At 70.0% G+C, this 115,343-nt stretch carries 90 protein-coding genes, 1 tRNA gene and 3 pseudogenes (1 of these 94 only partly in view); 60 read left to right on the forward strand and 34 right to left on the reverse strand.

Features of this window, described 5'->3' with window-relative positions:
* Positions 1-114 precede the first annotated feature (114 nt).
* Both ACFWGD_RS08600 and ACFWGD_RS08605 read right to left on the reverse strand, forming a co-directional pair.
* A complete protein-coding gene (locus ACFWGD_RS08600) occupies positions 115-687 on the reverse strand; it encodes a DNA-binding protein (RefSeq protein WP_377778243.1) in 573 nt (190 codons plus the stop codon).
* Positions 688-696: 9 nt separating this feature from the next.
* Positions 697-1,401 (reverse strand): TVP38/TMEM64 family protein, encoded by a 705-nt coding sequence (locus ACFWGD_RS08605; protein ID WP_377778244.1) that lies wholly within the window; start codon positions 1,399-1,401, stop codon positions 697-699.
* A gap of 341 nt (positions 1,402-1,742) precedes the next feature.
* On the opposite strand from ACFWGD_RS08605, the gene ACFWGD_RS08610 reads away from it, so the two are divergent.
* The 4 genes from ACFWGD_RS08610 (at position 1,743) to ACFWGD_RS08625 (ending at position 9,487) form a co-directional block, all read left to right on the forward strand.
* Positions 1,743-3,626, forward strand: coding sequence for a methylmalonyl-CoA mutase family protein (locus ACFWGD_RS08610; protein WP_377778246.1), 1,884 nt, complete (start codon positions 1,743-1,745; stop codon positions 3,624-3,626).
* 8 nt (positions 3,627-3,634) lie between these two features.
* Positions 3,635-5,899, forward strand: a complete 2,265-nt coding sequence (gene scpA, locus ACFWGD_RS08615; RefSeq protein ID WP_377778248.1) for a methylmalonyl-CoA mutase — start codon at positions 3,635-3,637, stop codon at positions 5,897-5,899.
* Between the two features lie 143 nt (positions 5,900-6,042).
* Positions 6,043-7,164, forward strand: coding sequence for a methylmalonyl Co-A mutase-associated GTPase MeaB (gene meaB, locus ACFWGD_RS08620; protein WP_377778250.1), 1,122 nt, complete (start codon positions 6,043-6,045; stop codon positions 7,162-7,164).
* A 13-nt stretch (positions 7,165-7,177) separates the two neighbouring features.
* Positions 7,178-9,487 (forward strand): Hsp70 family protein, encoded by a 2,310-nt coding sequence (locus ACFWGD_RS08625; protein WP_377778251.1) that lies wholly within the window; start codon positions 7,178-7,180, stop codon positions 9,485-9,487.
* A gap of 20 nt (positions 9,488-9,507) precedes the next feature.
* Here ACFWGD_RS08625 and ACFWGD_RS08630 read toward each other — a convergent pair whose 3' ends face one another.
* A complete protein-coding gene (locus tag ACFWGD_RS08630) occupies positions 9,508-11,172 on the reverse strand; it encodes an SDR family NAD(P)-dependent oxidoreductase (protein WP_377778252.1) in 1,665 nt (554 codons plus the stop codon).
* A 112-nt stretch (positions 11,173-11,284) separates the two neighbouring features.
* Between ACFWGD_RS08630 and cls the strand changes: the two genes are divergently transcribed.
* Complete coding sequence (gene cls, locus ACFWGD_RS08635; protein WP_377778359.1) at positions 11,285-12,754, forward strand: cardiolipin synthase; 1,470 nt, start codon at positions 11,285-11,287, stop codon at positions 12,752-12,754.
* A 112-nt stretch (positions 12,755-12,866) separates the two neighbouring features.
* Here the strand turns inward: cls and ACFWGD_RS08640 are convergent.
* A tRNA-Leu gene (locus ACFWGD_RS08640) sits at positions 12,867-12,955 on the reverse strand.
* A gap of 162 nt (positions 12,956-13,117) precedes the next feature.
* On the opposite strand from ACFWGD_RS08640, the gene ACFWGD_RS08645 reads away from it, so the two are divergent.
* A complete protein-coding gene (locus ACFWGD_RS08645; protein ID WP_377778253.1) occupies positions 13,118-13,657 on the forward strand; it encodes a YbhB/YbcL family Raf kinase inhibitor-like protein in 540 nt (179 codons plus the stop codon).
* 755 nt (positions 13,658-14,412) lie between these two features.
* Here the strand turns inward: ACFWGD_RS08645 and ACFWGD_RS08650 are convergent.
* From ACFWGD_RS08650 to ACFWGD_RS08660, 3 genes are read right to left on the reverse strand one after another with little or no spacing between them, the layout of a single operon-like run.
* Positions 14,413-15,525, reverse strand: a complete 1,113-nt coding sequence (locus ACFWGD_RS08650) for a quinone-dependent dihydroorotate dehydrogenase (RefSeq protein WP_377778254.1) — start codon at positions 15,523-15,525, stop codon at positions 14,413-14,415.
* 43 nt (positions 15,526-15,568) lie between these two features.
* Positions 15,569-16,705 (reverse strand): hypothetical protein, encoded by a 1,137-nt coding sequence (locus ACFWGD_RS08655; RefSeq protein WP_377778255.1) that lies wholly within the window; start codon positions 16,703-16,705, stop codon positions 15,569-15,571.
* A gap of 58 nt (positions 16,706-16,763) precedes the next feature.
* The gene (locus ACFWGD_RS08660; RefSeq protein ID WP_377778256.1) at positions 16,764-17,699 is read right to left on the reverse strand and encodes an aldo/keto reductase; all 936 of its coding nucleotides are present in this window, start codon (positions 17,697-17,699) and stop codon (positions 16,764-16,766) included.
* A gap of 128 nt (positions 17,700-17,827) precedes the next feature.
* On the opposite strand from ACFWGD_RS08660, the gene ACFWGD_RS08665 reads away from it, so the two are divergent.
* The 5 genes from ACFWGD_RS08665 to ACFWGD_RS08685 all read left to right on the forward strand — a co-directional run bounded on the left by ACFWGD_RS08665 (position 17,828) and on the right by ACFWGD_RS08685 (position 26,887).
* On the forward strand, positions 17,828-18,709 hold the full coding sequence (locus ACFWGD_RS08665) for an undecaprenyl-diphosphate phosphatase (RefSeq protein WP_377778360.1): 882 nt from the start codon (positions 17,828-17,830) through the stop codon (positions 18,707-18,709).
* Positions 18,710-18,719: 10 nt separating this feature from the next.
* A complete protein-coding gene (gene mshC / locus ACFWGD_RS08670) occupies positions 18,720-20,009 on the forward strand; it encodes a cysteine--1-D-myo-inosityl 2-amino-2-deoxy-alpha-D-glucopyranoside ligase (RefSeq protein ID WP_377778257.1) in 1,290 nt (429 codons plus the stop codon).
* Between the two features lie 640 nt (positions 20,010-20,649).
* Positions 20,650-21,072, forward strand: a complete 423-nt coding sequence (locus tag ACFWGD_RS08675; RefSeq protein ID WP_377778258.1) for a hypothetical protein — start codon at positions 20,650-20,652, stop codon at positions 21,070-21,072.
* 124 nt (positions 21,073-21,196) lie between these two features.
* Positions 21,197-24,841 carry a methionine synthase gene (gene metH, locus ACFWGD_RS08680; RefSeq protein ID WP_377778259.1) on the forward strand — a complete coding sequence of 1,215 codons (3,645 nt, stop codon included), beginning with the start codon at positions 21,197-21,199 and terminating at the stop codon, positions 24,839-24,841.
* A gap of 102 nt (positions 24,842-24,943) precedes the next feature.
* Positions 24,944-26,887: a heavy metal translocating P-type ATPase gene (locus ACFWGD_RS08685; RefSeq protein WP_377778260.1), complete on the forward strand. Its 1,944-nt coding sequence runs from the start codon at positions 24,944-24,946 to the stop codon at positions 26,885-26,887.
* A 62-nt stretch (positions 26,888-26,949) separates the two neighbouring features.
* Here ACFWGD_RS08685 and ACFWGD_RS08690 read toward each other — a convergent pair whose 3' ends face one another.
* Positions 26,950-27,993 (reverse strand): App1 family protein, encoded by a 1,044-nt coding sequence (locus tag ACFWGD_RS08690; protein WP_377778261.1) that lies wholly within the window; start codon positions 27,991-27,993, stop codon positions 26,950-26,952.
* 21 nt (positions 27,994-28,014) lie between these two features.
* Positions 28,015-28,980, reverse strand: a complete 966-nt coding sequence (locus ACFWGD_RS08695; RefSeq protein ID WP_377778262.1) for a thioesterase family protein — start codon at positions 28,978-28,980, stop codon at positions 28,015-28,017.
* A 120-nt stretch (positions 28,981-29,100) separates the two neighbouring features.
* Here ACFWGD_RS08695 and ACFWGD_RS08700 point away from each other — a divergent pair, with 120 nt between their 5' ends.
* The 4 genes and pseudogenes from ACFWGD_RS08700 to aspA form a co-directional block, all read left to right on the forward strand.
* The gene (locus ACFWGD_RS08700; protein WP_377778263.1) at positions 29,101-29,790 is read left to right on the forward strand and encodes an HAD family hydrolase; all 690 of its coding nucleotides are present in this window, start codon (positions 29,101-29,103) and stop codon (positions 29,788-29,790) included.
* A 99-nt stretch (positions 29,791-29,889) separates the two neighbouring features.
* On the forward strand, positions 29,890-30,153 hold the full coding sequence (locus tag ACFWGD_RS08705; protein WP_377778264.1) for a phosphoribosyl-ATP diphosphatase: 264 nt from the start codon (positions 29,890-29,892) through the stop codon (positions 30,151-30,153).
* Positions 30,154-30,234: 81 nt separating this feature from the next.
* Positions 30,235-31,077, forward strand: coding sequence for an ATP phosphoribosyltransferase (gene hisG / locus ACFWGD_RS08710; protein WP_377778361.1), 843 nt, complete (start codon positions 30,235-30,237; stop codon positions 31,075-31,077).
* A 113-nt stretch (positions 31,078-31,190) separates the two neighbouring features.
* Positions 31,191-32,633: pseudogene (aspA, locus tag ACFWGD_RS08715) on the forward strand (aspartate ammonia-lyase); the annotation flags it as partial.
* A 270-nt stretch (positions 32,634-32,903) separates the two neighbouring features.
* Here aspA and ACFWGD_RS08720 read toward each other — a convergent pair.
* From ACFWGD_RS08720 to ACFWGD_RS08730, 3 genes are all read right to left on the reverse strand, one after another.
* Positions 32,904-33,494 (reverse strand): TetR/AcrR family transcriptional regulator, encoded by a 591-nt coding sequence (locus tag ACFWGD_RS08720; RefSeq protein WP_377778265.1) that lies wholly within the window; start codon positions 33,492-33,494, stop codon positions 32,904-32,906.
* Between the two features lie 141 nt (positions 33,495-33,635).
* Positions 33,636-35,978: an MMPL family transporter gene (locus tag ACFWGD_RS08725; RefSeq protein ID WP_377778266.1), complete on the reverse strand. Its 2,343-nt coding sequence runs from the start codon at positions 35,976-35,978 to the stop codon at positions 33,636-33,638.
* A 679-nt stretch (positions 35,979-36,657) separates the two neighbouring features.
* On the reverse strand, positions 36,658-37,620 hold the full coding sequence (locus ACFWGD_RS08730; protein WP_377778267.1) for a RecB family exonuclease: 963 nt from the start codon (positions 37,618-37,620) through the stop codon (positions 36,658-36,660).
* 93 nt (positions 37,621-37,713) lie between these two features.
* On the opposite strand from ACFWGD_RS08730, the gene ACFWGD_RS08735 reads away from it, so the two are divergent.
* The 12 genes from ACFWGD_RS08735 to ACFWGD_RS08790 all read left to right on the forward strand — a co-directional run bounded on the left by ACFWGD_RS08735 (position 37,714) and on the right by ACFWGD_RS08790 (position 54,003).
* Entirely contained in the window at positions 37,714-38,553 is an 840-nt protein-coding gene (locus ACFWGD_RS08735; protein ID WP_377778268.1) for a tRNA (adenine-N1)-methyltransferase, read from the forward strand.
* A gap of 38 nt (positions 38,554-38,591) precedes the next feature.
* A complete protein-coding gene (gene arc / locus ACFWGD_RS08740; RefSeq protein WP_377778269.1) occupies positions 38,592-40,325 on the forward strand; it encodes a proteasome ATPase in 1,734 nt (577 codons plus the stop codon).
* Between the two features lie 9 nt (positions 40,326-40,334).
* Positions 40,335-41,963 carry a depupylase/deamidase Dop gene (gene dop / locus ACFWGD_RS08745; RefSeq protein ID WP_377778270.1) on the forward strand — a complete coding sequence of 543 codons (1,629 nt, stop codon included), beginning with the start codon at positions 40,335-40,337 and terminating at the stop codon, positions 41,961-41,963.
* A gap of 37 nt (positions 41,964-42,000) precedes the next feature.
* Positions 42,001-42,201, forward strand: coding sequence for a ubiquitin-like protein Pup (locus ACFWGD_RS08750; protein ID WP_377778272.1), 201 nt, complete (start codon positions 42,001-42,003; stop codon positions 42,199-42,201).
* A gap of 96 nt (positions 42,202-42,297) precedes the next feature.
* On the forward strand, positions 42,298-43,722 hold the full coding sequence (pafA, locus tag ACFWGD_RS08755; RefSeq protein ID WP_377778362.1) for a Pup--protein ligase: 1,425 nt from the start codon (positions 42,298-42,300) through the stop codon (positions 43,720-43,722).
* Positions 43,719-44,702, forward strand: coding sequence for a helix-turn-helix transcriptional regulator (locus ACFWGD_RS08760; protein WP_377778273.1), 984 nt, complete (start codon positions 43,719-43,721; stop codon positions 44,700-44,702). The genes pafA and ACFWGD_RS08760 overlap by 4 nt, the downstream gene beginning before the upstream one ends.
* A complete protein-coding gene (locus ACFWGD_RS08765) occupies positions 44,702-45,763 on the forward strand; it encodes a helix-turn-helix transcriptional regulator (protein WP_377778274.1) in 1,062 nt (353 codons plus the stop codon). Before ACFWGD_RS08760 ends, ACFWGD_RS08765 begins: the two co-directional genes overlap by 1 nt.
* Positions 45,764-45,859: 96 nt before the next feature.
* A complete protein-coding gene (tatA, locus tag ACFWGD_RS08770; RefSeq protein WP_377778275.1) occupies positions 45,860-46,204 on the forward strand; it encodes a Sec-independent protein translocase subunit TatA in 345 nt (114 codons plus the stop codon).
* A 73-nt stretch (positions 46,205-46,277) separates the two neighbouring features.
* Positions 46,278-47,405 carry a twin-arginine translocase subunit TatC gene (tatC, locus tag ACFWGD_RS08775; RefSeq protein WP_377778276.1) on the forward strand — a complete coding sequence of 376 codons (1,128 nt, stop codon included), beginning with the start codon at positions 46,278-46,280 and terminating at the stop codon, positions 47,403-47,405.
* Between the two features lie 981 nt (positions 47,406-48,386).
* A complete protein-coding gene (locus ACFWGD_RS08780) occupies positions 48,387-50,117 on the forward strand; it encodes an amidase family protein (RefSeq protein WP_377778277.1) in 1,731 nt (576 codons plus the stop codon).
* Between the two features lie 13 nt (positions 50,118-50,130).
* Positions 50,131-52,965, forward strand: a complete 2,835-nt coding sequence (locus ACFWGD_RS08785) for a DEAD/DEAH box helicase (protein WP_377778278.1) — start codon at positions 50,131-50,133, stop codon at positions 52,963-52,965.
* A 465-nt stretch (positions 52,966-53,430) separates the two neighbouring features.
* Complete coding sequence (locus ACFWGD_RS08790) at positions 53,431-54,003, forward strand: carboxymuconolactone decarboxylase family protein (RefSeq protein ID WP_377778279.1); 573 nt, start codon at positions 53,431-53,433, stop codon at positions 54,001-54,003.
* 19 nt (positions 54,004-54,022) lie between these two features.
* Here the strand turns inward: ACFWGD_RS08790 and ACFWGD_RS08795 are convergent, their stop codons facing one another.
* Together ACFWGD_RS08795 and ACFWGD_RS08800 are read right to left on the reverse strand one after the other, a co-directional pair.
* Positions 54,023-54,907 (reverse strand): SDR family oxidoreductase, encoded by an 885-nt coding sequence (locus tag ACFWGD_RS08795; protein ID WP_377778363.1) that lies wholly within the window; start codon positions 54,905-54,907, stop codon positions 54,023-54,025.
* A gap of 92 nt (positions 54,908-54,999) precedes the next feature.
* Positions 55,000-56,130, reverse strand: a complete 1,131-nt coding sequence (locus tag ACFWGD_RS08800; protein WP_377778280.1) for an alpha/beta hydrolase — start codon at positions 56,128-56,130, stop codon at positions 55,000-55,002.
* 39 nt (positions 56,131-56,169) lie between these two features.
* Between ACFWGD_RS08800 and ACFWGD_RS08805 the strand changes: the two genes are divergently transcribed.
* The 5 genes from ACFWGD_RS08805 to ACFWGD_RS08825 are packed head-to-tail and all read left to right on the forward strand — an operon-like array spanning position 56,170 to position 60,986.
* Entirely contained in the window at positions 56,170-57,342 is a 1,173-nt protein-coding gene (locus ACFWGD_RS08805) for a M24 family metallopeptidase (RefSeq protein WP_377778281.1), read from the forward strand.
* 2 nt (positions 57,343-57,344) lie between these two features.
* A complete protein-coding gene (locus ACFWGD_RS08810; protein WP_377778282.1) occupies positions 57,345-58,109 on the forward strand; it encodes an SDR family NAD(P)-dependent oxidoreductase in 765 nt (254 codons plus the stop codon).
* The gene (gene cbiT, locus ACFWGD_RS08815) at positions 58,106-59,485 is read left to right on the forward strand and encodes a precorrin-6Y C5,15-methyltransferase (decarboxylating) subunit CbiT (protein WP_377778283.1); all 1,380 of its coding nucleotides are present in this window, start codon (positions 58,106-58,108) and stop codon (positions 59,483-59,485) included. The genes ACFWGD_RS08810 and cbiT overlap by 4 nt, the downstream gene beginning before the upstream one ends.
* Positions 59,482-60,255 (forward strand): precorrin-4 C(11)-methyltransferase, encoded by a 774-nt coding sequence (gene cobM / locus ACFWGD_RS08820; protein WP_377778284.1) that lies wholly within the window; start codon positions 59,482-59,484, stop codon positions 60,253-60,255. The genes cbiT and cobM overlap by 4 nt, the downstream gene beginning before the upstream one ends.
* Entirely contained in the window at positions 60,243-60,986 is a 744-nt protein-coding gene (locus ACFWGD_RS08825) for a cobalt-precorrin-6A reductase (protein ID WP_377778285.1), read from the forward strand. The genes cobM and ACFWGD_RS08825 overlap by 13 nt, the downstream gene beginning before the upstream one ends.
* Positions 60,987-61,630: 644 nt before the next feature.
* Here the strand turns inward: ACFWGD_RS08825 and ACFWGD_RS08830 are convergent.
* The 4 genes from ACFWGD_RS08830 to cobG form a co-directional block, all read right to left on the reverse strand.
* On the reverse strand, positions 61,631-62,233 hold the full coding sequence (locus ACFWGD_RS08830) for an HAD family hydrolase (RefSeq protein WP_377778286.1): 603 nt from the start codon (positions 62,231-62,233) through the stop codon (positions 61,631-61,633).
* 20 nt (positions 62,234-62,253) lie between these two features.
* A complete protein-coding gene (gene cobJ, locus ACFWGD_RS08835; protein WP_377778287.1) occupies positions 62,254-63,924 on the reverse strand; it encodes a precorrin-3B C(17)-methyltransferase in 1,671 nt (556 codons plus the stop codon).
* Complete coding sequence (locus ACFWGD_RS08840) at positions 63,921-64,574, reverse strand: precorrin-8X methylmutase (protein ID WP_377778288.1); 654 nt, start codon at positions 64,572-64,574, stop codon at positions 63,921-63,923. The genes cobJ and ACFWGD_RS08840 overlap by 4 nt, the downstream gene beginning before the upstream one ends.
* 99 nt (positions 64,575-64,673) lie before the next feature.
* Positions 64,674-65,861 carry a precorrin-3B synthase gene (gene cobG, locus ACFWGD_RS08845; protein WP_377778289.1) on the reverse strand — a complete coding sequence of 396 codons (1,188 nt, stop codon included), beginning with the start codon at positions 65,859-65,861 and terminating at the stop codon, positions 64,674-64,676.
* Between the two features lie 198 nt (positions 65,862-66,059).
* Between cobG and ACFWGD_RS08850 the strand changes: the two genes are divergently transcribed.
* Complete coding sequence (locus ACFWGD_RS08850) at positions 66,060-67,538, forward strand: lipase family protein (protein ID WP_377778290.1); 1,479 nt, start codon at positions 66,060-66,062, stop codon at positions 67,536-67,538.
* Between the two features lie 226 nt (positions 67,539-67,764).
* Positions 67,765-71,541 carry a cobaltochelatase subunit CobN gene (gene cobN, locus ACFWGD_RS08855; RefSeq protein ID WP_377778291.1) on the forward strand — a complete coding sequence of 1,259 codons (3,777 nt, stop codon included), beginning with the start codon at positions 67,765-67,767 and terminating at the stop codon, positions 71,539-71,541.
* Positions 71,542-71,720: 179 nt separating this feature from the next.
* Here the strand turns inward: cobN and ACFWGD_RS08860 are convergent, their stop codons facing one another.
* Complete coding sequence (locus ACFWGD_RS08860) at positions 71,721-72,155, reverse strand: VOC family protein (protein ID WP_377778292.1); 435 nt, start codon at positions 72,153-72,155, stop codon at positions 71,721-71,723.
* A 177-nt stretch (positions 72,156-72,332) separates the two neighbouring features.
* On the opposite strand from ACFWGD_RS08860, the gene ACFWGD_RS08865 reads away from it, so the two are divergent.
* The 4 genes from ACFWGD_RS08865 to ACFWGD_RS08880 all read left to right on the forward strand — a co-directional run bounded on the left by ACFWGD_RS08865 (position 72,333) and on the right by ACFWGD_RS08880 (position 76,305).
* Entirely contained in the window at positions 72,333-73,118 is a 786-nt protein-coding gene (locus ACFWGD_RS08865) for an FxsA family protein (protein ID WP_377778293.1), read from the forward strand.
* A complete protein-coding gene (gene lnt, locus ACFWGD_RS08870) occupies positions 73,115-74,695 on the forward strand; it encodes an apolipoprotein N-acyltransferase (RefSeq protein WP_377778294.1) in 1,581 nt (526 codons plus the stop codon). The genes ACFWGD_RS08865 and lnt overlap by 4 nt, the downstream gene beginning before the upstream one ends.
* The gene (locus ACFWGD_RS08875) at positions 74,695-75,486 is read left to right on the forward strand and encodes a polyprenol monophosphomannose synthase (RefSeq protein ID WP_377778295.1); all 792 of its coding nucleotides are present in this window, start codon (positions 74,695-74,697) and stop codon (positions 75,484-75,486) included. Before lnt ends, ACFWGD_RS08875 begins: the two co-directional genes overlap by 1 nt.
* Before the next feature lie 306 nt (positions 75,487-75,792).
* On the forward strand, positions 75,793-76,305 hold the full coding sequence (locus ACFWGD_RS08880) for an AAA family ATPase (protein ID WP_377778364.1): 513 nt from the start codon (positions 75,793-75,795) through the stop codon (positions 76,303-76,305).
* Between the two features lie 126 nt (positions 76,306-76,431).
* On the opposite strand, the gene ACFWGD_RS08885 is transcribed toward ACFWGD_RS08880, so the two are convergent.
* Positions 76,432-76,821, reverse strand: coding sequence for an RNA polymerase-binding protein RbpA (locus ACFWGD_RS08885; RefSeq protein WP_377778296.1), 390 nt, complete (start codon positions 76,819-76,821; stop codon positions 76,432-76,434).
* Between the two features lie 90 nt (positions 76,822-76,911).
* Between ACFWGD_RS08885 and ACFWGD_RS08890 the strand changes: the two genes are divergently transcribed.
* From ACFWGD_RS08890 to ACFWGD_RS08905, 4 genes are all read left to right on the forward strand, one after another.
* A complete protein-coding gene (locus ACFWGD_RS08890; protein ID WP_377778297.1) occupies positions 76,912-77,253 on the forward strand; it encodes a hypothetical protein in 342 nt (113 codons plus the stop codon).
* A gap of 47 nt (positions 77,254-77,300) precedes the next feature.
* Positions 77,301-78,005, forward strand: coding sequence for a YceI family protein (locus tag ACFWGD_RS08895; RefSeq protein WP_377778298.1), 705 nt, complete (start codon positions 77,301-77,303; stop codon positions 78,003-78,005).
* Between the two features lie 192 nt (positions 78,006-78,197).
* Complete coding sequence (locus tag ACFWGD_RS08900; protein ID WP_377778299.1) at positions 78,198-78,449, forward strand: hypothetical protein; 252 nt, start codon at positions 78,198-78,200, stop codon at positions 78,447-78,449.
* A gap of 162 nt (positions 78,450-78,611) precedes the next feature.
* Positions 78,612-79,124, forward strand: a complete 513-nt coding sequence (locus tag ACFWGD_RS08905) for an SRPBCC domain-containing protein (RefSeq protein ID WP_377778300.1) — start codon at positions 78,612-78,614, stop codon at positions 79,122-79,124.
* A gap of 86 nt (positions 79,125-79,210) precedes the next feature.
* Here ACFWGD_RS08905 and ACFWGD_RS08910 read toward each other — a convergent pair whose 3' ends face one another.
* Together ACFWGD_RS08910 and ACFWGD_RS08915 are read right to left on the reverse strand one after the other, a co-directional pair.
* On the reverse strand, positions 79,211-79,942 hold the full coding sequence (locus tag ACFWGD_RS08910; RefSeq protein WP_377778301.1) for a hypothetical protein: 732 nt from the start codon (positions 79,940-79,942) through the stop codon (positions 79,211-79,213).
* 69 nt (positions 79,943-80,011) lie between these two features.
* Entirely contained in the window at positions 80,012-81,439 is a 1,428-nt protein-coding gene (locus ACFWGD_RS08915; protein WP_377778302.1) for a PepSY-associated TM helix domain-containing protein, read from the reverse strand.
* Between the two features lie 82 nt (positions 81,440-81,521).
* Here ACFWGD_RS08915 and ACFWGD_RS08920 point away from each other — a divergent pair, with 82 nt between their 5' ends.
* From ACFWGD_RS08920 to ACFWGD_RS08935, 4 genes are all read left to right on the forward strand, one after another.
* Positions 81,522-82,598, forward strand: coding sequence for a PhzF family phenazine biosynthesis protein (locus ACFWGD_RS08920; protein ID WP_377778303.1), 1,077 nt, complete (start codon positions 81,522-81,524; stop codon positions 82,596-82,598).
* A 128-nt stretch (positions 82,599-82,726) separates the two neighbouring features.
* Positions 82,727-82,867 carry a hypothetical protein gene (locus ACFWGD_RS08925; protein WP_377778304.1) on the forward strand — a complete coding sequence of 47 codons (141 nt, stop codon included), beginning with the start codon at positions 82,727-82,729 and terminating at the stop codon, positions 82,865-82,867.
* Positions 82,864-84,270, forward strand: coding sequence for a hemolysin family protein (locus tag ACFWGD_RS08930; RefSeq protein ID WP_377778305.1), 1,407 nt, complete (start codon positions 82,864-82,866; stop codon positions 84,268-84,270). The genes ACFWGD_RS08925 and ACFWGD_RS08930 overlap by 4 nt, the downstream gene beginning before the upstream one ends.
* Positions 84,267-85,409, forward strand: a complete 1,143-nt coding sequence (locus ACFWGD_RS08935; RefSeq protein ID WP_377778306.1) for a hemolysin family protein — start codon at positions 84,267-84,269, stop codon at positions 85,407-85,409. Before ACFWGD_RS08930 ends, ACFWGD_RS08935 begins: the two co-directional genes overlap by 4 nt.
* 108 nt (positions 85,410-85,517) lie before the next feature.
* Here the strand turns inward: ACFWGD_RS08935 and ACFWGD_RS08940 are convergent, their stop codons facing one another.
* From ACFWGD_RS08940 to ACFWGD_RS08955, 4 genes are all read right to left on the reverse strand, one after another.
* The gene (locus tag ACFWGD_RS08940; RefSeq protein WP_377778307.1) at positions 85,518-86,999 is read right to left on the reverse strand and encodes a sodium/glutamate symporter; all 1,482 of its coding nucleotides are present in this window, start codon (positions 86,997-86,999) and stop codon (positions 85,518-85,520) included.
* 233 nt (positions 87,000-87,232) lie between these two features.
* Complete coding sequence (gene tpx / locus ACFWGD_RS08945) at positions 87,233-87,730, reverse strand: thiol peroxidase (protein WP_377778308.1); 498 nt, start codon at positions 87,728-87,730, stop codon at positions 87,233-87,235.
* Between the two features lie 51 nt (positions 87,731-87,781).
* Positions 87,782-88,093, reverse strand: coding sequence for an AzlD domain-containing protein (locus ACFWGD_RS08950; RefSeq protein ID WP_377778309.1), 312 nt, complete (start codon positions 88,091-88,093; stop codon positions 87,782-87,784).
* Positions 88,090-89,022 carry an AzlC family ABC transporter permease gene (locus ACFWGD_RS08955; RefSeq protein WP_377778310.1) on the reverse strand — a complete coding sequence of 311 codons (933 nt, stop codon included), beginning with the start codon at positions 89,020-89,022 and terminating at the stop codon, positions 88,090-88,092. The genes ACFWGD_RS08950 and ACFWGD_RS08955 overlap by 4 nt, the downstream gene beginning before the upstream one ends.
* A gap of 123 nt (positions 89,023-89,145) precedes the next feature.
* Here ACFWGD_RS08955 and ACFWGD_RS08960 point away from each other — a divergent pair, with 123 nt between their 5' ends.
* Both ACFWGD_RS08960 and ACFWGD_RS08965 read left to right on the forward strand, forming a co-directional pair.
* Positions 89,146-89,430, forward strand: coding sequence for an Lrp/AsnC family transcriptional regulator (locus ACFWGD_RS08960; protein WP_377778311.1), 285 nt, complete (start codon positions 89,146-89,148; stop codon positions 89,428-89,430).
* A 60-nt stretch (positions 89,431-89,490) separates the two neighbouring features.
* On the forward strand, positions 89,491-89,823 hold the full coding sequence (locus tag ACFWGD_RS08965) for a putative quinol monooxygenase (RefSeq protein ID WP_377778312.1): 333 nt from the start codon (positions 89,491-89,493) through the stop codon (positions 89,821-89,823).
* Between the two features lie 519 nt (positions 89,824-90,342).
* Here the strand turns inward: ACFWGD_RS08965 and ACFWGD_RS08970 are convergent.
* A complete protein-coding gene (locus ACFWGD_RS08970) occupies positions 90,343-92,133 on the reverse strand; it encodes an FAD-binding dehydrogenase (RefSeq protein ID WP_377778313.1) in 1,791 nt (596 codons plus the stop codon).
* A 225-nt stretch (positions 92,134-92,358) separates the two neighbouring features.
* Here ACFWGD_RS08970 and ACFWGD_RS08975 point away from each other — a divergent pair, with 225 nt between their 5' ends.
* Positions 92,359-93,789, forward strand: a complete 1,431-nt coding sequence (locus tag ACFWGD_RS08975) for an MFS transporter (RefSeq protein ID WP_377778314.1) — start codon at positions 92,359-92,361, stop codon at positions 93,787-93,789.
* Here the strand turns inward: ACFWGD_RS08975 and ACFWGD_RS08980 are convergent.
* Positions 93,786-95,147 carry a class I SAM-dependent methyltransferase gene (locus ACFWGD_RS08980; protein WP_377778315.1) on the reverse strand — a complete coding sequence of 454 codons (1,362 nt, stop codon included), beginning with the start codon at positions 95,145-95,147 and terminating at the stop codon, positions 93,786-93,788. The two genes, ACFWGD_RS08975 and ACFWGD_RS08980, sit on opposite strands and share 4 nt — an antisense overlap.
* A gap of 106 nt (positions 95,148-95,253) precedes the next feature.
* Between ACFWGD_RS08980 and ACFWGD_RS08985 the strand changes: the two genes are divergently transcribed.
* From ACFWGD_RS08985 to pflA, 5 genes and pseudogenes are all read left to right on the forward strand, one after another.
* The gene (locus ACFWGD_RS08985; protein ID WP_377778317.1) at positions 95,254-96,669 is read left to right on the forward strand and encodes an NAD(P)/FAD-dependent oxidoreductase; all 1,416 of its coding nucleotides are present in this window, start codon (positions 95,254-95,256) and stop codon (positions 96,667-96,669) included.
* Between the two features lie 25 nt (positions 96,670-96,694).
* Positions 96,695-98,467, forward strand: coding sequence for an ABC transporter ATP-binding protein (locus tag ACFWGD_RS08990; protein ID WP_377778318.1), 1,773 nt, complete (start codon positions 96,695-96,697; stop codon positions 98,465-98,467).
* Between the two features lie 373 nt (positions 98,468-98,840).
* A complete protein-coding gene (locus ACFWGD_RS08995) occupies positions 98,841-100,904 on the forward strand; it encodes a pyruvate formate lyase family protein (RefSeq protein ID WP_377778365.1) in 2,064 nt (687 codons plus the stop codon).
* A 19-nt stretch (positions 100,905-100,923) separates the two neighbouring features.
* Positions 100,924-101,184 (forward strand): annotated as a pseudogene (grcA2, locus tag ACFWGD_RS09000) (autonomous glycyl radical cofactor GrcA2); the annotation flags it as partial.
* A 6-nt stretch (positions 101,185-101,190) separates the two neighbouring features.
* A complete protein-coding gene (pflA, locus tag ACFWGD_RS09005; RefSeq protein WP_377778319.1) occupies positions 101,191-102,132 on the forward strand; it encodes a pyruvate formate-lyase-activating protein in 942 nt (313 codons plus the stop codon).
* Positions 102,133-102,141: 9 nt separating this feature from the next.
* Here the strand turns inward: pflA and ACFWGD_RS09010 are convergent, their stop codons facing one another.
* A complete protein-coding gene (locus ACFWGD_RS09010) occupies positions 102,142-102,654 on the reverse strand; it encodes a PaaI family thioesterase (protein ID WP_377778320.1) in 513 nt (170 codons plus the stop codon).
* Between the two features lie 131 nt (positions 102,655-102,785).
* Here ACFWGD_RS09010 and gndA point away from each other — a divergent pair, with 131 nt between their 5' ends.
* The 6 genes and pseudogenes from gndA (at position 102,786) to ACFWGD_RS09040 (ending at position 111,121) form a co-directional block, all read left to right on the forward strand.
* Positions 102,786-104,228: an NADP-dependent phosphogluconate dehydrogenase gene (gndA, locus tag ACFWGD_RS09015; RefSeq protein ID WP_377778321.1), complete on the forward strand. Its 1,443-nt coding sequence runs from the start codon at positions 102,786-102,788 to the stop codon at positions 104,226-104,228.
* A gap of 53 nt (positions 104,229-104,281) precedes the next feature.
* Positions 104,282-105,637, forward strand: a complete 1,356-nt coding sequence (locus tag ACFWGD_RS09020; RefSeq protein WP_377778322.1) for a DEAD/DEAH box helicase — start codon at positions 104,282-104,284, stop codon at positions 105,635-105,637.
* 53 nt (positions 105,638-105,690) lie between these two features.
* The gene (locus tag ACFWGD_RS09025) at positions 105,691-107,076 is read left to right on the forward strand and encodes a hemolysin family protein (protein WP_377778323.1); all 1,386 of its coding nucleotides are present in this window, start codon (positions 105,691-105,693) and stop codon (positions 107,074-107,076) included.
* Positions 107,073-108,122, forward strand: a pseudogene (locus tag ACFWGD_RS09030) (hemolysin family protein); the annotation flags it as partial. The gene ACFWGD_RS09025 and the pseudogene ACFWGD_RS09030, both read left to right, overlap by 4 nt.
* Positions 108,123-108,346: 224 nt before the next feature.
* Complete coding sequence (locus ACFWGD_RS09035) at positions 108,347-109,252, forward strand: 3-methyladenine DNA glycosylase (RefSeq protein WP_377778324.1); 906 nt, start codon at positions 108,347-108,349, stop codon at positions 109,250-109,252.
* 54 nt (positions 109,253-109,306) lie between these two features.
* Positions 109,307-111,121 carry a vWA domain-containing protein gene (locus ACFWGD_RS09040; RefSeq protein ID WP_377778325.1) on the forward strand — a complete coding sequence of 605 codons (1,815 nt, stop codon included), beginning with the start codon at positions 109,307-109,309 and terminating at the stop codon, positions 111,119-111,121.
* Between the two features lie 525 nt (positions 111,122-111,646).
* Here ACFWGD_RS09040 and ACFWGD_RS09045 read toward each other — a convergent pair.
* From ACFWGD_RS09045 to secA2, 5 genes are all read right to left on the reverse strand, one after another.
* On the reverse strand, positions 111,647-112,225 hold the full coding sequence (locus tag ACFWGD_RS09045; protein WP_377778326.1) for a MerR family transcriptional regulator: 579 nt from the start codon (positions 112,223-112,225) through the stop codon (positions 111,647-111,649).
* Between the two features lie 297 nt (positions 112,226-112,522).
* Positions 112,523-113,077: a bifunctional nuclease family protein gene (locus ACFWGD_RS09050; RefSeq protein ID WP_377778327.1), complete on the reverse strand. Its 555-nt coding sequence runs from the start codon at positions 113,075-113,077 to the stop codon at positions 112,523-112,525.
* A 14-nt stretch (positions 113,078-113,091) separates the two neighbouring features.
* Entirely contained in the window at positions 113,092-113,841 is a 750-nt protein-coding gene (locus ACFWGD_RS09055) for a MerR family transcriptional regulator (RefSeq protein WP_377778328.1), read from the reverse strand.
* Positions 113,842-113,862: 21 nt separating this feature from the next.
* Entirely contained in the window at positions 113,863-114,291 is a 429-nt protein-coding gene (odhI, locus tag ACFWGD_RS09060) for an oxoglutarate dehydrogenase inhibitor Odhl (RefSeq protein WP_377778329.1), read from the reverse strand.
* A gap of 105 nt (positions 114,292-114,396) precedes the next feature.
* On the reverse strand, positions 114,397-115,343 hold the 3' portion of the coding sequence (secA2, locus tag ACFWGD_RS09065) for an accessory Sec system translocase SecA2 (protein ID WP_377778330.1). It continues 1,330 nt past the right edge of the window; 947 of the gene's 2,277 nt are visible here — the last part of the coding sequence; the start codon falls outside the window, past its right edge — the gene reads right to left on this strand; its stop codon occupies positions 114,397-114,399.

Consider the following 115,343-nt stretch of genomic DNA (forward strand, 5'->3'; position numbering starts at 1 on the left):
CTTGACGACGGCCCGGCGCACGCATTCTCCCGCGTGCACCGGGCCATTTGCGTGCCTCGACCGAGCGGAGCCTGAGCTCGGTCGAGCACACCCGGCACGCCGAACTCGATGGCGTCAGTCGCGGGCGGCGCGCTGGAGCAGGTGCACGGCCAGGGACCAGCCGGACTCTTCGGCGTGCCACCCGGCGGCCTGCAGCCGCTGGTTGATGGCCTGCTTGCTCACGCCGAGCTCGGCGGCGGCCTCCACCTGCGTCCATCCGGCGCGCACGAGGTTCGTCGCCTCGCGGCCCTCCGGGGACCTGCGCGAAATGACGTGGTGGAGGAGGGTGAAGGCGGCGGCGATATCGTCGGAAAGCTCTTTGCCTCCCGGATCACCGGTGCGGATGCGGGCGCGGACCGTGCCCGCGCGACCGCCCGCGCCCAAGACGCCGGCGGCGGCGACGGACGCGGCATCGGCATCGCCGGCGGGGGAGACGCCGATGCCGATCGACCAGTCTCCCGCGGCGAGCAGCGCCAGCGTCAGGGTGGTCACGGCGACGGCGTCGCGGGGGTGCGCCGACAACTCCTCGACCCCCGCCGGCGCGACCGTGCCCACACCCTCGAGCCGGGACAGCGCGACCCCCGATGCCCGCACGTGCTCGGCGCGGCGGGTGGAACGTCCCCGATAACGGGCGTGTACGGCGAACATGCCCCGAGTCTACCGTGGTGACTTGACGGAATCGACGACCGGCATGCGCGCGTCGATGATCAATCCGGTCAGGCCCAGGCACACCAGCAGGGCCGTCGCGATGAGGATGCGGTAGTCCATCCCGCCGGCCAGCGCGTCGCCGAAGAGGACGGTGACCACGGTGCCCGGGGCGGATCCGGCGACGGTGGCCAGGAAGAACGGCACGGGGCGTATCGACGACAGCGCGCACGCGTAGTTCAACGGCGCAAAGGGCACGGCGGCGATCATCCGCAGCGAGGCGACGGCCAACCAGCCGCGGCGCTCCAGGCGGCGGTCGACGTCCATCACGCGGCGATGGCGCATGAGCAGCCCGCGCGCCCAATCCCGCGCGAAATGGCGCACGACGCCCAGGGACACGATCGCCGACACCCCCGTCGCAGCCAGCGCCAGCGCGATGCCCGGCAACGCCCCGAACAGGATCCCCGACGACAGCGTGAACACGGTGCGCGGCACCGGCAGCTGGGTGAAGCCGACGTAGGCGAGGAAGAACACCACCGGGAACCACGCCCCCGTGGCCTCCGACCACCCCCGGATCGCATCGAAGGTGGGCACGTCGACGATCCACACCACCACCGCGGCGGCCAGCCCGAGCGCCAGCAACGCCAGCGGGCGCGCGGCGCGCCGCCGGGCTGCGCGCATGCGGGGCCCGCGCGGAGGGGAGGGGGTTGCTGACACCGCGCCGAGGTTACCCCCGTTCGCCGCCGGAGACGGCGTGGCGCACCCGATACGCCGGGATTCGGACGTCGTAAAGCCCGCTAATGCTGGGATCGGGCACCATCGCCCGGCGGGAACTCGCATTCCGGGGGTGGGCGAAGCGACCCGGCGGAGGAGATTCCCCGGGGCTAATTAGTATTGGAACGGTGACCGGCTCACGGCGGGCGAACGGTGCTGAGTAGCGCCGAAATCCCGTCGCCGCCGGTTGTACGTCACTACACAAGCGCCGTCCGTGCGCGGGCCACCCGGGCCACCCCGGGGCCGGGTTCGGGGCGCATGACAAGCAAGGGAGAAGGTCCGCCGTGACTGACCGAACGGCCACCAATGCCGCCGGGACCGCGCTTCCGCCAGACTTCGAGGACCAGCAGGCCTCGTGGTACAAGGCTGTCGCCGGGGTGTTCGCCCGGGCGCGGAAGCAAGACGTCGCCGACGTGCCGTTGGACGTCTGGAAGAAGCTCAACACGACCACGTACGACGGCGTGGAAGTCCGCCCGCTGTACACCCGGGCGGACGATCTGGCGGAGGCCCCGGCCCCCGGCCAGTTCCCGTTCACCCGCGGCGCCCGCCTGCGCGGGGCCGACGACGCCGGTTGGGGCGTGCGCGAGACCTTCGGCCGCACCGGCTCCGGTTCCGCCGCCGAGGTCAACGAGGCGCTCATCGACGCCCTGGCCAACGGAACCTCCGCGCTGCGCGTCGATCTGCGCAACGGCCTGACCGCCGCGGATCTGCCCGCGGTGCTCAAGGGCGTGTACTTGGACATGGCGCCGATTGCGATCGAGGCCGGCGACCAGGTCGCCGAGGCCGCGGACGCCCTGTTCGCGCTTGTCGACGAGGCCGGCGTGAAGGATCCCGAGGCCCTGGACATCGAGCTGTCCGCCGCCCCGCTGACCAGCCAGTACACCGGCGCCGCCGAGGTGGCGCTGGACAAGGCCGTCGAGATGGCCGTGGCCAACGCCAAGCGCCCGGGCTCCGTGCGCACCCTCCTGGTCGACGGCGTGGCCTTCGCCAACATGGGCGCCACCGATGCCCAGGAGATCGGCTACGCGCTGGCCGTCGGCGTTGCCTACCTGCGCGCCCTCACCGGCGCCGGCCTGAGCGCCGAGGAGGCCCTGGACCAGATCTCCTTCCGGTTCTCGGCCACCGACGACCAGTTCAACACCATCGCGAAGTTCCGCGCGGCCCGCACCCTGTGGGCCCGCGTCGCGGAGGTCTCCGGCGCCCCCGACCACGGCTCCGCCCCGAACCACGCCGTCACCGCCCCGGTGATGTTCTCCCAGCGTGACCCGTGGGTGAACATGCTGCGCGTCACGGTCGCCGCGTTCGCCGCCGGCGTCGGCGGGGCGACCACCGTCGAGGTGCTGCCCTTCGACAACGCCGTCCACGGCGGGCAGCCGGGCGTGTCCCGCAAGTTCGTCAACCGCATCGCGCGCAACACCAACCTGCTGCTCCTGGAGGAGTCGCACCTGGGCTTCGTCGCCGACCCGGCCGGCGGCTCCTACTTCGTGGAGGAGCTGTCCGACGAGATCGCCGACCGCGCGTGGAAGGTGTTCACCGACGTCGAGTCCTACGGCGGCATCGAGACCGCCTACGACCACGTCCGCGAGAACATCGACGCCGCCTACGAGGCCCGCCGCAAGGACATCGCGCACCGCCGCACCAAGATCACGGCGATCAACGAGTTCCCGAACCTGGCCGAGGCGCCGCTGGCGCCGGAGTCGCGCCCGGTCAACGAGCGCGTCCGCCGCTGGGCCGCCGACTTCGAGGGCCTGCGCAACCGCTCGGACGACTTCCTCGCCGAGCAGGGCCGCCGCCCGCAGATCACCATCCTGCCGCTGGGCCCGCTGGCCAAACACAACATCCGCACCGGCTTCACCGCCAACCTGCTCGCCTCCGGCGGCATCGAGGCGCTCAACCCGGGCCAGGTCGTGCCGGGCGAGGCCGCCTTCGACGAGGCCGCGAAGGCCTCGCCGATCGTCGTGCTGTGCGCCGCCGACGGCGAGTACGCCGCCTCCGGCGCCGAGGCCGTCAAGGCCGCCCGCGCGGCCGGCGCCTCCGAGGTGCTCGTCGCCGGCCCGGAGAAGCTCTTCGCCGACGCCGAGGGCGACGCCCGCCCCGACGGGTACCTGACCATGAACATCGACGCCGTCGCGGAGCTCTCGCGGCTGCTGGACTCCCTGGGAGCGTGAACGGACCAATGAGCACCATCCCCAGTTTCGCGGACGTGCCGCGCACCGACGCGGACGCCGCCCCGGCGGCGGCCGATCAGGCCGACGCCGCCACCGAGACCTGGACGATCCCCGAGGGCATCGACGTCAAGCGCGTCTACGACCGCGCCGACCGCGAGGCCGCCGCCGCCGAGGGCCACCCGGTGGATTCGTTCCCGGGCTTGGCCCCGTTCATGCGCGGGCCGTACCCGACCATGTACACCAACCAGCCGTGGACGATCCGCCAGTACGCGGGTTTCTCCACCGCCGCCGAGTCCAACGCGTTCTACCGCCGCAACCTGGCCGCCGGCCAGAAGGGCCTGTCGGTCGCGTTCGACCTGGCCACGCACCGCGGCTATGACTCGGACAACCCGCGCGTCACCGGCGACGTCGGCATGGCCGGCGTGGCCATCGACTCGATCTACGACATGCGCCAGCTGTTCGACAGCATCGACCTGGGCGGCGTGTCCGTGTCCATGACCATGAACGGCGCGATCCTGCCGGTGATGGCGATGTACATCGTCGCCGCCGAGGAGCAGGGCGTGCCCACCGAGGAGCTGCGCGGCACCGTGCAGAACGACATCCTCAAGGAGTTCATGGTCCGCAACACGTACATCTACCCGCCGAAGCCGTCGATGCGGATCATCTCGTCCATCTTCGAGTTCACCTCGCTGAAGATGCCGAAGTTCAACTCGATCTCCATCTCCGGCTACCACATCCAGGAAGCCGGTGCGACGGCCGACCTGGAGCTGGCCTACACCCTGGCCGACGGCGTGGAGTACATCCGCGCCGGACTGGACGCCGGCCTGGACATCGACAAGTTCGCCCCGCGCCTGTCGTTCTTCTGGGGCATCTCCATGAACACGTTCACGGAGATCGCCAAGCTGCGCGCCGGCCGCATCCTGTGGGCGGAGCTCGTCGCAAAGTTCGACCCGAAGACCGACAAGTCCCGCTCCCTGCGCACCCACTCGCAGACGTCCGGCTGGTCGCTGACCGCCCAGGACGTCTACAACAACGTGGCGCGCACCGCGATCGAGGCCATGGCCGCCACCCAGGGCCACACCCAGTCGCTGCACACCAACGCGCTGGATGAGGCCCTGGCCCTGCCGACCGACTTCTCGGCCCGCATCGCCCGCAACACCCAGCTGCTGCTGCAGCAGGAGTCGAACACGGTCCGCCCGGTCGACCCGTGGGCCGGCTCGTACTACATCGAGTGGCTGACCAACGAGCTGGTCAAGCGCGCCCGTGCGCACATCGACGAGGTCGAGGAGGCCGGCGGCATGGCCGAGGCCACCGTCGAGGGCATCCCGAAGCTGCGCATCGAGGAATCCGCGGCCCGCACCCAGGCCCGCATCGACTCCGGCCGCCAGGCCCTCATCGGCGTGAACAAGTACCAGGTCGAAGAGGACGAGGAGATCGAGGTCCTCAAGGTCGAGAACTCCCGCGTGCGCCAGGAGCAGAACGAGAAGCTCCAGCGCCTGCGCGCCGAGCGCGACGAGGAGAAGACCCAGGCCGCGCTGCGCGCCCTCACCGACGCGTGCCGCAACCCCGGCGAGCCGGGCGACCTGGACAAGAACCTGCTGAAGCTGGCCGTGGACTGCGCCCGCGCCATGGCCTCCATCGGCGAGATCTCCGACGCCATGGAGGAGGTCTTCGGCCGCCACCAGGCCGAGATCCGCACGCTGTCCGGCGTGTACAAGGACGAGGTGGGCAAGGAGGGCACCGTGTCCAACGTCGCGAAGGCCATCGCCATGGCCGACGAGTTCGAGGCCGAGGAGGGCCGCCGCCCGCGCATCTTCCTGGCGAAGATGGGCCAGGACGGCCACGACCGCGGCCAGAAGGTCGTCGCCTCCGCGTACGCCGACCTGGGCATGGACGTCGACGTGGGACCGCTGTTCCAGACGCCGGAGGAGGCCGCCAAGTCCGCGGTCGACGCCGACGTCCACGTCGTGGGCGTGTCCTCGCTCGCCGCCGGCCACCTCACCCTGGTGCCGGAGCTGCGCTCCGAGCTGGCCAAGCTCGGCCGCGAGGACATCATGGTCGTCGTCGGCGGCGTCATCCCGCCGGGCGACTTCCAGGAGCTTTACGACGCCGGCGCCGCCGCGATCTACCCGCCCGGCACGGTCATCGCCGATGCGGCGATCGACATGATCGGCAAGCTGGCCGCCGACCTCGGCCTGGAACTGAAGTCCGGCTCCGCCGACGACGTCGACGCCGGTGACGCCGAGGGCGCGTTCGGCGGCGTCGACGTGTAGCCGACATCTGATCGGCGCCCGGCCGGCGCTGAGCCGGCGAATTGGCCGGCGCTGAGCCGGCCGGGCACGACGGTGCGGGTGCGGGGCGGCCTTCGGGTCGCCCCGCACGCGTATCGGCAAGACTTTTACCGTAAGAAGGGGACATGACGGGTTTTCTCGAGGACAACCTCGGCACTCTGCACACGACCGCCGGCACGGTGGTGGAGGGCCGCACGGCGGTGGCACCGGAAGTGGTGCGCCGGGCGCGGCGGCGAATCGACGTCGACGAGCTGTTCGAGGGCGTGCGGGCCGGCAACCGCACCAAGCTCGCGAGGGCGATCACGCTGCTCGAGTCGACGGCCCCGGCGCACCGGGTGCTGGCGCAGGAGCTGCTGGTCAAGCTGCTGCCGTTTTCCGGTGACGCGCTGCGCGTCGGCCTGACGGGCGTGCCGGGCGTGGGCAAGTCCACGACCATCGAGACGCTGGGCATGCACCTGATCGACAAGGGCCACAAGGTCGCGGTGCTGGCCATCGATCCGTCGTCGACGAAGACGGGCGGCTCGATCCTCGGCGACAAGACCCGCATGGCCAAACTGTCGGCGGAGGACGCGGCGTTCATCCGCCCGTCGCCGTCATCGGGCACGCTCGGCGGCGTGGCCAAGGCCACCCGCGAGTCGATGGTTGTGCTGGAGGCCGCCGGCTTCGACGTCGTCATCGTCGAAACGGTCGGCGTCGGCCAGTCCGAGGTCGCCGTGGCCCAGATGGTGGACTGCTTCGCGTTCCTGGCGCTGGCCGGCGCCGGTGATCAGCTGCAGGGCATCAAGAAGGGCGTGCTGGAGATGGCGGACGTCATTTCCATCAACAAGGCCGATGGCGCGAATCTGCGCCCGGCCAAGCGCGCCGCCCGCGATCTGGCCACGGCGATGAAGATGGTCCGCGCCAAGGACGCGATCTGGACGCCGCCGGTGCTGACCATGTCGGCGCTGGAAAACGATGGCATAGAGAAGTTCTGGTCGGCCGTTTCCGACCACCGCGACGCGATGGTCGCCGCCGGCAAATTCGCCGAGAACCGCCAGGACCAGCAGGTCAAGTGGATGTGGTCGATGGTCCACGAGACCCTGCTGCAGCGCCTGGCCGGCGATGAGGGCGTGCGCGAGGCGCAGACCCTGGTCGAGTCGCAGCTGCGCGACGGCCACATCACCCCGACGCTGGGCGCGGAGCGCATCATCGAGGCCTTCGACGGGGGCCGGGCCGGCACGTCCCGCGACGTCGACGCGGGGAAGTAGGGGTCCCGGCGGCATGGTCCGGCGGTTGGCGCTCGACATCGGCGCGACGACGGTGACCGCGCGCCTGCGCGGTGGCGGCGGGTCGCGGGCCACGGTGCTTTTCGACGGCTCGGCCTCCGCCCCCGCCGCCGTCTGCTTCGAGGGCCCGGGCGCGTGCGCCGGCGTGGCGGCGATCGCCGCGGGGGCGGGGGATCCGTCGTCGTTCGCGGCGGCTCCGCTGGCTTCGGTTATGGCCGGGCGCCTGCGCTATGGCGGCGTGGACCGTGATCCGGCGGAGTTGGTCATGCCGGTGCTGTCGATGGTCCTGGGCCATGCCGCCGACATCGATGCGGAGCCGCCGGAGCAGGTGGTGTGCGTCGTGCCGCTCGGCGCGTCCGACCGGCTGCGCGCGCCGGTGGCCGCGGCGGCGCGGTCGCTGGGGCTGCCGGAACCGGCGTTGATCCCGGAACCGGTCGCGGCGCTGTTGCACGCGACCGGCGGGCGCGGACTGCCGGAGGGCGGCACGGGCGTCATCGTCGACGCCGGCGGCAGCTCGATGGAGGTCACCGTCCTGCGGGGCACCGGGTCCGGTGCGCCGGAGGTCCTGGCGGACCGGTCCGACAGGGCGCTGGGCGGCGACGACGTCGATGTGCGGATCCTGGCGTGGCTGGGCACGGTCCTGGACCACTCGAATCCGCCGCTGTCGGCGGCACTGCGCGCGGAGACCAACCGCACGCTGCTGGCGGCCCTGCGCGCCGAAGTCCGCCGGGCGAAGGAGGATCTGGCCAGTATGCCGGAGACCGACATCGCCGTGACCACCCTCCACGGACACGGCTCCGTCCGGATCACGCGCGCCGACCTCGACCGCATCCTCGCCGATTGGTCGTCCCGGGCGCGGGCGCTCGTGTCGGCGGCGCTGGCGGACGCCGGGCTGCGCGCCGACGGGTCGGTGGGGTGCTTCGTCATCGGCGGCGGCGCGTCGCTGCCGACGCTCCACCGCGCACTGGCCCCAGTCGGCCGTCTCACGGTGGCCCACGAGCCCCTCACCGCCGCCGCGGACGGCGCCGCCATCGCCGATGATGCGGCGCTGGCCGCAATCGGGGAGATGGACGAGGAGCCGCGCCGGCCCGTCGCAAAGCAGGATCGGCCGAGCCCCGCGGCGCCGTTCCGGGCCCGCACCATGCCCGCCCCGGCACCCGCGGCACCGGCACCCGCATCGCCGTTCGCGCGGCACCGGCACGCGCCGTCGGCGATCCGGCGGATCTGGGCCGGAAAGTCGCACGTCGTCGCGGAGGACGCCGACGGCGTGGTGTGGCACTGGGGGGAGCTGGGGCTGCTGGGGTTGTTCACGAAGCCGTCGGTGCCGCGGCCGGTCGCCGGGGTCCGGGGCCCGCTGGCCGCGGCGTCGGCGGGGGATTCGTTCTCCGTCGCCGTCGATGCGCGCGGCCGGGTGACGGCGTGGGGGTCGAACGACTCGATGAAGCTCGGCGTGGCCGACGCGCCGCTGCTCAAGGGCGAGCCGACGTCACCGGCCCTGTCCGTGCCGATCATCGGCGTGAGCTGCGGCGACACCCACACGTTGGCGATCACCGCCGACGGCCACGTGATGACGTGGGGCTCGCCCCTCAACGGCCGCCTGGGCCACACCGCCGCCATGGAGGTCTCGCCGCAGCCGCCGCTGCCGGTGGCGCACGATGTCCGGAGCATCGTCGCCGTCGTGGCGGGGCAGGGCCACTCGCTGGCCCTCGATGATGCCGGCGCACTGTGGGGCTGGGGCCGCGACAATCGCGGGCAGCTTTCCGGCAGCGAGGCCCGCGGCAAACCGCGGCCGATGCTGCTGCCGACGGCGGTGGCCTTCGAGAAGATCGCCGCGGGCAGGGATTTCACGCTGGCCCTCGACGGCGCCGGCACCGTGTGGTCGTGGGGACGCAACGATCGTGGTCAGTTGGGCCTGGGCGCGGGCACCCGCAGCGCGGCCGGGCGCGTGCAGTTGCCGGGACCCGCGGTGGGGATCTTCGCCGCCAACGCCCACGCCGGCGCGATCCTCACCGACGGGACGCTGTTCCTGTGGGGCTCGAACAACCAGGGCCAGCTGGGCATGCCGGGCGGGGTGCGGTCGTTTTCGCCGGTGCCGCGGCCCATGACCATCCCCGCGCCCATCCCCGCGCCAGGCGGCACCCCGCCCGGCAGCACCCACGTCACCCAGGCCGACGGTGGTGACGATTACACGGTCTGCCTCACCGCTTCAGGCACGGTCTTCGCGTGGGGCACCGGCTTCCACGGCATCGACGGCTCGGGCAGCCGGTTCGAGTCGCGCCACGTGCCGGTGCGGGTCTGTGGCTGATCGACTGAGTGGCTCACCGGCTACCAGCTCGACGGCTCGTAGTCCTTGAGGAAGACCCCCGAGTACTCCGGCCCGCCGGTCTCGCCGGCGACGATCGGGTGGTACACCCGCGCGGCACCGTCGATGAGGTCCAGCGGCGCGTGGAAACCCTCCTTGGCCAGCCGTTCCTTGGTCACGTGCGGCCGTTCGTCGGTGATCCAGCCGGTGTCGACGGCGGTCATGAGGATCCCGTTTTCCCGCAGTTCGCTTGACGACGTCCTGGTCAGCATATTGAGTGCGGCCTTCGCCATGTTGGTGTGCGGATGGCCGGGGCCCTTGTACCCGCGGCCGAAGACGCCTTCCATGGCCGAGACGTTGACCACGTACTTCCGGTCGAACGTCGAGGCCTCCATCGCGGGGCGCAGGCGATTGACCAGGATGAAGGGGGCGACGGAGTTGCACAGCTGGACCTCGAGCAGCTCGACGGGGTCGACCTGGCCGACGGTGGCCACCCACGAGTTGTGGGCGACGAGGTCGGGGATGAGGCCGCCGGCGTCGACGGCGGTGCCCTCGGCGACGCGGTCCAGCGACGCCGAACCGCCGGTCAGTGCGGCGGACACGAGCGCATCGGCGGCCGCCGAGTCGGTGTGGATCGAGTGGGCGCGGTCGCTGGACAGGTCGACTGCGCCGTTTGTCGCGCCGGTGGCCGCCACGGTGCCGGTGCGGGTGCCAGTGCCGGACAAGGTGGCGGCGGCCTGCTCCGCACCCGAGATCGCCTCGCCCGCGGCGCCGGTGAGCTGGCCGGGGTGGATGGCGGTGGTCGTGCCCAGGCTGACCCAGTCCACGGCCTCGCCGATGGTCGGGTCCAGCGGCGCGGACTCGCCGTCGGTCAGGCCCGAATACGCCCCGGTCGAGCGGCGCACGGTCTGCGCGGCGTTGTTGATGAGGATGTCCAGCGGCCCCGCCGCGGCGACCTCGTCGGCCAGGCGCACCACCTGGGCGGGGTCGCGCAGGTCGATTCCGATGACGCGCAGCCGATGCAGCCACTCGCCCGAGTCCTCCTGCGCGGCGAAGCGGCGCACGGCGTCCTTGGGGAAGCGGGTGGTGATGGTCAGGTGGGCACCGTCGCGAAGCAGGCGCAAGGCGATGTGCATGCCGATCTTCGCGCGCCCGCCGGTCAGCAGCGCGCGGCGGCCGGTGAGGTCGCAGCGGGCATCGCGCCAGCGGCGATTCTCGTCGGCGCAATCCGGGCACAGCTGGTGGTGGAAGCGATCGACGAGGGTGAACGGCTTCTTGCAGATGTAGCAGTTCTGGGACCTGATCAGCTGGCCCGCGAAGCGCTCGGGATCGACCGGCGTGCCGTCGACGGCCTCCGGGACGGACCCGGCGGGAAGCTCTCGGGCGGGCTTGAGGTCCAGGCCAAGGGTCTCGTCGTCGATGCGGTCGGCGCTGCCGGTGGCGGTGGCCTCGATGACCGCGCGGTCGGCGGCCAGGCGCTTGTCGCGGGCGGCCCGCCGGCGGCCGCGCTTGACCTCCTTGAACAACCGGCCGACGGCGCGCTGCAGCGCCACCGACGTCGGGTCCTCCGGATCGAGCCGGCCACCGGCCTCCAAAACGCGCAGGCAGGTGTCCAAATCCTCCGGGGAAATCACGGCACCCGATTCCGCCGCCCCCGGGGTGCCCGGTCCGTCCGCACGCTGATCCATTCCACGCCTTTCCCGCAATGTCCGTTGCCGAAGGGGATCGTAGCCGTCGCAAAGCGGGATCGGGAAAAGCGCGATCCGGCGGCACACGTAGACTTCGGGCATGGATTGGCTGATGAACTTCTTCACCGACATCACGTGGTGGCAGGCCTCGATCCTCATCGTGGATTACGCGATCAAGTTCATCGCCATCGGCGTCATCCCCGAAAACCGCAGCCCGTCGTCGTCGACGGCCTGGCTGCTGGCGATCATGCTGCTGCCCGTCATCGGCCTGCCGCTGTTCCTGCTGCTCGGGTCGCAGACCATCACCGGGCGGCGAAACCGCATCCAGGCGGCCGCCAACGAGCTGATCCTCGAGCGCACGAAGGACCGGCCGGATGTGCCGTCGTACATCGAGCTCGGCGACAGTTCGGCGACCACCATCCGGCTGTCGCGCAACCTCACCGGCATCCCGTCGGTCACCGCCGTCGACCACGGCATCCACACCGACTACGAGGCCACCATCGACCGGATGGTGGAGGTCATCGACGGCGCGCGGCGCACGGTGCACGTGCAGATGTACATATTCGCCCTCGACCCCGTCACCGAACGGTTCGTGCGGGCGCTGGAGCGCGCGAACGATCGGGGAGTGGCGGTGAAGGTGCTCATCGACCCCATCGGGTCCTACAAGTACCCCGGCTACTGGAAGCTGAAGAAGCGCCTCGAGCGCTCCGGGATCCCGTGGCACCCGATGCTGCCGGTCAGCGTCGTCAAGCTCACCTTCCGCAGGCTCGACCTGCGCAACCACCGCAAGATCATCACCATCGACGGCCAGGTCGCGTTCATGGGGTCGCTGAACATGATCGAGCCCGAATACCAGCGCAAGAAGAACCACCGCATGGGCCGCCAGTGGGTGGACACCATGATCGAGGTCTCCGGCGAGGTCGCGCTGCACCTGGACACCGTCTTCGCCATCGACTGGACCAGCGAGGAGTTCGCCCCGCCGGAGGAGCAGCCCATCATGGAGCGCGCCCCGTACAGCTCGTCCGATCGCGGGAACCTGGTGCAGGTGTTGCCCTCCGGGCCGGGCTATACGACGATGCCCAACCTCCGCGTGTTCAACGACATGATCTACGCGGCGTCGAAGCGGTTGATCGTGGTCAGCCCGTACTTCGTGCCCGATGAGTCGATGCTCGTGGCCATCACGTCGGCGGCCTACTCGGGCGTGCGGGTGGAGCTCTACGTCAACGAAAAATGCGACCAATTCATGGTCGGCCACGCCCAGCAGTCGTACTACCAGGCGCTGCTCGACGCCGGGGTGATCATCTACCGCTACCCGGCACCGCTGATCCTGCACGCCAAGTTCATGGTCGTCGACGACGAGATCGCCGTGTTCGGGTCGTCGAACATGGACATGCGGTCCTTCGGCCTCAACTACGAGATCTCCATGATCGCCACCAATGGCTCGATCGTGCCGCGGCTGATCGAGATCGCCGGCGAATACCGCGAAAAGTCGACCGTGCTGACGCCCGAGCAGTGGGACCAGCGCTCCTGGGGCCAGCGGTACCTCGACAGCGTCTTCCGCCTGACGTCGGCGCTGGTGTAGGGGGCGGGCGACAAGCTGGGCGCGGCGCCACGGCGTCGTCAAGCAAGCGACCCACCGCACGACGAAGCGGGCCCCGACCATCTCGGTCGGGGCCCGCTTCATTGTCTTGCTCTGGTGTCCGGAGGGGGACTTGAACCCCCACGTCCGTTAATAGGACACTAGCACCTCAAGCTAGCGCGTCTGCCATTCCGCCACCCGGACTAGGTGGTGCTCGCACGGTCTCCCGCGCTGACTCCCGATAATTTACCCCACGGCCCTGGGGCCGCCAAATCCGCTGGTGGGGCGCGAATCCCACGGTTGCGATTTGCTTTGCGACGCCCACGCCCGTGGCATGCTCCCCGGGCTTTCGGCACACTGGATGGCATGAGCACACCGACGAATTTCCCGGGCCCCGATCCCTACGCCCCGCTGAAGGACCTGCCGAGCTTCGAGCTGACGTCCCCGGACATCGCCGATGGTCAGCCGATCGACGAGAAGTTCCGCGCGCCCGAGTCGGTGTCGCCGGAGCTGAACTGGTCCGGGCTTCCGGAAGGCACCAAGTCCATCGCCGTGACCTGCTTCGACCCGGATGCGCCGACGGCCGCCGGCTTCTGGCACTGGGCGGCGTTCAACATCCCCGCCGACGTCGATGGCCTGAAGCAGGGCGCCAGCTCCGAGGACGCCTCCGATCTGCCCGAGGGCACGATCCAGCTGAGCAACGACTCCGGCGGGCGCGCCCACTACGGTGCCGCGCCGCCGCCGAACCACGCGCCGCACCGCTACATGTACGCGGTGCACGCGGTCGACGTGGAGAAGCTCGACGTCCCCGAGGACGCCACCCCGACCGTGCTGGGCTTCAACCTGTACTTCCATTCGATTGGGCGGGCGATCATCACGCCCTGGTGGGAGAACACGGGGGAGTAGCACCCGCTCGGCTGGCTCCGGTCGCCCCCGGTCAGTTCCGGCAGCGCCCCTGCAGAGCCCGGCCAGCGCCCGACCCTCATTTCCAGCGCCCGGTGGCGGTGTCCGCATTCGTTGCGACGCCGCCGCCGGGCATTGTGGTGTGTTGCGGGACCTCTCGTGGTTGGCGGGCGTCGCAAAGTGCACATTCTGAGCGCCCCGAAAATCGCGACCTGCGGTTTTGCGGAGCGGTGGTAGTACTTTGCGACGCCTCGGCCTGCGCATGACCGTCGCAAAGCCCGACAGCAGCCGGATCGCACCCGCAGAACCAAGGTTGCCGCACCACCAGCCGCCGCACGAGAGCGACGAAGCGGCCACGGCGCCCTCATTTCGTCGGCGCCCGCGCCAAACCACGGGGTCCATAACTCGGGGTCACTCGAAAATGGGCCCCACACCACGGGGTCACCGGCGAACCCGTGGTTTAGACCCCGTGGTGTGGGATCAGTGACGCTCGGCGTGGATGGCAGGGCAGTGCAGGACGGCGCGGCCAGGTGGCGAAAGAGTTGGGCGGTGCAGGGGGCCGCGGAGGAGGGGCGGGCGTCGCAAAGTGCACATTCTGAGCGCCCCGAAAACCGCGACCTGCGGTTTTGCGGAGCGGTGGTAGTACTTTGCGACGCCTCGGCCTGCGCATGACCGTCGCAAAGCCCAGACAGGAGCCGGATCGCAGGAGTGGAAGCGGAGCGGCCGGGGAGTGCGGGGCAGTGCCGGAGCGGCAGGGGTCAGGTGGCCGAGGACTCGCGCCAGGGCAGGCCGGAACCGACGGCATCGGCGATGGAGCCGAGACCATGGCGGCGAACCTGAGCGGCCAACCCGACGTGGATGTCGCGGATCCAATCCGGGCCGCCGTAGATCAACGGCGTGTAACCCTGCAGCAGCGTCGCACCGGCGGTGATCCGCTCCCACGCCTGCTCGGGCGTCTCGATGCCGCCAACGCTGATCAGCGTCAACTTCCCGCCGACGTGCCCGTGCAGCAACCGCAGCACCTCCAGCGCCCGCGCCGCCACCGGCGCACCGGACACGCCGCCGGCGCCCATCTTCGCGACGACGGACGACGGGGTCTTCAAGCCCTCCCGCGAAATGGTGGTGTTGGTGGCCACGATGCCCGCCAATCCCAGCTCGACGGCGAGGTCGGCGACGGCGAGGACGTCGTCGTCGGACAAATCCGGGGCGATTTTCACCAGCACCGGCGACGACGTCTCCTCCTGCACGGCCGCGAGAATCGGTCGCAGGGTCTCCACCGCCTGCAGGTCGCGCAGGCCGGGAGTGTTGGGCGACGACACGTTGACCACCACGTAATCGGCCAGATCACCCAGCGCGCGGGCGGACTCGCGGTAATCGTCGACGGCGCCGTCCAGCGGCACGACCTTGGTCTTGCCCAGGTTCACGCCGATGACGCCCTCGCCGCGGCGATCGCGCAGGTTCCCCGCCACCACGCCGGCGCCGGGATTGTTGAAGCCCATCCGATTGAGAATCGCCCGATCCTCCTTCAGCCGGAACAGCCGCGGCGTCGGATTGCCGGGCTGCGCCTGCGCGGTGACCGTGCCCAGCTCGGCGTATCCGAAACCGATGTCCGACCAGCAGTCGGCGGCCGTCGCGGCCTTGTCGAACCCCGCCGCCAACCCCAGCGGCCGCGGGAAGTCGACGCCGAACACGGTCTGCCGCAGCACCGGGTCATCGACGACGAGCAGCCGCGCCATCGCCCGCCGCACCTTCGGGGCGCGCTGCAGGCGGGCGAGCCAGTCGTTCATGATCACGTGGATGCGCTCCGGCGGGAGCTGGAACATCGCCTTCAGGGAAGCCTGGTACGCGGCGGTGCGGATGGGATGAGACACGGATGCTCCTCGGGCCCTCGGTCAACTGGCGTCAGCGGGAAGGTTACTCGCCGTCGCCGTCGCCCGCGGGCAGGCGGTCCTTGGGTTCGCGGGGCTCCATCAGCGCGCGCTCGGCGTCGAGGTCGGCCTTGCCCTCTTCGAGGGCCTTTGCGACGTCCCCGGCGGTAACGTGCTGCGCCCCCGCCCCGGAAGCGGAGTACGCCACCAGTCCGCCGTCGTCGGTGATGACCAGCGCCTGGGCGTCGGCGATCGTCGGCAGCTGCGCCGCCTTGAGGGCGGTGCCCTCGGAGATGTCGTAGGCCGTCAGCACGCCGTCGACGGTGGAGGTCACCCACACCAGGCCGCGGTCGGAGTCGACGGCGACGGCCCAGGGCCCCTCGGGCACCGGGGTGGAGTTGTGCAGGCGCACGATGTCGTCGGCGGTGTAGACCAGCAGCTGGCCGCCCTTGACGTCGACGGCGGCCACCGTACCGTCGGCGCCCACCGCGGCGGGGCCGACGCCGATGCCGGCGCGCAGGCCCGAGCCCGGGCGGGATTCGTCGAGGATGATTTCGTGCAGCGAGGTCTCGGCGCGGTTGATCTCGATGAGCACCGCCGACTCGCGGTCCGACGGCACGGACAGCAGCTGCGAACCGGTGCGCGACACGGCGAAGTCGTCGGCGTGCTCGCCGTCCGCCCCGAACACGTCGACCCGGTCGGAATCGCTCCTGTGGCCGACGATGCGGCCGTCGGCAAGCCCGACCGCCGCGGAGTACGCGGTGCCGCGCCCGATGACGGCGGTCGCCGACCCATCCCGGGCCAGCACGTGGATTCCGTCGGGGCAGGGCAGGACCGCCACGTTGGCGCCCGGCGCGAGATCGCCGCAGGCCTCGTCGACCTCGTTGACCTTCATCGCGGGATCATCCGGGGTGCCGGACAGGACCTCGGCACCCGCGCGCAGCAGGATCCGGTCGCCGACGGCCAGCGCCCCCGTGACGTTCTTCGGCAGCTTGACGACGTCGCCGGCAACCCCTTCGTTCCCATCCCCCGAAGGCGCGCCCGCGGCCGGCAGCGGCGTCGCATTGCCCATGCCCGCGGTCACCTCGCCCTCGGCGTCGGAGCCGCACGCCGCAAGCGGAAATGCGAGGGCGGCGATACCGGCGATGGCGGCGGACATGCGAATGCGGGAGTTGCTGCTCACGCTTGTCGACGGTACCACCCGGGGTTTCCGCCGCCGCGATGCGTGGGCGGCGACGCGCCTACAAAGAAACGTCGTCGAGCGCGTCGCAGATGGCGCCGGGCAGCACCAGCTCGTCGGCGGCGAGCAGTTCGCGCAGTTGCCCCCGGGTGCGCGCGCCCATGAGCACCGACGTCACGCCCGGCCGATCCCGGGTCCACGCCAGCGCGGCGGCCGGGGGCGACACGCCCAGGCCCTCGGCGGCGGTGCACAAGGCGCCGACGACGGTGACGCCGTGGGGATCGAGGTAGTCCTGCACCTCGGCGTCGGCGTGCTCGGAGGCGCCGCGGGAATCCTCCGGGATCGCGTCGCGGTACTTGCCGGTGAGCACGCCCTGCGCCAGCGGCGCCCCGGCGATGAAGCCCACGCCCAGGTGCTCGGCGGCGGGCAGCAGCTCCTGCTCGGGGCCGCGCTGCAGCAGGCTGAACTCGTGCTGGGCGACGACCGGGCGGATCCGGCCCGCCGCCGAATGCGTCACCGCCAGCTGCCAGCCGGTGTAGCCGCGCACGCCGGCATAGCGGACGCGGCCGGAGCGCACCGCGAACTCCATGGCATCGGCGACCTCCTCCGGCGGCGTCGACGCATCCCAGTAGCCCGCCGACCAGATGTCCACGTGGTCGACGTTGAGCCGCGCCAGCAGCGCATCCAAATCCGCCTGCAGCGCCCGGCGCGAACAATCCACCCGACGCCCCACAGGCTGCCCCGGATCGACGCCGGAGGCCGCCGACAGCACCACATCGCCGCGCAGGCCCCGGCGCCGCAGCACCGACCCCAGCATGTCCTCCGGCGACCCCGACCCCGTCACCGGCGTGGCATCGACCAACGTGCCCCCGGCATCGACGAAGTCGCCGAGGATCTTCGCCGCCTCATCGCGGTCGGTCCCCGCACCCCACGTCGCGGTGCCCAGGCCCAGGGCGGACACCCTCAGGCCGCTGCCTCCAAGAAGTCGTCGTCGCACCCCACCACCCTACGTCCCGGGCGCGCCCGACCCCCGCAGGCCGGACGGGGGCACGTGGGCGTCGTAAAGCGGCATTGCCCCGATCCGGGCAACGGGGGAGTAGCCTGTCCGCCGTGACTCCTTCCCCCATGATTCTCGCGGCCGGCGCCGACGCAGCCGGCACCGCCGCCGGCTCGACGGACATGACGTGGGCCCAGACCATCATCCTGTCGATCGTCCAGGGCCTCACCGAGTTCCTGCCCGTCAGCTCGTCGGGGCACCTGCGCATCGTCTCCGAACTGTTCTGGGGCGCCGACGCCGGCGCGTCGTTCACCGCCGTGATCCAGCTGGGCACCGAGGCCGCCGTGCTGGTGTTCTTCGCCAAGGACATCTGGCGCATCCTCACCGCGTGGATCCGCGGGCTGTTCAACAAGGACGCCCGCGACTTCGACTACCGCATGGGCTGGATGGTCATCGTGGGCACGCTGCCGATCGCGATCATCGGGTTCTTCGGCAAGGACCTCATCCGCGAGGGCCTGCGCAACCTGTGGATCACCGCCACCGTGCTGGTGCTGTTCTCCTTCGTGTTCATCGCCGCCGAGCGGTTCTCCCGGCGCGACCGGTCGTTCGACGAGCTGACCATGCGCGACGCGATCATCATGGGCTTCGCGCAGTGCCTGGCGCTGATCCCGGGCGTGTCGCGCTCCGGCGGCACGATCTCCGCGGGCCTGTTCCTCAACCTCGACCGCGAGGTTGCCACCCGCTTCAGCTTCCTGCTGGCCATCCCCGCCGTGCTCGCGTCGGGCCTGTTCTCGCTGCCCGACGCCTTCGACCCCGCCGCCGGCCAGGCCGCCTCGGGGGCGCAGCTGCTGGTGGGCACCCTGGTGGCGTTCGTCGTCGGCTACGCCGCCATCGCGTGGCTGCTGAAGTTCGTGGCCAACCACTCCTTCGCCTGGTTCGCGGCGTACCGCATCCCGGTGGGCATCTTGGTGATGGTCCTGCTGGGCATCGGCGTCATGCAGCCGATGTAAGGTTTCCGGCATGCATTCGTGGCCCATCCCTGCCGTTCCCTCCGTCGCGGGCGCCGCCGTTCCGCTGACCCTGCACGACACCGCGGACGCCGTGGCCAAGCCGGTGTCCCCGGGTCCGGTGGCCGGCATGTACGTCTGCGGCATCACGCCGTACGACGCGACGCACCTGGGGCATGCGGCCACGTACCTGACGTTCGACCTGGTGTACCGCGTGCTGCTGGACAACGGCCATGAGGTCCATTACGTCCAGAACATCACCGACGTCGACGATCCGCTGTTCGAGCGCGCCGAGCGCGACGGGGTGGATTGGCGCGAGTTGGGCACCTCGCAGATCGACCTGTTCCGCGACGACATGAAGAACCTGTCGGTCATTCCGCCGCGCGATTACGTCGGGGCGATCGAGAGCGTCGGCGAAGTCGTCGAGATGGTGGGCTCGCTGTTGGCGTCGGGTGCGGCGTACCAGCTTGACGACGACTTCCCCGACATCTACTTCGACCGCACCGCCACGGCGGCGTTCGGCTACGAGTCGAACTACGACGAGGCGACCATGGCGGAGTTTTTCGCCGAGCGCGGCGGGGATCCGGAGCGGCCGGGCAAGCGCGACCCGATGGATGCGCTGCTGTGGCGGGCCGAGCGTGAGGGCGAGCCGGCGTGGGACGCGCCGTTTGGCCGGGGTCGGCCGGGCTGGCACATCGAGTGCTCGGCGATTGCGGTCAACCGGTTGGGCGTCGGTTTCGACATCCAGGGCGGCGGGTCCGATCTGGCGTTCCCGCACCACGAGTTTTCCGCGGCCCACGCCGAGGCCGCGACCGGGCATCCGCGGATGGCGAAGCACTACGTCCATTCCGGGATGATCGCGCTGGACGGCGTGAAGATGTCCAAGTCCCTGGGCAACCTCGTCTTCGTCTCCAAGCTGGTCGCGGCGGGCACCGATCCGTCGGCGATCCGGTTGGGCGTGTTCGCCGGCCATTACCGCTCGGACCGCGATTGGTCGGATGAGGTCCTCGCCGACGCCGAGGCCCGCCTGGCCCGCTGGCGCCGAGCCGCCGCCGCAGCTTCCGCCACCGATGCCACCTCGGCCACCGTGATCACGGCGGTTCGCGAGGCGTTGTCCGATGATCTGGACACCCCGCGCGCGCTGGCCGCCGTCGACGTCTGGGCCGATGCCGTCCTCGCCGACCACTCCAGCACCGCCGCCGACTCGAGCACCACCAGCACCGACGCTGTCGGCCTCAAGTTCTCGGGCGCCGGCGCGGAGGTCGCGGCGGCCCTCGATGCACTGTTGGGCGTCAAGCTTTAGCCGACCCCGCGTCACTTGCGCCCCACTGGCACCACCCAGTGGTGATCGGGGGCGCAGTGGCACCCGGCCTCGCGAAGTTATCCGACGAGCGCAGCCACACGATTTTCCATCCTGGGCTTTTACCGACGTTCATGCGGCCTGTGGCTGCATCCGTCGTCTAACGCCTCCCACCGGATCCGGGCCGGCCATCCAGCGCCGCACTCCGGGACCGGGTCGGACATCCAGCGCCCGGCTCCTGGACCGAGACGAGCGTCCAGCCCCGCGCTCCGGGACTGGGACGAGCATCCAGCGCCGCGCTTCGAGACCGCTTCGGGCAGCTTTACGACGTCTCGGCGCATGCGTCGTCCCGTCGTCAAGCGAAAGCAGGGGCCGAATCATGGTCCGGCGCTGATATCGCGACGTGAACGTAACTAACTGCCGACGCTTCGGCGTTGTCGTGCAACGAAATCCCGGAAGCGTCGGCAGTTAGTGCCACTCACCACGGGCATCGGCGGCCGCCCGTTACTGGTGGGGCGGGAGAGACGGGGGAGACGGCGGGACGGGGCCGGAGCCAGCGCTGGCCGCCGACGAATGCCCCCGCACCCCACCCCGCCGCACGCCCACCCCGGCGAGATTCCGGCCGCGCGGGCATGATTGGCGCATGATCCGCGACACGTTCCAGCCGGAGCTCGACGAGTTCATCGGCGACCTGGAGTCCTACGCCACCGGTTCCTACCTCACGGAGGCGGACCGCGAAAACTGGTTCGAGCCCTTCGATTCCGCCGCCGCCACCGAAGTCCGCGACGCAGTGGAGCGCTACTTCGACGCCCTCGACGCGCTCGCTTCCACCGCCGGCAACAACACCGCCACCACCAACACCACCGCCGGCGAGCCCGCGCCGCAGGACGCCCTCCTCGCCGCGGTCGACCACGTCACGGCCAACCTCAACGCCATCAACGACGCCCACGACGGCGCGGTCATCGAGGACGAGGAACGCGCCACCCTGGTGCCCCTGCTCATGCGCGCCGCCCACGCCGCGGGCCTCGACGAGGAGCACGACGACCTCCCGGAGCGCGACTTCTAGCTCCCGGCGGACACTTCCCGGCCGGGGATGGCTTGACGACGGACTGCGGGGAAGCGGTTCGTCGTCAAGCATGCGGGCGACCCGACACGGGTGCGGCGTGCAGAACAGACTAAGGTGTCTACTCATGGTCGATCACGTGGATTCCCCGTTCCTCACCGCGCTGCGCGAGCGCGTCCTCATCGGCGACGGCGCGATGGGCACGCAGCTGCAGGAGTTCGATCTCGACGTCGACGCCGACTTCCTCGGCCTCGAGGGCTGCAACGAGATCCTCAACGAGACGCGGCCCGACATCCTCGAGACCATCCACCGGCGCTATTTCGAGGCCGGCGCGGACATGGTCGAGACCAACACCTTCGGCTGCAACCTGCCCAACCTCGCCGACTACGACATCGAGGACCGCATCCGCGAGCTCGCGGAAAAGGGCACCGCCATCGCCCGCCGCGTCGCCGACGAGATGGGCCCCGGCCGCGACGGCATGCCGCGATTCGTCGCCGGCTCCATCGGCCCCGGCACGAAGCTGCCGTCGCTGGGCCACGCGCCCTACGCCAGCCTGCGCGACGCCTACGTCGAATGCGGCCTGGGCATGCTCGACGGCGGCGCGGACTGCTTCCTCATCGAGACCTGCCAGGACCTGCTGCAGACCCGCGCCGCGGTCAACGGCGTCAAGGAGGCCATGCGGCAGCTGGGCCGGCGCATCCCGATCATCGTCCACGTCACCGTCGAGACCACCGGCACCATGCTGATGGGCTCGGAGATCGGCGCGGCACTGACCGCGCTGGAGCCGCTGGGCATCGACATGATCGGCCTCAACTGCGCCACCGGCCCGGACGAGATGAGCGAGCACCTGCGCTACCTGTCCAAGAACTCCCGCATCCCGGTGTCCGTCATGCCCAACGCCGGCCTGCCCGTGCTGGGCAAGAACGGCGCAACGTACCCGCTGACCGCCCCCGACCTGGCCACCGCGCTGCGCGGGTTCGTCGAGGACTACGGCCTGTCCATGGTCGGCGGCTGCTGCGGCACGACGCCGGAGCACATCTCGGCCGTGCGCGACGCCATCGCCGGCACGGGCGACTGGGACGGCCGCGGCCCGGCGGAGCGCGCCGAGCGCGACCCGAACCGCACCGACGACGTCGCCTCGCTGTACTCGACCATGCCGCTGACTCAGGACACGGGCATCACCATGGTCGGCGAGCGCACCAACGCCAACGGCTCGAGGGCGTTCCGCGAGGCCATGCTCGCCGCGGACTGGGAGAAGTGCCTGAACATCGCCCGCGGCCAGGTCACCGACGGCGCGCACATGATCGACCTGTGCGTCGACTACGTCGGCCGCGACGGCCGCGAGGACATGGCGACGCTGGCCGCGCAGGTCGCCACGTCGGTGACGCTGCCGGTCATGCTCGACTCCACCGAGCCCGACGTCCTGCGCGTGGGCCTGGAGCACCTGGGCGGCCGCAGCGCGCTGAACTCGGTGAACTTCGAGGACGGCGATGGCCCGGAGTCTCGCTACCACCGCATCATGGAGCTGGCCGTCGAGCACGGCGCGACCGTCGTGGCGCTGGCCATCGACGAGGAGGGCCAGGCCCGCACGCGGGAGAAGAAGGTCGAGATCGCCGAGCGCCTGATCTCCGACATCACGGGCACGTGGGGCCTGCGCGAGCAGGACATCATCGTTGACTGCCTGACGTTCCCCATTTCCACGGGCCAGGAGGAGACCCGCCGCGACGGCATCGAGACCATCGAGGCCATCCGCGAGCTGAAGAAGCGCCACCCGGAAGTCCACACGACGCTGGGCCTGTCCAACATTTCCTTCGGCCTCAACCCGGCCGCGCGCCAGGTGCTCAATTCGGTGTTCCTCAACGAGTGCATCGAGGCTGGCCTGGATTCGGCGATCGCGCACAGCTCGAAGATCCTGCCCATGAACCGCATCGACGAGCGCCAGCGCGAGGTCGCGCTGGACATGGTCTACGACCGCCGCCGCGGCGAGGATGATCCGGAGGGCGCCTACGATCCGCTGCAGGTGTTCATGGAGCTTTTCGACGGCGTGTCCGCCGCCGACGCCAAGGACGCCCGCGCCGAGAAGCTCGCGGCGATGCCGCTGTTCGACCGTTTGGCGCAGCGCATCATCGACGGCGAGCGCACCGGCATCGAGGCCGACCTCGACGAGGGCATGAAGGAGAAGGACCCGCTGGCGATCGTCAACGAGGATCTGCTGCGCGGCATGCAGACCGTCGGCGAGCTGTTCGGCTCGGGCCAGATGCAGCTGCCGTTCGTGCTGCAGTCGGCGGAGACGATGAAGACGGCCGTGGCGTACCTGGAGAGCTTCATGGACGCCGAGGATTCCACCGGGTCGAAGGGCACGATGGTCATCGGCACGGTCAAGGGCGACGTCCATGACATCGGCAAGAACCTGGTCGAGATCATCCTGTCGAACAACGGCTACAACGTGGTCAACATCGGCATCAAGCAGCCGATCGCCAACTTCCTGTCGGCGGCCCAGGAGGCGGAGGCCGACGTCATCGGCATGTCCGGCCTGTTGGTGAAGTCGACGGTGGTCATGAAGGACAACCTGGAGGAGCTCAACTCCTCCGGCGTCGCCGAGCGTTTCCCCGTCCTGCTGGGCGGCGCGGCGCTGACCCGCACCTACGTGGAAAACGACCTCGACGAGATCTACCAGGGCGACGTCCACTACGCCCGCGACGCCTTCGAGGGCCTGCGCCTGATGGACGAGATCATGGCCATCAAGCGCGGCACCGGCCCGGCCCCGGATTCCCCGGAGGCCATCGCCGCCGCAGAGGCCAAGGCCAAGCGCAAGGCGCGCCACGAACGCTCGCAGCGCATCGCCGCCGAGCGCGCCGCCAAGGCGGCCGAAGAGGCGGTGGCCGTGCCGGATCGTTCGGATGTCGCGGAGGACGTTCCCGTCGCAAAGCCTCCGTTCTGGGGCACCCGCATCGTCAAGGGCGTGGCCCTGGACGAGTACCTGACCACGCTCGACGAGCGCGCGCTGTTCATGGGGCAGTGGGGTCTGCGCGGCACCCGCGGCGACGAGGGGCCGACGTACGAGGAGCTCGTGGAAACCGAGGGCCGGCCGCGGCTGCGCGCGTGGCTGCAGCGCCTGCGCGCCGACCACATCCTCCAGCACTCCGCCGTGGTCTACGGCTACTTCCCGGCGGTGTCCGAGGGGGAGAAGGTGCACATCCTGCCGCTGCCCGTCGACGGCGAGGAGCCGGACCCGACCGCCGAGCCGGTGGTCACGTTCGAGTTCCCGCGCCAGCAGCGCGGCCGTTTCCTGGCCATCCCGGACTTTATCCGCTCCCGCGAGCGCGCCATCGAGGCCGGGCAGGTCGACGTCATGCCGTTCCAGCTGGTGACCATGGGCCAGCCGATCGCGGACTTCGCCAACGAGATCTACGCCGCCAACGAGTACCGCGACTATCTCGAGGTCCACGGCATCGGCGTGCAGCTCACCGAGGCGCTGGCCGAGTTCTGGCACCAGCGCATCCGCTCGGAGCTGGCGTTTTCCGACGGCACCACCGCCGCCCGCGACGACTCCGACGACACCCGCGACTTCTTCGACCTGAAGTACCGCGGCGCCCGGTACTCCTTCGGCTACGGCTCGTGCCCCGACCTGGAGTCGCGCCGCGGCCTGATCGAGCTGCTGCAGCCCGAGCGCATCGGCGTCGAACTGTCCGAGGAACTGCAGCTGCATCCCGAGCAGTCCACCGACGCGTTCGTGCTGTACCACCCGGAGGCGAAGTACTTCAACGTGTAGGAGCGAACCGGCCCGGGCGGCGCTTAGGTAAGCCACCGGTCACGCCTGGCTGGTAGCCCATACTTCCTGGTCAACACCAGTTTTCTGGGCAATACTGGGGACATGGGCACAAAAGTGGGCACCCGGGCGCCGGCCGATGGCGCCCCCGCCGGGTCGACGACGGCGGGGCAGGCGCTGCGGGGTTTCGCGTCCTCGCGCGACGGCGCGCTGGCGTTGGCGACGCTGGCCGCCATCGCCATCCACCTGGTGCTCGCCTGGGCCGCCGGGCTCGACGGCTGGGCGGCGGATTGGCCGCTGGTGGCCATGGTCGTCGTCGGCGGCATCCCGCTGACCATCGACGTGATCAAGGGCGCCATCGCGGCCCGCGGCGGCGCGGACATGCTCGCCGCGGTGTCCATCATCTCGGCGGTGCTGCTGGGGGAATGGCTGGTCGCGGCGATCATCGTGCTCATGCTCTCCGGGGGCGAGGCGCTGGAGGAGGCGGCGTCGAAACGCGCCTCAGCCACCCTCGACGCACTGGCCAAACGCAGCCCGTCGGTCGCCCATCGCCTGCGCGGCGCGACCATCGCCGATGGCGTCGACGACATCCACGCCGACGATGCGGCGGTCGGCGATCTGCTGCTGGTCCTGCCGCATGAGCTCTGCCCGGTCGACGGCGAGGTCGTCGACGGCGATGGCGCGATGGACGAGTCCTACCTCACCGGCGAGCCGTACGTGGTGCGCAAGTCCAAGGGCTCGGCGGTCATCTCCGGCGCGGTCAACGGCGAGTCGGCGCTGACGGTGCGCGCGGACAAGGCCGCCGGCGATTCGCGCTACGCCAAGATCGTCGGCGTGCTGCGCGAGGCCGAGCACAACCGCCCGCCGATGCGCCGCATGGCCGATCGCCTGGGAGGCTGGTACACGCTGGTCGCGCTGGTGCTGGGCGTGCTGGGCTGGGCGATCTCGGGGGATCCGACGCGCTTTTTGGCCGTGGTGGTCATCGCGACGCCGTGCCCGTTGCTCATCGGTGTGCCGGTGGCCATCATCGGCGCGATCTCGCTGTCGGCCAAGCGGGGGATCATCATCAAGAATCCGGCGATGCTCGAGGACGTCGGCCGGGTGCGCACGGTCATGTTCGACAAGACGGGCACCTTGACCTACGGCCGGCCGGTGGTCACGGAGGTCGCGACCGCGCCGGGGCTCGACCGGGACGCGGTGATGGCTGCCGCGGCGGCCGTCGAAAAGTACTCGAAGCATCCGCTGGCCACCGCCATCGTCGCCGATGCCGAGGACCGCGACCTGCCGCTGCCCGCCGTCGAGTCCGTCTCGGAGCGCCCGGGCAAGGGCCTGGTCGGCGTCGTCGGCGGCCGCGAGCTGCGCCTGACCAACCGCGCGGGGCTGGCGGCCATCGACCCCGCGTCGGCGGCGGTCCTGCCCGAGCGCGCGGCCGGCATGGAGTCGGTGGTCCTGCTTGACGACGCTTACGCGGCGACCATCACATTCCGCGACGAACCCCGTTCGTCGGCCGCGGAGTTCGTCGGGCATTTGCCGAAGCACCACGGGGTGCGGCACATGATGATCATCTCCGGCGATCGTGAGGCCGAGGTCCGGCGGCTGGCGGAGAAGGTCGGCATCGACGAGGTCCACGGCGGCGTGAGCCCCGAGGGCAAGCTGGAGATCGTCCGCGAGCGGACCAAGGAGGGGCCGACGCTGTTCCTCGGCGACGGCATCAACGATGCGCCGGCGATGACGGCGGCGTCGGCGGGCGTGGCGTTCGGTGCGACGTCGGACGTCACCGCCGAGGCGGCGGATGCCGTGGTGCTCGATTCCTCGCTGGAGCGCCTGGACGACCTCATCCACATCGGCGCGCGCATGCGGCGGATCGCGCTGCAGTCGGTGATCGGCGGGATGGGACTGTCCATCATCGGCATGATCCTGGCCGTGTTCGGCCTGCTCACGCCGATCATGGGCGCGGTGGCGCAGGAGATCATCGACATCGTGGCCATAGCTAACGCCGCCCGCGTCGCGATGGTGCGCGGAGGGCTCAGCGACTTCGACGACGAGTAGCCGGCCGGCGGCCTCGGTCGCCGGGTTGCAGGCGGGTAGGCGGCGGGTTGTCGGCGGTGCCTCTACCGCTCGTCCTGCTCGGTCGTTCCCGCCACCTGCGGGAACGGCTTGGTGCGGAATTCCTGAAGGAGCTCGTGGCCGTCGGCGCCCTGGATGACCGGCGCGCCGTGGCGGTCATCGGTGTCGATGTCCTCCAGGGCCGAGATCGTGCCGTGCGACAGGACGTGCTCGCCGGGGGAGAGCTGCCGGATGGCGACGCCGGCAATGCGGTCGGGATGCTCGAACACCGCATCGCCGTAGATCAGCGGATCATGCTGGCCGTCGTCGCCGACGAGGATCCAATTGATGTCCGGGAAGTCGATGAACAGGTTCCGCAGCTGCACCTTCTTGTGCTCTTGACCCGAACGGAACATCCCCGTCGGGGTGGGGCCCCAATCGGTGAGGAGCATCGGGCCGTCGGGAAGCCCGTTGACCTCGATGAAGTTCTCCAGCGTCTCGAACGTGTTCCAGGCGCCCGTGGACAGGTAGACGACCGGGGCGCCCGGATGATCGGCCAGCAATTCGCGGTAGAACTCCGCCATGCCGGGCACGGGCTTGCGGGTGTTGGTGTGGCGCACCCACGAGTTCCACGCGGCCAGCACCGCGCGCGGCAGCCACGTGACCATGACGGTGTCGTCGATGTCGGACACCAGCCCGATGCGCGCGCCCGGCTCGACGATGAGCACGCGGGCGGTGGCGGGCTCGGCGTCCTTGGCCTCGATGGTCACCTCGTTCCACCCCGGCTCGAGGCCGTGGTCGAGGACGAGGACGTCGATGTAGCCGTTGCCGTCGGTCTTGGAGTGGACGACCTTGTCGCCGGCGCGGACCGTCACGGGATGATTGCCGACCTGCGTGGTGATGAACTGCCGCCACCCGCGCTGGATGTCCGTCTCCGGCTCGGAGTAGGGGTCCTCCATGAGCACGCGGCCGAGCACGTGGACGCGCTCGACGGAGCCGTAGCCGGAAAAGCCGGTGACCGCGGGCTTCCAGCCCTTGGCTGTCTTGCGCTGCCTCCCGACCTGGTTGATCATTCGTTCGGTTTTGCGCGCGATGTCGGAGAGGGCCATGGGGTTCAGGTTACCGCGCCGCTACGTCGCCTGCGGCCGGACGAGCAAGGTCTGCATCGAGCGCCCGACCGGCCCGCGGACGTCGTAGAGGTAGGCCGCCGTCATGCCGATCCCGTCGGGCCCGATCGAGGCCTTGGCGGAGATGCCGATCCACTCGCCCTCGGGCTCGCGGTGCAGGTGGACGACGAGGTCGGTGTTCATGAACATCCACTTCCGAGGGTCCAGCGAGGCGCCGACGCCGTTGGCGACGTCGACCATGCTCATCAGGTACTCCACGCCGTCGGTGGCCTCGCCGGCGACGATCGGCTTGTCGGTGCGCACCCAGTGGATGCGGTGGTGGCCGTCGGGCTCGTCGGGGTCGGGCATGTTCACGATGTCGATGGAGTCGATGTAGCCGCAGTCCCAGTCCTCGTACAGCGGCCCGCCCTCGGTGGCTTCCTCGGGGCCGGGGATGGGGCGGGCGAACGACTTCTCCACCTCGTTGGTCTCCAGCACGGCCATGCGCCAGGCCGCCGCCGATGCGACGGCGCGCCAGTTGCCGTTGCGGTCCTCGGCGAGCAACTCCGCCTCGACCTTGAGGATCTGCCGCCCCGGCCTGCTGACCCACGTCCGCGTGCGCATCTCGGTGTACGGCACCGCGCCGAGCAGATCGACGGCCACGCGCGTGGTGCGCATGCCCTCGGGCAGGCCGGGGCAGCGCTGCAGGGCGTGGGTCAGGATCGCCGCCGGGGGAGCGCCGTGCTGGAACGCACCCCACGGGCCCCACGTGTGCAGGGTCGGCCGGTACCGCTCAACGACCTCGCCGGCCGGCAGCCCCATCTCCTCGGGGTCGGCCTGGCCGAGATGCTCGAAATAGGCGTCGATCTCGGTCGCCGGGTCGAGCCCCATCTGCTCGATCCGGTCGGCTTTCGTGGGGTCGCCGAGGGCATTGGCCTTCGGCGGGCGGGTGGCCCGGGCTCCTTGCGTGACGACGCTGCTGTTGTCCATGCCGCGACGCTAACAGTTAATCGCCGCTAACGTGACGGGCGACACACTTTCGGGGGTCGGTCCGTCGTCAAGCAATCACCCACCCGGCGCCAACCGCCCGCCCCGGCTACCGTGGCGGGCGTGCGAGCGATTCTCTGGGACATGGACGGCAGCCTCATCGACACCGAACCGTTGTGGGAGGTGGCCACCTACGACTGCTCCGAGCGGCTGGGCCGGCGACTGACGCCGGAGCTGCGGGAGAAGTGCATCGGCAACACGCTGCCGGACACCATCGGCATTTGCGCAGCCCACGCGGGCGTCGAGGCGACCGAGGAGGTCATCGCCCGCGAGTCGGAGTTCATGGAGTCGCGCGTGGCCCAGCTCATCGCCGAGCGCGGCATCGAGTGGCGCCCGGGCGTGCGCGACATCATCGAGCAGGCCCACGCCGCCGACGTCCCGGTGGTGCTGGTGACCAACACCCGCCGCCGCGTCGCCGACTACTGCATCGACGCCATGGGCCGCGACGCCTTCACCGACACCGTCTGCGGCGACGAGGTCCCCGCCGGCAAGCCCGCCCCGGACCCATACCTGCGCGGCGCCGAGATCGCCGGCGCCGACCCCGCCGACTGCCTGGCGCTGGAGGATTCCGTCACGGGCGTGCGCTCGGCCATCGCCGCCGGCTGCCGCGTCCTGTGGGCCCCGATGCCGCAGGCCGCGCCGCCGGCCGACGCCATCGGCGAGTTCGCCCCGCCGGCCGAGCACCTCGACGGCGACCTCGGCGGCTGGTCCCTCGACGACCTCCGCGCCGTCCACGCCCGGCTGTCGCAGTAGGGGACGGGCGGGGCTCGTCCCCGTCGCCCGTGTGCTTGACGACGCTCACCGCCCACCCTCCCGTCGCAACGCAGGGAGCCGCGTGGAATGATGGTGCGCGTGAAAAACTTCGATGACCTCTTCGCTGAACTGAAGGACAAGGCGGCCAGCCGCCCCGAGGGTTCGGGCACCGTCAAGGCGCTCGACGCCGGCGTGCATTTCCAGGGCAAGAAGATCGTGGAAGAGGCCGCCGAAGTCTGGATGGCCGCGGAGTACCAGTCCGACGCCGAGCTCGCCGAGGAAATCTCGCAGCTGATGTACTGGACCCAGGTCGTCATGGTGCAGCGCGGGCTGACGCCGGAAGATGTCTACAAGTACCTGTAGGGCGCCCCGCCGCCACAGCTGCCCAAACAGCCCCAGCCGCACCAGCCGCACCGAAAACCTAGGAGCAACAACGTGACCACGCTGCGCGTCGCCGTGCCCAACAAGGGCTCCCTGTCCGAGGCCGCCCTGGAGATCCTGCAGGAAGCCGGCTACCCCGGCCGCGGGGAATCGAAGAGCCTGTCGGTCGCCGACGAGGCCAACGACATCGAGTTCTACTTCCTGCGCCCCAAGGACATCCCCGTCTACGTGGGCAACGGCCACCTCGACCTGGGCATCACCGGCCGCGACCTCGCCGCCGACTCGCTGGCCCCGGTCGACGAGGTGCTCACCCTCGGCTTCGGCTCGTCGACGTTCCGTTACGCCGCCCCGGCCAACGAGGAGTGGGCGGTCGAGGACCTGGCGGGCAAGCGCATCGCCACCTCCTACCCGAACCTGGTGCGCGAGGACCTCAAGTCCCGCGGCATCGAGGCCGAGGTCATCCGCCTCGACGGCGCGGTGGAGATCTCCATCCGCCTGGGCGTCGCCGACGCCATCGCCGACGTCGTCTCCACCGGCCGCACGCTGCGCAAGCAGGGGCTGGCCGTGTTCGGCGACTCGCTGTGCGACTCCGAGGCCGTCGTCGTCGGCCGCCGCGACGCCGGCGTCACCGACGCCCAGCGCGTGTTCCTGCGCCGCCTCACCGGCATCCTGCACGCGAAGAACTACATGATGCTCGACTACAACATCAACGCCGCCAAGGTCGACGAAGCCTCCCGCATCACCCCGGGCCTGTCCGGCCCGACGGTGTCCCCGCTGGCCAACGAGGACTGGGTCGCCGTGCGCGCCATGGTCCCGCGCGACCTGGCCAACCCGATCATGGACCAGCTCGCAGGTCTCGGCGCCGAGGCCATCCTCGCCTCGGACATCCGCATCGCGCGCATCTAGGCGCCCCTCCACGGCGCACCCGCCTCCCGGCGGGTGCGCCGTCGTCGTCAAGCACGAAGCCCCGAAAAACGCCCGACCAGCCGTTACCGGGGCGCGCACGTATGGTCGATGGCATGGGAACCGATACGACCACGCACCAACCGTCCGCAACCCGCACCGAAACCGACCTGCTCGGGCAACGCGAAGTCCCCGCCGACGCGTACTACGGCATCCACACCATGCGCGCCATGGAAAATTTTCCCATCTCCGGCACCACCGTCAACGACGTCCCCGAATTCATCCGCGGCATGGTGATGGTGAAGAAGGCCACGGCGATGGCCAACCGGCGCATCCACACCATCCCCACCGACGTCGCCGACGCCATCATCTGGGCCTGCGACCAGGTTCTGGTCAACCACCGCTGCATGGACCAGTTCCCCGTCGACCTGTTCCAGGGCGGCGCCGGCACCAGCGTGAACATGAACACCAACGAGGTCATCGCCAACCTCGCGCTGGAATACCTCGGATACCCGCGCGGGCGCTACGACGTGGTCAACCCCAACGACGACGTCAACCAGTGCCAGTCCACCAACGACGCCTACCCGACCGGCTTCCGGCTGGCGGTGCACATCGCCATGAACGGCCTGCTCGTGGAGATGGACGAACTCGAATACGCGCTGCACGCCAAGGGCGACGAGTTCAACGACATCATCACCATGGGCCGCACCCAACTCCAGGACGCCGTGCCCATGACGCTCGGACAGGCGTTCCACGCGTTCGCCAACAACATCGCCGAGGAACACCAGGTCATCCAGGGCGCCGCCGAGGCGCTGCTGGAGGTCAACCTCGGCGCCACGGCCATCGGCACCGGCGTCAACGCGCCGTCGGGCTACCGGCAGGCGGTGGTGCAGGCGCTAGGCGAGGTCACCGGCCTCGGCGTGACGTCGGCGAAGGACCTCATCGAGGCGACCTCCGACACCGGCGGCTACGTCAACGCGCATTCGGGCCTCAAGCGCGCCGCGATGAAGCTGTCGAAGATGTGCAACGACCTGCGCCTGCTGTCGTCCGGCCCCCGCGCCGGCTTCAACGAGATCAACCTGCCCGAGCGCCAGGCCGGGTCGTCGATCATGCCCGCCAAGGTCAACCCGGTCATCCCCGAGGTGGTCAACCAGGTGTGCTTCAAGGTCTTCGGCAACGACGTGACGCTGTCCATGGCCGCCGAGGCGGGGCAGCTGCAGCTCAATGTCATGGAGCCGGTCATCGCGCAGTGCCTGTTCGAGTCGATTTCGCTGTTGCGCCGGGCGTCGATGACGCTGCGCACGCTGTGTGTGGAGGGCATCACCGCCAATGCAGACGTGTGCCGGGCGTACGTCGACAACTCCATCGGGATCGTCACCTACCTGAACCCGGTCATCGGCCACCACCAGGGCGACGTCATCGGCCGCGAGGCCGCGGAGACCGGCAAGGGCGTCCGCGAGCTCGTCCTAGAGAAGGGCCTGCTCGAGGAGGCGGAGCTCGACCGCATCTTGTCCACGGACAACCTCATGCACCCCGAGTACCGCGGCAAGCGATACGTCGCGGGGGAGACTCGCATCGGAGAGCTGGGTCTTGACGACGACTCCGCCCGCGATTCCACCGCCACCGGCGCACCCGGCGGGGGCGAGCAGGGCGCGGGCGATGCCGAGGCAAGCAGAGTGGAGGACGGGGAGAAGCCGGAATCCGATGAGGGGTCCGCCGCAAAGGGCGAGCAGGGCACCGTCGATTAGCTGCCGCTCCAGGAATTCGTCGGCGTCGCAAAGCACAGGACCCGCACCGGAAATGGTGCGGGTCCACTGCATTCGGAACGGTCAGGCGACGCCGCCGGCGACGAACTCGAAGGCCTCGTCGAGCAATTCGGGGACCGTGCGGCCGGCGGCGAGAGACTCGTCGCGGACGGCCTCGAACACCGCGCCCGACGCGCACATGCACACGTGGATCAGCGCCTGGGCCTTGAACGGCGACAACTTTCCGCCCGAACGCTCGACGATCGCCGCGCGCAGGCCCGTGAAGATGCCCCGCGCCCGATGAACCCGATCCGGGCCCATCCCCGCGACCACGTGCTCGGCGACGGTGGCCAGATTGGGCACCGACGCGAGATCGCCCTCGGGGCGGTCGTACATGGCCACGATCGTGCCGCGGAGCACCTCGAACGGGGTGAGCTCGGCCGGGGCCGTGCGCATGTTCGTCTCCCACTCGGCGATGGACTCCTCGATGAAGAAGAGGAAGGCGTCCTCGCGGGCGGCGAAATAATTGTGGAACGTCCGGGTGGACACCCCGGCGCGCGCGGCGATGGCGGCGACCGTGGCGCCCTCGTCGCCCTCGGTCACCAACAGATCCACCGCGGCCGTGGCCAGGTCGATTTTGGTCTGGCGCTTCTTCTGCTCGCGCACTCCAGACATGCCCGAACCCCTTCCAGCTCGTATCGCGACTCGATGTTCCACGCGGAGGCCGCGCGGGCCGGTGCCCGCGCGAACCCACGCATATCGGATGAAGGTATCAGACCCGCCTGAGAGGCATATGAACCGTTTAAGACGGGCCCGTCACTTCGCGTCGGTGGTGGCGGAGTGGCTCGTCAGCGACTCGCCCTCGATGTCGACCTTCGGCAGGATGCGGTCGAGCCAGCCCGGGATCTTCCAGGCGCGCTCGTCGAGCAGGAACATCGTCGCCGGGATGATGGTCATGCGCACGATGAAGGCGTCGAGGAGCACGGCCAGCGCCAGCGCGAAGCCCATCACCTTGATGAACGGCTCGTCCATCAGGATGAACGCCGCGAACACGGAGATCATGATCAGGGCGGCTGCCGTGACCACGCGGGCGCCGTGCTTGAAGCCGTTCGCCGTCGCATTGCCGGCTGTCTTGCCGTGCGCCCAGCCCTCGCGCATGCGGGTGACCAGGAAGACCTGGTAATCCATGGCCAGGCCGAACACGATGCCGATGAGCATGATCGGCAGGAAGCTGATCAGCGGCTGCGGATCGGAGATGATCCCCATCCACCCTTCCTGCCACAGGGCGACGGTAATGCCCAGCGTCGCAGCGACCGACAGGCCGAAGCCCAGCGCCGCGATGAACGGCACCCAGAACGAGCGGAACACGACCATCAGCAGCAGGAACGCCAGCACCATGATGATGGCGACGTAGGGGATGAGCACGTCGGACAGCCGCTCGGAGATGTCCTCGTAGATCGGGGACACGCCGGTGACGGAGTACGTCGCGCCGGTGTCGGACTCGAAGCCGGCGGCGCCGCCGCGGATGTCCTCGAGCACGGTGGCGGCGTTCTCGTCGGTCGCGCCGACGGACGGGGTGATCAGCACCTGGGCGGCGCCGCCGTCCTCGCTCATGCCGACGACCTGGGCGTTGACCACGCCGTCGATGCCCTGGATGTGGGCCGCCGCCTGGCCCAACGCCATCGGGCGCTCCTGCTCGGCGACGTCGTCGGCCTCGACGAGGGCGACCATCGGGGCGTTGCGGCCCGGGCCGAAGGCGTCGTCGATCATCTCGTAGGCCACGCGGTTGGGCGTGCCCGGCGACGCGGAGCCGTCCGACGGCATGGCCAGACGCAGCTGGGTGACCGGGATGGCGGCCAGCGCCAGCACGATCACGCCGCTGATCAGGAACAGCACCGGGCGGGCGCGGATCATGCGGACCCACTTCAGGCCCATGGTCGGCTTCTCGTCCTCCGGATCCGGAGCCTTCACGATGGGCGCCCGGGCCGCGAAGACCTTCGTGCCGATCGCGCCGAGGATCGCCGGCAGCAGCGTCACCGCGACGAGCACGGCGATGGCCACGGTCAGCGCGGCGGTGAACGCCATAGCGGTGAGGAAGTCGATGCCGATGATCGACAGCGCCACCAGCGCGATGATCACCGTCATGCCGGCGAAGACGACGGCCGTGCCGGCCTTCCCGACGGCGAGGCCGGCCAAGTGGGCGCGCTCGCGGAAGGGGATGCCGCGCAGTTCGTCGGCAAGCTCCTTCGGCTCCAGGTCATTGCCGCCGACGTGGAGCACCAGCTCGTTGCGGAACCGCGACAGGATGAACAGCGCGTAATCGATGCCCACGGCCAGGCCGATCATGGAGGCCAGGGTCGGGGTCATCGAGCTGATGGTGTCGGTGAACGACGTCGCCGCGAAGATCGCCGCGATGCCGATGCCCACGCCGACGACGCCGGTGAGCAGCGGCAGGCCGGCGGCGATGAAGGAGCCGAACGTGATGATCAGCACCAGCGCCGCCACCGCGATGCCCAGCAGCTCGGCGACGAAGGACATCTCGCTCATCTGGAAGGCGTTGCCGGAGTAGGCGATGTCGAGGTTGTCGTCGGAATGCTCGGCGACGACGTCGGAAAACTCGTTCTTGGCCTCGGGAGAGACGTCCATGGCGGTCTCGGCGTCGAAGGTGACGGTGACCGTACCGGTCGACGCGTCCTCCGACAGCGGGCTGACCGCGGCGATGTTGGCGTCGATCTGCTCCTGCGGCATGCCCTGCGCGGCATACTGCTCGGTCATCTGCTGCGTCATGCCGCCCGCGGCGAGCACGGGGGAGACCAGCGCGTCCTTCTCGGTGAGGGAATCGAGCTCGCGCAGATCGGCGAGGAACGCGTCGACGTCCGCGGACACGTCCGGGTCGGTGAGGGTCTTGCCGTCGCCGGCCTGCATGACCACGGTGCCCGTCGGCGCTTCCAGCTGGTTTTCCTGGCCGGCGAAGCGGTCCTGCAGGCGGTTCTGCGTTTCCACCGACTCGAGGCCCTCGATGGTGAAGCTGTTGCTCATCGGCTGCGTCAGCGTGGCGGCCGCGGTGCCGGCGCCCAGGACGAGCAGGATCCAGACGGCGATGAACCGCCATCGATGCAGGTAGGCGGATCGACCCACCTTGTACAGGAATGACGCCATGTGGGCGGGCTCCTCAATTGTCGGTGTGCGCGTGCGGGGCGGGGCCAGTGTGCCATTGCTTTGCGACGGCCACCGCACCCCTTCAAGCGCCCCGGATTATTGCAGGCCCCGTGCAAGCGCCCAAGGTGAAACGGCGCGGTGTGTGAAACATCACCATGTTTTCATCGCATCTCCGGCAGTTGCAGCTCCGGCCGTCGCATCGCGGCCCCAGGATCACCGAGGCACGCGTCCGGCGCGACACCACCGCTACTTTGGCGAAGCGCAACGCGTCGGCGAGCCCGATTTTCGGAATCGCGCCAGAACGCACGGAGAAGGCCGATCGGCAATCGACCGGGACGCAGGCGCCAGAGTCAATTCGACAGCGCCAGAAGTCCACACAGCGCCTTTTCGGAGTCCACCCCATTCCGCCGATGAGGAAATAACGGGGCCGGCCCCACCGATTCAATCTCGTGCAGTTCATGGTGATGATCCGAGGCACGAGGACTCTGATCTTGAAGAAAACGGGGGTCCGAAATTCAACCTCAGAGTTTTCGTCGACGCCCGGAGGCAGACGATCTGCACGATCTCGCACAGGAATTTCTCAGGTCGCCGATTTCGGTGCCGTGAAGGGTCGGCCGCCCCCTTCCGGAGCACGAAATCGTGTACCGGCGGCAGCCCATCAGCGCATGGCGACGCAGCGCTACTCGCCGTGGGCTCCCGGCCAGCCCGGGTACTCCGGAGGCGTGCCGCCGAACGCGGGGCACAGCTCCTGGAACGAGCACCATCCGCACAGCTTCGACTTCTTCGGCCGGAAGTCGCCGAACTCGCCGTCTCGGACGATGGCGGCCCACAGTTCGGCGAGCTCGCCTTCGAACCGCTCGAGCTCCGGGGCGGTCGGCGAGTGCGTCAGGTCATCGGCGACCTTGAGGTACATCAGCCGCAGCTGCTCGGGGATGTGCCCGGTCATCCGCCACCACACCAGCGCATAGAATCGCATCTGGAACAGCGCCTCATTCTGGAACCGCGGGTGGGGCTTCTTGCCGGTCTTGTAATCGACGATGCGCACCTGTCCCGTCGGCGCGACGTCCACGCGATCGATGAAGCCGCGCACGGGCACGCCGGCAGCATCATCGCCGACGTCAAGGCCGAGGGTCATCTGCACGAATTTCTCGATCTCCGCCGCATCGAACCCCGTCGGGTTCTCCATGATGAAGTACCCCTTCAGCAGCCCACGGCATTCGACGAGGAAGTCCAGCAGCGACTCTTCGGGGACGAGGTCGGACAGTTCGCCGGAGGGGTCGTCGTCAAGCATCTTTTGCCAGGTCGGCTTCAGTTGCTTGACGACGGCCGCATAGGAGCGCTCCTCCCGCGGCCGCGCATGCATGTGCTCGAGAACCGCATGGACGAGGGTGCCCTTGACCTGCGCGAGGGTGGAGGGCTCCGGAAGCTTGTCGATGGCCCGGAGGCGGTACTTCAGCGGGCACTGCCGGTAATCGCCCGCCCGCGACGGCGACAGCGCGAGGCCGCGGCGCTTCGAGGGGGACGGGGCCGATGCAGCGGCCGGGGAGGCGGGCTGGGACGGGGGCTGGGCCGGAGATGCAGCCGGGGACTGCGACGCCTCGGGTGCGGGAGCCGAATCGGAGTGCAGGGGGTTTTCGGGCATACTGGCCAGGTTAACCCGGGGCCCGGATCGAACCGGCCAACCCCGCCGACCACCGCCCACGACCGCCGACCAGGCAGCGAGGATCAGACACACATGGCAGACAGCGGCCCGTTCCAGGAAGGCGATCGCGTCCAGCTGACGGACTCGAAGAACCGGCATTTCACGGTGACGCTGGAGAAGGGCGGGAAGTTCTTCACCCACCGCGGCGCCATCGCCCACGACGACCTGATCGGGGCGCACGAGGGCACGACGGTGACGTCGGCCGAAGGCACGGTCTACCTGGCCATGCGCCATCTGCTGGTCGACTACATCCTGTCCATGCCCCGCGGCGCCGCGGTGATCTACCCGAAGGACGCCGCCCAGATCATCGTCGAGGGCGACATCTTCCCGGGCGCCCGCGTCCTGGAGGCCGGCGCCGGCTCGGGCGCGCTGAGCCTGAACCTGCTGCGCGCGATCGGCCCGGACGGCAAGCTGTTCAGCTACGAGATCCGCGAGGACCACATCGAGCACGCCGAACGCAACGTCGTCGAGTTCCTCGGCGGCAAGCCCGACAACTGGGACCTGCGCCTGGGCGACATGTCCGAGGCCACCCAGGAAGACCTCGGCGGCCCGGTCGACCGCATCATCCTGGACATGCTCGCCCCGTGGGAGTGCCTGGACACCGCGTCGAAGCTGCTGCAGCCCGGCGGCGTGCTCATGGTCTACGTGGCCACGGTGCCGCAGTTGATGAAGGTCATGGAGGGCATCCGCGAGCAGAAGTGCTTCACCGAGCCGCGAGCGTGGGAGTCGCTGGTGCGCGATTGGAACGTCAAGGACCTGTCCGTGCGCCCCGCCCACCGCATGCAAGCGCATACGGCGTTCCTGGTGTGGGCCCGCAGGCTTGCCGACGGAACGGTGCCCCCGCGGCCGCAGCGCCGCAATCAGAAGAGGTAGCGGCAAAATCCGGCGCGGCGGTGGGTAACGTGGGGGCCATGACCACCCCCGCCGACACCATCCGCGATCTGCAGCAGAAGAACCGCACGTTGGGCGCGCGCAACGAGAAGCTCGTGGAGCTGCTCCGCGAGTCGCGCGACCAGATGACGCTGCTGCGCCAGGACCTCGAGCAGATCTCCAATCCGCCGAGCACGTACGGCATTTTCCTCGAGCCCGCGAAGGGCAAGATCGACGATCCCAACGGCCCGATCGTGCAGACGGGCGGCTCGTCGAAGCCGGCGCAGGCGGCGGAGGTGTGGACCGGCAACCGGCGCATGCGGCTCAACGTGCTGCGCGGCCTCGACGTCGACGACTTCAAGCCGGGCACGATGGTGCGCCTGACCGACGGCAATCTCATCGTCGAGGACTGCGGCTACCCCGACCACGGCGATCTGGCGCTGGTGCGCGAGACGCTCCCGGACCGCAAGCGGGTACTCGCCACGGATCACCACGGCGAAGAATTCGTCGTCAAGCTCGCGGGAGACCTGCAGGCGAAGGTCGGCGACACCGTCCTCATCGACCGCAAGTCGGGCCACGCGTTCGAGGTGATCCCGAAGGCCGAGGTGGAAAATCTGGTGCTGGAGGAGATCCCCGACGTCGAGTACTCCGACATCGGCGGCCTGAAGCGCCAGATCGCGCAGATCCACGACGCGGTGGAGATGCCCTTCCTGCACCCCGAGCTGTTCACGCGCTACCGGCTGCGGCCGCCGAAGGGAGTGCTGCTCTACGGGCCGCCCGGCAACGGCAAGACGCTCATCGCCAAGGCCGTGGCCAATTCGCTGGCCCGCAAGATCGCGCTGAACAAGGGCCAGTCGGAGGAGGAGGCGCGCCGCGCGCAGTCCTACTTCCTCAACGTCAAGGGCCCGGAGCTGCTGAACAAGTTCGTCGGCGAGACCGAGCGCCAGATCCGCCTGATCTTCGACCGCGCCCGCGACATCGCCGAGGCCGGCCGGCCGGTCATCGTCTTCTTCGACGAGATGGACTCGATCTTCCGCACCCGCGGCTCGGGCGTGAGCTCGGACATGGAGAACACGGTGGTGCCGCAGCTGCTCGCCGAGCTCGACGGGGTCGAGGGGCTGGAAAACGTCATCGTCATCGGTGCGTCGAACCGCGAGGAGATGATCGACCCGGCGATCCTGCGCCCGGGCCGCCTGGACGTGAAGATCCGCATCGAGCGCCCCGACGAGGAGGCGGCGAAGGACATCTTCGCCAAGTACCTCACGCCGGACTTGCCGTATGCGGAAGACGAGGTCGCGGCGCACGGGAGCGTCGACACGCTCGTTGCGGCGCTGACCGACGCGGTGGTCGAGCGCATGTACCGGACCAGCCCGGACAACGAGTACGTGCGCATCCGCTACGCCGACGGGTCGAGCGAGATGCTGTATTTCCGCGATTTCAATTCGGGCGCGATGATCGCCAACATCGTCGACCGCGCGAAGAAGCACGCCATCAAGGACGTCATTTCCGGCGGCGCCGACGGCATCACGCAGGCGCATCTGCTGCGCGCGGTCGTCGAGGAGTTCGCGGAGAACGAGGACCTGCCCAACACGTCCAACCCCGACGAGTGGGCGCGGATTTCGGGCCGGCCGACCGGCCGCGTCGTCGACGTCCAGGTCGTCCAGCACCAGCACCTCCACGAGGATGCGGAGTTCGGGGTGCTCGGCTCGGGTCAAGATGGCTCGGGTCAGGGCACCTCGCTTGACGACGCCCACCACACCGGCGCAGGGGAGTAGGAGCCGCAGATGGCGCGCGTACTGGGCACCGAAATCGAATACGGCATCACGTCGCCGGGCAAGCCCGAGCTGAGCCCGATCGTCACGTCGACGCGGGCCGTGCTGGCCTACGCCGAGGAGCATTCGGGAGGGCTGGACCGGAGGACCCGCTGGGACTACGAACCGGAGTCGCCGCTGCGCGATTCGCGCGGGTTCGACCTGCGGCGCTACCGCATGACGCCCGTCGTCGACCCGAATGCACTGGGGGCGGCGAACCTGATCCTGGTCAACGGCTCGCGGTTCTACGTCGACCACGCGCACCCCGAGTACTCGGCCCCGGAGACGACGTCGGCCTACGACGCGCTCGTCGCCGATCTGGCCGGCGACCGCATCATGCTCGAGGCGGCGCGGCTGGCGGGCACGCGGCGAGTGCGGATGGGGGGTGGCGGAGCGGACGGCGCGGAGGCCAATTCAGGCGCCAATTCAGGCGCCAACTCGGGCTCCGACGCCGCCGCTGCTTCAGAGCCCGTCGAGCTGAAGATCTACCGCAACAACGTCGACGGCAAGGGCGCCAGCTACGGCGCCCACGAGAACTACCAGTTCCGCCGCGACACCGACTTCGACGCGATCATCGCGGGCTTGACGCCGTTCTTCGTCACCCGCCAGGTGTTCACCGGCTCCGGGCGGGTCGGTTTGGGGCAGCAGGGCCAGGAGCCGGGGTTCCAGCTGTCGCAGCGCGCCGATTACATCGAGACCGAGGTGTCGCTGGAGACGACGCTCAACCGGGGCATCATCAACACCCGCGACGAGCCGCACGCCAACGCCGACCAGTGGCGCCGGTTGCACGTCATCATCGGCGACGCGAACCTGTCGCAGACGGCGACGCTGCTCAAGCTGGGCACGACGTCGCTGGTCCTCGACGCCATCGAGGACGGCGTCGACTTCTCGGACCTGAAGTTGCGCGAGCCGGTCGAGGACGTCCGGCGCGTCTCCCGCGATCTGGCGTGCACGCGAAAGCTCCAGCTCGACGACCACGTCACGCATCTGACGGCCATCGAGATCCAGCGCCGCTACCTCGAGCGCGTCGCGCCGTATGCCCGCGCCTCCGACGAGGCCACCGGCGCCACGGGCGTGAAGTCCGCGGCCCACGTCGTGGAGCTGTGGGGACGGGTGCTCGACATGCTCGAGTCCGACCCCCTGTCGACGGCGCACCTTCTCGACTGGACGGCGAAGCTGAAGCTCATGGAGGGGCTGCGCGCCCGCGCGGGCATCGGGTGGGACCACCCGAAGCTGGCGCTCATCGACATCCAGTACTCCGACATCGATCCCGCCCGCGGCCTGCACCACGCGCTGGTGCGCCGCGGCGCCATGGACACCGTCGCCGATGAGGCCGAGGTCGCCCACGCCGTCACCCACGCGCCGGAGGCCACCCGCGCCTACCTGCGCGGCGGCCTGCTGCGCCGCTTCGCCGACGATGTCGCGGCGGCCAGCTGGGACAGCGCGATCGTCGACGCCGGCGACGAGATGGTCAAACTGTCGCTGTCGGACGTCTCCGGGCTGGGGGCGGGCACCGTCGGAAAGCTGCTGGAAACCTCGCCCGACATGGCGAGCCTGGTTGCCGGGCTGCGCGGGCGCGGGCTGGCAGGATTGTCGGAGTAGCCGGACCACCGGGAACAACGGACCTAAGGAGAACACCATGGCGGACATCAAGGGCGGTCAGATCCAGGGCGGCGGCGGTCCCGGCGGCGACGACGACGCGATCGACGAGGTCGCCGGCGGCGGCCAGGCGCAGGCCCACATCGACTCGACCGACGACCTGCTCGACGAGATCGACGGCCTGCTGGAGAACAACGCCGAAGAGTTCGTGCGCTCCTACGTGCAGAAGGGCGGCGAGTAGGCCGTGGCCGGCGGACCTGGCGCCGGAGCCGAGGATCGGGCGAACGGTGGACCTGGCGCCGGGACCGGAGAAGGGGCCGGCGCCGCGAACGTCGCGCTGACCCGGCGCATCGCGGGCCTGGAGACGGAGTACGGCATCACGTGCACCCTCGACGGCGAGCGCCGCCTGGGCCCCGACGAGATCGCCCGGTTCATGTTCCGGCCGGTGATCGAGGAGTACGGGGCGACGAACATTTTCACGGGCAACGCCGGCCGCCTGTACCTCGACGTCGGCAGCCACCCGGAGTTCGCCACGGCCGAGTGCGATTCGGTCTCCCAGCTCGTCGCGCATGACCGGGCGGGCGAGATGCTTCTCGACGACCTGGCGCTCAAAGCAGAGAAGGGCCTCGTCGGCGAAGACATCGGGGGCAAGGTCTTCCTGTTCAAGAACAACGTCGACTCCGCCGGGAATTCCTACGGCTGCCACGAGAACTACCTGGTGGGGCGCTCGATGGGGCTGAAAGCACTGTCGAAGCTGCTGCTGCCATTCCTGGTCACCCGCCAGCTGCTGTGCGGCGCGGGCAAGATCGCCCGGCCCTACCCGGGCAGCCCGTACGAGGACGAGCCGGAGCAGTACTGCTTCTCTCAGCGCGCCGATCACGTGTGGGACGGCGTGTCCAGTGCGACGACGCGGTCGCGGCCGATCATCAACACCCGCGATGAGCCGCACGCCGACTCGACGCGGTTCCGCCGCCTGCACGTCATCGTCGGCGACTCGAACATGTCGGAGACGACCACGGCGCTCAAGCTCGGCTCGACGCAGCTGGTGCTGGAGATGATCGAGGCCGGCGTGGAACTGCCCGACTTCGAGGTGGCCAACGAGATCAAGGCCATCCGCCTGGTCAGCCGCGACATGACCGGCACGGCACCGATTCCGCTCCGGGTCGGCGCGTCGAAGGCCGAGGCGTCGGCGCTGGAGATCCAGCGCGCGTACCTCGCCGCAGCGACGGAGTGGCTGCAGCGCCGCGACGACTCCGGCGGCGGCACCCCCAACGAGGAGCTCGCCCGCCTGGTGGAGCTGTGGGGCCGGGTACTCGACGCCGTGGAGTCGGGGGACTGGTCGACCATCGACCGCGACATCGACTGGGCCATCAAGTGGTCGCTGCTGCGCCGCTTCATGGACCGCGGCCTGGACATCGCCGATCCGAAGCTCGCGCAGATCGACCTGGCGTTCCACGACATCCGCCCCGGCCGCGGCATCTTCCGTGCGCTGGAGGCCCGTGGCTCGGTGTCCCGGTGGATCACCGACGACGCGATCACCGAGGCGATGGCCAACCCGCCGGCGACGACCCGTGCGGCGCTGCGCGGCCGCTTCCTCGCCGCGGCCCGCGCCGCCGGTGCGGCGACCGTGGTGGACTGGACGCACCTGAAGATCTCCGGCGACGACCCGCGGATGGTCGTCGTCGACGATCCCTTCGCCACCGCCGACGCCGACGTCGACGCCCTGGTGGCGCACCTGGAATCGCTGGGGGGCCGCGCATGACCGACCGATTCTCCGCGACGCGCACCCGGCTGATCAGCCTGCTCGCCGCGCTGGCCGACAACCCGGAGGGCCTGCGCAAGGACTGGATCCTGCGCACGGTCCGCGGCTACAACACCGTCGCCGCCGATTCGGGCGACCGCTACCTGCGCGACGACGTCCCGGCGCTGGCCGCCGGCGGCATCCACGTCACCTGGGACGACAACGACGTCCTGCAGCTCGACCGGTCGGCGTGGCGCACCGGCGATCCCGGTTTCACGGAGGAGGAGGCCGAGGTCCTGGCCATGGCGTCGCAGGTGGCCTTCAGCGACGATTCCCTGGGTGACCTGACCCGGGGCGCGTGGGCGAAGCTCGCGCCGGTCGCCGAACGCTCAAATCTCGCCGATGGCCGCGGCACCATCATCTTCGGCGACCGCATCACCATCGACCGTGGCCAATTCGCGGACCTCAACCGGGCGACGCAGCCGCCGCGCAAGCGCATCGACTTCTTCTACGCCCCGCAGGTCTTCGGCGAGGAGGTGCAGCGCTCCATCGAGCCGTGGCAAATGGTCAACCTCAAGGGCCGGCTGTACGTCGTCGGCCACGACGTCGACCGCGGCGCCGTCCGGGTGTTCCGCATGGCGCGCATGTCCGACATCACGGTCACCGGCATCGATGCGACGCAGCCGTTCCCGGACGGCGACGTCCAGGCCATCGCCGAGCGGGCGCTCAATCGTGGTTCCGCGCCGCTTCGGGCCGTCGTCAAGCTTGACGACGATGCCGCGCCCGGGTCCTGCGCCGACGTCCTCGCCGGCGCCCGGGAGCTGGATGGCGGGCGCTTCGAGATCGGGCCGCTTTCCACCGCGGAGCTGATGGACATTGGCATGGAGCATGCCGGGGACCTCGTCGTGGAGGAGCCGGCCGAGGTGCGCGAGGCGATCGTGGCGCGGCTGCGGGACATCGTCGCCGCGGATGAGGCGCAGGCGACGGGGGAGGAGCGGTGATGGCGGATCCGAAGAAGGCGCAGGCTGCGAAGGTGCCCGAGTTGTCGTGGGCGCGGACGCTGGCGCTGGTGCCGTACCTGGCCGAGCAGAGGCAGCTGACGGAGGCGTCGGCCGACCTGGGCATCGGGTACGGGCAGATCAATGAGGCCCTGAAGTTCCTGGCGCAGCTCGAACTGCCCGGAGTGCCCGGCAAGGCGGCGTTCCGGGTGGAGAAGTCGGGCATCTCGGCCAAGATCACGCCCGCGGTGGGACTGCTGGCGGACCCGGTGCACCTGACGCAGGAGGAGATGTCGGCGATGCTGCTGTCGCTGGAGACCCTCGAGTCCTCGCCGATGCAGCGCGACCCCGAGGTCGTGCGGTCGGCGGCGTCGAAGCTGCGCGACGGCGCGCCGGGCTGGGCGGCGGTGGCCGACACCACCCCGCACGCCGCCGCGGACGTCGCGCATGCGGAGATCCTGGCCACGGTGCGCGGTGCGATCGCCGGGGGCCACGTTCTGGAGATCGATTACCGCTCCGCGTCCGGCGAGCGCCGCGTCCGCCGGGTCGACCCGGTGTCGCTGGTGATGGTCGAAGATGATCCGTACCTCAAGGCCGTCGACCGTCGCGGCGATTCCCCCGCGGGCGCGGCCGCAGAAGAGACGGGGGCGAAGGGGGATGAGGGGAGCGTCGTCAAGTCCTTCCGCATCGACCGCATGCTCGCCGCCGTGGACACCGGCGAGCCCGCCGAGCGCCACGAGGCCCCCGAATTCACCTCCGACGACCCCCACGGATTCCTCGACGACGAGGGCTCCTGGGCGCAGGTCGAAGTCGACGCCGACTCGACGTGGGTCGCCGACTACGACCCCGTGGCGTGGACCTACGACCAGGGCGACGAGGGCTTCCCCGACGGCGGCCCGTACCCCGCCTGGGTGCCCGCCGCCAACGCCGACCGGACCGTGGGGTTCCTGCTGCGGCGTTGGCCGGGCGTGAAGGCCGTCGACCCGGTATCGTTGCCCAAGGCCGTGGCGGAACGGGCGCGCAAGGGATTGCGCGCGTATGGTGAAACCCCACGCAACGGGTGACACGAGCACCGCGACACGGGTTTTCGGACCCGACGCGGCCACGATCCCGACACGCACCAGCTCACGCAACAACTACAGCCCCGAAAGGTGAAGCGGATGCCGAATCTCGGCCCCACCGAGCTCATCATCATCGCCGTCGTACTGATCCTGCTCTTCGGCGCGAAGAAGCTGCCGGACGCCGCCCGTTCGCTGGGTCGTTCGATGCGCATCTTCAAGTCCGAGGTCAAGGAAATGAAGCACGACGACGAGCAGCCGGAGGTTCCGGAGCAGCAGGCCATCCAGCAGGCCCCGCAGGCTCAGCCGCAGCAGCCCTACGTGCAGCAGCCGCCGCAGCAGGCCCCGCAGGCCCAGCCGTACCAGCAGCCGCAGGCGCCGCAGGCCCAGCCGCAGCAGTACCAGCAGTACCCGCCGCAGCAGCCGGACGCCGGCGAGCAGCGCTAATCGCGCCGTGACCACCGCGCCCACGAAACGCCCCCGGGCCCGCAAGAGGAAGAAGCGGGATCCCGAGGGCGTCATGTCGATCGTCGAGCACATCCAGGAGTTGCGCTCGCGACTGCTGAAGGCCCTCGCCGGAGTTTTGGTCGGCACCATCATCGGCTTCACGTGGTACCAGTTCGCCTTCACGCTGGGCCCGTGGCGGCTGCCTTTCGTCGACGCGACCTTCGGGCCGGCACATTTTTGGTCTCTGGGTGAGATCCTGAAAGAGCCGTACTGCCAGCTACCACCGGAACAGCGTTTTGGCGGCGCAGACACGGACGCGTGCCGCCTGCTGGCGACGAGCCCGTTCGAGATGTTTCTCCTGCGCCTGAAGGTCGGCGCGATCGCAGGCCTAGTCATCTCGGCTCCCTTCTGGCTGTACCAGATCTGGGCGTACATCACCCCGGGACTGGTGCGGAAGGAACGCCGCAATACGTTCATCGCCGTCACCGTTGCCGCTCTGCTGTTCATCGCCGGCTCGGTGCTGGCGTACGTTGTCGTACATGTTGGACTCGATTTCCTCCTGCAGGTTGGCGATAACGCTCAGATACCTGCCTTGACGGGTGAACGATATTTCAATTTCATCCTCGGCCTGATCGTCATTTTCGGACTCAGCTTCGAGCTTCCGCTGTTCATCGTCATGCTCAACATCGTCGGAGTATTGAAATACGAGACGATGAAGGAAAAGCGACGCCTCATCGTCCTGCTGCTCTTCATCTTCGCCGCGTTCATGACGCCCGGCCAAGAGCCGTATTCGATGGTCGCGATGGCAGTATCGCTGTGCATCCTCATGGAGTTCGCCATCCAGTTCGCGCGCATCAATGACAAGCGGCGCGAAAAGGAACGCCCCGACTGGATGGACCTCGACGATGACCAGTCGTCGGGCCCGATCGCCGCGTCGGGCGGCATCGGCCAGCTCGGAGGCATCGACGCCCCGGCGCCGGTGTCGGCGACCGGCGCAGTCGGGGGAGCGGCACCGATCGCCGGCACCTCTCCGGTGACGGGCACCACCCCCATCGGCGGCACCGCCCCGGTCACCGCATCGCAGGCCCCCCGCACGCGCCCGACGCGCAACTCGCGTCCCGCGCCTCCGGCCCCGCCTGCACCCGATGTGACGCCGGATTTGTCCACGCGCACCGGATCGGATTTCGACGACGTGCTCTAGTTGTATGGCCCCTCAGGCAGTTAATGCCATTCAAGGGAGTTATGTGAGCAAGTTCGCAGCGGGATCGGCGTGGTTGTGGAACCGCAATCACGCCGGATCCTTGTATGCATGGGAGGCTTCGCAATCATTCGCGTCGACACGGACTAGTTTCACATCCAACTTCCGCGTGAGCCGCTTGCTTCCCACCTTGAAATGTGACTGATTCGGACTCCCCAATATTTGGGGCTGCCTCGGGAACAGCTATTGCGTCGCGGTAGATCTTGAAACGATATGCATGACAGTTTGACGCGAGTATCCGACAAGTACTGATTCTGGCGCTGACAAGTTCCAAATCTCCCCGTCGACGCATTGGGCAAATCTCACGCTCGTGGGGCGGACCGACGAAGCAGGCGTCCGTACCACTCTGCAGGAATCAGAACCCGCGAGGCCATGGGATTCGCACGATGAAAATCAGTGGAATAGCTGACATGTCGATACACGCTCAATGCAACTTTACATACGCTAGGCAAGTTGCCTAAAACTCCTTTACCTATCACGGCGGTGCAGGTACGGTCATCCAGGTCACAGCAACCTGAAAGGACCACATGAGAAAAGTTCGAATTTTCGCCACATCCGCAACAATCGCAACACTGCTCACAGCCTCCGCGGCAATGGGTCAGGCAGCATCAGCTGCACCCACCGCGATCGAAAGCGCTCCGTCCCCCTCGATCTCCTCAACTCACGCAGTGCCACTGAAGGGCCCGACCGCACGCTCGCGGGCATTCAGCAATGTGGTCGGCTGCATGGCAGGCAAGGCCGCATTCTCAAATCTTGGATACGGCGTGTCGCTTCTCTGCCACAAGCAGGGGAACTCCTGGTACTTCACCTATTGGCGACGCTGAGACTAACCGCCACCCCCGCAAACGCGGCAGCCTCCATGGCTGCCGCGTTTTCGCATGATTCTCACAGGCGGCTCCTAATAGGCGATGCTTGAATGCAAACGTGGGATTATCACTTATCTGGGATGCGTACGGCGCATCCTTCGCATCGACCGCCATTGTGGTCACCGTCATCGCCGCCGCCGTTCTCATGGGGCTCTACGCCCTGACCCGGATACGCGGCGACCGACCATGGGGCAAGGTGATTCCGACCCTGCTCATCGTCGTCGCGCTCGTCGCCGGCGTCATCGGCGGTGCTGTGCGGGTCCTGCAGCAGGCCGGCGGGTTGCAGCGGCAGGAAGGCGAGGTTCTCACGCTTGACGACGACACCAACTCCTTCCCCCGCCAGACCGACATCGACATGGCCGCGTTCGACCGCCTCATCGATCGCGTGGGCGGGGACCGCCTGAGCGAGATGAAGGAGCGCTTCGCCGGCGCGGACATGACCGACCGCCACCGCATGCGCGTCGAGCACGGATACACCGCCACCGACATGCTCGCCTACTACGTGTGGCGGATGAAGGGGCAAGGTGGCGCCGATGGGCCCATCGGCGCCGACTACGCCAAGGGGAATTCTTACTTCCGGGCCGTCATGGATCTGGACCCGCGCGCCATCGAGGCCGCCGACATGGCCGGCGCGGCGGATCCGAACAACCCGATGCACGGCGCCATCGTCCTGGTCAAGGGCAACATCGCGGTCGAGGGCCTGGTCAACGACTCCGGCAGCTGGGCACTTGCCGACGCCACCGCCGGCTCGGATGCCGATGCCGTCCAGCATCTCCGCGACGGCGGCGCGATCATCGCCGGCCGTACCAACTTGTCGGAGTTCGCCAACTTCCTCACTTCCGGCGGGCCCAACGGGTTTTCCGGCCGGGGTGGCCAAGTGCTCAGCCCGCAGGGGCCGCTGACCGTCGACCCGCTGGGATCCTCGACGGGCTCGGCCACGGCGATCGCACTGGACTACGCCGACGTCACGGTCGGCACCGAGACGTCCGGATCGGTGCTCGCACCGGCCGGCGCCGCGGGCGTCGTGGGACTCAAGGCGCCCCACGACGGGTGCTCGATCTCCGGCATCGTGCCCATCGACGACCGCGTCGACTCAGTGGGCTTCCTGGGCCGCAGCATCCGCGACGTGCAGCTGGCCCATGACGCGACGTGCTGGCAGGCGCATGCGACCGGCGCGGAACACGCGCCGGAACAGAACACGCCGAAAAAGATCATGGTCCTGGGCGAGATCCCCGAGTCCCTGAAGGACCGGGCGAAGAAGGCGAACATCGACATCGTCGAGGCCCCGGAGAAGATCGCCGACCTCAACGCCGAACTCGACGGCGCCAACTCGGAGCAAATCCTGCTGGGCGGCTTCGGCCCCTCGCTCGAGGCGCACCTGCGGGGTTCGGTGGGGATGGCGAAGACGGTGGGCGACGTCGCAAAGTACTACGCCGATCACCCCGACACCGCACCCTACGGCGATGGCACGCTGCGCCGTGCCGTCGGCATCGACGACGCCGGCCGCAAGGAGGGCGAGCGGGAACTGGAGCGCGTGAAGAAGATCGTCGCCGACATCGACGCCGAGCTGCGTGCCGCCGGCGTCGACGCGCTGGTGACGTCGACGACCGATCTGGCGTCGTTCTCGCTGGCCGGCGTGCCGCGGATCTCCGTGCCGCTGGAGACCAAGAAGGCCGATGACGTGACCGGCAAGGAATCGCCCGAAGTCGCCTTCCAGGTCACCGCGGCCCGCAGCGACGCTTTGCCGCAGGTACTCGCCATCGCGGCGGCGCTGGGGACGCCGCTGTGAGAACCTGGAGGACATGACCCTCCTGGACGACTTCATCGCCGACCTGGGCTTCGCCCCCGATGATTTCCAGCTCCGCGCCTGCCGCGCCATCGAAGCCGGGCGCGGAGTTCTGGTGTGCGCGCCCACCGGCGCCGGCAAGACCGTCGTCGGTGAATTCGCCATCCGCGCGGCCTTCGCCGACGGCGGCAAGTGCTTCTACACCACGCCCATCAAGGCGCTGAGCAATCAGAAGTACCACGACCTCGTCGACGTCTACGGGGAGGAGAAGGTCGGCCTGCTCACAGGCGACGTGTCGCGCAACGGCGACGCCGACGTCGTGGTCATGACCACCGAAGTGCTGCGCAACATGCTCTACGCGCAGTCGCCGACGCTCAACCGCCTCAGCCACGTGGTCATGGACGAGATCCACTACCTCGCCGACCGCGAGCGCGGGCCGGTGTGGGAGGAGGTCATCCTCAACCTCGACGAGTCGGTCAAGCTCATCGGCCTGTCGGCGACGGTGTCCAACTCCGAGGAGTTCGGCGACTGGCTGTCCACCGTGCGCGGCCACACCGAAGTCGTGGTCACCGACCACCGGCCGGTGCCGCTGAGCCAGCACATGCTCGTCGGCCAGCGCCTGTACCCGCTGTTCGAAGCCGGCGGCACCGAGGTCAACCGCGATCTGCTCGACGCCGCCGCCCGCGCCGAATCCGGCCACGACGACGGCCGCGGCGGCCGCGGGGGACATGGGGGTCACGGTGGCGGCGGCCGCGGTGATCGCGGATTCCGCGGCGGCGGGGGCGCACGCGGCCGCCGGGGCTCCGACGACTCCGGCGGCGACGACTACCTCGGCGGCGGCAAATTCGCCCGCCACCAGTGGAAGCAGCGGGAGGAAACGCAGAAGTGGCGGCCTCCGCGGCGGGGGGACGTCGTCAAGCTCCTCGGTTCGCGCACGATGCTGCCCGCGATCGTCTTCATCTTCTCCCGCGCCGGCTGCGAAGGCGCGCTGCAGCAGCTCGGCGCATCGCGGATGGAGCTCACCGACATGGCCGAGCAGGAGGAAATCGCCGCCATCATCGACGCCGGCGTCTCCGACATCCCGCCCGAGGACCTCGAAGTGCTCGGCTTCCGGCGCTGGCGCCGCACGGTGGTCCGCGGATTCGCCGCCCACCATGCGGGGATGCTGCCGGCGTTCCGCCATATCGTCGAAAAGCTCTTCAACCGTGGCCTGGTCAAGGTCGTGTTCGCGACCGAGACGCTGGCCCTGGGCATCAACATGCCCGCGCGCACCGTCGTGCTGGAGAAGCTGGTCAAGTACAACGGCGAGGCGCACGTCGACCTCACGCCCGGGCAATACACGCAGATGACGGGGCGTGCGGGGCGGCGCGGCATCGACACGCAGGGCAACGCCGTCGTGCAGTGGGCCCCGGCGATGGACCCGAAGTGGGTCGCGGGGCTGGCGTCGACGCGCACGTACCCGCTGGTGTCCACGTTCACGCCCGGCTACAACATGTCCATCAACCTGCTGCGCACCCTCGGCCACGCCGAGGCGCGGAAGATGATGGAAAAGTCCTTCGCCCAGTTCCAGGCCGACGGCGACGTCGTGGGGGATGTCGCCGAACTCGACCGGGCCCGGGCGCGCGTGGCGCAGCTCAAGGCCGACATGGGCGACTCCGGCGACGACGTCGAGGGGCTGCTCGCGTACCTGGAGCTGCGCTCGACGATCTCCGCCGAGGAGAAGGCCGCCAAGCGCCGCAACATCGAGGACCGCCACACCGAGACCGTCACCGTGCTGCGGCGGCTGCGCCGCGGCGAGGTCATCGCCGTGCCGATGGGCAAGAAGGCCCAGCTGGCGGTGGTCGTGCGCGAAGACAATTCGCCGCACAACCCGCGCCCGACCGTCGTCGGCGTCGGCGGCTTCACCGGCCGCATCGAGGCCGACGCGTTCCCCAGCGCCCCGGAGGTGCTCGGCCGCGTCAAGGTCCCCGGCGACGCCGCGCGCCACCCCAAGCGGGCGGTCAACATCATCCGTTCCGAGATCGACCGCCACAACATCCGCGGGCCGAAGCGCCTGCGCCGCCGCACCGCCGTGACCTCGCCGGAGCTCAAGCGCCTGCGCCGCGAGCTGCGCGATCACCCCCTGCACGGCGATCCCGCGGTGGAGTCGGTGGCCCGGGATGCAGATGCTTTGCGACGAGCCCAGTCCACCGTCACAACCCTCGAGCGCCGCGTGTCCGCCGCGTCCGATACGTTGGCGCGGACCTTCGACCGCGTGCTGGAGCTGCTCGGCGAGATGGACTACGTGGAGTGGCCGGAGACGGAGTCGGCGGATTCGGCCGATGGCGGCGAGCCCTACGTCTCCGAGGAGGGCGAGCGCCTGGCGCGGATCCACAACGGGTCGGATCTGCTGGCCGCGCAGTGTTTGCGGCGCGGGATCTGGGATGGGCTGGACCCCGCCGAGCTCGCGGGCGCGGTGTCGACGCTGGTGTTCGAGAACCGCAAGGCAACCCAGGGTTCCGATGAGGTCCCCACCGAGCCGCTGGCCACCGCCATTTCGGACACGTACCGGATCTGGCAGGAGTTGGCCTCCGACGAGAAGCGCCACCGCCTGCCGATGACCCGCATGCCCGACCTGGCCTTCGCCACCGCGATCCACCAGTGGACCGCCGGTGCGCCACTGGGATACTGCCTGTCGGCGGCGAAGGAGGCCGGCGCGGAGCTGACGCCGGGTGACTTCGTGCGCTGGTGCCGCCAGGTGGTCGATCTGTTGTCGCAGGTCCGGCAGACGGGGTACTCCTCGGAGATCCGGGACAATGCGACGCAGGCGGTGCAGGCCATTCGCCGCGGCGTCGTCGCCCTCGGCCACTAACGGGCACTCGCTAACCCACCCTGAATGTCTTAACCCACCTGTTACAGCGGGTGGGTTAAGACATTCGTGGTGGGTTAAGGGGTCGGCCACCGAGCGGACACACCAGGACCTGACGTCTCGGTCGAGTACGCAAGGACCTCACGGGCCGATCGATGGAGTTAGTTGCAGAATGCAGCCACACGATCTTCCGTCCTGGGCTTTTACCGGCGTTCACTCGGCGTGTGGCTGCGCTACGCAAATAACTCCGACCGGCGGCACCGGCGATCACCACTGCGCGGTGCCAGAGTGACGCATGGGGCGGATGGAATTGGGCCACGGTGAGGGTGGCGGCGAAACCCGAGGGGAGTGACGCATGGGGCGGATGGGGATGACCCGGGAGCGCGACGGGCGGGCCGAGTCGGAGAACGCGGCGATTTCCTGCGCAGCTCCCCTGCGCAACATCCATCGCCCGCCTAACCTGGTTTCATGGACGATAATTCTTTGGACCGCCCGGCGAGCCCGCCGCTGCCCAGCGGCCGCCCCGGCCCGGGCACCCGCAAGCAACTCGGCCTGGTCAACGGCATGATCGAGGCCATCGGCGCCCGCGCCACGGGCCGCAAGCGACTGGGCGTGTTCGCCACCATCGGCCGCGCGAAGCGCCTGTTCCGCGGGTGGCTGATCTACTCCGCGACGATGATGCCGTTCGGCGAGCTGTCCCGCCAGGACACCGAGCTGGTCATCCTGCGCGTCGCGCACGGCCGCGGCGCGGACTATGAGCGGGACCATCACAGGGTCATCGGCAAGCGTGCGGGCTTGACCGACGCGGAAATCGCCGCCGTCGATCGCCGCGATCACGGGTTCGGCGGACGCCGGGGGGCGATGTTGGGGGTTGCGGATCAGCTCGTCGCAAAGCGGGACGTCGATGATGCCGCATGGGCCGAGCTGGCCCGCCACCTGTCCGACCGCGAGTGCGTGGCGCTGGTGCAGCTGGTCACGCATTACGACGGCCTGGCCACCGCACTCCACGTCCTGGGCACGCCCGCGGACGAGAAGCGGTAGGGGCGCGCACTCCCGCTGGCTATTCCGCGAACTCCGCGCCCCGCTCGTCCGCCCGCTCGTCCGCCCGCTCCACCTCGGCACCCTCGGCGGCCCAGCGGAGGCCGCGGTTCAGGACCTTCATCACGCCGCGGTAGGCCCACGGCATGTTCACCTGCGCCCACCGGCCGACGGGCACGTCGTGGCTGGTGGCGATGAGGTACGTGCCCGCGTCGACCTCATAGCGGATGATCGCGGCGGCCTTCGCCGGCGAGATCGCGTGCGACTGGAACAGCTTCGTCGCGTTGGCCACGCGCTTGGCGTTGCGGTCGATGCCGTCGATGTCGATGGTGCGCACCAGCGGCGTGTCCACGGCGCCCGGCGCGACGGCGTGGACGGAGATCCCCTTGGGCGCGAGGTCGAAACGCAGCACCTCGCACAGCCCGAGCACGCCGGCCTTCGACGCGGAGTAGGCGCCGTGCCACGGCAGCCCCAGGATGCCGGCGGCCGAGGACACGCACACCAGCCGCCCGCGCCCAGCCTCGGCCATGGCGGGGGTGAATGCCTCGACCATGTGGATGGTGCCCATGAGGTTGATGTCGATGACCCCGCGCCACTTCGCGTGCGGCAGCGTCGTCGGGTCGCCCCACACGGAGATCCCGGCGGCGTTGTACACGTCCCGGGGTGCGCCATGCTTGACGACGACACCGTCCGCCCACCCCTTCACCTCCTCGAATTCGGCGATGTCCAGTTCGGTGGAGTCGACGATGGGGGATTGTCCCGGCCCGGCGGCGCGGTGTGCGGCCTCGGCGGTGTCGGCCAGGCCCGCGGCGTTGCGGTCGGCCATGGCCACGCGGTAGCCGTCGCCGGCCAGGGAGATGGCCAGCCCGCGGCCGATGCCGGAGGCGGCGCCGGTGACCACGGCCAGCGGGCGGGGGTCGTTCAGGGTGGTGTCCTGGGCGGAGCCGTCGTGGGCGGAGCCGTGGGTGGTGTCGTGGGAGTTGGCGTTCGGTTCGTTGATCACTGGCGGACCTCCAGGGCCAGGCGCACGGCGCCGGCGAGTTCGTCGATGGCCCGGCGCGAGGTGCGCCACAGGCCGGGGGAGTTGATGAAGGGGTGGACCATGCCCCGGTGCATCTTCACGGTCACGGGGACGCCGGCGTCGGCGAGGCGGGCGGCGTAGGCCTCGCCCTCGTCGCGGAGCGGATCGAAGCCGCCCAGCGCCATGAACGCCGGGGCGAGGCCGGACAGATCCTCGGCGAAAAGGGGAGATACGCGCGGGTCGGCGGCCACTTCCGGCGAGGCCGAGCCCGGCGCGCCATCGCCGATGTACAGGTCGGCGTAGGCGGACATGTCGGCGGAGGTGAGAAAGTACCCTTCGGCGAACTCGCGGCCACTGTCCGACCATCCCTCGCGATCGCCGATCCACGCGGTCATGTCCGTCACCGGGGCGAGCAGCCCCTGCAGCGCCGGCTGCGGCAGCCCCAGCCGCTTGGCCTCCAGGCACACGACGGCGGCGAAGTTCGCGCCGGCCGAGTCGCCGATAACGGCCACCCGGCGGCCGCCACCTCCACCGGCACCATCACCACCACCGCCAGCTCCATCGCCCCCATCAGCGCCACCACCGACCAACTCCCCGTACACGGCCATCACGTCGTCGAGGCCCGCGGGGAAGGGATGCTCGGGAGCCAGGCGGTAGTCGACGGAGATGACGTCGACGCCGGCGACCTCCGCCAGGCGCAGGCACGGGGCGTCGTGGGAATCCAGCGATCCCAGCGCCCACCCTCCGCCATGGAGATAGATGACGGCGGGAGCGGTGGCGTCGGCAAGCGGAAAACCGAAGTACCTGCGCACCGGGACCCCGGCGATCTTCTCGTCGCGCGTGCGGACCTTCGGACGCGGCCCCGCGGCGAGGAACGCCTCGCGGTCGATCTCCTCGCGTGCCTCGGCGGCGGGCAGCTCGCCGATGCCCTTGCCGGAGCCGATGATCTTCAGCAGCGCCAGCGACATGGCCACGTCGGCGTCGAGCAGATACCCCCGCCCATTGCGCGGCGGCCGCGCCACCAGACGCAGCAACGGCAGCGGCAACGACATGATGCCTCGGCCTGCTTTGGCGATGATCCTGGTCAACGGGTCCGGGCGGTAGTTCATGGGGTCAAAATACCTTCGTCGGGGGTTATCGTGGTCGATATGACGGAATCACTCTTTGCTTCCCAGGTGTACGCGTCGCGGCTCGACCGCGCCGCCGGGTTGGCCGCCGAGCGCGGCATCGGCGGGCTGGTCTTCGGCACGGGCCCCGACTTGGAGTACCTCATCGGGTCGAAGGTCAGCTCGCACGAGCGGCTCACCGCGCTGGTCGTGCCCGCCGCAGGGCGAGCGGGCGAGGAGGCGGACGGCGGCGCCGCCTCCCGCCCCGTGCTCGTCCTGCCCGCCGTCGAGCGTGGCGATCTGCCGGCCTCGGCGGTGCCGGACCTCGACGTCGAGGTGGTGCTGTGGACCGACGGAGAGAATCCGCACCGCATCGTCGCCGACCGGCTCGCGCTGGATGCGAAGGACGGCCAGCCGGTCCTCGGCGTCGGCGCGTCGCTGACCGCCGATCATCTGCTGCCGATCCTCGAGCACACCGGCGCCCGCGCGGTGCTGGCCGGCGAGACGCTGCGCGAGCTGTTCATGCGCAAGGATGCCGCGGAGGTCGATGAGCTGCGCGACGCCGCCGCGGCCATCGACCGGGTCCACGCCCGCGTGCCGGGCATGCTGCGCGCCGGGCGGACCGAGGCCGACGTCGCCGCGGAGCTCAATGACGCGATCCTCGAGGAGGGCCATACGGCGGTCGACTTCATCATCGTCGGGTCCGGGCCCAACGGCGCCAATCCCCACCACGACTTCTCGGACAGGACGCTTGACGACGGTGACGTCGTGGTCGTCGACATCGGCGGCACCTGGGGAGTGGGCTACCACTCCGATTGCACCCGCACCTACGTCATCGGGCAGGCGCCGGAGCGCGCGGCCGCGGCGTGGGAGATCCTGCGCGCCGCCCAGGAGGCGGCCGTCGCGGCGGTTCGCCCGGGCGTGACCGCCGCATCCATCGACGCCGCCGCCCGCGACGCCATCGCTGCCAAGGGCCATGGCGAGGCCTTCATCCACCGCACCGGCCACGGCATCGGCCTGAGCCTGCACGAGGAGCCGTTCATCATGGAGGGCAACGACCTCGTGCTCGAGCCGGGCATGGCGTTTTCCGTCGAGCCGGGGCTGTACTTCGAGGGCGACTTCGGCATGCGGCTCGAGGACATCGTCGTGGTCACCGAAGACGGCTGCGAGTCGCTCAATCGGGGCCCGCACGAGCTGGTGGCGGGGGAGAAGTAGCGATGGGGCACGTGCTCATCCTGGGCGGCACCAGCGATATCGGCGGCGAGGTCGCCGCGCGCCTGGCCAACCACAACACGGTGACGCTGGCGGCCCGGCGCGTCGATGCGCTCGATGGCATCGCCAAGCGCCTCACCGACGCCGGCGCCGTGGCCGTCCACCGGCTCTACTTCGACGCCGACGACCTCGAGTCGCACCGCAGGGTCCTGGACGAGGCGTGGGCGAATGATCCGGTGGAAACCGCCGTCATCGCCTTCGGCATCCTCGGCGACCAGGCCGCGTGCGAGGCGTCGGGCGCCGAGGCCGCCCGCATCATCCACACCGACTTCACGGCCCATGCGGCCATCGCCACGGAGCTCGTCGCCCGGATGACCGCCGCGGCGCAGTCCGGCGAACTCCCGGTGCGCGATGGCGTGGCCGGGCGCATCCTCGCGTTTTCCTCCATCGCCGGCGCCCGCGTCCGCCGCGCCAACTACGTCTACGGCTCGGCGAAGGCCGGTCTGGACGGTTTCCTGCAGGGGATGCAGGACCGCATCCACGGCGGGCCGGTGCAGTTGACCATCGCGCGGCCCGGTTTCGTCGTCGGCCGCATGACCGAGGGCATGTCGCCGGCCCCGATGTCGTCGACGCCCGCCCAGGTCGCCGAAGCGTCGGTCACCGCGCTTGACGGCCGCAAGCTCGACGTGTGGATCCCCGCGCGCCTGGGCTTCCTCGCCCGCGCCACCCGGTTCACGCCGCGGTCCATCTGGAGGAAGATGCCGCGATGAGCGTCGGCCACCGCCACCGCCACCGATTCCGCGTGGTCGGCATCGGCTGCGACGGGCTCGGCGGGCAGACCATGCGCGCGCTGGCGGTGCTCGCCGACGCGCGCCGCATCATCGGCGCGCCCCGGCAGCTGGAGCTTCTCGACGTCCCGGCCCACACCCCGTCCACCGCACCCGCCAACACAGCACCCGCCATCACCGCCGAGCGCGTCACCTGGCCGGAAAGATATTGGCGCCGCTGGGGCGAGGTCCTCGGCGATCTCGACCCGGCCACCGACGTCATCCTGGCCAGCGGCGACCCGATGTTCCACGGCATCGGCACGACGCTGGTGCGCGAGCTCGGCGCCGATGCGATCGAGGTCTTCCCGGCGCCATCGTCGGCGTCCCTGGCATGCGCGCGCCTGGGTTGGGCGCTCGACCGCACGCCGGTGGTCTCGCTGGTCACCGGCCCCGCCGGAGCCGATGGGGCCGGCGCAGTCGTTCCCCTCGCCGACGCCGGCCGCCCGTTCCTCGTCCTGTGCCGCGACGCCGGCTCCGTCGCCCTCGTCGCCGATGCGCTGTCCGACCGCCCGGACACCATCCTCACCGCGCTGACCAACGTCGGCGGCGGCGAGACCGGCCCCTGCCCGGAAAGCGTCGCACGGGGGACCGTCGCAAAGCCCCCGCAGCCGGCCGGCAACCTGACCATCCTCGCCGTCGAACCGGCCGGGCCAGCCCGCGGCTGGCTTCTGGACACCGCCTTCGACACCGACGGCCAGCTGACCAAAAGCCCCATCCGCGAGCTCACCGTCGCCGCGCTCGGCCCGCGCCCCGGCGCGCTGTTGTGGGACGTCGGCGGCGGCACCGGCTCCATCGCCATCGAATGGGCCCGCCACGGCGGCCGCGCGATCTGCATCGAGCGCGACGCCGCCCGCGCCGGGCGCATCCGCGACAACGCCGCCGCCTTGTCCGGCGGGGTGCGGGTCGTCCACGGCTCTGCGCCGCAGGTCCTGGGCTCGCTTGACGACGACACTGCCCAGGCTCCCGCCCCCACCCAAGCCCCCGACGCCATCTTCATCGGCGGCGGCCTCACCGCCGAGGGCATGATCGACGCCTGCGTCGCCGCGCTCGCGCCGGGCGGGCGGCTGGTGGCCAACACCGTCACCCTCGAATCGGAGGCGGTGCTGTGGGCCGCGCGGGCGCGCTTCGGCGGCGAGGTCCACCGGATCGGCGTCGAGCGCGCCGGTAAGGTTGGGTCGTTCACGGCGTGGCGGCCGGCGTTGCCGGTGGTCCAATGGGTTGTGGATGGGCCGTCGCAAAGCAAGGCCGAAGGCCGACCAGAAGCCCAAGCAGAAGCAGAATCCGCCCGGACGGGCGCGGAAGGGGAGCAGCACCAGTGACCGTGTACTTCATCGGGGCGGGGCCGGGCGCGGCCGATCTGCTGACGCTGCGCGCCGACCGCCTGATCAGGTCCTGCCCGGTGTGCCTCTACGCCGGGTCGATCGTGCCGCCGGAGGTGCTGGAAAACTGCCCCGCCGACGCCGAGGTGATCAACACCGCGCGGATGCCGCTGGAGGACATCGTCGAGGTGATCGCCCGGGCCCACGCCGAGGGCAAGGACGTCGCCCGCCTGCAATCCGGCGACCCGTCCGTGTGGTCGGCGCTGGCCGAGCAGGCGCGACGGCTGACGGCGGCGGGCATCGACTACGAGATCGTGCCCGGCGTGGCGTCGTTTTCCGCCGTCGCCGCGGCGCTGGGCCACGAGTTGACGGTGCCGACGGTGGGGCAGTCGGTGATCCTCACCCGCGTCTCCGGCCGCGCGTCGGCGATGCCGGAGGGCGAGACCCTGGACAACTTCGGGCGCACCGGCGCGACGCTGTGCATCCACCTGGCCGCCCACGACATCGACCGCGTCGTCGCCGAGCTCGAGCCGAACTACGGCGCCGACTGCCCCGTGGCCGTGGTGGCGTTCGCCTCGCGGCCGGAGGAGACCATCCTGCGCGGCACGCTCGGCGACATCGCGGCGCAGGTCAAGGGCGCGGGCGTGACGCGGACGGCGGTCATCGTCGTCGGGCGCGTGCTCGGCGCCGAGGGCTTCCCGGACAGCTACCTTTACTCCGACGGCCGCCCCCGCGACGACGAGGGGAGGACCCTGACGTGCGCGCACTGATCCTCGGCGGCACCGGCGAAGCCCGGGCACTGGCCGCGCGCCTCGTCGACGCCGGCTGGCACGTCACGTCGTCGCTGGCCGGGCGGGTGGCCGAGCCGAAGCTGCCCGTCGGCCACGTGCGCATCGGGGGTTTCGGCGGGCCCGCGGGTCTGACCAAGTGGTTGCTTGCCGACGCCACCGAAGTCATCATCGACGCCACCCACCCCTTTGCCGAACGCATCAGCGCGTCGGCCGCCGAAGCCGCCCGCGCCACCGGCCTGCCGCTGGTCGCCCTGCACCGGCCACCGTGGGAGAAGGAGCGTGGCGACGCCTGGCTGGAGGTGCCCGACATGGCCGCGGCCGCGGAGCTTGCGCGCACCCGGTTCGCCGCGCCGTTCTTGACCATCGGCCGCCAGCAGTTGTCGGCGTTTGCCGCCGATGACCAGGGGCGGTACCTGATCCGCTGCGTCGAGCAGCCGACGGGACCGCTGCCGCGCAACCGCAAGGTGCTGCTCAACCGCGGCCCCTTCGACGTCGCCGGCGAGCGCAAGCTCATGCGCGACTACGCCGTGGACTGCCTGGTGACCAAGAATTCCGGCGGCGCCCAGACCTACGCCAAGATCGAGGCGGCCCGCGACCTGCGCAATCCGGTGATCATGGTCCAGCGCCCGGAGCTGCCCGGCAAGGGCATCGCCTACGTCGCCGACTCCGTCGACCGGGCGTTCACCGCGGTCACGCGCGGGCGGGTGTAGCTCCGCGGCGGTCGCGCCACGGCCGAGAGCAGCTGCGGGGCCGAGCCGCCGCGGCCGCGGCGCCGTCTGCTGCGCGAAGGTCGCTCCGCAGCCCAAGTCACCTGCGACGCCGAATTTGCGGGGCTGCATTTGCGCTACATTGTCGTCCGCGTCGAACCAGGCGTCGCGAAGTACTACCACCGCTTTGCAAAACCCCAGGTCGCGATTTTTGGGGCGCCGAAAATGTGCACTTTCCGACGCCGCCCGCGCCTTTCGGACCGCCCGGCGCCACACACACCGGACCGTCCCGCGCGGTTCCACACCGCCCGGAGCCGCCAGACGCCGTCGGCCTCCATCGCCGGCGGTCCGGATTGGCCTTAGTGTCGTATGGTCAACGCTCCCACATCGACCACCCGAAAACCGCAGGTGGTCAAACCTGCTACTCGGGAGCGTTGACCATTTGGCACTACGCAGCTGGCAGGGGGCGGCGGCGGGTCCGCCAAGAGCTGGCCAAAGCGTCGCAAAGTACTACCACCGCTTTGCAAAACCCCAGGTCGCGATTTTCGGGCCGCCGAAAATGTGCACTTTCTGACGCCGCCCCGCGCCTTTCGGACCGCCCGGCGCCGCATGCGCCGCCCAACACCGCGGAGCGCAGCCCTCGGCGCCTAGAAAAGCTCCGGGCGCAGGTGAGTCAGATCGGGGATGACGTCGTAGCCGGCCAGCTGCTCCGGTGCGTGCGACGTGGCCACGGCGATGACCCTGCACCCTGCGCGCGTTCCGGCTTCGAGGCCGGCGGGAGCGTCCTCGATGACCAGGCAATCCGACGGTTCGGCGCCGAGTTGCTCCGCCGCGAGCAGATAGCCCGCGGGGTCGGGTTTGCCGGCCTCGACGTCCTCGGCGGTGACCATCACGTCGGGCACGGGCAGGCCGGCGGCGGTGAGGCGGGCGCTCATCAACTCCCGCGCCCCGGACGTCACGGCCGCCCATCGGTCGCGGGGCAGCGATGCGAGCAATTCCGCGGCACCGGGCAGGGCGACGACGGAGTCGAGGTCGCCCATCTCGAGCTCGGACATGCGCAGGTAGGCGGGCCGGACGAGGTCGGGGGCGAGCAAATCGGCCAGGGTGTCCTCGGTGCGCCGCCCGTGGCTGACCGCGAGGATCTCGTCGCCGTCGAAGCCGTTCTCGGTCGCCCACGTCCGCCACGAACGCTCGACTGCGGGGGTCGAGTCGACGAGGGTGCCGTCGATGTCGAAGAGCCAGTACGTCATGGGCCCGACGCTACCGTCGGCTACCTGTCCCCGCCGAGCGCCCCGGTCCCGGCGAACCCGCCTCCGCCGTAGTGGCGGGCGGTGTACACGCGGACGCCATCCACGCCGTCGTAAGCCTTGGTGGACGACGCACCGACGATGAGCATGGTGCGCATGTCCACGACCTCCGGGTCGAGCTCGGCGACGGTGGTGACGGTGACCTTCTCCTCCGGCGCACCCACCGCACGCGCGACGATGACGGGCGTCTGCGGCTCGCGGTACTCGGCGACGAGGTCGCGCAGCGCCACGACCTGGGCGCGCCGCGACTTCGACGCCGGGTTGTACACCGCAAAGGCCATGTCCGCGCCGAGTACGGCACGCAGTCGCTTTTCGACGGTCGCCCACGGCTTCAGGCGATCCGACAGCGACAACATGGCGAAATCATGGCCCAGCGGGGCGCCGACGCGGCTCGCTACCGCCTGGGCGGCGGTCATGCCGGGCACGATGCGCACGGGCACGTCGCGCCAGTTGTCGTCGTCGGCGGTTTCCAGCACGGCGGCGGCCATGGCGAACACCCCTGCGTCGCCGGAGCTGACGACGGCCACTCGGGCGCCGTTCTTGGCCAGGTCCAGCGCCATCGCGGCGCGCTCGCCCTCGACGCGGTTGTCGGACATGTGCTTGGTCCGCCCCGGGTGCTCGGGCACGCGGGCGACGTAGGTGGAGTAGCCGACGACGTCGGTGGCGCGATCGAGTTCGGCGGCCGCCTCCGGCGTCAGCCACCGGTCGGGGCCGGGGCCCAGGCCAATGACGACGACCTCGCCCATGCCGGTGCCGCGGCCCGCATCCACGTCGACGGAGGCCAGGGTGGAAGCAGGGGAGGAGCCGGCCGAAGCTTCGGCGATGGCGCCCGCACCTGCACCGATGCGGGAGGCGACGCGGACGCCGGTGTCGGGGCCGTCGGCAAGCAAAGTTCCGACGACCACCACCGCGAAGTAGGGCACGTCCGCGGGGTCGACGTCGGCGAGGGCGGCGGTCCAGCCGTCGCCCATCGTGGCGCGGGCGACGACGCGGGCGCGGTCGAGCATCCCGGTCTCGCGGAGGATGTCGCGGACCTCGTCGACGTGGCCGCCGAGCTTCATGATCACCAGGCAATCCGCCGCCCGCGCCGCCGCCGCCAACCGGTCGCGGCCGGCGGTGGCGGGCAGGATCGACAGGATGTCGGTGCCCTCGGCCAGCGGATGCGCCAACTCGCACGACGCGGCGGTGACGCTGGGCACGCCCGGGACGACGTGGGCCGGGAAATCAGGCTCCAGCGCGCGATGAAGGTGCTGGTAGGAGCTGTAGAGCATGGGATCGCCCAGCGAGAGCACCGCCACCGAACGCCCGGCGGACAGGTGCCCGGCCAGCCGCTGCGTCGCCTCGGCGTAGAAGGCGCCCATCGCCTCGGCGTAGCCGCCATCGTCGCCGCCGCCGCGGGTGACGGGGTAGACGAGGAGTTCCTCGGTGGCAGGGTGCGGGCGGGCGTCGAGAAGCTCCGAGGCGATGCGCCGGGCCGTCGAGCGCCCATGCGGGCCCGCGTGGAAGGCGACGACGTCGGCGGCCGCGATGATCTCCGCGCCACGGCGCGTGATCAAGCCCGGATCGCCGGGGCCCAGGCCCACGCCGTAGAGGTGGCCGGGTTCGACGGTGCGCTGGTTCCCGGGCCGGCTCACGGCAGGATCTCCCGCTTCGTGGCCAGCGCGTTGAGGGCCGCGCACGTGATGGCCGACCCGCCGCGGCGACCGGTGACGGTGATGTACTCCAGGCCCGGGATCTGCGGTGCGACGTCGATGGTCGCCTGCTTCGACTCGGCCGCGCCGACGAATCCGACGGGGATGGCCAGGATCGCCGCGGGCATGGGCAACTCGCCGGCGCGCAGGCGATCGAGCAGGTGGTACAGGGCGGTCGGGGCGTTGCCGATGGCGACGACCGCGCCCTCGAGCTGCTCGCCCCACAGGTCGACGGCCGCCGCGGTGCGGGTGGTGCCCAGTTCCGCGGCCAGCGCCCGCGTGCGCTCGTCGTTGAGCGTGCAAATCACCTGGTTGTCCGCGGGCAGCCGCTTGCGCGTGATGCCCGAGGCGATCATGGTGACGTCGGTGAAAATCGGCTTGCCCGCCTCCAGCGCCGAACGGGCGGCGGCAACGGCACCGGGGGAGAAGACGATGTCACCGGCCAAATCCGTCTGGCCGGCGGCGTGGATCATGCGCACGGCGACGACTTCCTCCTCGGGCGAGAAACGCCCCAGGTCGGACTCTGCGCGGATGATGGAAAACGACTCCCGGTAGATCGCCGAGCCGTCGGTCACGTAGTCGAAGCCTGTCATGGGAACAGGTTAAGCCACGGCCGAACCCGAACACCGATCAGGCGCACCCGAGCAGGCCGCAGCACGCAGGCGGCCCTCGCACCCGAGCAGGCTGGGCCCCTAATCGACCGCCGTCACCTCGTACTCGCCGTCGCCGGTGGCCAGGTAGTCGACGTAGCCGCCCTTGGGCTTGCCGCAGCGACGCTCGCAGCCGGAGAAGTGCACGCGCCCCTCGGGCAGCCGGGCCTGGGCGATGGCGTGGGCGGCGTCGCCGCGGGTGTCGGCCAGCGACTTCGGGCAGCCGGGCCGGCCGGTGCACGCCGAGACGTTGAGCCACGTGGACTTGCGGTCGAAGATCAGCCCGTTGGGCGCCAGGACGCGCACGACCTGCTCGGCGATCTCCTCGTCGAGGTCGTGCAGGACCAGCGAGTACCAGGGCGTCACGTGGACCGGGACTCGAGTCTGTGCGATGGCGCGGGCCAGCCGAGCGGGCAGGATGCCGAAGCGCAGGCCCGCCGACAGGCTCACCAGGCCATCGGGCTGGTCGATCCACCCGATCTGCTCGGTGCCGGGATGGGCGAAGGCGAAGGACTCGGCGTCGGAGGCCTCGCCGATCTCCACGCCCATCGCCTCGGCGGCCATCTCGATCACGGCCCCGGCCAGGCCCGATTCCGCCACGCGCCACGCCTCGCCGCGCACCTCGGCCCACGCCCGCGTCGCCGACAGCAGCAGCGGCACCGCGCGCCCGCGAGGCACGGACACACCGCACGGCGCCCCGGCGACGACGAGCTCGAATTCGCCCCCGCCGAGCGCGACCAGGCCGAGGTCGGGGGATTCTCCGAGGACGTCCCCGCGGCCGTCGTCAAGCGCGAAAAGAGTGCGCCCCGGAAGCGCCGCCAGCGACTCGTCGGCGCACAGGGCGTCGTCGAAGGCGTGCACCATCTCGGAGACGTCGTCGAGCCCGCCGACGCGGCCGGACATGGGGGACTGCAGGATGTTGCGCACGCGGTCGTGCGCCGGGTGGGGGAGCATGCCGGCTTCCTCGGCGGCATCGGCGAAGCCGGACACGTCGCGGATGCCGCGGATCTGCACGTTGCCGCGGGAGGTGAAGTGGATGTCGCCATCGCCGAAGTTGTCGGCGAGGTCGGCGAGCACGGTAAAGCCCGGCGCGGGCAGGGAACCACCCGGGAATCGCAGGCGGCCGATCGCGCCGTCCGCGGCGACGTGCACGCGCCGGGCGCCCGGGCACCCGTCCGGGCGGTCGCGGTCGGGGCGGGGGGATTCGGGCTGGTTGGCGGGGGTGTCCATGCCCCGATCATACGTCGGGGCCGGGACCGCGAAGGGACTGCTTTGCGACGTCCCGGCGCACCCGGCGTGAATCGCGCACACCATTTTTGCCGGAAACGAACATCGGGAACTTACGAAACTGTAACCTCCGTCACAATGCTTCTCCCGCACGGCGGGTGACGCCCTCCCCGCACACGCACAACCGACCAGGAGTCGCTCATGATCCGCCTTCGCCGCACGGTCCTCGCACTCGGCACGTCCGCCGCCCTCGTCCTCGCCGCCGCTCCCGCCGCGCACGCGCTGGGCCCGTTCCCGGAGATCCCGGCGCGCGCCGCGGGCGCCGGCGCCCTCGTCGACCAGGGCCCCTTCGAGATCGCCGGCGGCAACGACGCCTGGAACGCCGACGCCCAACGGTTCAGTTACCGCTCCACCGACTCGCAGGGCCGGGCGACCGTCGACTCCGCCATCCGCGTCACCCCGCGCACGCCGTGGACCGGGCCGGGCCCGCGCCCGGTGGTGCTCATCGCGCCGGGCACGCAGGGGATGGGCGTCAAGTGCGATCCGTCGCAGGCCCCGGCCGCCGGCATCGGGTTCTTCGGCACCCCGCCGGACGCGTCGCTGTCCTACGAGGCGATCTTCATGAAGGACCACGTCGACCGCGGCGCCTCGGTGATCATGATCGACCACCACCGCAGCCTCGACGACGGCACGTCGCAGTACGTGGACAACATCGCCTCCGGCCAGTCGCTGCTCGACGCCGGCGTGGCCGCCCGCGAGCTCGGCGATGCCACCGACGCGCCGACCGCCATCTACGGCTACTCGCAGGGAGGCTCGGCGGCGGGTTGGGCCGCAGAGCACGAGATGACCTACGCCCCGGAGCTCAACATCGTCGCCGCCGCGGCCGGTGCGCCGCCGTCGGACCTCAACGCCGTGCTCGACTCCGTCGACGGCGGCCTGCTCATGGGCGTGCTGGCCTACGCGGCCAACGGCGTGCTCAGCAAGGACCCGGAGCTTCGCGACGAGATCTACAACGACATCCTCAACGACCGCGGCCGCCAGTGGCTCGACGCGAACAACGAGGCCTGCGTCGTGGGCACGATCCTCAACTCCGGTTTCACCGACACCCGGACGCTGACCGTCGACGGGTCCTCGCTCAAGGAGGTGCTGGCCCGCTTCCCGGAGATCACCGCCGAGCTCGAGCGGCAGAAGCTGGGCAAGGGCACGCCGGCGGTGCCCACGATGCTCTACAGCTCCGTCGGCGACGACGTCATCCCGATCGGCCAGGTCCGCGAGCTGCGCGACACCTGGCAGGCCAAGGGCGCGCCGCTGACCTACGTCGAGGACCAGACGCCGATGATCCCGGGCCAGATCGCCGTCGGCCACGGCCCGGCGCTGCTGGCCAACGTGGTCCAGGTCGTGGACTTCCTGTGGGAGCGCCTGGCCCCGGCGCACCCCGGTTCGCCGATCCCGGGCGTGCCCGGATCCCTGACCCCGCAGCTTCCCGAAGTCCCGGGCATGCCGGGCATGCCGGAGCTGCCGGGCTCGCCGTCGGCTCCCGGGGCTCCCGGCACTCCGGAAGCGCCCGCCGCGCCCGGTGCTCCCGCCGCCCCCGCGGCCCCGGCACAGGCTCTGCCCGCATTGCCGCAGCAGGCCACGATCCCGGGCCTGCCGCAGCTGCAGGGCTTCGGGCTGGGCTGATCCCGGGGCAGAGCCGGTACCGAGCCGGGCCGAGCCGGTTCGGGGTGCCCCGGCACCCCTGATCCGGCGGGCGGGGTAGGCTACCCGCGAAACGTTCAACCACCCGACTCGGGTGTGGGGAATCCGGTGAAATTCCGGGCGGTCGCGCCACTGTGAAAGTCAGACCCCCACGTTCGGGAAAGCTTGGCCACGGGGCGCGATGATCCCCGGGAAAGGCGCAGCCGCGATGATTCTGCTGCTCTCCACGTCCGACACCGATCTTCTGTCCGCCCGGGCCGCCGCGGCGAAGGGGGAGGGGGTCGAGTTCCGGTGGGCCAATCCCGCCCGGTTGCTTGACGACGACCTGCCGGCACTCCTCGACGGCACCGATATCGCGGTCATCCGCCTCCTCGGCGGGCGCAGGGCGTGGGAAGAGGGCATCGACCGGGTCATCGCGTCGGGCATTCCGACGGTGCTGGTCTCCGGCGAGCAGGCCCCCGACGCGGAGCTGACCGAGTACTCGACGGTGCCGGCCAACGTCGCCACCACCGCGCACGCTTATTTGGCCGAGGGCGGCGCGGGAAACCTGGGGCAGCTGCACAACTTCCTGTCGGACACGCTGCTGTTCACGGGCCTGGGCTTCGCCGAGCCGGAGCGGCTGCCGGCGTGGGGCCACCTCGAGCGGGATTGGGGCCCCGCCACCGACGCTGACGACCAGCGCGGCGCGGCCAATCCCGAATTCACTGCCGATGACGGGACCACCGATGCCACCAAGCCGGTCATCGGCGTGATCTACTACCGCGCCCAGCATCTGGCGGGCAACACCGCCTACGTCTCGGCGCTGTGCGGTGAAATCGAGGGTCGGGGGGCCGTCGCAAAGCCGATCTACGCGGCGTCGCTGCGCACCGCCGGCGACGACCTGCTCGCGGAGCTGGGCTCCTGCGACGCGCTGATCACCACCGTGCTCGCCGCCGGCGGCAACCGACCGGCGCTGGCGCAGGCCGGCGGCGACGACGGCACGTGGGACGTCGCCGCGCTGGCGGAGCTGGACATCCCCATCATCCAGGGGCTGGCGCTGACCTCGCCGCGCGAGGCATGGGAGAACAACGACGAGGGGCTCACCCCGCTCGACGTGGCCACCCAGGTCGCCGTGCCGGAATTCGACGGCCGCCTGATCTCGGTGCCGTTTTCCTTCAAGGAGATCGACGCCGACGACCTCATCGCCTACGTGCCCGACTACGAGCGCTGCGCCCGCCTGGCCGGCATCGCCGTGCGCCACGCGCGGCTGCGCCACCTGGCCAACGGCGACAAGAAGGTCGCGGTCATGCTGTCGGCGTACCCCACCAAGCACGCGCGGATCGGCAACGCCGTCGGCCTGGACACCCCAGCCTCGACGCTGAAGGTCCTCCACGCGCTGCACGAGGCCGGCTACGACCTCGGCGATGTTGCCGCGATCCCGGGATTCCGGGGCTACGCCGCCGCCGAGCGCGACGGTGACGCGGAGGCCCGCACCGCGGCGGCCGACGAGTTCATGCACGCCATCATCGACGCCGGCGGCCAGGACCCGGATTGGCTGACCGAGGAGGTCATGGAGGCCAACGAGCTGCGCCTGCCCGCCGCCACGTACCTGGAGCATTTCGAGACACTGCCCCTCGAGCTGCGCGAGTCCATGGTCGACCACTGGGGCGAGGCGCCCGGCTCGCTGTACGTCCACCCGACGTCGCGGGAGATCTACATCGCGGGCCTGCGCTTCGGCAAGGTCGTGGTCATGGTGCAGCCGCCCCGCGGTTTCGGCGACAACCCGGTGGGCATCTACCACGACCCCGATCTGCCGCCGACCCACCACTACCTGGCCTGCTACCACTGGCTGTCCCGCGCCGCCGAGGCCGGTGGCTTCGGCGCCGACGCCGTGGTCCACATGGGCAAGCACGGCAACATGGAGTGGCTGCCCGGCAAGACCGTCGGCCTGTCCGCCGAATGCGGCCCCGACCAGGCCATCGGCGAACTGCCGCTGATCTACCCCTTCCTGGTCAACGACCCCGGCGAGGGCACCCAGGCCAAGCGCCGCGCCCATGCCACGCTGGTCGACCACATGATCCCGCCGATGGCCCGCGCCGAGTCCTACGGCGACATCACGCGCCTGGAGCAGCTGCTCGACGAGCACCAGAACATCTCCGCCATGGACCCGGCGAAGCTGCCGGCCATCCGCCAGGAGATCTGGACGCTGATCTCGGCGGCGCAAATGGACCGCGACCTCGGCTGGGAGGAGCGGCCCGACGAGGACGTCTTCGACGACATGCTCATGCACGTCGACGGCTGGCTGTGCGAGATCAAGGACGCCGCCATCCGCGGTGGCCTGCACATCCTCGGCCGCGCGCCGTCGGGGGAGGACCTCTCCGGCACGGTGGCCACGATGCTGCGCGCCCGCCAGCTGTGGGGCGGCGAGTTCACGCTGCCGGGCCTGCGCGAGTCGCTGGGCCTGGCCGAGGACGGCTCCGACGACCGCGCCGACGTCGACCGCATCGACGGCATTGCCGCATCCCTGGTCACCGCCCTCATCGAGGACCCGTCCGTCGACCTCGGCCACCTTGCCGACGACGTCATCGGCGCCAATGGGCTGGATTCCTCGGCGGCGGGGACCGTCGTCAAGCTTCTGGAGTTCACCCGCGACGAGATCCTGCCGCGCCTGGCGCAGACCAGCGGCGAGATCCCGCGGATCCTGCATGCCCTGGGCGGCGGCTTCATTCCGGCGGGCCCGTCCGGTTCGCCGCTGCGCGGCCTGGTCAACGTGCTGCCGACCGGGCGCAATTTCTACTCGGTCGACCCGAAGGCGATCCCGTCGCGGCTGGCGTGGGAGACCGGCGAGCGGCTGGCCGATGGCGTCATCGAGCGGTTCCGCGCCGACCACGGCGGCGAGTTCCCCAAGTCCGTCGGACTGTCGGTGTGGGGCACGTCGGCGATGCGCACGTCGGGCGACGACATCGCCGAGGTGCTCGCGCTCATCGGCGTGCGGCCCGTGTGGGACGAGGCGTCGCGGCGCATCACCGGCCTCGAGGTCATCCCCGCCGCCGAGCTGGGACGCCCGCGCATCGACGTCACCGTGCGCATCTCGGGATTCTTCCGCGATGCATTCCCGCACGTCATCGACTTGCTTGACGACGCCATCGCCCTCGCCGCCGGCCTCGACGAGCCGGAGGACGTGAACTACGTCCGGGCGCACGCGCTGGCCGATGCCGCGCAGGAGGCGGAAGGCGGCGCTGCCGACGAAGCAGCCGACGCTGCCGACACGGCCGAGCTGCGGCCGCGGCGGATCTTCGGCTCGAAGCCGGGCACGTATGGCGCGGGGCTGCTGCAGCTCATCGACTCGGGATCGTGGCGCGACGACGAGGACCTCGCCGCCGTGTACACCACCTGGGGCGGCTACGCGTACGGCCGCGGCGTCGATGGTGCGCCGGCCGCCGACGAGATGCGCACCGCGTACCGCCGCATCCAGGTCGCCGCGAAGAACGCCGACACCCGCGAGCACGACATCGCCGATTCGGACGACTACTTCCAGTTCCACGGCGGCATGGTCGCCACGGTGCGCGCGCTGACCGGCAAGGATCCGGAGGCCTACATCGGCGATTCGACCAGGCCGGATGCGGTGCGCACCCGCACGCTGCACGAGGAGACCCGCCGCGTCTTCCGCGCCCGCGTGGTCAACCCCCGCTGGATGTCGGCGATGCGCGCCCACGGCTACAAAGGCGCCTTCGAAATGGCCGCGACGGTGGATTACCTGTTCGGCTACGACGCCACCACCGGCGTCATGGACGACTGGATGTACGAGACGCTCACCGACGAGTACGTGGCCAACCCGGAAAACCGGGAGTTCTTCGACAAATCCAACCCGTGGGCGCTGCACGACATTTCGGAGCGGCTGCTCGAGGCCGCCGACCGCGAAATGTGGGAGAGCCCCAACGACGAGCGGCTGGAGCTGCTGCGCCGGACGTTCCTGGAAACGGAAGGCGACCTCGAAGACAGGTAGCCGCCGGCATCAGCTGCCCGCGCGTCGGCGGCGCTCCGTCTCCTCCAATCGTGTCTCCCCTCGGTCAGGGTTTTCCGGGTTCGCCCGGCAAATTGGGGCACGGTTGGAGGGGGCCGAACGCCGCCGACGCCGTCAGTTCCGGCCGTCCGCCCCTCGGCGTGAGGCCGACCAGCCGCCGTCTATCCGCGCATGGCGGTGATGTTGAACATCCAGCGGACGCCGAAGCGGTCGATGAGCATGCCGAACTTGCCGCCCCACGGCGCTTCCTCCAGCGGCTGGAGAATGGTCGCGCCGTCGGCGAGGGCGTCCCACCAGCCCGAGAGCTTCGGATCGTCGGCAGCGTCGGTGCCATCGGAGGACACCGCGATGTCGATGTTGCCGTTGCCCTTGAAACCGTCGCCCATCTCGTCGGGGGTGTCCGAGGCCATCAGGTGCAGGCCCGGGCCGACGAACAGGGACGAGTGCATGACCTGATCGGCGATGGCCTCGTCGGGGTGCCCGCTCTGGCCGAACGTCATGATGTCGGGGGAGGCCCCGAAGATCGTGCCGTAGGCGTTCATGGCCTCGGCGGCATTGCCGTGGAAGTGGATGTAGGGGGTGAATGCGGCGACCATGGTGGTTCCTTTCGCGTGGCGCCGGCCGTGGACGACCCCGGGACCGACCCAGGGCGAACCTGCGCGGCGCATGGTGATCCAGGACACATCCGTCCTGGTCGCGCCGAGTTTACGCCGAACGCGAACACCCGGCGAACGATGCGCCGGGCGGGGGCGTGCGCCGGTAGGCTGGCCCGCATGTCACGGGCCCTCTTTCTGCTGTATCTCATCGTCGAAATCGCCGCGTTCGTCGCGGTCGCCGCGTGGATCGGGGTCGGCTGGGCGCTGCTCGCGCTCGGCGGGTTGTTCCTGGTCGGCGTGGTCGCCGCGGCGTGGGAGATGCGCCGCCTGACGCAGCGCGCCATGGACGACGCGATCTCGGCGCAGCAGTCGATGGGCGGCGCGGGCGCGATGGGTCCGATGGGTTTCGGTGCCATGGGCTCCGAGGCCACCGGCCACGAGCACATCTCCGATCCCGCCGACGCCGAGAAGGAGGCCCGCAAGGCCCTGGCCTCGGCCGGCACGCTGATGGTGGATTCGGCGATGCTCATGGTCGGTTGCCTGCTGCTGGCCATCCCGGGTTTCGTCACCACGATCGTCGGCCTGCTGCTGATCCTCCCGCCGACGAAGTGGCTCATCCGCACCGCCGGCGGGGCGTCGCTGCGCTCGTGGTTCCAGCGCACGGGCTCGAAGAGCATGTTCGTGGTCCAGCAGTACGGGGTGAAGTACGACGATGGTTCGCAGGTCATCGATCACGACAATCCGACCTCGCCGCAGGACCCTTCCAATTGGCCCGGTCCCTCCGGTTCCCGCTTTACAGCGGACGATGCCTCCTCGCCCCGCCCCCTCGACCCGGGCACCGGCGAGCACATCACCTTCGACGTCCCCGACGATCTGTCCGGCCTCGATGACGGCAACGACGGCGGCACCGGCACCAACAACGGCCCCGACAACAACGGCAACGGCCCGGAGCGCAGGGGATGACCCGCATTTCCGGCCGCGGCCTGATCGCCCTCCGACTCGCCGCCGCGGCCCTCGGCGCCGCGTTCGTCGCCTGGTCGTTTCAGCCGCTGGGCCTGTGGTGGCTCGCCTGGCTCGGCGTGTCCATGCTCCTGGTCGCCCTCCTCGGCCGCCCCTCCTGGCGCGTGACGGTCGCCATGTCCGTCATCTCCGGCGCGACGACCGCTCTGATCGCGCTGCCGTGGATCTCCGAATTCGTCGGCGCCATGCCGTATGGGGCGCTGTCGGTGACGCTCGGCCTCATGCAGATCCCCGGCGTCGCGCTGGCCCGCTTCATCCTCGGCTCTGCGGCGGCCTGGCCCATCCGGGCCATCGGCGCCGCCGCAGCCCTCCTGGCCGGCGAGGCGCTGCTCGCGCGCTGGCCGTTCGGCGGCTTCCCGTGGTTGCGCGTCGGCTGGGGCCAGCTGGGTGGCCCGCTTGACGACGCCGCCGTCCTCGGTGGAGTGGCCCTCGTCGGATTCCTGGCGGTGGTGGCCTCTGCGGGGATCGCGTCGTTCGTCGTCAAGCAATGGGCCACCGGCGTGACGCTGATCCTCGTGCCCGTGGTCATCGGCCTGGTGGCGCAGCCGTCGACGGGGGAGGACCGGGACACCGTGCGCATTGCCGCCGTGCAGGGCAACGTGCCGCGCATGGGCATGGAGTTCAACGCCCAGCGGCGGGCGGTGCTGGAAAACCACGCCGACGCCACGCGCGAGCTCGCCGACCGTGTGCGCGAGGGCGACGAGCCGCGGCCCGACGTGGTCGTGTGGCCGGAAAACTCGTCCGACGTCAGCCCGTTCACCGATCCCGAGGCCGCCCGGATCATCGACGCCGCCGCGCGCGACATCGGCGCCCCGATCATCGTGGGCACGTTCACCTACGACGACGGCGTGCAAAACACCATGGTCCTGTGGGACCCGGAGACCGGGCCCGTCGACGGGCAGCGCCACGAGAAGATCTACCTGCAGCCCTTCGGCGAGACCATGCCGTTCCGCGATCTGCTGCGGCACATCACGCCGCTGGTCGACCGCGCCGGCGACATGACCGCCGGCACCGGCGACGGCGTCATCGAGGTCGGGGGAGCAGGGCCGGCGGGGATCGCCTCGGGCATCGCCATGGGCATCGCCACTTGCTACGAAGTCGTCTTCGACCCGGCGTTCCGCGACGCGGTGAACAACGGCGCAACGATTCTAGCCACGCCGACGAACAACGCCACCTTCGGCTACACCGACATGACCTACCAGCAGCTGGCCATGAGCCGGATGCGCGCCATCGAGTTCGACCGGGCCGTCGTCGTCGCCGCGACCAGTGGCGTCAGCGCCATCGTCGGCCCGGACGGCGGCGTGCACCAGGAGACGGAGATCTTCGAGCAGCGCGTGCTCACCGCCGACCTGCCTCTGCGCGATCATCTCACCCCGGCCGCCCGGTATGGTGGAGCGGTGGAGTGGGCCATCGTCGCCCTCGCCGCGTTCGCGCTGATCGCAGCCGTGCGCCGTGCCATGGGCGCGGCCGCAGCGGCGCGGGAGGCCGAGCACCAGCAGGATTCCCATAAGGAGCGATAGTGGCCAAGCCGAGTGACAGCACCCTCGTCATCATCCCGACGTTCAACGAGCGCGAGAACCTGCCCCTCGTCGTCGGGCGGCTGCGCGAGGCGCAGCCGGACGTGCACATCCTCGTCGTCGACGATTCCTCCCCGGACGGCACCGGCGACGTCGCCGACGAGCTGGCCGCCGAGGCCCCCGAGCAGATCCACGTCCTGCACCGCGAGGGCAAGGGCGGCCTGTGGGGCGCCTACCGCGCCGGTTTCGCGTGGGGCCTCGAACGCGACTACGCGGTCCTGTGCGAGATGGACGCCGATGGTTCGCACGCCCCCGAGCAGCTGCATTTGCTTCTCGACGCCGTCGACGACGGCGCGGACCTGGTCATCGGTTCGCGCTACGTGCCGGGCGGTTCGACGGTGAACTGGCCGGCGTCGCGCAAGATCCTGTCGCGCGGCGGCAACCTGTACATTTCCGCCCTGCTGGGTGCGGGGGTGCGCGACATCACCGCCGGGTACCGGGCGTTCCGCCGTGAGGTGCTGGAGACGCTGGACCTCGATGGCATCGGCAAGGAGGCCTACCTCTTCCAGACCGAGATCGGCTGGAAGACCGTTCAGGCAGGCTTCGACGTCCGCGAGGTGCCCATCACCTTCACCGAGCGCGTGTACGGCGAATCGAAGCTGTCGGGCAGCTTCGTCACCGATTCGCTCACGGCCGTGACCAAGTGGGGCCTGGGCTATCGCGCCGGCCAGATCCGCGACGTCGCGTCCGAGGTCAGCCGACTGGCCAAGCACTCGCTCAAGGGCCGGTCCTAGCCCGACCGGGTCCGGTGCCGGTCCGCGCCGAGCCCGCGCGGAGTTCGGTGCTCGCCCCGCGCCGCCCACCCGCTAACCCACCTCGAAAGCACTAACCCACCCGTTATAACGGGCTATTTTCGCGATTCGGGGTGGGTTTGCCGTGAAGGGGACAGTGGCCGGGCGGTCCTGGTCACTCGGAAGCCGTTCGCAACCGCAGGGGACATAACACCCATGTCCGCTAGGACGAGTGCCCCGGTACATTACTCGGCAAGTGCATCACGATCGAAACATGGGGCTCAAGTGACGTCATCAAATACTAAAGTGATGTGGATCAACGGCGCGTTTGGCGCCGGCAAGACGACGGTTGCACGGAAGATCGCGGATGCGCTTCCGAATTCGGTGATCGTCGACCCCGAGGACGTGGGCTCGACGCTGCGAGCTTCCCTGCAGGGTGTGGCGCCGCGGCGTGACTTTCAAGAGTGGGCGGCGTGGCGCCGAGTCACGGTTGAGCTCATACTCGCGATCTCGGCTGAAGTTCCGAATTCCATCATCATCGTTCCTCAGACGATCGCGGACCAGCGATACTGGACGGAAATCAGCAGCGGATTGACGTCGATGGTCGATCTGCTGCCCGTCTCGCTTGAGGTCAGCCACGACGTGCATCGTCGGCGAGTCGAGGCTGACCGTGACGAACCCGACGCACGCCGATGGCGGCTGCACCGTTTCCGCGACTTTGAAGGCGCCACGTGGATAGCCGATGAGTTCCACATCGTCGACAACGATTCGGACGCCATCGATGTCGCGGTGAGACACCTGACGAGGCTGGTTTCCGGCTGACGCGTCGAGCGTCCCATGAACGTGCTGCAGTCCGCTGGCGAGTCGAGACAGTTCGGCTCTAAAGCTCGCACAACGAAAAATCGACCCGGAAGGCCACATGGTCTTCCGGGTCAATCCGTCGTAAAGCTACTTGCCCTCGGCCTCCGCGGCCTCGGCTTCCTGCTGCTGCTTGAGCAGGCGCGCGGCGTTGCGGCGGCGCTTGCGAAGCAGGTCGACGCGCTCGTCGAGCAGCACGTCGAGCTCCTCGATGGAGCGGCGCTCGCGGAGCATGTCCCAGTGGGTGCGCGGCGGCTTGACCGGCTTGGCCTCGGTGCCCTCGCCCTCGATGAGCTTGCCCACCTGGCCGTTCTTGCACAGCCACTCGCCGGGGATCTCGGCGTCGTCGGCGAACGGGACCTCGAAGACGCCGTCTTCGGTCTGGTAACGGACCATGCGGCGGGGCGCGAGGTCGTGGTCGCGGTCGGTCTCGTAGGAGACGGCGCCCATGCGGCTGCCGCGAAGAACTCGATCTGCCATGGTGTGGCGACCCTACTTCCAATGATCGGGGACGTGAAACGCTGACCCTCGATTATAACGCCTGGGCACGGGCCGTGCCATAATCCGGGCGTGAGCCTCAACGACCCAGCCCATTGCGAATGGTGCGGCAGGGAGATCGCCCTGTCGCCGCGCGGCCGCCGCCGCAAGTACTGCGACCAGGCATGCCGCCAGCGGGCCTACGAGCACCGGCGGGCCGGCGCGGGGGCCGGCGGTGCGGCTGCGGGTGCGGGGGAGCAGGGGACCGGGATGTCCGACGAGCGCTTGTCGACGCTGCGCGACGGGCTTTTCGAGCTCCGCTGCGCCGCCGAAGACGTCGAAACGGCCGTCGGGGAGGGCGCCGACGCCGGGGACATCGCGGCGATGTGCCGGGAACTGGTGGTAAAGGCCCGCGAATTGGAGCATTTCCGCTGACCGGGCCGATGGGGCCCGCGGGAGGTCGAGGGGATACCATGGCGGGCATGAACTCGGGCATGAAGAAGTCGATCGTGACGCTCGTCGCGGTGGCGGTGGTCGCGTTGGCGATCGTCATCGTCGGACCCGTCGTGTACCGCGTGATCACGTCCGAGGGCGTGCGCACCGGCGGCGTGGACACCGCCAACATCGCGCCGGCCACCACGGACCGCAATGGCACGTGGGAGGTCGCCCGGTCCGGCGCCGGCTCGAGCACCTCGGTGGGCTACACGTTCAACGAGCTGCTGCCCGGCAGCAACCGCACGACGTCGGGGTCGACGCGCGAAGTCACCGGCACCTTCGAAATCGCCGATGACACGCTGCGGTCCGGCCGCATCGTCGTGGACATGGCCACGCTGACGTCCGACGACATGAAGCGCGACAACAACGTGCGCGACACCATCTTCACCGCCGACCAGTACCCGGAGGCCGCGTTCGAGGTCGCCGGGGACACCGACCTGTCGATGGTTCCCGACGATGGCTCGCCCGTCGACGTCGAGGTTCCGGGCCGCCTGACCATCCGCGGCGTGACCAACGACGTCACCGTGCCGCTGAAGGTGATGCGCAACGGCGAGCACGTGCTCATGTCCGGAACGCTCGTGTTCAACCGCCTGGACTACAACGTGCGCACGCCGGACTTCGTCGCCGCGTCGGTTGATGAGAACGGCGAGCTGAACCTGCGCATCGTGTTGCGCAAGGCCGAGGCCGAGTAGCACCTGCCCGAAACGTCCAGAAACGTCCGACATTACGTCACAGTGACGTTTTGCGGGGTACCTCCGGTATAGTCCCGGAACGGCCCGATGGGGCGGAATCGGCGCTTCACGGCCACGGAGCCCGATATGCGGCCCGCGAAGGCACCGCGACAACACGAAGCCACGAATCCACGACGACGAAAGAGAGACACCATGTACGAGAAGATGCTCCTGGCGCGCCGGGTGCGCATGGCGTTGCTCGTCGTCTTCGTTCTCTTCGTCGCATGGCAGCAGATGTGGATCCTCGTCGCCATCGGCATGGCATTGATGGCGCTGACCGTGTGGCAGACCAAGCGGCTGCGCGAGGAGATCGCCGTGCGCACCGCGGCGGAAAACGCCGGCATCCCGTACGGACCGGCGGCCAACGTCGCCGACGACGAGGGCGACGCACAGCGCGCCCGCTAGTCCCGCCGCGCTGCAATGTACCGAGGAGCGCACGAACGCGGAGAATGACGGAGGTTCAGGCCCAGCGCAATCACCGCTGGCAGGGCCCCTCTCGCCGGATGTCCGATAATATACATTATGACATTACGGACATGAGCCGCTCCCCGCTGGCATACTTCACCCATGAACGCATCGACCCCCGCCGGTGAAGTCATCCGCTGCAACGACTCGACCATCCTGAGCTTCCGCCGCGAGCTCGGCCATCCCATCGACGACGTGTGGCGCACGCTCACCGATCCCGCCCGCACCGCCGGATGGATCGGACCGTGGTCGGGCGATCCCGCCTCCGGGACGATCGATCTGGTCATGTCGGCCGAGGGCGACGGACCGCCGCAGAACGTCACCATCGTCGAATGCGACGAACCGTCGTCGCTCATCGTCGAAACGCCGGCGCCCGCCGGCGGTTGGCGCCTCGAAGTCCGACTGTGCGAAGGCAACGTCGATGCGTCGGATGAACCGTCGACCATCCCCCGCTTCACACAGCCCCTCGACGACCCCGCGTCGGCCGCGGACATCGGCCCGGGTTGGCATTACTACCTCGACCGTTTCGAAGCCGTCCTCGACGGGCGCGCCGTGGACATGGACTGGGACGCCGACTACTACCCCGCGCTCAAGGACACGTACTTCACCGAGTGATGCCCGCCCTCGCAGCCGACTGAAGGCTCCGGCCATCCAGGTCAGTCGGTAAGCGCTCAGGCGCTGAACGGTCAGACGTTGAGCGGTCAGGCATTGAAGCCGAACCGGAACTCCCCGTCCTCGGCATCCGCGTCGGCGGTGCCGGCGGCGGGATCGTCGATCTCGTTTTCGGCGAGCATCGCGGCGCGCTGTTCGGGCGGCAGGAAAAACACGGCCGACAGCCGGCGCACTGCCTCGGCCAGGCCCGCCCCACCGGCCTTCTCATCGACGGTGATGCTGCCGGATTTCTGCAGCTCACGGATGATTTCCAGGAACCTCCCCGGCAACGGTTCGCGATTGCCCACCACATGGCCCTCGAACTCCGGCTCGGGCCGCTCCGTCTTGAACGGTGCGTGATAGACCGCGCGCCGCAGCCGCGCCACGCCATCGTGGAACAGGTGCACGGCGACGCTGATCTCATCGGCGCCCATCGGCCCCTTCCCCCGCGGCGCAGTCATGATCATGATCACCGACCACGTCCGCTGCACCAGCACGTCGGCGGCCAGGCGCACGTCCGGATCCGGGTGGCCGAACACCAGGAACTGCACGCTCGGCTCGACGACCTGCCGCCAGTGCTTTTCCAGCGCGGCGGCGACCTCCTGCGAGTCGCGCCCCTCCCCCTCGAATCCACCATGTGCGACCAGGCGATACGCGTCGGGCCGCCACCAACGTTCGAGTTCGAGGATCGCCGCCACGGACTGGCCGTGCAGGCTCTTGACGAAGCTCCTGTACTCCATGTCCAGCTGCGGATCCGCCTGTGCATCCTTGTTCGCGTCCATACATGGATTCTACTGCGAAACTAGCCCCGCTTCCCGGCCCGGCTTGGCCGGTCGCCCATCGCCCGTGCTTTACGACGTCCGGTTCGCCGCCCAGCTTCTCCACCGGTCCCAGGCCATGCTGCCGAGGATGAACGCGAGGCACGTGATGCCGAACAACGGCGCGAGCACGGCGTAAGCGACCAGGCCGACGACCAATGCGGCCAGGCGCCAGTCGAGGGCGACGCCACGGGGCCGGACCGGCGGTGCGGCCAGCCGCGCCCCCGAGTCCCCCGAGGGCCGCCGCTGCCACCACATGCGGTAGCCGAACACGATCATGGCGATGATCGCGATGGCGATCGCACCGAGCACGATCTGGTTGGCGATGCCGAACAGCGTGCCCATGTGCAGCTGGATCAGCCAGGAGGTGGCCTGTGCGGCGAAGGGCCAGTCGTCGAAAAGCAATCGGTCGACGACCTCGCCGGACTGGCCGTTGACGGCCACCGCATCGTTGGCAAGGCGGAAGGCGGCCCTGTTCTCGACGCCCGACCAGGCCTGCCCGGCCTCCGCCGGAGGGGTGAGGGTGACCGGGCGCTCGAGCTCGCCGTCGACGGTCGCGGCGACGCGATCGACCTCCGTCGCGGGGTCCATGATCGCCGCGCCGAGCTCCGTGGACACCTTTGGCGTGCCCCAGTTGAGCGCCGTGCGCACCTGACCGATGTTCTCGCCGGCGACCAACGACCAGGTCAGGCCGGTGAAAGTGAGAAACACCATGCCCGCGACGACGGCCGTGCCGACCGCCCCGTGCAGCCGCATCGACCGCGCCCGGCCCGCGGCACCGCGAACCCGCAGCATGGAGGCGACGGTCGCCCCGGCCGTGCGGCGCGCGCGGTTGCGCTGCCACCACAGGATGACGCCGCCGACGGCGAGCACACCGAGCCACGACGCGGCGAGTTCGGAGTAGACGCGGCCGGGCTGGCCGAGCCAGGCGGTGCGGTGGCCCTCCGAAATCCACTGCCGCAGCGGCAATGCCGCGGAGCTGCCGTACTGGGTCATGTCGCCGGTGACCTCGCCGGAACGGGGGTCGACGAAGACGGCGCGCAGGGTGGACTCGGGCAGCGCGGGGTCGTCGAAAAGCACGCGGACCGTGGCGTCGGGGCCGTCGTCGAGGCGCACGCCCGCCAGCGCCAAATCGGGGTGCTCGCGCTGGGCGATGCCGACGATCTCGCTGACCGGCTTGGTCTCCCCTTCGCCCGTCGCCGTCATGGCGGAGCGATAGACGAGGGTTTCCGCCGTCGGCGCAAACGCGTAGGCCAGGCCCGTCACGGCGGCGATCATGATCAGCGGGGCGCACACGATGCCCGCGAAGAAGTGCAGCCGCAGCAGCATCCGTCGCACGCCGGCGCCGTTGCTGGTGCCGGTGCCGGCGTCGGCGGGAGCGTCCGAACGCGCCCCGGACGTACCGGCGGCGCGGCCCTCCCCTGCATTTCGTCCGCCCCTTGGAGATTCAGTCAAAGTCATGATCAGTAGTCGTATGCGGCGGCGCGTCGGTTCCCGCGGCAGCGAAAATCCTCCGATCCGCGTCCGCTGCTAGCCTCGTGCCATGAAGGATCGGAACGATGTCGCGCCCCGCCTCCTGGAGTTGGAGATCGCGCAGATCGACGCGTTCACCGACCGTGTTTTCGGCGGCAATCCGGCCGCGGTGGTGCACCTGTCGGAGTGGCCGTCGGACGCGACGCTGCAGGCCATCGCCGCGGAGAACAATCTGTCGGAGACGGCGTTCCTCGTCGGCCGCATCCCCGCCGATGCGCCGGCGCCGCCGTCGAACTCCCCCTCCCACCACCTGCGCTGGTTCACGCCGACCGTCGAGATCGAGCTGTGCGGCCACGCCACGTTGGCGTCTGCGGCGCACCTGTTCGCCTCCGCCGACGCCGGCTGCCAGGACTTCGGTGCGTGCGACGGAGACGATTCGCTTGACGACGATGCGAACGCCTCCCCCGATCGCCTCGATTTCTGGACGATGTCCGGGTGGCTCAGCGTGACCCGCACACGCGGGCATGACGGCGGCGGAGACCTGTTCACCCTGGACTTCCCCGCCGACGTGCCCGCGCCGATCGACGCCGACTCCCCCGCATTGTCCGCGGCGGCGAAGAACGACGTGGAGATGCCCGGCGACGCATCGAAGGGCGGGACCATGACCGCCGACCCCGTGGTCATGGCCGGGCGCCTGCGCACGTCGATCGCCGAGGCGCTGGGCATCGATGCCGCATCGATCATCGACATGGGGTCGGGGCGGACCATGCTGCTCGTCGTCGTGGACTCCCCCGATCTCATCCGCCCCCTGTCCCCCGACTTTGCGGCGATCGTCCGGATCGCGCCGCACGGAATCATCGTCACCGCCGACGCCACCGGGGACACGAACGGGCCGGACGCCGGCCACGACGTGGTCACGCGCTATTTCGCCCCCGGCATCGGCATCGACGAGGACCCCGTGACCGGATCCGCGCACTGCGTGCTCGGCCCGTACTGGTTCGGTCGCCTGCGCCGCGACCGGCTCACCGCCCACCAGGCATCCGCCCGCGGTGGCACGCTCCACCTCGCCGCCGATGACGAACGGATTAGAATCTCCGGCCATGCCGTGCGCTACATGTCGGGCACTATCCGCGTGCCGGTGCAATAAACGGGTTGCCGCGCCGGCCCGTCGCAAAGCAGGCGGCGCTGCGTTCGCCCACTGCGCCGCGTTCGCCCACGGCGAAACGCCCGCCCCCGATGGTGTGCACCCACGATGCAAACCTATAAAATCGGCCCATGCCATTCGAGCATCCCGAAACCCAGGTGGCCCCCGCGGAGTCCAACGACGACTCCGCCGCGGCCGAGCCCTCCCGAAGTCCCGATTCCGTCCCCGCGACGGAATCCCCGATCGGCGCCGCAGGGGGTGAGCGCCGATGATCTGGTCAGCACTGACCCTCCTGGTCGTCCTGCTGCTGCTCATCCTGGGCAACGCGCTGTTCGTGGCCGTCGAGTTCTCCTACCTCACCGTCAACCGCAATGACCTGCGGCGGCGGATCAAGAGCGGCGACAAGACGGCCGCGATCGTGGACAAGGCCCTGACCCGAACCTCGACGAACCTGTCCGGCGCGCAGCTGGGCATCACCGTCACCAGCCTCGTCGCCGGCTTCCTCACCGGCCCGTCCGTCGGCGTGCTCCTGCGCGAAGGCCTGGGCCTGACCGGCCTCGGCGACGGCGTGGTCACGGCGATCTCGACGACCGGCGCCTTCATCCTGGTGACGTTCACGCAGATGGTGTTCGGCGAACTCGTGCCCAAGAACTGGGCCATCGCCCAGCCGATGCGCGTCGCCGACCTGGTCGTGCGCCCGCAGAACGTGTTCATGTTCCTGTTCGGCTGGCTGGTGTGGATCCTCAACGGCTCCGCCAACCGCGTGCTGAAGTGGCTCGGGTTCACCCCCGAGGAGGAGCTCGCCTCCGCCCGCACCGCCGAGGAGCTCCTGGCCGTGGTGTCGCGCTCCGGCGACGAAGGCACCCTCGTCGGATCGACGGCCGAGCTGGTCGCCCGCTCCATCGAGTTCGGCGACCGCACCGCCGCCGACGTCATGACGCCGCGCCCCCGCGTGCGCTTCATCGAAGAGGAGACGGTGGCCGAGGCACTCGACGCCGTGGCCGAAACCGGCCACGCCCGCTTCCCCGTCTTCACCGACAACGTCGACGACATCACCGGCGTCATCCACTACAACCGGCTGCTGACCGTCCCCTACGGCGAGCGTGCCACCACCCCGGCGGCCGGCCTGGCCGAACCGGTCCACGTGGTGTCGGAGTCGATGACCCTCGATCCCCTCATGCGCGAATTGCGCGAGACGCCGACCCAGTTCGCGGTCGTCGTCGATGAATATGGCGGCACCGCGGGCATCGTCACCCTCGAGGACCTCGTGGAGGAGATCGTCGGCGAAATCGACGACGAGCAGGACGAGGAGTCCCGCGACCACCACCGCGTCGACGACTCGACCGTCCTCGTCTCCGGCCTGATGCGCCCCGACGAGCTCGGCGACCTGCTCGACCTCGACGTGCCGGAGGGCGAGGAGTCCGACACCATCGGCGGCCTGATCACCGAAAAGCTCGACCGCATGCCGCACGTCGGCGACGTCGTGCACCTCAAGGCCCTCGACCACGTCCACCGCGACGACGATGACCTGCCCACCGAAGCCGACGTCGAGCTGCGGGTGCAGAAGATGGCCCGCCGCCGCATCGGCCGCGTCCGCGTGAGCGTGGCCATGGCGCAGGAGGCCGTCGCCGCCGCCGAAGCCCGCGCCGACGAACGAAAGGATGACGACCGATGAGCACCTCCATGGCAATCGCCATCCTCGTGGCCATGCTGGCCCTCAACGCCTTCTTCGTCGCCGCGGAATTCGCCATGGTCTCGGCCCGCCGCGACCAGGTCGAGCCGATGGCCCTGGCCGGCAGGCCCGGCGCCAAGTACGCCCTGCGCGGCATCGAGGACGTCTCCGTCCAGCTCGCCGCCACGCAGCTGGGCATCACCGCGTGTTCGCTGATCATCGGCTCGGTCGGCGAGCCGGCCATCGCGCACCTGATGGAGGGACCGTTCCGCGAGTGGGGCGTGCCCGAGGGCCTGGTCCACCCGATCGCCCTGGTCATCGCGCTGCTGATCGTGACGTTCCTGCACATGGTCCTCGGCGAGATGGTGCCCAAGAACATCGCCATCGCCAAGCCGCCGGCCACCGCGTCCATCATCGCGCTGCCCCTGCATGTGTTCGTGCTGGTCATGCGCCCCTTCATCGCGCTGATGAACACCACCGCCAACTTCTTGGTCCGCAAGATGTTCAAGGCCACGCCGAAGGACGAGGTCGACTCGGCCTTCACCTCCGCACAGGTCCAGGACTTCGTCGCGGAGTCCGGGCGGCAGGGCTTGCTTGACGACGACGAGATCTCCCTCCTCCAGGGCGCCCTCACCTTCGAGCGGCTCACCGCATCCGACGTGATGCTCTCCCCCGACACGCTGGTCACGGTGTCGCGCGAGGTCACCCCGGCGGAGCTGGAGGCGCTGTGCGCCGACACGGGCTTCTCCCGCTACCCGGTGCTGGACGGCGGCGCGTGCGTGGGCTACGTCCACGTCAAGGACGCCATTCGCCTGCCCGCCGAGGTCCGTGACGAGCCGATGCCCGAGATGCTCATCCGCGAGCCCTCGCGCATCCGCTCCGACGAGAAGCTGCAGGTGGTCATGCGCGCCATGCAGCGCGACCAGACGCACTTCGCGCTGGTCGAGCAGGCCGAGGTCCTCGGCCCGGTCGAGCCGGGCAAGGCCGGTGCAGCCGGTGCAGCCGGCGGTACCAACAAGGCGGCCGGCACGTCGGCCGGGGCCACCATCGCCGGGGACGACCACTCCTACGCCGGCATCATCGCCTTCGAGGACGTCCTCGAGGAGCTGGTCGGCGAGGTCCGCGAGGCCACGGCCAAGTAGGCCGGGCGGCGGCCCCTCCACCGGCACGGAAAAACCGGCCCGCACATCGGATGATGTGCGGGCCGGTTCGTCGTCAAGCAACCCCCTGCCGAAGCGGGAGCTGCCCGGCTACACGGGGTCGGGAGCGCCGTCGGACGACTCTTCCTTCTGCTTGAGCAGCTGGTCCACGTGCGGGTCGCCCTTCTTCTTGCCCCAGTACAGCAGGCCCCAGGCCAGGGACGCCACGAACAGCACCGACATCGCCGCGAGCAGCGGATACGGGCCGAACTGGAAGATGATCGGCACCGACAGCGCCGTGATCAGGCCACCTCCGAAGAACGGCTCGAACACCAGCTGCTTGTAGCCGAAGGCCTCGAACGCCGGGGACTTGCCCTCCGGGTCGACGATGCGCATGAGGATCAGGCCAGTGGCCGTCACGCCCATCGACTGGCCGAAGTCGCCGATGCCACGCTCCAACCAGAACGACGGGATCGTGCGCGGGACCATCCACAGCAGCAGGAACACGTTGATCACGATGCCCGCCACGCACAGCAGCAGGAACGGAACCATGTTGTCCGCGATGGCCTGCAGCGAAATCGTCGCCAGGGCCGCCACGATGAGCAGGTCCAGCGCCAGACCCTGGATGCGCAGCATGATGCCCGAGTCGATGAGGTGGCCGTAGCCGATCTTGTTCAGGCCCAGCTGCAGGATGATGCCGCCGATCATGGCCAGCGGGAACAGCGGCACGTACGCCAGCAGCTCCACGGTGTCGGCCCACAGCATCTGCTCGATCCACTGGATGCCCTCCAGCAGGATCACGCCGATGAGGATGGCGATGGCCACGAACGCGACGTGCAGCGACAGCGGCTCGATCGACGACGGGCGCGACGTCAGGTTGCCTGCCGTGTACTGCTCGTCCTTGCGGAACAGGCCGCGCTGCTCCGCGATGGAGCGGTCCTTGACCTCGGTGACGACCTCGGTGCGGCCCGTGCGGATGGCCCAGTTGATCACGCCGACGCCGATGACGATGCCGCCGACCAGGCCGACGGTGGCCACCGCGATGGCCAGGTCGGCGCCCTCGGACCAGCCGAGGTCCTCGAACACGGGGATCATGCCGGCGGCGGTGCCGTGGCCGCCCTCGAAGCCGATTTCGATCAGCGCGCCGGCCATGGGCGTCATGCCGAACAGCGGCACCAGCACGGCGACCGCCAGCAGCAGGCCGACGACGTACTGGCCCGATGCGAACGCCACGCCGACGGCCAGCTGCGGCCCGGCAAGGTTGTACACGGACTTCGGCCCGGGCAGCTTCTGACCCAGGAACAGCGTGGCGAAGACCACCGAAATCAACAGGCCCGGCAGCGTCGACCACACGTCGAGCACCTGCTCGCCGAAGACGCCGCCCTTGTCCATGAATGCGCCGACGTCGCCGCCGATGGCACCGCCGAGCCGGCCCAGGACTTCGGGGCCTAGCAGCAGGGCGAGGAAACCGCCCATGATCGATGCGGGCAGGAACAGCTTCTGCGTCACCTTGATCCGGATTCGCATCACCTTGCCGATGAACAGCATCATCGCCAGCAGCAGCAGGGCGAATCCAACCATGTTCGCGGACATCCGCACCTCCTTTCGTCATGCGCCCCCGGGTCGCGGGCGACGCTGGTTCGTATTCTCCGTCACAGGTGACCTTAACCAGTCTCGGTTTCCATTAAGTAACGCCACGGCGGTTTCATCGCCGAATCTCAACCGATTGCTTTGCGACGGCCCGCCCACACCCCCTGCATCGGGCACGCGAAAACCCGCCCACCACGGTAAACGCGGTGGACGGGCTGCGGTGGAGCGGGAGGGGCCTACTTCAGGGCGGCCAGCGCCGAGTCGTAGTCCGGCTCCTCGGTGATCTCGTCGACGAGCTGGGTGTAGACGACCGTGCCGTCGGAATCGAGGACGACGACCGCGCGCGCCAGCAGACCCTCCAGCGGGCCGTCCTGCTGGACCACGCCGTAGGCCTCGCCGAAACCGTGGCGGAAATCGGAGGCGGCCGAGACGTTCTCGATGCCCTCCGCGCCGCAGAAACGGTCGAGAGCGAACGGAAGGTCGCGGGAGACGTTGACCACGACGGTCTCGCCGAGGTCGGCGGCGAGCTCGTTGAAGCGGCGCACGGAGGCGGCGCAGACGCCGGTGTCGACCGACGGGAAGATGTTGAGCACGAGGCGCTTGCCGACCAGGTCAGCGGAGTTGACGTCCGCGAGGTCGGTGCCCACGAGGGTGAAGGCGGGGGCCTTCTCGCCATCGGCGGGCAGGTTGCCGGACAGGTGGACGGGGTTTCCCTTGAACGCAGTGTTAGCCATGTCACCGTTTGTACCCGCGAATGCCGGATCATGCAGGCGCGCGCCCGGGGATCAGGCGATCGCGGAGGCCATCTCGACGATCCACACGGTCGCCGCCGCCCCGATGGCCACGGGCATCAGCGACATCCCCCGCCACGCCAGCACTACCGCCGCGGCGAGGCCCGCCGCCCCCGACCACCAGAATTCGGTGGCGTGGATGACCGCGGGCAGCGTCATCGCCGTGAGCACCGCATACGGCGTGAACTCGAGGAACGTGCGCAGCCGCCGATTGTGCAGCTCACCGCGCACGAGCAGCAGCGGCACCGCCCGGAGGGCGTAGGTCACCGCGAACATGACGGCCACCGCCAACCACGGCGCGATCATCGCCGCACCTCCGCGTCGCGGGTCTCGTCGCGGGTCTCGTCGCGGGTCGCGTCGCGGGTTTTGTCGCGCTGGTGTCCCCCGGGGTGCCCGTGGGTAGGGGCGGACGAGGGGCCGTCGTCACGCGAGATGCCCTGCGGGAACAGCCACGCCCCCGCGGCCGAGGCGATCACCGTGGCGACGATGATCCGCCAGCCCGCCTGCATGCCCGCCGTCGCCGGAACGTAGTAGATCAGCGCGCTGACCACGGCCGCGATGCCCGCCACGATGGCGATGGGGCGCGAACGCTTCAGCGCCGGGACGACGGTCGCGGTGAACATGGCGTAGAGCAGCACGCCCATCGGGCCCGCGGCAGAGGCCGGCAGCACCTCGCCCGCGACCGCGCCGGCGACGGTGCCGGACGTCCAGCCGACGATCGGCAACGCCATGAGGCCCGCCGCGTACCGCGCGCGGACGACCCGGTGGCCGAGCTCGACGGCGAAGATCTCGTCGGTGACGCCGTAGGCCACCACCAGGCGGCCGAGCGTCGACGTGGACGGGTCGAGGCGCTGCGACAACGACATGCTCATGAGCAGATACCGCAGGTTGACCAGCAGCGTCGTCAGCGCCAGCTCCAGAACCGTGCCGCCGGCGACCACCGCGACGCCCGCGAACTGGCCGGACGACGACAGGTTGGTCGCGGACATGACGGCCAGGCCGAGCGTCGGGAAGCCGATGGCCGCCGCCGCGAGCCCCAGGGCGATGGACACGGTGAAATATCCGAGGGCGATGGGGATGCCGTGGCGCAGGCCCGTCGCAAAGCCCGGTGCTGTGTCCGGGACTGCAGCCGTCGCGATGCCCGGTGCACTGTCCGGAACCGGGGCCGTCTCGATGCCCGGCGCACTATCCCGAATCGAGGCCGAGTCGCGGCCGTCCCCGTCCACCTTTTTCACGCCGGTCAGCATAGCCACCCGCGTATCATCGGCGGGGACGGGGCCGGGCGGCGGCACACGGAATCGACGCACATCCGGCCCCACACGCAACCACGCACGACGAACCATGCACGAGGAGCACACATGTCGCTGACCACCGCCATCGTCCACATCGACGTCGAGGCCGACCGGATCCCCGAGGCGGCGGAGGCCATCGTCAACATCGACGGCGTCACCGAGGTGTACTCCATCACCGGCGACTGGGACCTCATCGCGATGGTCCGCGTGGCCGACCACGAGAAGCTCGCCGCGATCATCCCCGGCGGCATCTCGAAGGTCGACGGCGTCATCCGCACCGAAACCCAGCTCGCGTTCCGCGCCTACTCCCGCCACGACCTCGAGGCGGCGTTCTCGCTCGGCCTGGACTGATGCTGGTCTGGACTGCCGCCGGTCGGCACCACTCCCCCTGGCCCCACCAAGGAGACTCCCATGACCTTCGCCAACGTCGGACTGCTGGGCGCGAAGCCCGGAAAGCGCGATGAGCTCATCGCCATCTTGACCAGGCCCAATCCCGACCTCGCCGACACCGGCTGTCTCTCCTATGAGGTCGGCGCCGCCGATGACGCCCCCGATACCGTGTTCGTCTCGGAACTGTGGGTGTCGGCGGAGGCGCACCAGGCATCGCTGCAGCTGGAATCCGTGCGCTCCGCCATCGCCGAGGCCATGCCGCTGCTGTCCGGGACCATGTCCGGCCATCAGTTCCACGTCAGCGGATCCCCGCTGCGCGGCGCCGGCGACACGGATACGCCCAGCGCCCCGTAGCGCGATTGGGTCTACTCGGGGGCCCACATCTTCAATTGCGCCCCGATCTGGCTCGTGAAGCCCGGTCAGATCGGGGCATTGTTGAATATGTCGCCGTCGTTCACCGCCGACGCCACACCCCGACTTCACCCGAGATCCCGCCGCCACACCCCGACTTCACCCGAAATCCCGCTGCCGAACCCCGACTTCGCCCAAGATCCCGCTGCCGAACCCCGACTTCACTGGACTGCCCCGCCAGATACGCACGTTCCGGCCAGAAACCTACGTTTGAACGTGAGTATCTGGCCGAAACGTAGGTATCTGCGGGGATCACAGCGCTCAGCTCCCGCCTCCACCCCAAATAGACGTCGGGTGGGCAGAAAGATGTTGCTGACCAGCTCTTTCTGCCCACTCGGCGTCTTTCTGGAAGCGGCCGCGGGGCTGCGGTGCCGCGCGGCCATCCCTCCGGTGTCCAGCGGCCCGCCCACTGCCACGCGGCCACGGGCCACGGACTATCCCACCGACTCGGCCCTCGGCGGTCTATCCCAGCGGCTCGGCGACGCCGGCCATGCCGCGGCCGGCGCGCAAACCGCTGAAGATGCAGCCGCCGAGGAACGTGCCCTCCAGCGCGTTGTTGCCGTGCATGCCGCCACCGCCGAATCCGGAAGCTTCGCCGGCGGCGAACAGCCCCTCGATCGCCTCGCCGTCGGGGCGCAGCACGCGGCCGTCGAGGTCGGTCTCGATGCCGCCGAGCGTCTTGCGCGTGAGCATCCGCAGGCGCACGGCGATCAGCGGGCCCTCGCCCGGATCAAGGATCGGCTTCGGCGGCACGGACCGCACGATTTTGTCGCCGAGGAACTTCCGCGCCACGTGCACGTAATTGACCTGGTAGTCCTTCGAGAACGCATTGGCCGTCTGCCGGTCGCGCGCCTCGATCTGCTGGCGCAGGTGCTCGACGTCGAGGACCGGCACGTCACCGGACCCGGGCTCGGGGGCGGACGGTGCGGGCGCCGGGTCGTCGTCAAGCGAAAAAGCTTGATCGGCGCCCTCCCCGACCTCCGCCTCCGGAACGCCCGCCACGCGGTTCATGCCCGCGACGAGCTCCTCGAGAGTGTCGGCGATGACCCAATCCTCGCCGTTGTCCATGAACTTGCGCACCGGCTCGGGGATGCCCAAGGTGACCTTGCCCACGAGCTTCTTCACCTCCTTGTCCGTCAGGTCCGGATTCTGCTCCGACCCGGAGAACAGGAACTCCTTGGCCACGATCGACCCGTTGAGCACGAACCACGAATAGCCGTGGCCGGTGGACAGGATGTGCTTCATCGTCGCCACGGTGTCCGCGCCCGGGATCAGCGGCGCCGGCAGGCGATTGCCCTCCGCGTCGAACCACAGCGACGACGGGCCGGGGATGATGCGGATGCCGTGATCGGGCCAGATCGGATCCCAATTGGCCATGCCCTCGGTGTAGTGCCACATGCGGTCGCGGTTGATCAGGTGGGCGCCGGCCTCCCCCGCGATGTCGATGCCGCGGCCGTCGACGTGGGCGGGCACGCCGACCACCATGTCGTCGGGCATCGCGCCGAGGCGGTCCTCGGGCCAGCAGCGGCGCACCGCCTCGAGGTTGCCGCCGACGCCGCCGGTCGAGATGAGCACGGCGCCGCCGCGAATCTCGAAGGTCTCGCCGGCCTCCTCCCGCGGGGAGGCGACGCCGCGCTCGAGGTCGTCGCACGGCACGAGGATGCGGCCGCGCACGCCCACGGCCCGACCGTCCTCCATGATGATCTCGTCGACGCGGTGGCGGTGGTGGAACTCCACGCGGCCCTCGTTGGCGGCGGCCCTGAGCGGCTCGGCGAAGACGCGGACGATCTCCGGGCCGGTGCCCCAGGTCAGGTGGAAGCGCGGCACGGAGTTGCCGTGGCCGTCGGCGGACCCGTCGCCTCGCTCGGCCCAGCCCACGACCGGCACGAACTTCACGCCGAGATTGCGCAGGTAGCTGCGCTTCTCGCCGGCGGCGAAGTCGAGGTAGGCCTCGGCCCACTTCCCCGGCCAGTGGTCCTCGGCACGGTCGAAGCCGGCGGAGCCGAACCAATCGGACTTGGCCAGCTCGCGGGAATCCTTCACCTTCAGGCGCCGCTGCTCCGGCGAGTCGATGAGGAAAATGCCGCCCAGCGACCAGAACGCCTGGCCGCCGATGTTGGCCTCGTTCTCCTGGTCGACGATGATGACCTTCCGGCCGGTGCGCTGCGCCTCGTACGCCGCGACGAGGCCGGCCAGGCCCGCGCCGACGACGATGAGCGGTTGCTGCGTGCTTTTCTCCGCGGTGGTGTCCATGTGCCGAGGTTATCCCGGTTTCCCGGGCACGGTCCGCTTTACGACGAAACTTGTTCGCCGCGCTTGTCTCCCCCATCTTCGCCGCACTACTGTTACCGGGTCGGCGAACCCGAGCAATCCGGCCGCACCGCATACGGCACACCCCGCCGCACCGGAGCCGCCGCGACGTCGCGCACGCAGATCCCACACGGATCGGCCGCGCCCACATATCTAGGACAACCGCACATGAACCACGGCGACCACGCCGCCGACGCCCCCGTCACCACGACCGCCACCGGAGCAGCTGCAGCCACTGGAGCTTCCGCAGCCTCCGACACCCACGCGGTCGCGGGCGTCACCGATCCGAAGCAGAAGCGCCGGATCATCTTCTCCTCCCTCGTCGGCACGACGATCGAGTTCTACGATTTCTACATCTACGCCACCGCCGCGGTGGCGGTGTTCCCCTTCCTCTTCTTCCCCGCCGCCGAAGATCCGACGATCGGCCTGCTCAGCTCGTTCGCGACGTTCGGCCTGGCTTTCGTGGCGCGCCCGCTGGGCTCGCTGCTGTTCGGCCACTTCGGCGACGTCATCGGCCGCAAGGCGACGCTGGTCGCCTCGCTGCTGACGATGGGCATCGCCACCTTCCTCATCGGCCTGCTGCCGACGTACGCGCAGGCGGGCATCGTCGCCCCGGCGCTGCTGGCCGTCATGCGCTTCTGCCAGGGCCTGGGCCTGGGCGGCGAGTGGTCCGGCGCCGCGCTGCTGGCCACCGAGACCGCCGAAGAGGGCAAGCGCGGCTGGGCCGCGATGTGGCCCCAGCTCGGCGCCCCGCTGGGCTTCCTGTTCGCCAATGGCCTGTTCCTGATCATCGTCACGGTGCTCGGCCACACCAACGGCGATACGCAGGGCCCGTTCATGGAGTGGGGCTGGCGCCTGCCGTTCCTGCTCAGCGCCGTCATGGTGATCCTGGGCCTGTGGATGCGCCTGAAGCTCGAGGAGACCCCGGTGTTCCAGCACGCGGTCGCCCGCGGCCAGAAGGTGCAGTCGCCGGCGAAGGAGGCGTTCCGCACGTCGTGGCGCCCGATGATCCTGGGCACCGCGATCATGATCTCGTGCTACACGCTGTTCTACCTGGTCACCACGTGGGTGCTGTCCTACGGCATCGGCCGCCGCGATCTGGGCCTGGGCCTGGGCATCCCCTACACGGAGTTCCTGGCCCTGCAGCTGATCTCGATCTTCGCGTTCATCGTCGCGGTGCCGCTGTCCGGCAAGCTCGGCGACGCCTTCGGCCGCCGCCGCCTGCTCACCGTCGTGTCGGTCGGCCTGATCATCTTCGGCCTGACCTTCAGCCTGTTCCTCGACCCGGCGACGGCGACGAAGAACTCGGTGCTGGTGTTCCTGACCATCGGCATGTTCCTCATGGGCCTGGTCTTCGGCCCGATGTCGGCGGTCCTGCCGGAGCTGTTCCCCACCAACGTGCGCTACACGGGGTCGGGCATCTCCTACAACGTGTCGTCGATCCTCGGTGCGGCCGTTGCGCCGTTCATAGCCACGGCCCTGGTCGCGGCCTTCGGCGTCTCCGCCGTGGGCATCTACCTGACGCTGGCGTCGGTGCTGTCGCTGGTGGCCATCCTGATCATGCGGGAGACCCGTCACATCGACCTGACCAGCCTCTAGCGCCGCTTGCGGGGCCTGCCCATCAGCTCGATCTGCGCCAGGTCGGTGCGGCCGGACGCGACCAGCGCCTGCTGCACCGCCAGGTGGAGGTCCCACAGCCTGCGGTAGACGCGGTCGTAGCCGAGCCCGGCTGCCTCGCGCGAGTGGACTGCGAACAGTTCCCGCCACAGTGCCAGCGTGCGCTCGTGGTGGCCGGGCAGGTGCGTCTCGGAGACGATCCGCAGCCCGGTGTCCCGGTCGACGATGCGCCGCAGCTCGTCCATGGACGGGTAATGCAGCGCCGGCCAGACGTAGGACCGCACGAGGTCCAGGGCGGAGCCGGCGGCGTCGTCGAAACGCTCCGTGGCCACGCACATCTGCACGACGATGGTGCCGCGGTCGGCCAGGACGCGTTCGGCGCCGCGCAGCCACCGGCGGATGCCGTCGGGGCCGAAGGTCTCCAACCGCTCGACGTTGAAGATCGCCTCGTAGTCCCCGTCGAAGTCCCGCGGCGACGGGATCACCCGGTCGGCCCGCAGGATGCGGACGGGGCCGGACAGCCCCGCGTCGTCGGCACGCTTTCCGACGACCTCGGCGTGATCGTCCGAAATGGCCAGCACGTCGGCCGAGGCGCCGCGATCGGCGGCGCGCAACGCCAGCTCACCGCCCGACGAGGGCCACTCGAGCACGCGATCCCCGGCACGGACGCGCGCCAAATCGAGCATGCGCTCCACCCGCCGCGCCTGCGCCTCCGGCAAATCGGCGCGGATGACGCCCTCCGGATCGGCCACGCGCGTGACGTCGACGCTCCACGTGCCCGGCACGCCGCCGCGGCCCGCGCCCGACGCCTGATTGGGGAACTCCTCCAGCGACGTCGTCCGGGCGCCCGACGCGAACAGCGCCGAACCACCAGTCAGCGACGGGCCCGCGAACAGCTCGATCAGCGACGCCGGCAGCTCCCCGCCCGGGCCCGTCGCGCGCGGCGTGGGCCGGCCACCGGAGAGCTTGCGCAGGCCCCTGCCGACGCGGCCCTCCGCACCGACGTCCAGGCCGGCGTCGAAAAGCGCCGCAAGGGTCCGGGGCAACGTGTCCGACTCCCACTCGCCCGCCAAATACGACTCGCCGAAACCGACCCAATCGGCCTCCGCGATGCGGCGGAACATGGCCTCCGGATCGCGGATGCCGATCGTCGCCGACCCCGGGCCGTCGATCTCCACCCCGAAGCGGTTGCAGGCGCGCCCGAAGGACTTCCGCGCCAGGTCGGCGCGCTTGGACAGCAGCGGGCCATCCGGCACCCGGGCAACCCCGGGCCAGCGCTCGGGGTCGACGGAGAAACGCTCGACGGGCATCGCTGCGTTCCTCCCCTCGTTTTCGGCCATGCGGGCCAGGCTACCGGTGGACGCCGCCAAATAGGCGGCGGCGCACCGCAACCACTATCATGGCCCGGTACCCCCAACCGATGTACGAATTTCGAGGAGTTTTTTCATGACCGAGACGCCCTACCGTCCTCGTACGGGACGACCGCACGTCGTCATCGTCGGTTCGGGTTTCGGTGGCCTCTTCGCCGCCCGGAAGCTCAAGGACGAAAACGTCGACGTCACCCTCATCGACCGTACGAACCACCACCTGTTCCAGCCGCTGCTGTACCAGGTGGCCACCGGCATCCTGTCGTCCGGCGAGATCGCGCCGCCGACGCGCCAGATCTTCGACGGCGACCAGAACATCCGCGTGGTCAAGGGCGAGGTCACCGACATCGACGTCGACGCGCAGACCGTGACCTCGAAGCTGGGCGACCGCGTCCAGGCGTGGGACTACGACTACCTGCTCGTCGCTGCCGGCGCGGGCCAGGGCTACTTCGGCAACGATCACTTCGCCAAGTACGCCCCGGGCATGAAGACCATCGACGATGCCCTGGAGATCCGGTCGCGCATCATCGCGTCCTTCGAGCACGCCGAGCTGGCCAACGACCCCGCCGAGCGCGAGCGCCTGCTCACCTTCGTCGTCGTCGGCGCCGGCCCGACCGGCGTGGAGCTGGCCGGCCAGCTCGCCGAGCTGTCCAACCGCACGCTCAAGTCGTCCTACCGCAGCTACAACCCGCACGCCGCGCGAGTCATCCTGCTCGACGGCGCACCGCAGGTGCTGCCGCCGTTCGGCAAGCGCCTGGGCCGCAACGCCCAGAAGCAGCTGGAGAAGCTCGGCGTGAGCGTCAAGCTCAACGCCATGGTCACCGACGTCAACGAGCACGGCGTGACGTACAAGAACGCCGAGGACGGCTCCGTGGAGACCATCCCGTCCTACTGCAAGATCTGGTCCGCCGGCGTGTCCGCGTCCCCGCTGGGCAAGATGATCGCCGACCAGTGCGGCATCGAGGTCGACCGCGCCGGCCGCGTGCCGGTCAACCCGGACCTGTCCGTCGGCGAGCACAAGAACGTCTTCGTCGTCGGCGACATGATGGCCCTCGACGGCCTGCCGGGCGTCGCGCAGGTGGCCATCCAGGGCGGCGAGTACGCCGCCGGCCTGATCACCTCCGAGACCGAGGGCGGCACCGTCGACGAGCAGCCCGAGCGTGCGCCGTTCGAGTACTTCGACAAGGGCTCCATGGCCACCGTCTCCCGCTTCGCCGCCGTGGTGAAGATGGGCAAGGTCGAGGTCACCGGCTTCCTGGGCTGGGTCCTGTGGCTGGCCGTGCACCTGATGTTCCTGGTCGGTTTCCGCAACCGCCTGGTCTCCGTGATCAGCTGGGGCCTCAACGTGCTCACCCGCGACCGCTACCAGCTGGTGTCCACCCGCCAGCAGATGTACGCGCGCACCGCCATCGACCGCCTCATCGAGCTGACCGGCGACGACACCGGCATCCGCGACAAGAAGGGCATCAGCGAGATCGAGCGCGGCGACAAGTAGCGCCCGATATGTACGATAGGCGTCCATGAGCGACTCCATTGGCACTCCCCGCCTCACGTTGAGGCGGGGTTTCGCCATTCTCCGTGACCATGTGCGCGAGTCCCGCGCCGCGCTCGTCGCGGTGGTCGTGCTGTCGATTGTCGGCGCCGTGGCATCGCTGGTCCAGCCGCTGCTGGTCAATGGCGTCATCGAGGCCGTCGGCGCCGGCTCCGCCCTGGGTCCGTTCATCGCCGGGCTCATCGGCGTGGTGCTGCTGTCCTCGGTGGTCGGGGCGGTGCAGCAGTACCTGCTCGGCCGCACGGCGGAGACGATGGTGCGATCGCTGCGCCACGCCCTGCTCGACCGCCTGCTGCGTCTGCCGGTCGCCGCCTACGGCCGCCACCGCACCGGCGACCTGGTCTCGCGCGTCGGCGCGGACACCGACTCGGTGCGCTCGGCGCTGACCGGCGGGATCATCGACGCCCTCGGCGGGGTGCTGGTCATCGTCGGTTCGGCGGCGGCCATGATCTGGCTGGATCCGCTGCTCTTCGCCGTCGCCCTGGGCGTGCTGGCCGCGGCGGTGGTCACCGTCGTCGGGGCGTCGGGGAAGATCCAGGAGCTGTCGCGCCGCGTGCGCGAGTCGACCGGCGCCATGTCCTCCGGAGTGGAGCGCGCGCTGTCGGCCATCGTCACGGTTCGCGCGGCCGGGGCGACGGACGCGGAGGCCACGGCGTTGAAGGCCGATGCCGACCGCGCGTGGCGGGCCTCGCTGCGCTCGGTGCGGCTGGAGGCGATCCTGTGGCCGATGAGCGGCCTGGCCGTCCAGGTCGCCTTCCTGGTCGTGCTCGGCCTCGGCGGCGCGCGCGTCGCGGCCGGCGAACTGTCGGTGGCTAACCTCGTGGCCTTCCTCATGTTCCTGTTCATGCTGATGATGCCCATCGGCCAGCTCTTCGGCGCCATCACGTCCGTGGCCGAGGCCCTCGGTGCCCTGGCCCGCATCGAGGAGGTCATGGGCGAAGCCACCGAGGACGCGGCCGACTCCCCCGCCGCCGGCGCCCGCCCCGACCTGTCCGGGTCCGCGCCCGCCGTCGAGTTCGACGGCGTCGAGTTCGCCCATGACGACGACTCCGCCTCAGCCGGGCCAGTGCTCGATGGCGTGACCTTCGCCGCCGACGCAGGCCGCACCACCGCGCTGGTGGGCCCGTCGGGAGCCGGCAAGTCGACGGTCCTCGCGCTCATCGAGCGCCTCCACGATCCCGACCGCGGCGTCGTCCGCGTCGGCGGCGCCGATGTCCGCGACCTCGATCGCACCGAGCTGCGCCGCCACATCGCCTACGTCGAGCAGTCGGTGCCCGCCCTCGCCGGCACCATCCGCTCGAATCTGACGCTGGGCCTCGCCGACGTTTCCGATGATGCCTGCCGCGACGCGCTGGCCTCGGTCAATCTCCTCGAGCGCATCGGCTCCCACGCCGACGGCCTCGACGCGACGGTCGGCGATCGCGGCATCGGCCTGTCCGGCGGCGAGCGCCAGCGCCTGGCCATCGCCCGGGCGCTGCTGGCGGATCGGCCGATCCTGCTTCTCGACGAGCCGACGGCCTCCCTCGATTCCCGCAACGAGCGGGCGCTGCAGGCGGCGATCGACACGGCGTCGCGCCGGCGTTCCGTGATCATCGTGGCCCATCGTCTGGCCACCGTCGCCGGCGCGGACCGCATCGTCGTCCTCGACGACGGCCGGGTACGCGCCACCGGCACCCACGCGGAGCTGATGGAAGCCTCCGCCCTGTACCGGGATTTGGCGCGGGACCAGCTGCTGGCGTGAGCGATCGGGGCGGATCGTGGGCGCCGTCGGGCCAGCTGAAGGAAATCGCCGCGGCGGCCTCCGGAACCCACATGCCCGTTTTCCCCGAACGTGACCGATCAGGCATCCCCGCAACCTGCGTTCGGGCATGGACGGGCGTATGGTGAGTGACGTAGTGCGGATCAACGCCTCGAAGGCCAGTCGCCCCGGTCCCGCCCACCACGCGGGCCGGTTCGATCCGGCCGATCGCCTCTCACCTGGGGCGGATGTTGAGCGGGGCGATCTGCCCGTCAGAAGACATCCGACGAGAGGCGGCCCCGGACCGGGGCCCGGAAAGGTGGCACGGGTGACCATTGCCGCGCCCAACGCACGCACGCAGGACGATGGATCGGCGATCGATCCGTGGGAGGGTTTCACCGGCGACCGGTGGCGGGAGGCCATCGACGTCCGCGACTTCATCCAGAACAACTACGCGCCTTACGACGGTGACGCGTCGTTCCTGTCCGGCCCCACCGACAAGACGCTGCGGGTGTGGGATCACCTGGAGAAGAACTACCTGTCCGTGGAGCGCGAGAAGCGCGTCTTCGACGTCGACGTGACCACGCCCGCCGACGTCGACGCGTTCGCGCCGGGCCACATTTCGGACGATGACGACGTCATCGTCGGCCTGCAGACCGACGTTCCGCTCAAGCGCGCGATGATGCCCAACGGCGGCTGGCGCATGGTGGAGACCGCGATCAAGGAGGCCGGCAAGGAGGTCGACCCCTCGGTCAAGGAGATCTTCACGAAGTACCGCAAGACGCACAACGAGGCCGTCTTCGACATCTACACCTCGCGCATCCGCGCGGCGCGCAAGTCGCACATCATCACCGGCCTGCCCGACGCCTACGGCCGCGGCCGCATCATCGGCGACTACCGCCGCGTCGCGCTCTACGGCGTCGACCACCTCATCGCGGAGAAGGAGGCGGCGAAGACCTCCGTCGCCGCCCAGGGGTTCTCCGAGCACTGGGCGCGCTACCGCGAGGAGCACGCCGAGCAGATCAAGGCGCTGAAGAAGCTCAAGGCGATGGCGCAGTCCTACGGCTTCGACATCTCCGGGCCCGCCGCCACGGCCAAGGAAGCCGTGCAGTGGACGTACTTCGGCTACCTGGCGTCGGTGAAGTCGCAGGACGGCGCCGCGATGTCCATCGGCCGCCTGTCCGCGTTCTTCGACCCCTACTTCGAGCGCGACCTGGCCGCCGGCCGCATCGACGAGACCGATGCGCAGGAGATCATGGACGCGCTGGTGATCAAGCTGCGCATCGTCCGCTTCCTGCGCACCATCGACTACGACCAGATCTTCTCGGGCGATCCCTACTGGGCCACCTGGTCCGACGCCGGGTTCTCCGACGATGGCCGCCACATGGTGACCAAGACGGCGTTCCGCCTGCTCCAGACCCTGCGCAACCTCGGCCCGGCGCCGGAGCCGAACATCACCGTGTTCTGGGATCCCGCGCTGCCCGCCGGGTACAAGGAATTCTGCTCGGCCATCTCCATCGAAACCTCGTCCATCCAATACGAGTCCGACGCGCAGATCCGCGATCGTTGGGGCGATGACGCGGCGATCGCCTGCTGTGTTTCCCCCATGACCGTCGGCAAGCAGATGCAGTTCTTCGGCGCGCGCGTCAATGCCGCGAAGGCCCTGCTCTACGCGCTCAACGGCGGACGCGACGAAGTCACCGGCACTCAGGTGGTCGACGGCTACGAGCCGATCACCGGCGACGGGCCGCTGGACTTCGACGAGGTCTGGGAGAAGTACGAGGGCATGCTGGACTGGGTGATCGGCACCTACGTCGAGGCGCTCAACATCATCCACTGGTGCCACGACAAGTACGCCTACGAGTCCATCGAGATGGCGCTGCACGACTCCGACATCATCCGCTCCATGGGCTGCGGCATCGCGGGCCTGTCGATCGTGGCGGACTCGCTGGCGGCCATCAAGTACGCGAAGGTCACGCCCGTGCGGGATGACACCGGGCTGATCGTCGACTACGTCACCGAAGGCGACTTCCCCGTCTACGGCAACGACGACGATGCCGCCGACGACATCGCCGCGACGATCGTGCACACCGTCATGGCGAAGATCAAGGAGATCCCGCTCTACCGCGACGCGATCCCGACCCAGTCGGTGCTGACCATCACGTCCAACGTGGTCTACGGCCGCGCGACCGGCAATTTCCCGTCCGGCCACCGCGCCGGCACCCCCTTCGCCCCGGGCGCCAACCCCGAAAACGGCATGGACACCCACGGCATGGTCGCCTCCATGCTGTCGGTGGGCAAGCTCGACTACGAGGACGCGCTCGACGGCATTTCGCTGACCAACACCATCACCCCGTCGGGCCTGGGCCGCACGAAGGACGAGCAGGTCGGCAACCTGGTCGGCATCCTCGACGCCGGCTTCATCATCGACGAGCAGTAGCAGAACCAACCAGAAGGAGACCCACCCCATGTCCTCCAAGACCTTCGACGAGCGCCTCGCCGACATGAAGTCGCAGCGCACCGCCAACAACGCCGGCTCCGGGCTGTACCACGCCAACATCAACGTGCTGGACAAGTCCACGCTCGAGGACGCGATGGCCAACCCGGACAAGTACCCGAACTTGACGGTGCGCGTGTCGGGCTACGCGGTGAACTTCGTCAAGCTCACCTCCGAGCAGCAGCGCGACGTCCTGGAGCGCACCTTCCACGAAAGCGCGTAGGCGTACGTGGCGGACGGACTCAACCGCGAAGTCACCGTCGACCGCTCCGACGGACCGCGCGTGCGCGGCGCCGCCCGGGGCCTCGGCGGCGTGCCCGGCACCGGCGATCTGGCCGGTGATCTTGCCGGTGTGCCCACCGGAGACCATGCCGGCGACCTCGGCGTCGCGGACGTCGCCGAGCACAATCGCCGCGCCCTGTTCAGCGCCCGCCGCACCGGTGACATCGGCCTCGTCCATTCCTGGGAGCTGGTCACCTCCGTCGACGGCCCCGGCACCCGCATGACGCTGTTCATGTCGGGCTGCCCCCTGCGCTGCAAGTACTGCCACAACCCGGACACGATGGAGTTGCGGGAGGGCACGCTGGAGCGTGTCGAGGACGTGATCAAGCGCGTGAAGCGCTACCGCACGATCTTCCGAGCCTCCGGTGGCGGCCTGACCATCTCCGGCGGCGAGCCGCTGTTCCAGTTGGCGTTCACCAAGCGCGTGCTGGCGGCGGCGAAGGAGGCGGGAATCCACACGGCCGTCGACACGTCGGGCAACCTCGGCCATCGCCTGTCCGACGACGACCTCGACCTCGTCGACCTGTTCCTCCTCGACGTGAAGTCGGGGCTGGCCGACACCTACGAGAAGGTCACCAGCCAGAAGCTCCGGCCGACGCTGGAGTTCGGCGAGCGCCTGGTCGCCCACGGCAAGATGATGTGGGTCCGCTTCGTGCTGGTGCCCGGCCTCACCGACGATCCGGACAACGTCGCGGCGACGGCCGACATCGTCGCGCGCTGGGCGGATTGCGTCGAGCGCGTCGAGGTCCTGCCCTTCCACAACATGGGCGCGGACAAGTGGGCGAATCTGGGCATGACCTACGAGCTCGCCGACGTCCGGCCGCCCACGCCGGAGTCACTGGAGCAGGTCCGGGACGTGTTCAGGTCCAGGGGCTTGACGACGTTCTAGCGTCGCCCGTCACTCCCCCGGATTCTGTCCTCCGGGCAGCACCGCCAACCGCAGATTCGTGCGCGACAGCAGCTTGCCGTCGGACTCGCGGGTGTGCCGGATCTCCCACACCTGGGAGGTCCGGCCGAGGTGCACCGGGCTCGCCGTGGAGATGAGCACATCGCCGGCGACGGCGGAGCGGTAGAAGTCCGTCGAGTTGTTCACGCCCACGACGGGGCGGTCGGCGCCCGCCGCGATGAACCCCGCGATGGATCCGCAGGACTCGCCGACGGTCGAGTAGACCCCACCGTTGGCCACGCCCCACGGCTGGAGGTGCTGAGGGCCGATCTCAAGGCGCATGCTCATCAGCCGAGGGCCGACGGCCACGTAGCTGGTGCCCAGGTACGCGTCGAGGCCGGCGGCCTCGATGTCGCCGTCGGTCAGCTCGTTCAGCTCCGCGATCTCGTCGTCGGTGAGCACCCGCTCGCCGGCGGCCTTGAGCAGCCTGCCGTACACGCCGAACTTCTCGGGGGACATGGGCATGGTCGGTACCTCTTTCCTGCGCCGTGAATGTTGCTCCGAGGCTACCGGCGGCCAGCGCAATCCGGTGCAACTATCGGCAACATCCGCCCGGACCGCTTTGCCGCGGGGGCGTTGCGCTTAAACTGTCGGGCATGGACAACGAGAAGCAGCTTGCACAGATCGGCGTCGTCGGCCTGGCCGTCATGGGCTCCAACATCGCCCGCAACTTCGCCCGCAACGGCCACACCGTCGCGGTCTACAACCGAAGCCCCGAGAAGACCCGCGCCCTGATCGCCGACCACGGCGACGAAGGCGCCTTCGTGCCCTCGGAGACCATCAAGGATTTCGTCGCCTCGCTGGAGCGCCCGCGCCGCGCCCTGATCATGGTGCAGGCCGGCCCCGCCACCGACGCGGTGATCGACCAGCTCGCCGATGCGATGGAGGAAGGCGACATCATCATCGACGGCGGCAACTCGCTGTACACCGACACCATCCGCCGCGAGAAGGCCATCCGCGCCCGCGGCCTGCACTACGTCGGCGCCGGCATCTCCGGCGGCGAGGAGGGCGCCCTCAACGGCCCGTCGATCATGCCGGGCGGCCCCGCCGAGTCCTACGAGTCCCTTGGCCCGCTGCTCGAGTCCGTGTCGGCGCACGTCGACGGCGTGCCGTGCTGCACCCACATCTCCACCGATGGCGCGGGGCACTTCGTCAAGATGGTCCACAACGGCATCGAGTACGCCGACATGCAGGTCATCGGCGAGGCGTACCAGCTGCTGCGCGACGCCGCGGGCCTGACCCCGGCCGAAATCGCCGAGATCTTCCGCGAGTGGAACACCGGCGACCTGGACTCCTACCTGGTCGAGATCACCGCCGAGGTGCTCTCGCAGGTCGACGCCGAGACCGGCAAGCCGCTGGTCGACGTCATCGTCGACGCCGCCGGCCAGAAGGGCACCGGACGCTGGACCGTCAAGGCCGCCCTCGACCTGGGCATCCCGGTCACCGGCATCGGCGAGGCCGTCTTCGCCCGCGCCCTGTCGTCGTCGCTGGACCAGCGCGCCGCCGCCCGCGACCTGCCCTCCGGCGAGGTCACCGGCCGCCCCGAGGACCGCGACGAGTTCGTGGAGAAGGTCCGCCGCGCCCTCTACGCCTCGAAGATCGTGGCCTACTCGCAGGGCTTCGACGAGATCAACGCCGGCGCGGCCGAGTACGGCTGGGACATCGACCGCGGCGCGCTGGCCACCATCTGGCGCGGTGGCTGCATCATCCGCGCCCGCTTCCTCAACCGCATCAAGGAGGCGTACGACCGCGATCCGGAGCTGCCGGCGCTGCTGGTCGACCCGTACTTCCGCGATCAGGTCTCCGAGTGCCTCGACGCGTGGCGCGACGTGGTGGTCACCGCCACCCGCATGGGCCTGCCCGCCCCGGTGTTCTCGTCGTCGCTGGCGTACTACGACGCCCTGCGCGCCGAGCGCCTGCCGGCCGCCCTGATCCAGGGCCAGCGCGATTTCTTCGGCGCGCACACCTACCGCCGCACGGACAAGGACGGGTCGTTCCACACCCTGTGGTCCGGCGATCGTTCCGAGGTGGAGGCGTAATCTCCCCCTCCGGCACCGGCGCCGCGGCATCCGACTCCGCGGCGTCCAATCCCGTGGCGACCAATACCGCGGCGCCCGATTTCGCCTCGCTCGGCGTGTCCGACGCGATCGTCCGCACGCTGCGGTCGATGCGCGTCACCGAGCCGACGCCGATCCAGACCGCCGTCCTGCGCGATGCGCTGGCCGGCCGCGACATCATGGGCCGCGCGCCGACGGGTTCCGGCAAGACGCTGGCCTTCGGCATCCCCCTGGTCCAGGCGCTGACGGGTTCGGCGTCGAAGCCGGGCCGCCCGCGTGGCCTGGTCATCGCGCCGACGCGCGAGCTGGCCGACCAGATCGCCGACGTCCTCGCCGATCTCGGGGCCGCGGCGGGCCTGCGCGTGCGGGCCTTCGTCGGCGGCGAGAACATCAACCGCCAGAAGCTCACGCTCGTCGCGCCAGTCGACGTCGCGGTGGTCACCCCGGGCCGCGCGCACGATCTGCGGCGCCAGGGACTGCTGTCGCTTGACGACGTCTCGGCCGCCGTCATCGACGAGGCCGACGAGCTCGCGGCGATGGGCTTTTTGCCCGACGTCCTCGGCCTGGTCCGGGCCACTCCGGCGCAGGCCACCCGCATGTTGTTCTCGGCGACGCTCGACGAGACCGCCGAGAATCTCATGGCCGGCCGGGCCCCCGCCCGCCACGAGGTCTCCGAGGCCGTGGTGTCGGTGGACACGATGAAGCACCTGGTCTTCCGGGTGCCGGACAACGACGCCGCCGATGCGGTCACCGCGTGGATCGCCGCCCGCGACGGCCGCGTGGTGCTCTTCGGCAACACCAAGCACCGGGTGACCGGCATGGCCGGGTATCTGGCCGGCCAGGGCATCCGCGTCGAGGCGCTGCACGGCGACCGCGGGCAGACCGCCCGCCGCAAGGCGCTGGCCGACTTCGCCTCCGGCGAGGTGCCCGTGCTGGTGGCCACCGACGTCGCCGCCCGCGGCATCGACGTCGACTCCCTCGACCTGGTCGTCCACGTCGACCCGCCCCCGGAGGCGGCGACGTACGTGCACCGCTCGGGCCGCACCGCGCGCGCCGGGGCCACCGGCACCGTGGTCACCATCGTCCGCGACCGGCAGGCCGACGCCGTCGCCGACATGCTGCGCGCCGCCGGCGTCAACCCCGACGTCATGGACGTCTCTCCCGGTTCGGCGGCGCTGAAGAAGTGGACCGGCGCCCGCAAGCCCCCCGGCCCCGCACGTGCGGGGCGCGACGACGCCGCCTCCGGGGACGCCCGCCGCTCCGGTGGTGCGCGCGGCTCGGGGCGGGGCGCGGGCCGTCGTCAAGCGAAAGGCGGAAGCGGTGCGCCGCGGCGGGGAAAGCCCGCGGCGTCGCGCCCGCACCGGCCGAAGAAGAAGCGCGGCAAAAAGTAGCGCCGGGCCAGCGGGCCGCCGGGCCCGCCGCGGAGTAGGATCTGTCCCTAATCATGGACATATTCCTCAACATCGTCGCGGTGCTCGGCTTCATCGCGCTGACGGCGGGCACCGGCCTGTTCGTCGCCTTCGAATTCGCGGTGACCGGGCTGGAGCGCTCCGCGATCGACAATGACGTGGCCAAGCGCGGCGACGGCCCCGCGCAATCGGTGCGCAAGGCCCACAACCGCCTGTCCTTCCACCTGTCCGGCGCGCAGTTGGGCATCACGCTGACCACGCTGGCCACCGGCTTCCTGGCCGAGCCCGTGCTGGCGCGCTACTTCACCCCGATGCTGAAATGGGTCGGGCTTTCCGAGTCGGCGACCGGCCCGACGGCGCTGGTCCTGGCGCTGATCGTGGCCACCGGGCTGTCGATGATCTACGGCGAGCTGGTGCCCAAGAACGTCGCCATCACCGAGCCGCTCGGCGTCGCGCGCGTCACCGCCCGGCCCGTGATGTGGTTCAACTGGGTGTTCTACCTGTTCATCCAGTCCATGAACCTCACCGCCAACTGGATGGTGCGCAAACTGGGCATCGAACCCGCCGACGAGCTGGCGTCGGCCCGCTCCCCGCAGGAGCTGGGGGCGCTGGTGAAGAACTCCGCCCAGCACGGCGTCCTGGACAAGTCGAAGGCGCAGATGCTGCAGAGCTCGCTGAAGTTCGGCGAGACCACCGCCGAGGACCTGATGACGCCCCGGTCGACCATCGTGTCCCTCGACGCCGACGATACGGTCCAGGATCTGCTGGCCACCGCCCTGGAATCGGGGCGCTCGCGCTTCCCCGTCACCGACGGCGACCTCGACGCGACCATCGGCGTCGTCCACGTCAAGGACGCCTTCACCGTGCCCGCCGCCCGTCGCACGACCACGCCGGTGTCCGCGCTGGCCCGGCAGGTGCCGGTGCTGCCGCAGTCGCTCGACGGCGACGCGGTGCTCGAGGCCGTGCGCTCGGCCGGCTCGCAGATCGCGCTGGTCGCCGACGAATACGGCGGGACGGCGGGCATCGTCACCATCGAGGACGTCGTCGAGGAGATCCTCGGCGAGGTCTACGACGAATACGACGACGCCGAGGCCGAGCAGGAGGTCCGCCGCGTCACGGAGGGCTGGGACTGCTCCGGCCTGCTGCGCGTCGACGACCTGCCGCACAAGGTCGGCTACTACGCGCCCGACGGCGACCACGAGACGCTCGGCGGCGTGATCATGCTGGCGCTCGGCCGCATCCCGGCCGAGGGCGACGTCGTGCTGCTGCCGGAGACCGACCGCGACCTCATGGACGAGTTCGAGTCGGGCCTGCCCGGCCGCTGGTACGCCCGCATCCTCGCGATGGACGGCCGCCGCGTCGACCGGGCCCTGCTGATCCCCATCACCAATGAGCGCGCGAAGGAGATGTTCGACCGATGAGCGACTGGTTCGGCATTTCCCTCACCGTCCTGCTGCTGGCGTTCAACGCCTTTTTCGTCGGGGCGGAGTTCGCGCTCATCGCCGCGCGCCGCGATCGCCTGGAGGCGTTGATCGCCCAGGGCAAGAAGCGGGCGAAGACGGTGCTGGGCGCCACCGAGCACCTGTCCATGATGCTCGCCGCGGCGCAGTTGGGCATCACCATCTGCTCGCTGCTGCTGGGCAAGGTGTCCGAGCCGGCGATCGCGCACCTCCTGGAGGAGCCCTTCGCCGCCGTCGGCGTGCCGGAGTCGCTGCTGCACCCGATCAGTTTCGCCATCGCGCTGCTGTTCGTGTCCATCCTGCACATCCTGCTCGGCGAGATGGTGCCCAAGAACATCGCGCTGGCCGGCCCGGAGACCATGGCCATGTGGCTGACCCCGGCGCACCTGGCGTTTTACCGGTTGACCAAGCCGCTGCTGCTGTTCTTCAACTGGGTCGCGCGCCACACGCTGGCGTGGTTCGGCATCACGCAGAAGGACGAGCTCGATTCGACGGTCAACACCGACGAGCTGGCGACGATGATCGCGGAGTCGCGGCAAGAGGGTTTGCTTGACGACGAAGAGCACTCCCGCCTCAACCGCGCCCTGTCGTCGGAGAACCGGTCGATCCGCGAGGTGCTCATCATCCCGGCGAAGATCCGCACGGTGCCCGAGTCGCCGACGGTCGGTGACCTGGAGCGGGCCGTGACGGAGACGGGATTCTCCCGCTTCCCCGTCGCCGCGGCCGACGGCGGCTACCGCGGCTACGTCCACGTCAAGGACGTCCTCGACCGCATGCTGGACGCGGCGTCGGGCCCGGAGACGCCCATCCCCGACGAGGAGATCCGCGAGCTCGCCGCCGTCGACGCAGACGGGGCGCTCGACCGGACCATGCGCGAGATGCGCCGCCGGTCGGCGCACATGGCCATGGCCGTCGACGATGGCGTGGCCGTGGGCATCGTGGCGCTGGAGGACCTCATCGAGGAGCACATCGGCGTCGTCCGCGACTGGACGCACGAGACCAACGAGGCCATCGCCGGCCGGCCGGCGAAGTCCACCGCGCAGGGCACCGCGGCGAAGGCCGCGCAGGTCAAGACCGCCGCCGTGCGCGCCGCGGCGAAGGCCGGGGCGAAGGCGCCCGCAAAGGCCCAGCCGACCAAGACCCAGCCGCCGAAGGCCCAGCCTCCGAAGAATGCGCCAATGAAGACCGTGCCCGCGAATAACCCGCCGAAGTCCGGCGGCGCCCACGGCGCATGACGGACAGCGACCACCGGGAGAAGTCCGCCGGCGAGACGATCCTGCCCCTCGACGAGTGGCTGGCCCGCGCCGAGGACCACGCCCGCCGCGCCGACGAGCTGTGCGCCGATCACCTCGACCGCCGCTCGCGCGGCCTCAAGCACCCGGTGTGGGACTTCCTCTTCGAGTACTACCCCGTCCGCCCCGGCACGCTGCGCCGGTGGTCGCCGGGCCTCGGCGTGGCATTGGCCGGCGCCTATGATCCCCGCGCCGCCGAGCACGTCTCCCACCTGCGCGACTTCTTCGTCGGAGCCGATGGCGTCGCCCGCCTCGACCGCGCCGCCCACGCCGGCCGCCGCGGCGAGGCCATCTCCTACATCGCCGACCTGCTGGCCGGCACGCTGGCCAACGACGCCCACTTCGACTGCTTCGGCCTCCACGAATGGGCGATGGTCTACCGGGCCGACGAGACCCGACACGCCGTGCCCCTGAGGTTGGGGCAAAGGGGGACGGACGAGGTCGTCGTCACGCATCGCGTCCGATGCACGCACTACGACGCCTACCGGTTCTTCACGCCCGACGCCGTGCCGCTCAACGACAACCGCCCGACCCGCGCCACGCAGCCCGCTTGCGAGCAGGCCGGCTGCCTCCACGCGAACATGGACCTGTACAAATGGGCGACCAAGCTCGGGCCGCTCGTGCCCGGTGAGCTGTGGCTCGACGCGTTCGAACTCGCCCGCGACGTGCGGCGGCTGGACATGGAAGCCTCGCCGTACGACCTCGCCGACCATGGTTTCGAGCCGGTGCGCATAGAAACGGCGGAGGGCAAGGCGGAGTACGTCGCCAGGCAACGGGCCCTGGCCGACGAAGCCGCGCCGATTCGCGCGGAGTTGCTCCGTTTGGCGAGGTCCTTTCAGGGTTAAAGTGGGCTGCGAACGCTCGACAGCAGTCACCCATCCATGAGGAGCTGAGCATCCGTGGGCAGGCATTCCGACGGCAAGCCGAACTACCGCGTGGCCAAGGCGCCGCTGATCCTGCTGCTGGTGGCGATTCTCGTCGGCGCGATGATCATCGCCTGGTTCGCACTGCGGGCCACCGAACGCGGCGAGGCCGAGGCCGGCGGCAACTGCACCAAGGGCGACCTGACGCTCGTGGTCGGCGCCGATCCCGCCGTCGCCGGCGCGGTGCGCGAGCAGGCCGCGAAGTGGGGCGACACCAACCCCGTCGTCCGCGATTATTGCGTCCGCCCGCAGGTCACCGTCGCCGGATCGCAGCAGGTCCTCGACCAAATCCGTGTGCATGGCGGCGATGGTGCTGGCGCGGATGGCGCTGGCGCGGAAGGTGCGGCCGGCGGCGGCGTGAAGCCGGTCCTTCCCGCAGTGTGGGTACCCGCCGATGATTACTTCGTCGATCGCGCGCGCGAGGCCGGCGTCGTCGGCGTCGATGGCGAGTCCGCGCGGTTCGCCCCCGAGCCCGTCGGGCTGACGGTGGCCTCGGACCGTGCCGCCGATGTCGAGGGCAAGATCTGGGAGGACATCGCGGGTGCCGATGCCGACCTCGTCGTCGCCACCCCGGGCGGCCCCGACGCCGTCGTGTCGTCGGTGGTCACCGCCCGGCTTGCGCCGAACTCGGGTGCGCCGGAGCTTCTCGACGCCTCCGAGCGGCGCCTGTCCGCCGGTGGCCGCCTCGCCTCCGAGGCGCTGCTCGGTCAGCTGGCGAAGGGAACGGCCGAAGGCTACGGAGCGGTCGGTGCCACGCAGGCGATGGTCGACAACGCCGCCAACGCAGGGGCCGAGGGCCTGAGCTTCATCTCCCCCGATGGCTCGCCGTCGTTGTCCGCGCCGATGATCGCCTTCACCTCCGGCGGACCGATCGACGAGAACTACGCGCGTGCCGCCGCCGAGTTCGTCGAGTTCGCCCGCGAGGACGGCGGAGTCGACGCCGACGCTCCCGACGAGGGCGCGGCATCCCCGCTCGACGGACTGGCCGGGGAGATCCTGCCCGAGATCGCCGCACGCGATACCGATCCGACCGCCGGCGCGGGGTTGCCCGGTGGTGCCGACGAGGATGCGGCCGGTGGTCCTGATGGTGGCGGAGACGGCGACGGCTCCGGCGACGCGCGCGGCGATGGTGCCGACGATCGCGGAGGCGCCGGCGATGACGCCGCGGCCACCGAGCCAGCGGGCTCCACTCTCCTGCTGCTCGACACGTCCGAGGGCATGGACCTCGGCGCCGTCCGCGGGGCATTGGGCCCGCTGCTCGATCGCGCAATCGACGGCGAGGGCCGACGAGTGGCGCTGTGGAACTATTCCTCCCCCATGTCGGAGGGCGTGACCAGCCCCGTTCGCCCGAACGTCCAATTCGGCGCGGGTGCGAAGGATCGTTCCGCCGCCATTCTCGGGCAGTTGGGCACGGGCGGTGAGCCGTGGCTGTGGCGGTCGGTGGGACCGGCCGTCGACTACGCCGCCGAGGCCTGGTCGCCGGGCGTGCCGAACCGGGTCGTGCTGGTCACGTCGGGTTCCGATGCCTCCAACGACGACGCCCGCGCCGCCGTCGAGCGCATCACCGCCGCCGCCACGACGGACCGGCCGGTGCGGGTCGACGTGGTCGTCGTCGGCACCGGCAATGGCAACGGCGATAACGCGAACGGCGACGCCGCCAACAGCGACGGTGCCAACCGCGACGACGCCACCTACGCCGAGCTGGAGAAGTTGGCCACGGCCACGGGCGGTTCGATCCGTTCCGCCGGCGCCAACCTGTCCGCCGCCCTGGTTCGCGCGATGGGCCTCTGACCCTCCGAGCCTCTGAGCCCCCTGAGCCTTCGAGGCCAGTCCAGGTACCTCGCCATCGCGCCCAACCCGTCTGAGGGCCCTGTGGCGCATCCGTCGATCGGCGCAGGTCAGCGCGCCGCAATCTCGGCAACATGATGGGGACTGCCCCATGAATTCAACTTCATCCCGTACGGCGCCCTGAATCGGCACACGCACGGGATGAAGTTGAAGAATCGGGCCCCGGAAAATTCAATCCCATCCCGTGCGTGTCCAACTTTTTCGTCGCCCACGGGATGAAATTGAATTCTCGGGCTCTCCGAGCACTGCGGCACCGGGCCACAGTCGTCATCGGACCCCCGGGCCACGGTTCTCATCGAAATCCGGACCGTCGCTCGCAACGGCCCCAGGCCACCGGCATCATCGGACCTTGGGCGGAAACGCGACAACGCCCCGCGGGGAGATGCGGGGCGTTGTGCAAAAGTGGGCGGGCTTTCACCCGATGCGGCGATGGCCGCGGTGTTACCCGATCCGGCGCTGGCCGCGGTGTTACCCGATGCGGCGCTGGCGGCGGGCGGCGAGCTCGTCGACGGGCGCTTCGACCGGGGTGCCGTCGACGCGCTCGGAGGGGAAGCTGGCAATGGAGCCGGCGAGCTCCTTCATGATGCCCGGCACCGCAATGCCGAACACGCCCTGCCCACCGTTGAGCAGGTCGATGACCTCCTCATTCGAACGGCACTGGTACACGGTGCGGCCGTCGGACACCAGCGTGATCGTCGCCAGGTCATCGACGCCGAGGTCGCGGAGCTTGTCCACGGCCAGGCGGATGTTCTGCAGCGAGATGCCGGTGTCGAGCAGGCCGCGCACGATCTTCAGCACGAGAATGTCGCGGAAGGAGTACAGGCGCTGCGAGCCGGAGCCGTGCGCGTTGCGGATCGTCGGCTCGACCAGGCCGGTGCGCGCCCAGTAGTCGAGCTGGCGGTAGGTGATGCCGGCGGCCTGGCAGGCGATGGGCACGCGGTAGCCCACTTCCTCGTCCGGGCCCATGTCGAACAGCGACTCCTGCACGCCCGCGTCGGTGGCGGCGTGCTCGGAGTCCTGGCGATCATCGCTGCGATCGTCGACCATGTTCGTGTTCTCCCCTGGTAGTTCCACTGTTGTCGTTCATCTTTCGCCAAGGGTAGGGCACTGTCAACAGCATTTCGGCAGACACGCCGCATGTCTAAACCTAAAGTTCAGGTTCAGAGTTTTGGAATTACAAAACTGCAGTTCAGCGGAGTGCTTCTCTCCTCGACTTGGCCTTTTCCGACTCAAGTCAAGGGTCAGGCTTCGGGGGTGATCGGGGGTGCCACACCCGCCACTCGAGTCACATCCAGTCACATGAGTAACGGGCCGAGCATCTCGCTCGGCCCGTTTCAGGCTGCTTTACGACGGCTCGCCGTCTCCCCGACCGCCCCGCTCGTCGGCTTCGCCCGACTCCCCCATGAAGTCGGCGGCATCGATCTCGTCGAGGAACCGGGCGAACTCCTCCACCGACTCCTCTTCCTCGTCGCCGCCGTCGGCGGGGTCGTCGAAAAGCGCACCCGCGGGCACCGACGTGGAGTCGAGGATCTCCCGCGCGAACAGAAGCGGGGCCTCCGCGATCTCGCACACGGCGATCGCGTCCGATACCCGGCAATCCACGCGGCCACCGTCGGACAGCACGAGCGCGGCGATGAACACGCCCTCGTGGAATCCGGTCACCTCGGCGCGCTCGATCGAATTGCCCGTCGACTCCGCCATCTCCACGATGACGTCCTGCGCGCACGGGCGGTTCTGCGTCATGCCGGCCTCGCGCGCGGCGAGGTACGCGGCCTCCGCCGGACCGATCCACACCGGAATCACCCGGCCGCTGCCCGGCCAAGCCAGCAGCAGCACCGGGTGATCCTCCGGCTCGTGGACCAAAATGCCCCGCGACTCGACCTCTACGAAATCATCCATGCAGGTAAAGCCCCTCAGCGGCCGAGATCGTCGTTGACCTGGCGCTTGAGCAGGGTGCCGTGGAAGGTCACCAGCAGCGCCGTCATCTCGCGCGCCATCTCCTCCGCCTTCTGGCGGGCGCTGTCCCCCTTCGACCGCGCCATCGGGGCGGCGGCCTGGCCGATCAAGTCGGCCTCGCGCGACGCGGCCGTGCGCACCGTCTTCATGTGGCGCGCGTCCAGCCCGAACTCCCGCAGCTTGCCGGCCGTGGTGGCCAGCGCGAGATCATCGCCGTCGAAGCAATCCATCGCATCCGGCGACAGCAGCCGGGCGCGCACCAGGCTGCCCAGGAACTCCTCGTCGATGCCGGCGCGCTCCGCCAGCTCCGCCCGCGACAACCGGACCACGCCGGATTCGCGGAACTGGTCCGGCGTCACCAACGGGGTCACCGACGCCAGCCCCTCGCCGACCGCGGCGACGTTGCCGGCGTCGATGTTGTCCAGCTGCTCCTTGATGACCTTCAGCGGCAGATAATTGTCGCGCTGGACGGTCAGGATGTAGCGGAGACGATCGACGTCGGCACGGGCGAATCGCCGGTACCCGGACTGGCTCCGGGACGGCGAAATGAGGCCCTCGGACTCGAGGAAACGGATCTTCGACACCGTGACGTCGGGGAACTCCTGCTGGAGCTCCGCGAGCACGGCGCCGATGGACATCTTCCCCGCGGAACGGGCCCGCGGGGAAGATGCTCCGGAGTCGGGGGCGGAAGCTGGGACGGCTGCCACGACGCTGGTACTTCCTGGTTTTTACTTCGGGGCGGTGAGGAAGACCAGGCGGAACTTGCCGATCTGGACCTCATCACCATTGGACAGGTCGGCCGAGTTCTTCGGCTCGCGGTTGACGTAGGTGCCGTTGAGCGATCCCACGTCGACGACCTCGAACTTGTCGCCCTCCATGCGGAACTCCGCGTGACGGCGCGAGACCGTGACGTCATCGAGGAAAATGTCGCTGTCGGGGTGGCGGCCCGACGTGGTCACCGGCTGATCGAGCAGGAAGCGCGAACCCGCGTTCGGGCCCCGCTTCACCACGAGCAGCGCCGAACCGGCGGGCAGCCCCTCGACTCCGGGCACCGCGGGATCCTGGCCGGCGCCGGACTCCATCTCCTTGAGCAGGTCGGCGCGGAAGACCGAAGTGGTCTCGACCGACGCCTCAGGCTTGCCGGTGTTGTTCGTCATTGCACATCCTCCGGATAATCGTGCGATTTCCTGTAACGCTCTAAATCATAGCCGTTGCCGCCCACCGGTGTGGGCAACTCCCCGGCCTACCGCGACCGCCGCTGCTCAGCGGAACATCGCGGCCACCGAACCCACCACCGAATCGCCGCCGGACAACGGATTGTCGTTGACCATGTACGTCCAGGTGGAGCTCGGGCGGCCCATGCCCTCGGCGTCGAGGTCCACGCCGTCAGCGGTGATGGCCACCTCGCGGAAGCTCGCCGCCGCCTTGTCGACGGCCTCCGCCGCCAGATCCTTGAACGCGGAAATGGCCGCCCGGTGGAACTCGTCGATGGGGCTTTCCTTGGCCAGCGCCCTCAGATGCACCGACTCGCGCAGGTCGTCGAGGTCGCCCAGATGCTCCGACCAGCCCATGTCCAGGTGGTGCAGGGCAATCTCGCGGGCGGCGCCGGCGGCGACGTCCTCCGGCACGCCGGCGAGGACTTCCTCGGCGCGCTCCGGCTCGCGCTCGGCCAGCTCGCGCCAGGCCAGATCCGTGGTCAGCAGGCGCTCGCGGCGGTCGTCGAGAATCGCGCGCTGATCGCCGATGAGCTTGTTGTACTTCCACGTCGTCGCGTGGATCGACAGCATCGTCGCCTCGGTGACGCGCTGGGCGCGGTCGACGTGGGCGGTGGCGCGCGTATCGCGGATCCTGCCGTCGGCCTCGGGAGTGACGGTGAGTTCCTCCCCCGCCCCGCCCTCGACGACCATGACGTCGTCGAGCGCCACGAAGAACACGCTGGAACCCGGATCGCCCTGGCGCCCCGCACGGCCGCGCAGCTGGCCGTCGAGGCGCCCCGTGCGGTGGCGGGCGACGCCGATGACGCACAGGCCGCCGAGTTCGACAACCTCGTCCCGGTCACCCTCGTCCTTGCCGCCCAGTCGAATGTCGGTGCCGCGGCCGGCCATCTGCGTGGACACGGTCACGCGGCCGGGGGCGCCGGCCTCGGCGATGACGGCGGCCTCCGCCTCGTCGTTCTTGGCGTTGAGCACCGCGGCCTCGATCCCCCGCT

It is taken from the genome of Corynebacterium sp. NPDC060344 (assembly GCF_042725215.1).
Taxonomy (GTDB): Bacteria; Actinomycetota; Actinomycetes; order Mycobacteriales; family Mycobacteriaceae; genus Corynebacterium.

Excerpts from the sequence above, each read along its gene's own strand:
- ACFWGD_RS08600 (WP_377778243.1), bottom strand. The coding sequence starts at position 687 with ATGTTCGCCGTACACGCCCGTTATCGGGGACGTTCCACCCGCCGCGCC.
- scpA (WP_377778248.1), top strand. The coding sequence starts at position 3,635 with ATGAGCACCATCCCCAGTTTCGCGGACGTGCCGCGCACCGACGCGGAC.
- meaB (WP_377778250.1), top strand. The coding sequence starts at position 6,043 with ATGACGGGTTTTCTCGAGGACAACCTCGGCACTCTGCACACGACCGCC.
- ACFWGD_RS08625 (WP_377778251.1), top strand. The coding sequence starts at position 7,178 with ATGGTCCGGCGGTTGGCGCTCGACATCGGCGCGACGACGGTGACCGCG.
- ACFWGD_RS08630 (WP_377778252.1), bottom strand. The coding sequence starts at position 11,172 with ATGGATCAGCGTGCGGACGGACCGGGCACCCCGGGGGCGGCGGAATCG.
- cls (WP_377778359.1), top strand. The coding sequence starts at position 11,285 with ATGAACTTCTTCACCGACATCACGTGGTGGCAGGCCTCGATCCTCATC.
- ACFWGD_RS08645 (WP_377778253.1), top strand. The coding sequence starts at position 13,118 with ATGAGCACACCGACGAATTTCCCGGGCCCCGATCCCTACGCCCCGCTG.
- ACFWGD_RS08665 (WP_377778360.1), top strand. The coding sequence starts at position 17,828 with ATGATTCTCGCGGCCGGCGCCGACGCAGCCGGCACCGCCGCCGGCTCG.
- mshC (WP_377778257.1), top strand. The coding sequence starts at position 18,720 with ATGCATTCGTGGCCCATCCCTGCCGTTCCCTCCGTCGCGGGCGCCGCC.
- ACFWGD_RS08675 (WP_377778258.1), top strand. The coding sequence starts at position 20,650 with ATGATCCGCGACACGTTCCAGCCGGAGCTCGACGAGTTCATCGGCGAC.
- metH (WP_377778259.1), top strand. The coding sequence starts at position 21,197 with ATGGTCGATCACGTGGATTCCCCGTTCCTCACCGCGCTGCGCGAGCGC.
- ACFWGD_RS08685 (WP_377778260.1), top strand. The coding sequence starts at position 24,944 with ATGGGCACAAAAGTGGGCACCCGGGCGCCGGCCGATGGCGCCCCCGCC.
- ACFWGD_RS08690 (WP_377778261.1), bottom strand. The coding sequence starts at position 27,993 with ATGGCCCTCTCCGACATCGCGCGCAAAACCGAACGAATGATCAACCAG.
- ACFWGD_RS08695 (WP_377778262.1), bottom strand. The coding sequence starts at position 28,980 with ATGGACAACAGCAGCGTCGTCACGCAAGGAGCCCGGGCCACCCGCCCG.
- ACFWGD_RS08720 (WP_377778265.1), bottom strand. The coding sequence starts at position 33,494 with ATGTCTGGAGTGCGCGAGCAGAAGAAGCGCCAGACCAAAATCGACCTG.
- ACFWGD_RS08725 (WP_377778266.1), bottom strand. The coding sequence starts at position 35,978 with ATGGCGTCATTCCTGTACAAGGTGGGTCGATCCGCCTACCTGCATCGA.
- ACFWGD_RS08730 (WP_377778267.1), bottom strand. The coding sequence starts at position 37,620 with ATGCCCGAAAACCCCCTGCACTCCGATTCGGCTCCCGCACCCGAGGCG.
- ACFWGD_RS08735 (WP_377778268.1), top strand. The coding sequence starts at position 37,714 with ATGGCAGACAGCGGCCCGTTCCAGGAAGGCGATCGCGTCCAGCTGACG.
- arc (WP_377778269.1), top strand. The coding sequence starts at position 38,592 with ATGACCACCCCCGCCGACACCATCCGCGATCTGCAGCAGAAGAACCGC.
- dop (WP_377778270.1), top strand. The coding sequence starts at position 40,335 with ATGGCGCGCGTACTGGGCACCGAAATCGAATACGGCATCACGTCGCCG.
- ACFWGD_RS08750 (WP_377778272.1), top strand. The coding sequence starts at position 42,001 with ATGGCGGACATCAAGGGCGGTCAGATCCAGGGCGGCGGCGGTCCCGGC.
- ACFWGD_RS08760 (WP_377778273.1), top strand. The coding sequence starts at position 43,719 with ATGACCGACCGATTCTCCGCGACGCGCACCCGGCTGATCAGCCTGCTC.
- ACFWGD_RS08765 (WP_377778274.1), top strand. The coding sequence starts at position 44,702 with ATGGCGGATCCGAAGAAGGCGCAGGCTGCGAAGGTGCCCGAGTTGTCG.
- tatA (WP_377778275.1), top strand. The coding sequence starts at position 45,860 with ATGCCGAATCTCGGCCCCACCGAGCTCATCATCATCGCCGTCGTACTG.
- tatC (WP_377778276.1), top strand. The coding sequence starts at position 46,278 with ATGTCGATCGTCGAGCACATCCAGGAGTTGCGCTCGCGACTGCTGAAG.
- ACFWGD_RS08785 (WP_377778278.1), top strand. The coding sequence starts at position 50,131 with ATGACCCTCCTGGACGACTTCATCGCCGACCTGGGCTTCGCCCCCGAT.
- ACFWGD_RS08790 (WP_377778279.1), top strand. The coding sequence starts at position 53,431 with ATGGACGATAATTCTTTGGACCGCCCGGCGAGCCCGCCGCTGCCCAGC.
- ACFWGD_RS08800 (WP_377778280.1), bottom strand. The coding sequence starts at position 56,130 with ATGAACTACCGCCCGGACCCGTTGACCAGGATCATCGCCAAAGCAGGC.
- ACFWGD_RS08805 (WP_377778281.1), top strand. The coding sequence starts at position 56,170 with ATGACGGAATCACTCTTTGCTTCCCAGGTGTACGCGTCGCGGCTCGAC.
- ACFWGD_RS08810 (WP_377778282.1), top strand. The coding sequence starts at position 57,345 with ATGGGGCACGTGCTCATCCTGGGCGGCACCAGCGATATCGGCGGCGAG.
- cbiT (WP_377778283.1), top strand. The coding sequence starts at position 58,106 with ATGAGCGTCGGCCACCGCCACCGCCACCGATTCCGCGTGGTCGGCATC.
- ACFWGD_RS08830 (WP_377778286.1), bottom strand. The coding sequence starts at position 62,233 with ATGACGTACTGGCTCTTCGACATCGACGGCACCCTCGTCGACTCGACC.
- ACFWGD_RS08840 (WP_377778288.1), bottom strand. The coding sequence starts at position 64,574 with ATGACAGGCTTCGACTACGTGACCGACGGCTCGGCGATCTACCGGGAG.
- cobG (WP_377778289.1), bottom strand. The coding sequence starts at position 65,861 with ATGGACACCCCCGCCAACCAGCCCGAATCCCCCCGCCCCGACCGCGAC.
- ACFWGD_RS08850 (WP_377778290.1), top strand. The coding sequence starts at position 66,060 with ATGATCCGCCTTCGCCGCACGGTCCTCGCACTCGGCACGTCCGCCGCC.
- cobN (WP_377778291.1), top strand. The coding sequence starts at position 67,765 with ATGATTCTGCTGCTCTCCACGTCCGACACCGATCTTCTGTCCGCCCGG.
- ACFWGD_RS08860 (WP_377778292.1), bottom strand. The coding sequence starts at position 72,155 with ATGGTCGCCGCATTCACCCCCTACATCCACTTCCACGGCAATGCCGCC.
- ACFWGD_RS08865 (WP_377778293.1), top strand. The coding sequence starts at position 72,333 with ATGTCACGGGCCCTCTTTCTGCTGTATCTCATCGTCGAAATCGCCGCG.
- lnt (WP_377778294.1), top strand. The coding sequence starts at position 73,115 with ATGACCCGCATTTCCGGCCGCGGCCTGATCGCCCTCCGACTCGCCGCC.
- ACFWGD_RS08880 (WP_377778364.1), top strand. The coding sequence starts at position 75,793 with ATGTGGATCAACGGCGCGTTTGGCGCCGGCAAGACGACGGTTGCACGG.
- ACFWGD_RS08885 (WP_377778296.1), bottom strand. The coding sequence starts at position 76,821 with ATGGCAGATCGAGTTCTTCGCGGCAGCCGCATGGGCGCCGTCTCCTAC.
- ACFWGD_RS08895 (WP_377778298.1), top strand. The coding sequence starts at position 77,301 with ATGAACTCGGGCATGAAGAAGTCGATCGTGACGCTCGTCGCGGTGGCG.
- ACFWGD_RS08900 (WP_377778299.1), top strand. The coding sequence starts at position 78,198 with ATGTACGAGAAGATGCTCCTGGCGCGCCGGGTGCGCATGGCGTTGCTC.
- ACFWGD_RS08905 (WP_377778300.1), top strand. The coding sequence starts at position 78,612 with ATGAACGCATCGACCCCCGCCGGTGAAGTCATCCGCTGCAACGACTCG.
- ACFWGD_RS08910 (WP_377778301.1), bottom strand. The coding sequence starts at position 79,942 with ATGGACGCGAACAAGGATGCACAGGCGGATCCGCAGCTGGACATGGAG.
- ACFWGD_RS08915 (WP_377778302.1), bottom strand. The coding sequence starts at position 81,439 with ATGACTTTGACTGAATCTCCAAGGGGCGGACGAAATGCAGGGGAGGGC.
- ACFWGD_RS08920 (WP_377778303.1), top strand. The coding sequence starts at position 81,522 with ATGAAGGATCGGAACGATGTCGCGCCCCGCCTCCTGGAGTTGGAGATC.
- ACFWGD_RS08925 (WP_377778304.1), top strand. The coding sequence starts at position 82,727 with ATGCCATTCGAGCATCCCGAAACCCAGGTGGCCCCCGCGGAGTCCAAC.
- ACFWGD_RS08930 (WP_377778305.1), top strand. The coding sequence starts at position 82,864 with ATGATCTGGTCAGCACTGACCCTCCTGGTCGTCCTGCTGCTGCTCATC.
- ACFWGD_RS08935 (WP_377778306.1), top strand. The coding sequence starts at position 84,267 with ATGAGCACCTCCATGGCAATCGCCATCCTCGTGGCCATGCTGGCCCTC.
- ACFWGD_RS08940 (WP_377778307.1), bottom strand. The coding sequence starts at position 86,999 with ATGTCCGCGAACATGGTTGGATTCGCCCTGCTGCTGCTGGCGATGATG.
- tpx (WP_377778308.1), bottom strand. The coding sequence starts at position 87,730 with ATGGCTAACACTGCGTTCAAGGGAAACCCCGTCCACCTGTCCGGCAAC.
- ACFWGD_RS08950 (WP_377778309.1), bottom strand. The coding sequence starts at position 88,093 with ATGATCGCGCCGTGGTTGGCGGTGGCCGTCATGTTCGCGGTGACCTAC.
- ACFWGD_RS08960 (WP_377778311.1), top strand. The coding sequence starts at position 89,146 with ATGTCGCTGACCACCGCCATCGTCCACATCGACGTCGAGGCCGACCGG.
- ACFWGD_RS08965 (WP_377778312.1), top strand. The coding sequence starts at position 89,491 with ATGACCTTCGCCAACGTCGGACTGCTGGGCGCGAAGCCCGGAAAGCGC.
- ACFWGD_RS08970 (WP_377778313.1), bottom strand. The coding sequence starts at position 92,133 with ATGGACACCACCGCGGAGAAAAGCACGCAGCAACCGCTCATCGTCGTC.
- ACFWGD_RS08975 (WP_377778314.1), top strand. The coding sequence starts at position 92,359 with ATGAACCACGGCGACCACGCCGCCGACGCCCCCGTCACCACGACCGCC.
- ACFWGD_RS08980 (WP_377778315.1), bottom strand. The coding sequence starts at position 95,147 with ATGGCCGAAAACGAGGGGAGGAACGCAGCGATGCCCGTCGAGCGTTTC.
- ACFWGD_RS08985 (WP_377778317.1), top strand. The coding sequence starts at position 95,254 with ATGACCGAGACGCCCTACCGTCCTCGTACGGGACGACCGCACGTCGTC.
- ACFWGD_RS08990 (WP_377778318.1), top strand. The coding sequence starts at position 96,695 with ATGAGCGACTCCATTGGCACTCCCCGCCTCACGTTGAGGCGGGGTTTC.
- ACFWGD_RS09010 (WP_377778320.1), bottom strand. The coding sequence starts at position 102,654 with ATGCCCATGTCCCCCGAGAAGTTCGGCGTGTACGGCAGGCTGCTCAAG.
- gndA (WP_377778321.1), top strand. The coding sequence starts at position 102,786 with ATGGACAACGAGAAGCAGCTTGCACAGATCGGCGTCGTCGGCCTGGCC.
- ACFWGD_RS09025 (WP_377778323.1), top strand. The coding sequence starts at position 105,691 with ATGGACATATTCCTCAACATCGTCGCGGTGCTCGGCTTCATCGCGCTG.
- ACFWGD_RS09035 (WP_377778324.1), top strand. The coding sequence starts at position 108,347 with ATGACGGACAGCGACCACCGGGAGAAGTCCGCCGGCGAGACGATCCTG.
- ACFWGD_RS09045 (WP_377778326.1), bottom strand. The coding sequence starts at position 112,225 with ATGGTCGACGATCGCAGCGATGATCGCCAGGACTCCGAGCACGCCGCC.
- ACFWGD_RS09050 (WP_377778327.1), bottom strand. The coding sequence starts at position 113,077 with ATGGATGATTTCGTAGAGGTCGAGTCGCGGGGCATTTTGGTCCACGAG.
- odhI (WP_377778329.1), bottom strand. The coding sequence starts at position 114,291 with ATGACGAACAACACCGGCAAGCCTGAGGCGTCGGTCGAGACCACTTCG.